We start from the raw sequence: 115,343 nt of genomic DNA on the forward strand, positions 1-115,343 counted from the left end.
GCGGTTATGGGTGGCAAGTGTTACCGAAATCACCACCAGCAAGCCCATGCCCATCTTTTGCCGGTCAATATCAGCACGGTATCCGCGAATGACCTTGTCGTCTTCAAGGCGCGCACGGCGGCGTGAACATTGTGACGCCGAAAGGCCGATGCGCCCTGACAAATCATTGTTTGTCAGGCGGCCATCCTTTTGCAGTTCCGCCAGCAGTTTAAGGTCCAGTCGGTCCAGTTGCATGTTTCACGCGCTAAATGATTGTTTAATGCATGATGTATGCAAAGAATTCCGAAAAGCAAGCGTAAATGCACGCACGTTGCACGCGGTTTGGCGCACGATTGGGACATAACAAGAATTCGAATAATTCCAATCATTCGAATGTGCCAATCAAAGGAGACTTCCGATGGGTCCGTTCCCGCATGATGCCCCGCGCGCAACCATTAGCGATGAAAACCCGGCCGGAACCGACGGGTTCGAGTTCGTTGAATTCGCCCATGAAGACGCCGACAAACTGGAAACCCTGTTTGCCCGCATGGGATACAGCCCGGTTGCCAAACACAAGACCAAAAATATCACCGTCTGGCGTCAGGGCGATATCAACTACATCCTCAATGCCGAGCCATCATCGCATGGCATGAAATTCGTTGAGAAACATGGCCCCTGTGCACCTTCGATGGCATGGCGCGTGGTGGATGCCAAGCATGCCTTTGACCATGCAGTATCAAAGGGGGCGGAGCCCTACACCGGGGATGACAAGACGCTTGATGTCCCGGCCATCGTCGGCATTGGCGGGTCGTTGCTGTATTTCGTCGATAAATATGGTGAAACCGGTTCGGCCTATGACGCGGAATTTGACTGGCTGGGCGAACGCGATCCGAAACCCGAAGGGGTCGGTTTCTATTACCTCGATCACCTGACCCATAACGTTTATCGCGGCAATATGGATAAATGGTGGGACTTCTATCGCGACCTGTTTGGTTTCAAGCAAATCCACTTCTTTGACATTGCCGGTAAAATCACCGGTCTGGTCAGCCGTGCGATCACGTCCCCCTGTGGCAAGATCCGCATTCCGCTTAATGAATCGACCGATGACAAAAGCCAGATCGAAGAATACCTGCGCAAATACAAGGGCGAAGGCATTCAACATATCGCGGTCGGCACCGACGGCATCTATGACGCCACCGACAAGCTTGCCGCCAATGACCTGAAATTCATGCCAGGACCGCCCGAAACCTATTACGAGAAATCCCACGAACGCGTGCACGGCCATGACGAGCCGATTGAACGCATGAAAACCCACGGCATCCTGATCGATGGCGAAGGTGTGGTTGACGGCGGCACGACCAAGATTTTGCTTCAGATCTTCTCGAAAACCGTGATCGGCCCGATCTTCTTTGAATTCATCCAGCGCAAAGGCGACGAAGGCTTTGGCGAGGGCAACTTCCGCGCCCTGTTTGAAAGTATCGAAGAAGACCAGATCCGCCGCGGCGTGCTGAAGGTTGATGCCGCCGAATAAGCGCCATTGAAGTCAGAAACGCAAAAGCCCCGGAACAGGTTCTGTCTGTTCCGGGGCTTCGTTTTTAACTGTGGGACCAATCAATAGGCACCAAATCCCAGCAAATGCGGCAACCACAAAACCAGCCCCGGGATTGCAATCATCAGGATCACCCGCACAAAGTCAGCCGCCAGAAATGGCAGGATACCGCGTGCAAGCGTGGTGATCTTCATGTCCGGTGAAACGCCCTGAATGATAAACAGGTTCATGCCAATGGGCGGGGTAATCAGGCCGATTTCAACAACCGATACCAGAACAACACCAAACCAGATCGGGTCATAGCCGACCCCGGTTATCACGCCATAGGCCGGAACCACGGTCAGAAGGATCATGGACAGGCTATCCATGAAGCACCCCAGTACGACATAAAACACCAGAAGTGCGATCAAAACGACAAGCGGCGAATAGCCCTGTGTGGTGATCCAGTCGACAAGGGTCTGGGTCAGTCCGCTGGTTTCAATGAAGAAATTGAAAAGTGCCGCCCCCACCAGAATAAGGAAAATCATCCCGGTCATGCCGGCCGTTTCGCGAATGCCGGTGCGCAAAACGCTCCAGGTCAGGCGTTTGCGCATAAAGGCAAACAGCAATGCTGCCCCGGCACCAACGGCCGCGGCCTCGGTCGGGGAAAACAGGCCGGCATAAATCCCGCCAATCACCAAGGCGATCAAAAGGACCGCATCCCACATCTGTAACAAGGCCCCCCAGCGTTGCGACCAGGGTACATAAGTGCTGACCGGCGCAAGCGACGGATCGCGCATCACCTGAATACGGATCGAGGCGATATAAAGAACCGTCGCCAAAAGACCGGGGATCATCGCGCCGGCAAACAGCGCGCCAATCGATTGTTCGGTCATCAGCGCGTAAATCACCAGCAGGATCGATGGCGGAATGAGAACGCCCAGTGTACCGCCCGCCGCAATCGATGCCCCGGCAAGGCTTTTGGCATAGCCGCGTTGACGCATTTCAGGAAGTGCCACCCGCCCCATGGTCGCACAGGTCGCAAGCGACGATCCGCAAATCGCACCAAACACCGCACTGGCCCCGATGCTTGATGCGGCAAGTCCGCCCGGACGATGGCCGGAAAACGCCGTGATTCCGCGAAACAGGTTACTTGAAAGGCCTGAGTGTGAGGCGAACACGCCCATGAAAATGAACAGTGGCACCACCGAAAGGCCATAGGGGAAGATCGCCTCAAACGGCAGGCTTGCCATCACATAGCTTGCCGACATCCAGTCGGTCAAAAGCAGCGTGCCAATAATACCAACCACCGCCATCGCAACAGCAACCGGTACGCGCAACAGGGCAAGTGCAAGTGCTGCAACAAACCCGATCAATCCCGCCCATTCCGTCGCCATCAGTTATTCTCGTTCGTTAAAAGCATTTTCAGAAAATGGACAAGACAGACCACTGTCGATATCGCCATGCCGCTGAGAAGGAAGCCCCAGAACAGGATCATCGGGATCTCAAGGTTCTGCGACACATCGCCATAGCTCCATTGTTCCATCGCGCGTCCCCATGACAGATAAAACAGGAACGCCATCAACCCGGCACACAGAAGCGGGATCAGGGTGTCGATAATACGAAACAGGAAGCGAAGATGGTTCTTGCCCACCAGATCGACCGTGACATGGGCATGGGCGCTAAACGCATAGGGGATCGCCCAGGATGCCGCCGCCATGACACAAAACTGGGTCAGGTCAACCGCGCCCACCATCGATTGGCCGCCAATGCGGCGCCAGATGATATCGACAACCACAATGGCAATCGCACCGATCAGGGCGGCCATGCCGACAAAAGCCAGAATGTCGGTCAGTCTGTTCATAAAGCGGTCAGTGCGGTGAACCGCGGCATAAAGCCGCGATCCACCAAAGTTTTCAGTCGGTTGGGTCATTTGTCGCCAGCGTGATATTTGGCATCAAATTCCGCGATAAGTTCCTGCGCACGCGCATAGACGGCCTCAGGATCTGAAACGCCTTTTTCCTTCAGGCTGGCAAGGTATTCCTTGATCATCGGCTGGGATGCTTCCTGCCATTCCGCACGGGTGGCGTCATCAATCGTGATGATTTCATTGCCGTGTTTTTCCGCATCAGCCCTGCCAACGGCTTCCCATTTGTCCCACCAGTCGCCGAATTTCCCGACGAGGACATCGCCGGAAATTTCGTCAATTGCGGCCCGCACGTCGTCGGGCAGGTTGTCATATTTTTTCTGATTCATGACAAAATAGAAGCCAGCGGTATAGGCCGCGGCATCGGTGTGATATTTCAAAAGTTCATTGGCCTTGACCGCATTGACCAGATCCCAGGTGGCAACCAGACCTTCGATATTGCCTTTTTCAAGGTTTTCGTAGATGGCTGAGGGCGGCAGTCCGACCGGGGATGCCCCAAAGGATTCCAGCATTGCCGAAATCGCCGGGCTTGGTGTGCGAAGACGCAGGCCCTTAAGGTCGTCAAGCGATCTGACCGGTGTATCAAGGGTGTGGATCAGGCCACCCGGATGGGTAAACAGGCCAAGGACCTTGAAGTCGGCATAGTCACTGCCAAGAAGGCCTTCCTTGTAAAGCTGCCACAGGGTTTCCGATCCGGAATCCGCATATTTCACCAGAAACGGCAGTTCAATCACCGAGGCAGCCGGATAACGGTCACGCGGAATGCCATTCAGGCCCACGGCCATATCCATAACGCCCGCGCGCACCTGATCGGCCTGACGGTCGATTTTGCCAAAGGCCGACGTGGCGTCATAGATCTCGACTTCGACTTTGCCGCCGGTTTTTTCCGACAGTTGCTGTCCCCAGCTTTCAAGGAAGTCTTTCTGGAAGCCGTGGCTTGGCGGCAGATAGTGACTGACTTTAAGGGTGATGTCGGCCGCATGCGCGATACCGGCACCGGCCAGAATGGTTGCGCCGGTCATAAGACCAAGCAGCGTTTTACGAAGATTAGGATGTTTCACGGATGTCTCCCTATTTTTTTAAGTCGTTCATTTGGTCTTGCGTCTGACCAGCTTCGGGCCAAGCGATTGCTGTTCAGTTGCCATCGGCCTGTACATGTCCGGGATGGCAGTCTGGGATCGCGCCTGGAATGCTGTTTTTTCTTTGAATTGGAATTATGATATATATAATCAATTACGCAATATGAAATTTATGCAGGTAAATTTTGACCAAAGCCTCGCCCAAAAATATCCCGGATAGCGAAACCGAACATGACATCGCCGACGTGGTTGATGCCGCTGACAAGCGCAAAGGCATTCAGTCGGTGGAGGTCAGTGGCGTCATTATTGCCGCCTTGTGCGATTTCAAATTCCCGGTGCCGTTAAAGGACCTTGCGGACGCGGTTTCTATGCCGGCGGCCAAGGTGCATCGCTATCTCGCCAGTCTGGTGCGCATAGGCCTTGCCTGGCAGGATGATCAGACGGGGCTGTATGGTCTTGGCCCGATGGCGTTGCGCATGGGTGTTTCGGCGATTGAACGCAATGATGTGGTGATGCGCGCCGGTCGGTTGTTGCGCAATCTGGCGATTGAGTTGCGATCCTCAGGGCATCTGGCGATCTGGGGTGAACGTGGCCCGGTTTTGATCCGCACCGAACATGGCGGCCCGCCAATCATATCGACCATGGGGCTTGGCACCGTCATGCCGCTTTTGCGCTCTGCAACCGGGCAGGCCTTTTTGGCCAGCATGCCGCGTAGCGCGATCGAACACGTTATTTCGGCCGAACAGGATATCCTGCATTGGGATGATGCCACGGTGGATCGGCTGATTGCCGACACCAAGCAACGCGGGGCGGCTGTAATCGAAGGCGATATCGTGCCCGGTTTATCGGCGATCAGTGCGCCGGTTTATAATCTTGACGGGGCGGTGGCCTGTTGCGTCACGCTGATGAACCCCAATGCCAATTACTTCCAGCCCGGCCAACCCGCGTTCGATGTGTTTACCCGTGCCATTGCCGATTTCACGCAAAGCTGGGGTGGCACGCCGCGCACGGAATCTGATCAGGCTTAAGGGGGCTGAGATCACAGGTCGTTAAACCGTTTCAGGAGGTCCGAAAGACGTTTGAATTCATCTTCGCCCAGAAAGTCGCGCACTTTCCGGTCATAGGCGATCCCCGCCTCACACAGTGACGTGAAGGCTGATTTTCCCTGCGCAGTCAGGTCAAGGCGATGCACACGGCGATCATTTTCATCCTGAAACCGTTTCAACCAACGCCGTTTCTCGATGGAAAAGACAGCCCGTGAAACCTTGGTTTTATGCAGTCCGGTATGGGTCACGATTTCGGTCGCGGTTAAGGCGCCATACTGGCCGAGCGTTGCCAGAACCCGCCATTCGGACCGCGTCATCCGGTATCGGTCGCGATAGATATCGCGAAAGCCAAGGCTGAGCTTTTCGCTGGCGTGATGCATCAGAAACGGCAGGAAACTGTGAAGATCAAATTCGGATTTCATTGGCTTCAAAAGGCTGTTTGATAGTTACAAAAATTACAGTTACGAATGTAACTATATCAAAGATTGGGAGGAAAAAGGCAATGACGGATCACAACGAGCCGACCAAAAATGCCGAAAAAGGCGGTGCCAACGATCTGCGTTACATGCCCGGTTTCGGCAATGATTTTGAAACCGAAAGTCTTCCGGGTGCGTTGCCCCAAGGGCAAAACAGCCCGCAAAAATGCGCCTATGGGCTTTATGCCGAACAGCTTTCAGGATCGCCTTTCACCGCCCCGCGCGGCACCAATGAACGGTCCTGGCTGTATCGCATTCGCCCCAGTGTCAAACATAACGGGCGCTTTGCCGCCCTTGATCGACCGCTTTGGAAAACCGCACCTTGCTTGAATGATCACAGCCTTGCGCTGGGTCAGTTGCGCTGGGATCCGGTGCCGATGCCAAAGGATGCGGTTGATTTCATATCGGGCATGCGCACGGTCACGACCGCGGGCGATGCCATGACCCAGACCGGCATGGCGAGCCATGTCTATGTCTGCAACACCGACATGGTCGATGACTATTTCTTCAATGCCGATGGTGAACTTCTGATCGTGCCGGAAAGTGGCACGCTTCGCATCTTTACCGAACTTGGCATGATGGATGTCGCCCCGCTTGAAATAGCACTTATTCCGCGTGGCATGCTGTTTAAGGTCAGCATCCTTGAAGCCGGGGTTGATGGCGGCGCGCGCGGTTATGTCTGTGAAAACTATGGCGCCAAATTCACCCTGCCCGAACGCGGGCCGATCGGGGCCAACTGCCTTGCCAATCCGCGTGATTTCAAAACACCTGTCGCGGCCTACGAGGACAAGGAAACCCCGTGTCGGGTGTTGGTCAAATGGTGTGGGCAGTTCCATGTCACCGAAATCGGCCATTCGCCGCTGGATGTCGTCGCATGGCACGGCAATTACACGCCGTTCAAATATGATCTTCGGACCTTCTCGCCGGTGGGCGCGATCCTGTTTGATCATCCCGATCCGTCGATCTTTACTGTGCTGACCGCCCCAACCGATGAGGCCGGAACGGCCAATGTTGATTTCGTGATCTTCCCGCCGCGCTGGATGGTGGCTGAAAACACCTTCCGCCCGCCCTGGTATCACCGCAACATCATGTCGGAATTCATGGGCCTGATTTGCGGCCAGTATGATGCCAAGGAAGAGGGCTTTGTGCCCGGCGGCATGAGCTTGCATAACATGATGCTGGCGCATGGCCCGGATGCCTACGGGTTTGACAAGGCATCGAACGCCGAACTCGGGCCGCAGAAACTTGATGGCACCATGGCCTTTATGTTCGAGACCCGCTATCCGCAGCAACTGACGAAATTCGCCGCCGAACTGGAAACGCTTCAGGACGATTATCTTGATTGCTGGTCGGGGCTGGAACGCAAGTTCGATGGCACGCCAGAAGGTCGCCCATAAGTCACCGCGACCCAAAAAAAACAATCACTCAGGACTTAACGAAAAGAATGCCGGAGGCACAAAACCAATGAAACTCGCCACCCTTAAAAATGGTACCCGCGACGGCCAGCTGGTGCTGGTTTCCAAGGACCTGTCGGAATATGTCGATGCCAGCGCGATTGCGCCAACCCTTCAGGCAGCGCTTGATAACTGGGCTGATATTGCCCCGCGCCTTCAGGATCTCGCAGGCGATGTCGAAGCCGGATCAGGTCCGGCCAAACGCGTTGCATTTGACCAGACCAAGGCACATTCACCCTTGCCGCGCGCGTTCCAGTGGGCCGATGGATCGGCCTATGTCAATCACGTCGAACTGGTCCGCAAGGCCCGTGGTGCTGAAATGCCGCAAAGCTTCTGGACCGATCCGCTGATGTATCAGGGCGGGTCTGACAGCTTCCTGGGGCCGCGCGATGATATCCTGATGGGCGATACCGCCTGGGGCGTCGACATGGAAGGCGAAATTGCCGTCATCACCGATGATGTCCCGATGGGCGCCACCCTTGATCAGGCGCGTGATGCCATTCGCTTGATCATGCTGGTCAATGACGTGTCGCTGCGCGGTCTTATTCCCGGCGAACTGGCCAAGGGATTTGGTTTCTTCCAGTCCAAGCCGTCTTCGGCCTTTTCCCCGGTTGCAGTGACCCCCGATGAATTGGGCGATGCGTGGGATGGTGGCAAGCTTCACCTGCCGCTGTGTGTGGACCTTAATGGCAAGCCGTTCGGGCGTGCCAATGCCGGGATCGATATGACCTTTGATTTCGCCCAGCTTGTCGCCCACGCCGCACGCACCCGTCCGCTCTGTGCCGGGTCAATCATCGGGTCGGGCACGGTATCGAACAAGCTTGATGGTGGGCCGGGCAAACCGGTTGCCGCGGGCGGTGCTGGCTATTCCTGCATTGCTGAAATCCGCATGATCGAAACCATTGAAAATGGTTCGGCGGCAACGCCTTTCCTGCAATTTGGCGACAGCGTCAAAATCGAAATGCTTGATGCCAAAGGCCAATCGATCTTTGGTGCGATTGAACAAACCGTCCGCGAATACAAACCATAAGGCCCACTATGAGCGAGATCATGAGCGAGATCGTTTTGTATGACTATTGGCGATCCTCGGCGAGTTATCGCGTGCGGATTGCGCTGGGGTTGCTCAATCTTCCCTACCGGACGGTGCCGGTTGATCTGCTGGCTGGCAGCCACAAAATTGGCGAGCATCTGGTGCGCAATCCGCAAGGTCTCGTCCCCGCCCTTGAAATCGACGGGGTCATGATGACCCAGTCGGTGTCGATCATCGAATATCTTGATGAAACCCGGCCGGGGCAGGGGCTTTTGCCGACCGAAACGCTGGCACGCCAACGGGTGCGGGCGCTGTCGCATGCGATTGCCATGGATACCCATCCGGTCTGTAATCTGGGTGTGGTGCGCCATGTGATGGATATCGCCGAGGCGCATGGTGATGACGCCGACGCCGCACGGCAGGAATGGATGGCGAAATATATCGGATCGGGCTTGGCCGGGTTTGAGGCCATGCTTGCCGGTGAGGGGGGCGGCAGCCATGGCGACTTCTGCCACGGTGACCGCCCATCCATGGCCGATATCTGCCTGATCCCGCAGCTTTATAACGCGCGTCGCTGGAATGTGAGCTTTTCTCACCTTCCGCGAATTTGCGCGATAGAACAACGCTGTAACGCCATTGCTGCCTTCGCCAACGCCCACCCGGACCGGTGCCCGCGCTAGACCGGATTGACGCCAATCGCCCTGCCGTCACTGCGCGGATCATGCGCACCCTCGACGAAGCCATCGTCATCGATGCGGATGATCCCGGCCTGTCCGGCAAGGGCACTTTGCTGCTCAATCGCACGCAGGACATGACCACGTGCGGCCAGCTCATCAAACACGTCATCCCCGGCATCGACTTCAAGTTTCAGGCTGTCATTGGTATCCGAAAACGTCTTGCCAAGCAAAAAGCGTGGCTTGGTCAGCGCCTCAAGCGGGGACAGGCCAAAATCAAGCAGCCGGGTGAGCAGCAAGGCAAGGGTTTGTGGCTGCCCATCTGCCCCTTGCGTGCCATAAAGCAGATGCGGCTTGCCACCCTTAAGCGCCATGCCGGGATTAAGCGTATAGAACGGAAGCTTGCCCGGTGCGAAGGCATTCGGATGGGTTGCATCGGTGCTGAATGCCGCGCCACGGTTTTGCCAGACAATGCCGGTATCGCCGGCGACAACCCCGCTGCCCCAATCGAAATAGGTGCTTTGCAAAACGCTGGCGCAATTGCCATTGGCATCCTTGGCGGCCAGAAACACCGTATCGCCATGGCGGAACGGATGCGGCCAATCAAGCGCCTTGGTGGGCGAGATATCCTTGGCGTCTGCGGCCAAGCTGGCGTGATCCAGAAGGGCTGCAAAAACAGTGCGGGTAAAAGCGGGATCGGCGATCTGATCGCGTTTCAAAAAGGCGCGCTTGATCGCCTCGACCACCAGATGGTAGTGATCCGCCGTTCCCTCGGCCCAGTCCTTTTGCCCCAGTTCGCGCAACACCCCCATGGTCATAAGGGTCGCCAATCCTTGCGTTGGGGCAGGCGGGGCAAACAGGGTGACATCACCATAATCAAGTGATACGGCATCGACCGTGCGGGTACGGGTTTTCGCAAGGTCCGCCTTGGTGATCGGCGATCCGACGGCCGACAGGCCTTTGGCAATCTGATCGGCAAGCCCGCCTTCATAGAAATCACGCGCGCCAAATTCGGCAATGCGTTTCAGGCTTTGCGCCAGATGCGGCAGATGAAATGTCTCGCCGACATGCGGCATCCGCGCATTCGGGGTGAAGACATCCATAAAGCCCGGCCAATTGGCGATTTCCTCTTTACGGAAATCAAGCCAGAAACATTGTGACGGACTGATCGCAAAGCCGTTTTCCGCAAGCGCGATGGCTGGCGTGATCAATTCCGAAAGGCTTTTGGTCCCGCCCCAGTTCTTTGCCGAATGATCAAGCGCGTGTTGCCAGGAATCCACCGTGCACGCCGTGGTCAGGGTCGAGCCCGGACCGCGCAGCGGAATGGGCGTGCCGGGCGTGATTGTATCGCCGCCTTTTTCGGCGGCCTGACCAATACCCAGGAAAGACTGCACCTTGCCCGTGTTGTCTGAAACCATCCAGACCGCATCGCCACCAATGCCGCAGAAATGCGGGTATGTTACCGCCAACACCGCCGCGGTGGCGACGACCGCCTCAATCGCGGTGCCGCCATTGCGCAAGACTTGCGCACCGGCTTCGCTGGCGGCTGTGCTGGGGCTTGTCACCATGGCGCGATGTTCGGGGGCAGTCTGATGGTCGGTCATGGGCTTGGTTCTTTCAGCCAAAAGGATTGATTTCAAACAGGTTAGCGCTATGCGTGCATCGGTTGTGGCGAAATTGCATGCAATCCTTTATACAGGCGCAGGCAATAAAGTGATCGAAACAAGAAACTTGGCGGATCGGGATGAAAGCAGCGGACAAGGCAAAGCATCGCACAGACATGATCAGTTCGGCATTGCGTTCGGCAATCCTCGAACGTGTTCTGATGCCTGGCATGAAGCTGCCCGAAGATTCCCTTGGCGAACGGTTTGGCGTCAGCCGCACGCTTATTCGCCAGTCGCTTGAACGGCTTGCCGCCGAAGGGCTGGTCGAACTTCGCCGTAACAAGGGGGCTGCGGTTGCCAAGCCCAGCCTTGAAGAGGCCCGTGATCTTTTTGAGCTCCGCACCCAGATCGAAGACCTTGTCATCAGTCGGGTAATCAAGAATATGAGCCCGGAAATTCTGGGCGAACTTGAAGCCCATCTTGCCAAGGAAGTCGAAGCCGAAAACGCGTCCGAGCCGATTTCGATCCGGCTTGCCACCGAATTCCACATCCTGCTCGCCCGCCTTGCCGGAAGCCCGGTCTTGCTGCGCTATGTCGAGGAAATCGGATATCGCTGTGGTCTGACATTGTCGCTTTATGCCCGCCCGCATTCGACCGATTGCGGCATTCAGGAGCACCGCCAGATCATCGAGGCGCTGGCCAAGGGCGATGAAGATGCGGCGCGCAAACTGATGCGCCATCATCTGACGGCGGTTGCCGACCGCGCCCTGTTCACGACCAAGGAAAGCGGGCCGCTTTTGTATCTTGATGCGCTGGAACCCTATGCCAAAAAGGTGCGTGACGGCACCAGCTAAGCCTGCGCGCACCATCGCCATATCAACATCTGCACGCGCGACTTCACGTGTGGTTTGCGGATGGCAAATGGTTGGTGCGGGCTGCATCATTCGGGTTCCGGTCTGGCTCAGGCCTTGATGCCCTTGCGGATCAGGATGCGTTCCGCACTTTCATTCCAGACATCCATTTTGATGATCTTGCCGTTTTCAATCACGAAACGGTCGACATAACGGTTGCCTTCAAACGGGGTGCCGTCCGGCCATTCGCCATAAAGCCAGCCGGTGCTGTAAACAACGGTCTGGCCGTTGGTATGGGCGACATCAAACTGACCGAACTTCTTTTTCACCCATTTATAACGTGCGGCGTTAAACGCCGTGGTGCCCGACGGATGATCGTATTTCTGACCATCGGTAAAGGTGATGACAACATCATCAGACATGAAGGTCGCCGCCAGTTCCGGGTCGGGCTTCATGGATGCGTCAAGAAAATCACGTACCGTCTGCGCCTCTGGCGGCAGGGTATCGAGCACATTTTCCGTGGTTTGGTCACTCATTTCGAAGGCCTCTGTTTTCGGGAATTGATCTGGGATCAGCATAAACGCTGTGCAGAAATTTTGCATGCACTAATTTTATGCAAAAATTGCATGCAATCTGCGCATACATGAGGCAATTCTGTTTTCCGAAGCGGCGGGAAAACGCCTAAGTTCCTGATTTTGAATGATTGTGATTCTTGGCATGTCGCTTGCTGCAGTGCGGTGACGATTTGGTGCGCATGCCGAATTTGCGACGCCGGACGACGCAGACACATAATCAGGGAGTCTCACATGCCTATTTCTTCGCCTTTCCGGAAAATAACGCGGCGTGCCGCCCTTCTCGGGGCCGCTGCTGCGCTGATGTTCGCCACCACCCTGCCTGCCCATGATGCCCGTGCAGAAGACACTGTGAAGCTTGGCCTTGTTGCCGCACTCAGCGGTCAGTCGGCCAAATCGGGCGAGGCCATTACGCGTGGCATCACCCTTGCGATTGATAAGATCAATGCCGAGGGTGGTGTTCTTGGCAAGCCGCTTGAACTTGTTTCGCGTGATGATGAAAGCAACCCGGGCAAAGGTCTGGTTGCAGCCCGTGAACTGGCCCAGCGCGAAGGCGTTGCGGCGATCATTGGCGGCCTTGATACGCCGGTCTCCTTTGCCATCGTACCCTATGTGAACCAGCAGAAAATCCCGTTCATTGGTCCGTGGGCTGCCGGAACCGGGATCACCAAAAACGGTGCAGAGGAAAACTATGTTTTCCGCGTTTCGGCCGTTGATGAATATGTCGACGAAGCCATCACGGAATATCTGATCGCCAATTACGGTGCCAAGAAACCGGGCATGATCCTGATCAACAACCCTTGGGGGGAGTCGAATGAAAAGGGCCTGCTCAAGGCGCTTGAAAAGCGTGGCATGGAACATGCCGGGATCGAAAAGTTTGAATCAAACGATGTCGATGTTGTACCGCAGCTGACCCGCCTTAAGGAAAACGGCGCAGATTCCCTGTTTGTGGTTGCCAACGTTGCCCCGACCGCACAGGTGATCAAGTCGCTCGATCGCATGGGCTGGGATGTGCCGATTTCCTCGCATTGGGGTCCGGCTGGTGGCCGCTTCACCGAACTGGCTGGCAAGTCGGGCGAGAAAGTCCACTTCATCCAGACCTATCTGTTTACCGATCCGGCCAATCCGATGTTTGTCAAACTTCAGGAAAAGTTCCCGGAGATCGAAACCCTTGCCGACGTGACCCCGGCAACCGGCATTGCCAATGCTTATGACGCGACCCTTCTGATTGCAGCGGCGATTGAAAAGGCCGGTTCGACCGAAGGTCCGGCCATCCGCGAAGCAATGTACGAGATCAGCGGTGTCGAAGGCATGATCAAAACCTATGACAAGCCGTTCACCCCGGACGATCAGGATGCGCTTGGTCCGGAAGACTACACCTTCGCGCATTTCGTCGAAGGCCAGATCATTCCGATCAAATAAGCAACTTATCCAACCCTGTCGGCGTGTTCCCCAATGCACGCCGACGGGGGATTTATTCATTTTAAATGATGCACTTACGTGCACGGCATAAGCAGGCGGCTGGCAATGACACTTTTAATCGCAGCTCTGATAACCGGGATCGGTCTGGGCAGTATGTACGGGCTGATCGCACTTGGTTTCCAGATCACCTATTCGGTGTCCTCCAAGGTCAATTTCGCCCAAGGATCGATGGTGATGCTGGGCGCTGTTCTGGGCTTTGTGTTCTGCGAACGATACGGTTTTCCGGTCATTGTCGGTTATCCGCTGGCCATTTTGTGCTGCGGGCTTGCCGGTATTCTGGTTGAATTTTTCCTTGTCCGTCCGTTTGCCATTCGCAATTCCGAAGCATGGCTGATGGCCACCGTCGCGGGCGGTATTTTGCTTGATAACGCGGTGCTGTTTACCTTCGGCAACGAACCGCGCACCCTGCCATCCGCCCTTGTTGGCGAAAGCTGGAACGTGTTTGGCACCGGCGTTTACCCGCAACAAATCCTGATCCCTGTGGCGGCCATTGGTGTGGCACTCGCACTGCATGCCCTGTTCCGTCATACCCGTCAGGGGCGTGCCCTTTTGGCGGTGGTGCAAAACCTTCAGGCGGCCAAGCTGATGGGGATCAACACCACCCTGATGGTGACCGGATCCTTTGCCATTTCATCGATGCTGGCCGGGTGTGCCGGGCTTCTGATTGCACCGCTGTTTTCGGTGCATTCCGATATGGGCACGCTTTTTGGCCTCAAGGCCTTTGCGGTTGCCATTCTGGGCGGCATGACATCGGCGTATAGCGTGATGTTGGCTGGCTTTATCTATGGCCTGGTTGAGGCCGGTGTGACCACCTATCTCGGATCGTCCTACACCTTCATCGTCGTCTTCGCGCTTGTGATCGCGGTTCTGACCGTCAAACCAAGCGGGCTGTTTGGCCGTGCTGCGATCAAGAAGGTCTGATGATGAAACGCGATATTAAATTCAAAAATCCGATGCCCAAACTCAATAAATCCATCGCCCTTGATGCCACCATCCTGGCCGCCATCATCGCCGGTTTGATCGGTGTGACGATCACGGGCGGCTATACCCAGTTCGTCATTGGCCTGGTCGCCATTACCACCGTTTTGTGTGTCGGGCTCAATGTTTTGTATGGCCTGACCGGGTTGGTGTCGCTGGGGCAGGTCGGGTTCTTTGCCATCGGGGCCTATGCCAGTGCCATCCTGACGCTGGCCGGGCTTAATTTCTGGATGGCGCTGATTGCATCCACCGTGATTGCCGGGTTGGCCGGCTGTGTCTTGGCGCTTTCGGCTGTGCGCATGGCGGGGCCGTTCCTTGCCATGGTGACGATTGCCTTTGCCTTTATTGTCGAACATGGCGCGATTGAATGGCGTGCGCTTACGGGTGGGCAAAACGGCTTGATGGGTTTCCCGATGCCCGAACTGTTTGGCTATATGTTTAGCGAACGCGATCTTGTGATGCTGTGTGTCGTTCTGGCCGGGGTCGCGCTTTTTGCCTTCCGTCGTCTGGCGACAAGTGGCTGGGGCATGGCAATGACCAGCATGCGCGATGCGGAAATTGCCGCAAGTTCGCTCGGTTATAACGCCTTTGCCGTCAAGGCGACCGGCTTTGCGATTGCGGCTGCCATGGCCGGTCTCGCCGGGGCGTTGTTTGCGCCACTTATGATGTTTATCGCACCGTCAAACTTCCCGCTTAGCCAGTCGATCCTGTATCTGTTTGCCGTCATTCTGGGCGGTGCGGGCACGGTTCTGGGGCCGCTGGTGGGGGCATCGGTTTCGGTGTTGTTGCCCGAACTTCTGGCCGACTTTGCCGAATATCGCCTGCTGATTTTTGGCGGGCTTTTGATTGTCGTGTTGCTGATTGCCCCGCGCGGGATTGTCGGCGTCATCGAACGCTTCATCCCACTGACCAAACGTGGTGTCACCGCCACCCCGGCGCACGAGATTGAGGCAGGCCTTAAGGATTACGCCAAATCGGATGGTTTGGTGGTTGAAAACCTGTCCATCGCCTTTGGCGGGGTCAAGGCGGTCAATGCCGTTTCCTTTACCGCCAAGCCGGGCGATGTCACATCGATCATCGGGCCTAACGGGGCGGGTAAAACGACACTTTTGAACATCATCAGCGGATTTTACAAACCGACCGAAGGTGTTGTGCGCATCGGGGATCAGGACATCGCAGGCAAGCCCACCGATTTTGCTGCGCGTAATGGCATTGCGCGCACCTATCAGGCGACCCGTTTGTTTGAAAACATGTCGGTAATCGACAACGTCATTGCCGGGATTCCGGTCGGCCGGTTTGGCAAACCGTTCAGTGCGATTGCGTCTGATGCCAACCGCAACCATGCCGCCGGGCTTCTGGCATTTTGTGGCTATCATGGCGATATTGATGCCCGTGCCGGTGATTTGCCGCATGTTGATCGCAGGCTGGTTGAAATTGCCCGGTCGCTGGCGACCAAACCCGGTGTTCTGCTGCTGGATGAACCGGCTGCTGGCCTGATGCATGCCGATAAGGTGTCACTGGCCAAATTGCTGCGTCAACTGGCCGATGCCGGAATTACCGTGGTGCTGGTCGAACATGACATGGAAATGGTCATGGGCATTTCCGATCAGATTCTGGCGGTTGATGCCGGAACCCCGATCATCTTTGACACCCCGCAGGCCGTGCAAAATGACCCGCAGGTCATCGCGGCCTATCTTGGTGACGGCGAAATGAAGGCCCGCCCGCGCCCGATCCCGTTTGAGGCCGGGGACTCCCCGGTGATTGAAACCCTGCGTTTAACGGCTGGCTACGGCGCCGCACCGGTTCTGCATTCCATTGATCTTAAGGTCCGTCAGGGCGAAATGGTTGCACTGCTGGGGGCAAACGGTGCGGGCAAGTCGACCTTCCTGACCGCACTGGCCGGGTTGCTCCGCCCGGTGGATGGCAAGATCGTTCTTAATAACGAATATATCCACGACCTTGCCCCGCATCAGATCGTCGAACAGGGCTTGGTTCTGGTGCCCGAAGGCCGTCAGGTCTTCCCGGAACTGACCGTGCGCGAAAACATCGAACTGGGGGCCTACAAACAACCCAAACCGGTCAGTTCAGATGAGCTTGAAGCCATCCTGAACCGTTTCCCGCGTCTGCGCGATCGCATCAACAGCCCGGCTGGGTTGTTGTCCGGGGGGGAACAGCAAATGATGGCAATTGCCCGTGGTCTGGTCGCCAAGCCAAAGGCGCTGTTGCTTGATGAACCATCGCTTGGTCTGGCCCCGGCCATGGTCGAGGAGCTCTATGCCATTCTGGGCGAATTGCGCGACGAAGGGGTGACAATCCTTCTGGTCGATCAGATGGCGACCATGGCGCTTTCGGTTGCCGATTATGCCTATGTCCTTGAACAGGGACAGGTGGTTGCCAAGGGCAAGGCATCCGAGCTGAGAAAAGATGAACGCCTGATTGCCGCCTATTTGGGGGGCTCGGAACAAGGCGATAAGAAACCAAAACAGGAAACACACGAGAATGCTTGATTATCTGGTGAGGAACGCCTGCCTGAATGGCGAGAATACGCTTGTCGATCTTGCAGTGGCGGATGGAAAAATTGTCGAGATCGCCCAGTCGATTGCCGGGGAGGGGCCAAGTTTTGATGCGCCAAGCTTTGATGCAGCGGGCCAGTTAATCAGCTGCGGCTTTGTGGAAAGTCACATCCACCTTGATAAGGCCTGCATTCTTGACCGTGCCAAGAACGAAACCGGCACACTTCAGGGCGCGATCAGTGCGGTCGCCAACGCCAAAAGCGGCTTTACCGAGGATGACATTTACGCTCGTGGCGCCCGCGTGATTGAAAAGGCAATTACCGAGGGCACCAATGCGGTGCGCACCCACGTCGAAATCGATCCGGGCATCGACTTGGCGGGCTTTAACGCCATCAAGCGGCTTAAGGCCGACTATGCCTGGGCAATGGATATCGAGATTTGCGTTTTCCCCCAGGAAGGCCTGTTTAACTATCCCGGGACCGAGGAACTGTTGCGCCAGGCATTGGACAATGGTGCCGATCTGCTGGGCGGCTGTCCCTATATGGATACCGATCCACATGGTCAGATCCTGCGTCTGTTTGAAATGGCGCGCGACTATGATGTGGATCTGGATTTCCATCTTGATTTCGATCTGGATGCCAGCTGGCGGCACCTGGATGAAGTGGCAAAACAATCCATCGCCTTTGGCTGGCAGGGCCGGGTGATGATCGGGCATGTGACCAAACTGTCGGTTTTGCCCAAACCCGAACTTGAAGACACGATTGCGATTATGCGCGATGCCGGGATCGGCCTGACCGTGTTGCCCGCAACCGACCTTTTCCTCACCGGGCGCGATCACGATCATTCAGTCCCCTGTGGTGTCGCCCCGGCGCACAAGCTTGCCGCCCATGGCGTGTGTTGCACGATTGCGACCAACAACGTGCTGAACCCGTTTACGCCTTACGGCGATTGCTCGCTGTCGCGCATGGCAAATCTGTATGCCAATGTCAGTCAGCTCGCGACCGAGGCCGAACTTGAAAACTGCTTTGCCATGGTCTCCGACGCCCCGGCCAAACTTCTCGGCCGTTCCAACAAAATCGCGGTCGGCGAAGCCGCAAGCTTCATCGTCCTGCCCGCCCAAAGCCGCGCACAAGTGGTTTCCGAAATCAGCCGCCCGATCTGGGGCATGAAAGACGGTCGGGTAACGTTCGAACATCCGGCGGCAAGGCTGTTTCGGCCATAAGTCAGACCAATAAAGAAGGGCAGCGGATGGGCTGCCCTTTCTGTCTGATGATTGGATTTTTTGGCTTAACCGTGCGCGATCATGATGTGACGGGCGGCGGTGTAATCCTCCAGCGCGTAATGCGACATATCCTTACCATAGCCGGACTGTTTCAGACCGCCATGGGGCATTTCATTGACCAGCATGAAGTGGGTATTGATCCAGGTGCAGCCATAACGAAGGCGGGCACTTGTTTGCATGGCGCGCGAAATATCCTTGGTCCAGATCGAAGATGCCAGACCGTAATCGGAATCATTGGCCCATGCGACGGCCTCATCCACATCTGTAAAGCGGGTGATCGACGCCACCGGACCAAACACTTCGCGCCGGACGATTTCATCAGATTGAAGCGCACCGGCAATCACGGTCGGCTGATAGAAGAAGCCAGGTCCATCATGCAGCTTGCCACCGGTGGTAATTTCCATGTGTTTTTGTTCGGACGCACGCGCGACGAAGCTTGCCACACGGTCACGCTGGCGTTCGGAAATCAGCGGGCCGATTTCGTTTTCGCTGTCGTCCGCACGGGCATAGGCGATGCTGGAAACCGCAGATGACAGGTCCGCCACCAGCTTGTCATGGATTTTCGGGCCAGCATAAATCCGGCATGCCGCCGTGCAGTCCTGACCGGCGTTATAGTAGCTGAATGCCCGCAATCCTTCGACAACGGCATCGACATCGGCATCATCAAAGACAATCACCGGTGCCTTGCCACCCAGTTCGAGGTGCGTGCGTTTGACTGATTTCGCCGCAGCCTGAAGAACCTTCTTGCCCGTCGCGACATCACCCGTGATCGACACCATATCGACCTTGGGATGATTGATCAGGGCATTGCCCACCGTGGCGCCACGACCAAGAACAATATTGACCACACCTTCGGGCAGGATATCTGCCAGAATGGTCGCCATCTTAAGCGCGGTCAGTGGCGTTTGTTCAGATGGCTTGAAAACGACCGTGTTGCCCCCGGCAATCGCCGGGGCCAGTTTCCAGGCCATCATCATCATCGGATAGTTCCACGGCGCGATAGAACCGACCACCCCGATCGGATCGCGGCGGATCATCGAGGTATGGCCCGCCATATATTCCCCGGCAATCGATCCCTGCATGCAGCGCACGGCACCGGCAAAGAAGCGATAGCAATCGACAATGGCCGGAATTTCATCATCGCGGACCGCATTGATCGGTTTGCCGCAATTAAGCGATTCCAGTTTGACGAACTCTTCGGCCTCGGCTTCGATCCGATCAGCAATTTTCAGAAGGTAGTTTGACCGTTCTGCCGGGGTTGTGCGCGACCATGACTGGAAGGCGTGCTCGGCCGCGCTGACCGCACGGTCGATCTGTTCCATCGATGCTTCGGGCAGCATCATGATGGTTTCGCCGGTCTTGGGATTGATGATGTTTTCTTCGGCCTCAATGCCCATTTCAAGGCTGCTGCCGATCAGCATCTTGGTATCCATAATAAGCTCTCCCGTTGGTAGCGTTATCGCGTGCTGTTATTTTCCCGATCCGGCCACCTGATCGCCATCGCGTGTCAGGTAATAGGCAGCCAGGATCGGCAGGACCGTGACCAGAACCACCACCATCGCCACCACATTGGTGACCGGACGCTGGCGGGGTCGGACAAGTTCTTCAAGCATCCAGATCGGCAGGGTCGACTGCTGTCCGGCGGTAAAGGTCGTGACGATCACTTCGTCAAAGGACAGGGCAAAGGCCAGCATGCCACCGGCCAGAAGCGCCGTGCCAATATTGGGTAAAATGACATGCCGGAAAGTCTGGAAACTGTTGGCCCCCAGATCCATCGAGGCTTCGACCAGCGACCCCGAGGTCCGTCTGAACCGCGCAACCGCGTTGTTATAGACAACCACCACACAAAAGGTCGCGTGACCCAGGATGATCGTCCAGATCGAAAACGGAATGTCGGCAATACTAAATGCCGAACGAAGCGCAATACCGGTAATGATACCCGGAAGTGCAATCGGCAGGATCACCAGAAGCGAGATGGTTTCACGGCCAAAAAATTTGGTGCGTGATACCGCCGCCGCACACAGCGTTCCCAGAACCATCGCGATCAGGGTCGAAATGGTTGCGGTCTGTAGCGAAAGTTTCAGGGCTTCCCAGACATCCGGGCGGTTCCACGTCACCTCAAGCCATTTCAGGGTGAAGCCGGGCGGTGGCCACTGATAGGATTTGTCTTCTGTCGTGAAGGCATAGACAAAAATCAGCGCAATCGGCAAATGCATGAAGGCAAGGCCAAGACCGGCGGCAAGTTTCAGGCCCCAAGGGGCGCGTTGTTTCCCATCAGAGCGCATCGAAAGCCCCCATCCTTTTGGCACCCCAAAGGTAGAAGCCCATGATAACAATCGGCACGACCGTAAAGGCGGCCGCCAGCGGAATGTTGCCCGCCGTGCCCTGCTGGGCATAGACCGCCTGACCGATAAACAGCCGTGAGGAGCCGACAATCTGCGGAATGATGTAATCGCCCAGCGTCAACGAGAAGGTAAAGATCGAACCGGCAACAATGCCCGGTAAGGCCAGCGGGAAAATCACATGGCGGAATGTTTGGCTCGGCGTCGCACCAAGATCCCCGGATGCCTCGATAAAGCTGCCGGGGACGCGTTCAAGTGAGGCTTGCACCGGCAAAACCATGAAAGGCAGCCAGACATAGAGGAAAACAAGGAAAGTCCCGGTATAACTGACCGAGAGCGAATATCCACCAATAATCGGGATCGCCAGCCAGGCTTCAAGCAGCCAGGTCAGATGCAGCTTGGTGAAAATCCAGGTCAGGATGCCTTCCTTGGCCAGGATCAGCTTCCAGGCATAGACCTTGACCAGATAGCTTGACCAAAGCGGCAACATCACGCCGATGTAAAACAGCGCCTTCCACTTGCCCCGTGCATAGCGCGCAGCGAAATAGCCAATCGGAAATGCGACACAGGCGGCGGCAAGTGTCACGATGGCTGCCATCGAAACCGTGCGAATGATGATGTCGAGATTGGCGGGCCGGAACAGTTCGCCATAGGTTTTTAGCGTCAGTTCATATTGAACCATGCCCGAAAATTCATCGATCGAGAAAAAGCTTTGCGCGAGTAGGGCAAACAATGATCCGAGATAGATGATACCAAGCCAAAGGGCCGGCGGGGTCAGCATAAGGATCAAAAGAAGCTTCGGATTGCGCCAGAACTTGTCCGACAAGGCGCCGGTGATCCCGCCTTGTCCGGGCAGAACAGCACTTTCGCTTTGAACCGTTGTGGCATTGGTGGCGGTGGTGGCGGTCATTGCGCCCCCTCCATCAGGTGCAGGTCATTTTCCTGCCAGCTGATATGAACGGTGGTGCCGTTCTCCGGCACGGCCTGATCGGCCGGGATCAGCGCGCCGATCCGCATATCGCCAAGCGCAAGGCTGATGCGTGTGGTGCCACCAAGATAGCTGCTGCCGGTGACGGTTGCGCTATGGCCATCGGCGGAAACGATGCGGATCGCCTCGGGCCGCAGGCTGGCATAGCTTTCCTTGCCGGTCAGCTGTTTGACAAAACCCGGTTCAAGCACATTCGACGAGCCAACGAAATCGGCGACAAAGCGGCTTTGTGGGCGTTGATAGATGTCTTGCGGGCTTCCGATCTGCTGGATTTTGCCGTCGTTGAAAACGGCGACCCGATCCGCCATCGAAAGGGCTTCACCCTGATCATGGGTGACGAAAACGAAGGTGATGCCAAGTTTGCGTTGCAGGATTTTCAGTTCTTCCTGCATCTGTTCGCGCAGTTTGAGGTCCAGCGCGCCAAGTGGCTCGTCAAGCAACAGCACCTTGGGTTTGTTGACCAGTGCGCGGGCAAGCGCCACGCGTTGGCGTTGACCGCCGGAAAGCTGGCCCGGGCGGCGTTCGCCGTAACCCGGCAGGGCAACCAGTTCGAGTGCTTCGTTGGCAGCCGCATGACGATCGGCTTTGTTCATGCCGCGGATCATCAGGCCATAGGCGACATTGTCGATGATGTTCATGTGCGGGAACAGGGCATAGTCCTGAAACACCGTGTTCACGTTGCGGCGATAGGGCGGCACATGTTCGACGGTGGTGCCGAAAATTTCGATATGGCCGCTGGTGGGTTGTTCAAACCCGGCAATCAGGCGCAGACAGGTGGTTTTGCCTGATCCTGACGGGCCGAGCATGGCGAAAAATTCGCCCTCGGCAATCGACAGGTCGACGTCATCCACAGCGCGAACCGCGCCAAAATGTCTTGAAACCTTTGCGAAGGAAACTGCAGTCGTCATGGGTCAACCAGTTGTTTGAAACCCGCACATAAGTCGGATTTCGTTTAGTAAGGAATGGTGGCGGGTGTGGTGCATTTGGCGTTGGCGGTTGATCAGCGGCAATGGCACCTTTCGGGTCCCCCGGAGCCCGGAAGTGCCGTGACATTGCCGCCGATCAGAATGGGATGCGCATTTCGTGCCGGGTGTGACAACTCGCCATGCGCATCCCCTTGCCCGATCAGGTTCACAAGGGTGGGGACCTGATCGCAGGATCGCTTAGCGGCCGCCAATCACGCCGATATAGTCGGAAACCCAACGATAATAAGGCACGCACTCACCCTGGCTTTCGCATTTCGAAACCGGGGTCTGCCAGAAGCTGACACGGTCGAAATCATCAAAGCCGTTGGTGGCGCAACCTTCATCGCCCAACAGGGCATTGCCAGTGCAGGCTGCCGGAACAGCCGGGTTGGAACCAAACCATGCCGCAAGGTCGCCCTGAACTTTCGGAGACAGGGAATGTTCCATCCAGAGATAGGCACAGGTCGGGTTTTCAGCTTCGGCATGGAGCATGGTGGTATCAGCCCAGCCGGTAACCCCTTCTTCGGGGATCGTCGATGCAATCGGAAGGCCTTCCGATTTCAGAAGGTTGACCTGGAACGGCCAGGAACCGGATGCGACAACGCCTTCGTTCTTGAAATCATCCATCTGGATGAAGGCATCATGCCAGTACCGTGACACCAGTTCACGCTGCCCGCGCAGCAGATCAAGTGCTGCGGCATATTGATCGGCATTCAGCTCATAGGGGCTTTTGATGCCAAGTTCGGGGTTGTGCGCCATCAGATATTGCGCGGCGTCGGCGATGTGGATCGGTCCGTCATAGGCCTGAACGCGACCCTTGTTCGATTTGCCATCAGCAAGGGTCATTTCCTCGAACACGACATTCCAGCTTTTCGGTGCTTCGGCGAAGGCGTCGGTATTGTACATCAGAACGTTCGGACCCCACTGATAGGGCGTCCCGTAATGCACGCCGTCAACCGTGTGCCATGGCGCGCTTTTCAGGCGGTCATCGACGGTGTTCCAGCTTGGGATCAGGTCGGTATTGATCGGCTGAACGCGTTTGCCGGCAATCATGCGCAGCGACGCATCGCCCGATGCGGTGACAAGATCAAAGCCGCCTTCGTTCATCAGCGCGACCATTTCATCGGATGTGTTGGCGGTTTTGACATTCACCGCGCATCCGGTTTCCTTTTCAAAGGCGGTTACCCAGTCAAAATTGGCATCCGTTTCGCCGCGCTCGATATAGCCTGGCCAGGCAACGATATTCACGGAACCTTCCGGTGTGCCAAGTTCGGTCATCATGTCAGCGGCAGCCGCCTGACTGGCGGCAAAGGCAAGCACGACCATCACGGACGTGCCTGATTTCAATAGTGATTTCATTGTGATGTCTCCCAGTTGCAGGACGTCAGTTCGCGTGACTTTTATTTCCCGACGGCAAGCCTACGCTGATCTGGAGCATTCACAATTTCATTTAACAGAAATACGTTATCGGATTTTCCGATATCTGTTGCGGCGCAGCGTAACGGTCTGTTACATGGCGATTTTCTTGTTTCACTGGTGATGATATGTGCGTGTTTAACGCAGGCGGGTGGCGCGATGGGCCTGTGCCAGACCGATAAAATCACGTGCCGCCTGGGACAACGGGGAGCCTTTTCGCCAGACAACGCCGACCTGAACCATTGGAAGCGTACCCGATACATCGCGGCTTTCAATCCGGTCGCCCTCAAGCGACCAGGGGCGATAGACCAGATCAGGCAAAAGCGACAATCCGGCCCCGGTGGCAACAAGGCTTCGCACCGCCTCAACCGACCTTGTCCGGAAGGCAACACGGGGACGAGTGCCAAGCGCACCCAGCAATTTGCCGGTTGCTTCCTCGATCTCGTCGATGGTCAGCATGATCAGCGGCTCGGATGTGACATCATCAAGCGTGATGCTTTGTGCGGTGGCCAGTTTGTGACCCAGCGGCAGCCAAAGCCGATAGGGCGAAACTTCAAGAATTTCAGATTGCAATGCCAGACGATCCCGCAGGTTGGAAATCACCATCACGGCAACATCGATCTCGCCGCCAATCAGAAGGTGTTCAAGATAATCGCCATTATCCTCGGTCGCACTTACCGTTATCTGCGGATAGGCACGGCGATAGCGTGCCAGAATGTCAGAAAGCACATAACCCGCGACCAGCGATGTAACGCCCAGATGCAATTCGCCCTTTTGGGTTTGAGCGGTTTCCTCAAAGGCCTGTTTGGCGTCTGAAACATTGGCAAGGATGGTCGTGGCATGGCGCAGGAACTGATGGCCGTTATGGGTGATGTTAAGCCCGCGCGAATGACGATCAAACAGCGCGACCCCCAGATCGGCTTCAAGTTCCTTGATCGCCTCTGTCACGGCCGATTGCGAAATCGACAGAATATGCGCCGCCCCCGATACAGTTCCCTGTTCGGCCACGGCGACGAAATACTGAAGCTGTCGAATGGTAAAAGCCATGATGCCATCACGATAGGTGATAGCAAAACGCTTGTCGCGGTTTTTTCGATAACAGGTTTGGCAATAACCTGTTTGCTTAGACCAGTTCGGGTTCAGGTTTAACCAATGTTGCTGTGCCCGGATCCAGGCAAACCGACATGCCGCCATTTGGCAGATGCGTAAGCGTGCAGGTCCAGTCAAGACGTTCACAAATACGCCGGACGAGTTGCAGGCCAATGCCTTCGCCCTGTGGCATTGTGCATTGACCATTGCAGGTCAGGATGGCGTTCTCGACACAGATCTGTGTGCCGGAAAGCGTGACTTTGACCTCGCCTTTTGGCGTGTGCTGGAACGCATTTCGGATCAGGTTGGACACCACAATCATCAGTGCCGCGCGCGAGGTCGCGATCTCGGTTTCGCGGCTATCGGGTTCAAACGCACAACTGACGTGCTTGCCTTCCATCAGATAGGAAAGATCACTGATTTCCTGTTCGATGAAGCTGCTGATGTTAATCGTTTCGGTTTGGCCAAGCGGTGCATTGTCACGGCCCAGCCACAACAGCGTTTCAAGCAATTGCTGCATATTGCGGTTGGCCCGTTTTATCCGGGCCATGACGCGTGCCTGCGTTGCGTTGAGCGGGCTTTTTTCCAGAAGTTCTACATTGCCCGAAACGATGGTAACGGGCGTGCGCAGCTCGTGGCTGGCCTGACGGAGGAATTCACGTTCACGGGCAACGAATTTGTCGATCTGATCAACCGATCGATGCAGTTCGTGGGCAACGTCGTTAAGCTCTTCAAACCCGAAATCCGGGATCGGTTCGCGCAGGTTATCTGCCGTCAGATTGTTGGCCCAGTTCTGAAGGTTCTCGGACGGCTTGGTCAGACGTTTGCCAATCACCCACAGGAACCATGCAAAGATGCCGACAACCGCCATGGCAAACGGGATCGACAGCAGGGCCAGCTTGTGCAGGCGCACGAAATAGATGCTGTCTTCATCCCCGGCGTGATAGGTCTGCAGGATCAGGATGTCATCCCCATTGCGCAGCTGATAGGGGAAGACCAGAAAGACCGGGTTTTCCGGGTTTTCTTCGGCGGCGTATTTGTCGGTGTTGATATAGAAAAGCTCGCCAATCTCGAGATCGTCTGGCGTTGCATGCGCGCGCAATTCTGCTGGCAACTGATCAAACCCGGTGAAGGTTTCAATATTGAAACCCTTGGGCAAGGCGGCTTTGGGGTTTTCGGCCAGTTCAGTGTCATATTGTTCGGCAATGACCTGAAGCTGGAAGGACGCCACCATCCACTTGCCATACAGCATGTAGAAATTGACGACCACCGTATAAAGCACGAGCGTAATCACCAGACCCAGCAGCACGTAATTGCGCACAAAGCGGGAAAAGGATCGGGTCTTGGGTGCGCAACATGTGCTCATAGCGGCTACTCGCGAAGGGCCACGCCCTGGCCCGGAATGGTGTGAATCAGATTTTGCTCAAACGGTTTGTCGATCCGATGACGCAGTTTGTAAAGATGTGTCTTCAGCGCATTGGTATCAGGTGGATCGCCTTGCCAGAGTGCCATCGACAAACGAGAACGGGTTACAACCTGCGGACTGTTTTGCGCGAGAACTTCCAAAATGGTCCAACCCGTTGGCGATACACTGATATTCTGGCCAGCCCGCACCACGGAACGGTTTTCAAAATCAATAAGCAGGTCACCAAGCGAGAAACGCCTGACCTCGCCACTGCGCCGACGCGACAAAACACGCGTGCGCAAAAGAAGCTCTTCCAGCTCAAACGGTTTGACCAGATAATCGTCCGCACCGGCGTGGAAACCTTCGATCTTGTCATCAAGTGTATCGCGCGCGGTCAACATAAGAACCGGGGTGTCCACCCCTTCGTCGCGCAGCGCCTTGCAGATGCTGATGCCATCACGGAATGGCAACATCAGATCAAGCAGGATGACATCATACTCGCCGGTCAGCGCCATCTGATAGGCGGTTTCACCATCATAGGCATGGTCGCATTCAACGCCTTCAATCGTCAGATAGTCGCTGACGGTGGCGGCGATATCCATGTTGTCCTCGACCAAAAGGACCATGATGTGGGCGGTTGCTTTCATTCACGTCATCTCGTTTTTCAAGACATGCAAGCATGCCGCAATTCAGCCGACGGGTCAGCAGGAAACACCCCGCTGCCCGGTTTGGCACATTAGGCCGATTAGTCTCTCACTTGCTTCAGATCATCTTGGGTGTCGATATCAAGTGCGGCATTTGCAAGTGATAGGGCTATTACGTTATCGGCATATCCATTGATGATTTTGCGCGCGCCAATCGGCCCGGCCAGGCTTTGCAAATCATCAAAGACCGATTTTGGAAAAATGGCAGGCACACCCATTCCATCTTGGTGTCGGGTTGCGACAATCTGTTTGCCGTCAAAGGCCGTGATCAATCGGGTGTAATCATCGCCGGTCAGATTGACCTGATCACACAGGGCAATCAGAACACCATCATACCCGCCGTTGGTCGCGATTTTTGTCATGCCGCACGCAATGGAGCTTCCCATTCCCGTGGACCACTTGTCATTGGTGATAATGGTCACGCCGTTATTCAGACGCGGCGCGACTTCATCGCCATAGGCACCAAGAACCACGAAGGTATCTGGTTTTGGTATCCCTGACAGGGCATCAAGCGCATGTTCGATCATGGGTTTGCCATTGATATCGGCAAGCTGCTTGCGCCCGCCAAAGCGCGCACTTTCCCCGGCCGCCAGAAGAAGCGTGGCCAGTTTCGGTTTCGGGATGTCTGTGCGTGGCGTCATCATCAAGGTCGCATTATTCGGCGGCTTGTGCCAGGGCCGGTGCCGCTGATTGCTTGAACAGGGCGGCATGAATGCCTGACAACATCGAAAGAGCAATGCTTTCGGGAAGTTGCCCGCCGATGTCGAGACCCGCCGGACTTGAAATATCAAATGCCAGATCGTTCCGGGAAATGCCAGCTTCGTTCAGAACATCGCGAAACCGATGGCGTGGACCAAGGGCGGACAGATGTTTGATCGGTGCATCACAAAGCACTGCAAGGGCCGTGGCATCGATGCTGACACTATGGGCCATCAGAATAACTGCATCGACTTTGTGATCGGTCACATAGGTCGCCAAATTATGATCAATCTCGCGCAGGATGGTGCCTGCTGTGGGGAAATGCTCGGCCCGGGCATTTGCCGGGCGCGGATCGACCAGCGTTGTTTGCCAGCCCATCTGATGGGCAATGCCAATCACCGGGCGGGCATCAAGGCCACCGCCCACCACAAGAATATGGGGTTCAGGCTGGATCGGTGTCACCAGCCAATTGCCGTCTTCACGGTTTTCGATATGGGCCGGGCGTTGCCCATAAAGCAAACCAGCCTCGAAATAGCCTTCGACCGCATCGATTTTCTGGAAATAGACGCCGCTTTGACGTTTTTGCAGGGCTTCATACAAATCGCCAAGGCCCAGATCATTCGCGGCAGAAAGTGGCTGGAGCATGATATAGACCGTGCCGCCACATCCCACGCCAAGTTTGAATGACAGATCATCTTCGTCAGTGCCGTCATAGGTCAACATGACAGGCTTGCCGGTCACCATGGCCCGGCGCGCATTGCGGATAATGTCGGCCTCAAGGCAGCCACCGCTGAGCAGTCCGAACTGTTGCCCGCGACCGTTGATCAGCATCATGGCACCGGCCTTGCGATAAGCCGACCCTTCGGTGCGATAAACCGTTCCCAGCACCCATTCAGTGCTGTCGCGGTTTTCCTGCCAGGTGCCAAGCATTGCAGAAAGTTGATTGGTCATATTCCTCGCCCTTTCAGCAAAAGGGTAACTGCCCGGGAAACCACGGGGTGGGGGATGGGGGAAAATGATTCCCCGAGCAGTTATCTCTTACACGAAGTCGAAACCGGCCTTGGTCATGGGAAGATCCAGGATCCGCTTGCCGGTTTGCGCAAAGATCGCATTGGCAACGGCCGGCCCTGTTGGGGGCAGACCCGGCTCGCCAACACCGGTCGGTGCACCGTTCGATGGAACGATGGCGACCTCGACTTCGGGCATTTCGGGATTACGAAGCAATTCGTAGTCCGGGAAGTTGTACTGATCGACTTCACCGTCGGTCAGGGTGATCTGATTGCGCAAGATCGCTGTCAGGCCGTAGCCTGCGCCGCCTTCCATCTGTGCGCGAATGACATCGGGGTTTACAGCTACACCGCATTCAACCGCCATGAACAGCTTGTTTACATGCACGCTGGTGTCATCGACCGAGACATCCGCCACAACCGCGACGCAGGTATTGAACGAGAAGTGGCAGGCAAAGCCGCGCTTATCGCCTTCTTTCCATCCGGAAATGTCACGCACGTGCTTGATGGCTTCAATCATACGGGCCTGGTTCGGCTGTGTTGCGTCCAGCATCGACAGGCGCAGTTCGATCGGGTCCTGACCGCTCTCGGCTGCGACCATATCCATCAGGGTTTCCATGGCATAGGCGGTGTGGGTATGCCCTACCGAACGCCACCAAAGAACCGGCACCGGGTTATGGAAATCCGTCAGGCCGATGGCCTGGTTCGGGATGGAATAAAGGCTTTCGGAAACGCCTTCGACAGAGGTCGCATCAACCCCGTCACGGACCATCATTCCTTCAAAGCTTGTGCCTTTCATGATCGACTTGATCGCAAGGCGATGGTCCCATCCGACGATCTTGCCATCCGCATCCAGGCCAATCTTTGCCCGGTGCGCCGACATGGCGCGGTAATAGCCGCCCTTCATGTCGTCTTCGCGGCTCCAGACCAGTTTGACCGGGACTTTCTTGCCCGAAACGGCAAAGGCCATGGCAGCCTCGGCATTGTAGTCGGCGGTCGGGTTGGCGCGACGGCCAAACGAACCACCGGCATATAGCGTCTTGATTTCGACCTGTTCGGGCTTAAGCCCAAGGATCGCCGCAACCGTCGGCCGCGTGATGGTCGGGAACTGACACCCGTCATGAACACGCACACCAAAATCGGTTGGTTCAATCGTGCAGTTCAGCGATTCCATTGACGCATGCGCCAGATACGGGAAGGTGAAGTCAGCCTCGATGGTTTTTGACGCACCGTCGATCAAGGGTGCGACATTCTCGGTTGTAATTTCGTGGCCGATTTCGAATTCCGGTTTTTCATCAAGCAGGGCCTGATGGGCCGCGATCAGGGCATCGGTGCTGCGGGTTTCAGCAACGCTGAAGTCCCATTCAACCGAAAGCGCATCACGGGCCTGGAATGCGGACCAGGTGTTTTTGCCAAAGGCAACCACACCGGCCTTGTTTGGCAGGACCTGCGCGGCGATGAAACCACCGATATCCTTTGCCGCGCTGTCATCGAAGGAAACAACAGTGCCACCGAATTTCGGGCTGTGCATGATCGCGGCATAAATCATGCCGGGCAGATTGACATCCATGGCAAAGATCGCGGTCCCGGTGGTCTTGCCGTGATTGTCCTTGCGGTGGAGTTTTTCGTTGCCGATCAGCTTGAACTGATCCGGGGTCTTGATTGTCGGCTTTTCAACGGCGTCAAGGGTTGCTGCGATCGCAACGAATTCGCCAAAGTGACCGGAATTGCCCCCTGATGAAATGACGCCGTTCTCAACAGAGATGGTTGATGCATCTACACCCCAGCTTTGGGCCGCGGCACGGACAAGCAAGTCACGCGCGGCAGCACCAGCTTCGCGGTACTGCATGAATGAATTGGCAATCGAGGTCGAACCACCTGTCCCCTGCGCGCCAAAGAACAGGTTCTTGTAACGGACATCATCGGCCGGTGCGAAATCGGTTTTGACGCTGTCCCAGTTGGCATCGATTTCTTCGGCGACCAGGGTGGTCAGGCCGGTGGTTGTGCCCTGACCCATTTCGAAATGTTTGATGATGACGGTGACAACACCGTCGGCATCAATTTTGACAAACGGGTTCAGGTCGGTATTTGCAGTGACCGAGCTTCCGACAGCCAGAACACCCTTGGCATTCACACCAACAAAAAGGGCTGTGGCGCCTGCGGCTGATCCCTTAAGAAAGCCGCGACGGGAAACGTTGATGTTCATGGCTTAGGCCTCCAGCTTTTCAGATGCCAGCTTGATGGCTTCGTTGATGCGGACATAGGTCACACAGCGGCAGGCATTGCCGTACATGTAATCCTTGATTTCCTCATCGGTCGGCTTGGGGTTTTCGGTCAAAAGGCCGATGGCCGACATGATCTGACCGGACTGACACCAGCCGCACTGCACGACATCTTTTTCTTGCCATGCGGCCTGAACCGCCTTGGCGACCTTGTCGGTTGCACCTTCGATCGTGGTGATTTCGCTATCGACCGCATCCTCGACAAAGGTCTGGCAGGAACGGGTCGGGTAACCGTCGACATGCACAGTGCAGGCACCGCAATAGGCAACGCCGCAACCAAATTTGGTGCCGGTAAGTTCCAATTCGTCGCGCAGAACCCAAAGCAGCGGGGTGCCCGGTTCGACATCAACGGTACGGGATTCTCCATTGATCTTAAGCTGATATTGCATGGCCGCCTCATCTCTCTTTCTTGGCTTGTTATGCCTGATCATCGCGTGGGGGCAGGTAACCAAGCGGTAAACGCCCGGAATGCGTGATCTGGTAGCGATGTGATGGCGATCTCCCGGCCGGTCGCAGGGCAATACAGGCAGTCTGCCAAGGGATTTAAGGCGGATGGACGGGACGTCGGAGACGAGAAAGAGATCAAAACAAAAAGCCCGCCAGTGCATGGGACACCGACAGGCTTTTAAGGCCGGTCCGTCAGGTGGGGCGCCTGATGACCGTTAATGAGAGAGGTCGTTATCTCGGCAGGTGGCCATGTTCGCAGACGAACGCGACGTCTTTGCGGGCAATGCCGATATCTTCAAGCACTTCGCGCGGGGCGTTGCGAAGCATTTCCGCATCACGGGCGACCTTGTAGGCTTGTGCCCATTTGCGCGGGAAAAGGACGAGCCAGCGCCAGATGGTTACGCCTGATACCGGCGCGACATTGGTGGTGGCGACGAGGGATCCATTTGTAAACTGTGCTGGCATGATGCTGGCTCGCTAGTTTGTTTGCTAATAAGGGGACAAAGTTTCCTTCGGACCCAAAAACAATTTACGTCTGGATTATGTGAAACGGCGCGCAAAGTTCGCAAATCCGTGCGAGATTTTCGCAAAGAATCTGTAAAAACGATTTTCTTTCGCTGTCTGCTTCGGTCATGTTTATCCGAAGGAAGTTACAGCGTCGTTTGGGATATTGGACCTTGGCGGAACTCGATAAATTTGACTATCGCCTGCTGGAATTATTGCAGGAAAACAGTCGCTTAACAGGTAATGAGCTGTCCGCGAAAGTTGGCCTTTCATCGGCGGCCTGTTTGCGCCGGGTGCAGCGCCTGCGTGAAACCGGGGTGATTGAGCGCGATGTCGCGATTGTGTCGCCCAAGGTGTTTGGCAAGAAGATGATGGTGATCGTGCTTCTGACCATGGAGCGCGACCGCCCGGATCGGTATATGCTGATGCGTGAGGAATTCGGCAGAATGCCTGAGGTTGTGCAGTGTCATCATGTGACAGGGGCGCATGATTTTGTGCTGCGTATTCAGGTCAGTGACATGGAAGAATACAGCGCCTTTGTCGAGCGGGTGTTTCATGAACCCTATATCAAACGCTATGAAAGCCTGGCGGTTTTGGGGTCGCTGAAATAGCGCAAAAAGGGGCTTTTTGGGTATTCACTTAAAATGAATAACCAAGCCCATTATTCAATATTGGTGAAAAGTCTGGCAGCAGACCCAAAACCCGATATTGGACGTCATTTTAATCCTCATACAATTAAAATGACGCCCAAATCGGAAATCCGGCATGCGCGTTTCGTCAAGCCGGGATGGTTTTTTCGGACGCGTCGAACAGGTGGACATCGTTTGACGCGAAATGCAGGCCGACCATGTCGCCTTCCTTGGCGTCGGAATGACCGACAATGCGCACGGTGAACAGGCCAACATCGGGTACATTGACATAGGCGAAGCTGTCGGAACCGAGATGTTCCATGACATCGATCTGGCCGCTCAGGATGGCCTTTGAGGCATCATTGGCGTCACAAAGCGCCATATGTTCGGGGCGAATGCCCATTTTGGTGGCACCTTCGGTGTTGCGGGCAATATCGGATGTGTTGCCATTGCCAAAGGTCAGTGACGTGCCCGTGCCGGTACAGTCGACCACATTCATTTTCGGCGAGCCGATAAACTGGGCGACAAACAGGTTGCCCGGATGACGATAGAGATCAAGCGGGGTGCCGATCTGTTCGATCTGGCCGGCCTGCAGAACGACGATCTTGTCGGCAAGCGTCATGGCCTCGACCTGGTCATGGGTGACATAGACCATGGTGGCCCCAAGTTTCTGGTGCAGGCGGGCGATTTCAAGGCGCATTTCCACGCGCAAAGCTGCATCAAGGTTTGACAGCGGTTCGTCAAACAGGAAGGCGCGCGGTTCGCGGACAATCGCCCGGCCAATCGCGACACGCTGGCGCTGACCGCCTGACAGTGCCTTGGGTTTGCGATCCAGATAGTCTTCGAGTTTGAGCGTTGCTGCGGCCTCATCGACCTTTTGGGTGATTTCGGCCTTGGGCATGCCGGCAACGGTCAGGGCAAAGCCCATATTTTCACGCACGGATTTGTGCGGATAGAGCGCATAGGACTGAAACACCATCGAGAGTTCACGTTCTGCCGGGGGCTTGCCGGTGACGTCATCGCCATCAATCAGGATCTGACCATCGGATGCTTCGACAAGGCCCGAAATCAGGCGCAGTAACGTCGATTTGCCACAGCCGGACGGGCCGACAAAAATCACCAGCTCGCCTTCATTGATCTGAAGATCAATGCCCTTGATGACATCAATCCCGCCAAATGATTTGCGGATGCCTTTAAGTTCGATCTGGCCCATTTTATGTGTTCTCCTGATCTGCGGTGCCGGTTTGGGAAAGGTGTGCGGTGATGGGCAACGTTTCGGGACGGGCCGCCCAGTAAAGCGACATCGATGCCGTCCACGAAAAATCCGTGCCACCGCCACCGCGGCCGGTCACCGGGCAGAAATATTCACGAAAATCGGATTGGTCGATAAGGGACTGCGTGTCACGCCGGATGCGATCGGCAAGGTCGGTTTCGCCATGTTCGATCAATCCGGTAGCGATCATCCAGTTGACCATGGCCCAGACCGGGCCGCGCCAATAACGGATGGAATCAAACAGTTCATGAGTGGGATCAAAGCTTGGAACGCCGTGTTTGACCTGTGATAGCCAGTGGGTCAGGGTTGCTGCCATCTTGGCCGCCCGGGTCGGTTCGACCGGACCGGCAAACAGCGCCAGCCAGCTTCCCGATGTCAGGCCGGTGGCGTGTTCATCACGACGCAAATCAAGCGTGACATAGCCACCAACCGGTTCAGACCACAGCAACTCAAACCCGGCATCAAGACGGGCGAGGCGGGCGGCGGCGCGGGCGGCAATGTCGTCCTGGCCCAGAAGCGTTGCCATATTGATCAGGTCGCGTTCGGCCCGGCGCAGGATGGCATTCATGCCCGGTTCAGCGACCCAGAACGGGCAATCGCGGGCAATGATTTCTGTATCCCAATTGCAATCGCGACCAAACCTGACCAGCGCCATGTAGTGATCGTAGTCGTCGTTTTTCGGACGTTCGTCTTCGTTGACGATATCGGTATCGCGGCGGTGATAGGTGCCAACCCCGGTGGTATCGATAAAGGATAATGGGCGATCCCAGTCGGGCAAATTATCGCGGCCACTTTCCCATGGATGCATGATGGCGACTACGCCACGGCCATCCGGGTCCCGGGCATCGAGAAACCATTGATGCCAGCGATCAAGTTTGGGCAGAAGCTTTGCCGCCCGGTCGCGATGGGCAGCAATGTCTTCGGCCAGAAGCCGTTCGATGACGGTTGCCGCCACAGGGGGCTGGGTGATGCCCGATGTTGGCGGGCTTTTGGCGATATCGGTCGTGCCCCACTGTTCCGGTCCGGGGAAGTAGCTTTTTTCCTCTTTCCAGAAAATGATGTGCGGCACCATGCCGTTGTCCCATTGCGCGGAAAGCAGGCTTTCGACTTCCTGCCAGGCGCGATCAGAATCAAACACCGAAAAGCCAAGGGCAACCAATGCACTATCCCAGTTCCACTGGAACGGATAGAGCTTGGCACTTGGCACGGTATAGCCGCCGCGATCATTGCCGATAAGGATGTCGGCCGCCCGTCTGTTGGTGCCGTGAAGCTGATCGAGTGAAAGGCGCATCTGGCTCATCTGGCTCATCCCTTGACACTCCCGGCGGTCAGGCCCTGAACAAGGAAGCGTTCAAACCACAGGAAAATGACCAGGATCGGAACCGTTGCGATCACCGCACCGGCCATCAGATGTTGACGCGGGACTTCGGATGAATTCAGCGACACGACCCCGCGCGACAAGGTGAAGATGTCTGGATCATCGAGGAACATGAAGGCAAACAGGAATTCGTTCCAGGCGATCATGAAGACATAAAGCGACACCGATGCAAGCGCCGGCAAGGCAAGTGGCAGGGTGATTTTCCAGATCACGCCAAAGCGCGACAAACCATCCATCAGACCGGCTTCTTCGAGTTCGGCCGGAAGGCCACGGAAATAGCCCTGCAGCATATAAAGGGCCACGGGCACGGTGGTGGCCGGATAGACGATCAAAAGGCCAACCACCGTATTGCGCAGGCCAAGCTGGCTAAACACGGCATAAAGCGGAATGACCAGAACGATCATCGGCACGAGATAGATCAGCAGGATCGAGCTTGAAAGGACAGTCTGACCGGGGAACTTCAAACGCGCCACAGCATAGGCGCCGGGGATCGAAAAGGCCAGCGTGATCAAAACGGTGCAGACCGACACGATGGTCGAAATCAGAAGGAAGCGGCCAAAATTGAACTTGGTGAACAGTTCGACATAGCTGTCAAACAGGCTGGCAGCACCCTGTGTCAGATCAATCGACAGATCCAGCGGGTTCAGGAACAGATCCTGCTGGTTCTTAAGACTGGTCATCACCATCACATAGAAGGGCAGTATGACTATCACGCTAAAGAACACAAAGCCAAAGCCCTTGAGCGTTCGGACAATCACCAGATCAATTTTGTAGCGTTTGAGCATGCCCGACTGAATGTCGATCAGGACTGCGCGGTTGGCAAAGGTCACGGCAAGCGCGATCAGCCCGACGCCGAAGGCCTGAATAAGCGAACTTTCAGAGAAGGCCAGACTGAACGGTGCGCCAAAGGAGACCAGCATCATCGAGACGATCACGCCGGCAAAGGCGACAAGATAAAGCCCCGGTGTGCGATCGGCGGGGGCGCGCAGCATGATGATGGCGGCATTGACCGCCCCGCCAAGCGCACCTGCCGAAATGATCGGCGTTGCCGGAAGGCCGGTGATCAGGGTCAGGGAAATGCCGGTGAGGGCAACCGCAATCGTGCCCCAAAGCAATCCGGTCAGCAGACCCAGAAGAAGACCCGTACCGATACGCATTACGAATCCTCCCGATGGACGAATTTGAAATAGAACACGGCAAAGACCAGAAGCAGGATGAAGATGGCCACCGCCACTGCCGCCCCGGCGCCAAGATTGGACAGGGCAAAGCCCTGTTCATAGACATCGACTGTGAGTGTGCGCGTGCCTGCCGCCCCGCCGGTCAGCAGGAAGATGTCGTCAAACTTGTTGAACGTCCAGATGAAGCGCAGCAGGAACAGCGTGGACAGAATGCCAAGAAGTTGCGGCAGGGAAATGTGCCAGAACTGTTGCAAGGGCGTGGCGCCATCGACCTCGGCGGCCTCGTACATGTCTGATGAAATCGACTGCATGCGGGCCAGAATGAACAGGAAGGACAGCGGGAAATAACGCCAGGCTTCAAAGGCAATCACCGTTGCCAGGGCCAGCGGGAAATCGATGGTCAGGCCAAAAACATCAATGGGAATGTCGCGCTGACCAAAGAAGTTTACGCCTTCGTCGGCAAGGTTCATGCGCTGCAAGATGGCGTTGAAGGTGCCGTTGAAGGGATCAAGCAGGATCACCCAGGTAAAGGCGACCGCGATCACGGGTGCCACATAGGGAAACAGGAAAAGCCCGCGAATGATCGACCGCCCGGCAAAGGGTTTGTTGAGCATTTGTGCGGCAAACAGGCCCAATACCAGTGCGCCCAACGTGCCAAAGACGGTGTAGGTAATCGTCACCCACAGCACCGACCAGAATTCGTGGGAATCAAATATCCGCGCGAAGTTATCAAGGGTGAATTCACTGTTGGTCAGGATGTTGTCGGACGTGCCGGTAACGGTGGGTTCGCTATCGCGCGGGGAAACCGGATTGGCGGCAAAGCTTTCATCCGAAACAGCCGTCATTTTAAGCCGGGTGCGTTCGCCAGCCGGAAGGCCATCAAGGGCACAGCGGACCTCGGCCCCCGTGACCGTACAGACATCCCCCGGGTCAGTGACCGTAATGCCCGCGGGCAAAGTATCGGTCAGGACGACGTCGGTAATATCGCCGTCGCGCGATGAATTGCGCAGGCGGTACTGGATTTCAAATTCCTGCCCGGCGATGTCAAAATCGCCCCGGACCCGTTCGGACACCACCGGGGTTGGCGGCCGCAAATCCGATAGTGTGACCGGCTTAACCGAAATCCAGAAATTGGCCAGCAACGGAAACAGGACAATGCCCATGACAATCAGAAATGTCGGGGCCAGCATCCAAAGGGCAAGCCGTGCTTCGCGCCGGGCCATTGGGCCCAGTTTGCCTTTGCGCGGCTGGCTGGTTGCCGGGGGGTGAGCGGTTGAGTTGGAAGGGGCCATCGTCTTGAAATCCGTTGTGAAAATCGGAAATCCGGGGCGCGGTGGTAATCTGCGCCCCGGATCAAGATCGCTTATTCGATGTTGCTGACTTCTTCGTTGATCAGATCAGCAGTTGCATCGGCATTACGTTCGCCATCGATGAATTCGCGCACACGGCGGTTGATGACCTGACTGTTGATGATGCGCGATGCCTTGGCCAGTTGACCTTCGGCAACACCCCAACGGTTTGCGGTTTCAAGACCGGAAACGATATCGGTGATGACGGCCGGGTCATAGAGCTCTGACAGCGGCTTTTTGCGATCCACACCAACCGGAAGCGTAGCCCATGCCTTAACAAATTCATCCGGATTTTCGGCGGTGCCATGACGGACCGGGAATTTGCCTTCGGGTGCGATGGAAAGGGTGCTGGTGTAACCTTCACCAAGCGAGAATTTGACAAATTCCTCTGCCGGGTCGGTATCGGCATCGTTGGTGATACCGAAATAACGGATGTCACCCCAGGCCGCGCCATTCGGATTGGACGGGCCCATCAGGCGGGTGACAACACCGGTTTTCGAGGCGAGTTCGCCCGAGGTCGGGTCGTTATTAATCGTGGGCGGGGCACTGTCGCGCAGGCCTGCCAGTTCATCAAGGATGAAGGGCGACCAGATGATCATCGCTGCTTTGCCCGCGAAGTAAACCTCGCGCGATTGTTTCCAGTACAGATCACCGGGGGGCGATGCATCGGCGAGTTTTTTATAAAACTCAAGCGCCTCGACGAGCTTCGCCTTGTCAAAGCCGACCGAGCCATCGGCGGCCACCGGGGTTGCGCCGTTTGCCAGGAAGACATGTTCGAGCACCTGGCTCATGAAGTTTTCGTCGATCTTGGTCGCGGCGACAAAGCCATACATTTCAGGCGGATTGTGCAGGGCCTCGATGGCCTTGACGATATTGGCGTAGGTGTTGGGGGCCTCAAGGCCCGCCTCGTCAAACAGGTCCTTGCGATAAAGCACCATCTGGGTCCAGCCATCAGAGGGGACCGCTGCAACTTCGCCGTCGAAATCAGCCATGCTAAGCGCTGCCGGGGCGAAGGTATCCTTGCCCAGCTGGTTGACGACTTCGTTGTTGGCTTCGGTATCGAGGATGCCGGCCTCGGACCAGGGCAGGACATATTGCAGCGTCAGATAAATGACGTCTGGCAAGTCACCGGCGGCATAGGCCGCGGTGGCACGCGTGCCAAGTTCGGTTTCAGTGACCGGAATGACTTCCACCGAGGTGCCGGTTTTGGCTTCGAACTCCTTGGCCATTTCTTCTTGTTTGGCCAGGCGTTCGGGTTGTTCTTCGGTGGTCCAGAACCGCAGTTGCGCACTTGCCATGCTGGTGGAAACCAGCAGACCAGCGGCAGCGAGTGTCAATGATCGAGTCAATGCACGCGTAAACCTTGTTTTCATGAGATGCCTCCCTTGGCATTGGCGGCCAGCTTCAATGCTGGCGGGTTGGCTGACCCACGGACGGTCAGCGATGCTTCCCACAGGATTTGGGAAAATTCGGATGCAGGCGAATTTGCCTTGTTTGCCTGCGCAACAATGATCCGGCCGACTTCACGGCCGATCTGATAGCTGGCCTGGCTCATGGTGGTCAGGCCGGGATGGATGGCTTCGCCCATCGGCAGGCCATCAAAACCAATCACGGACATTTCCGATCCGACGTCGATACCGGCATGGGCCAGCGCATGGATAGCGCCGATGGCAACCGCATCGGTGACGCACAAAATGGCGGTCGGATGATCGGGCAGTTTGAGAATTTCCAAAACGGCCTCGCGGGCCGCCAGTTCATTGGTGATGCCGTCATGCATATAGCCCGGAAGAATGTCGCAGCCCTTGGCCTTGGTCGCGGCAAGATAGCCCGCACGGCGTTGCCAGGCGTAATTAAGCTCGGGGTCGCCACCGAGATAGGCGATCTTGCGATGGCCAAGGCCGACAAGGTAGTTCACCGCATCGACAAAGGCCTTTTCGTTGTCGATATCAAGCCATGCATAGTCGTCACAGTTTTCGGTGCGCCCTTGGGCCACAAACGGGATGTGGGATGTGCGCAGGAAATCAATGCGCGGATCATGGCGTTTGGTGCGGGCAACAACAAACCCGCCAACCTTGCCCGATTGGATCAAACGGTCCATGACTTCGACCTCGTCATGACCATCGGGGACGGCGGAAACCAGCAAGTCCCAATCAGACAGGGCAAGTTCGGTGGCAAGCCCATCGAGAATTTCGGCCAGAAACGGATCAATCTGATGGCCGTCGCGGGCAGGCAGGACAAAGCCGATGGTTTCGACCACGCCACGGGCAAGACGCCGTGCGGTGGTTGACGGGCGATAGCCCAGCTCATCGGCGGCCTTGCGGACACGGGCAACGGTCTTTTCAGCGATATCGGGATAGTTGTTCAACGCGCGCGAAACGGTTCCTTCGGACAAACCAAGATGTTTGGCCAGCCGGGCAATCGACATGGTTTCGTTTTGCTTCCGAACGCGCGGCACGGAACCTCCCTGAGTGTCTTCGTTAGAGCCTGTTGCATCAAATTTGCCTCACTTTGCCGAGGACATCCTTCTGTCCGGCAAAGAAAGGTCCGCTGTGCGTAGCGGGGCTACGGTTCAAGGACCTTGACGCTGCGGGGCGGAAGAATGTCCCGGCCCACAGGGTTCGTTTTTGGCGGCGTTTCGCGGCGTTACACCGTTTGACCGATGCGCCGCATCGCTCTGCACGCTGTGCCTTGCCAAACGACACGCCAAAAACAAACAAAGCGAAGCAAATTTAATGCAACAGGCTCTACTGCTTTTCACCGCCTTTTTGACGGTGTTTCCTGTTCCGAAACCGCTTTCGGAACAGGGAAACGCTATCCGAAACCGCTTTCGGTTGTCAAACAGTTGATTTTGAACGATTTATTTTGCAACGCGGCAGCGGGTTGAGGCTACCCGCAAGGGTGGGGTGAAATCGCGTGTAATTCATGCACGCCAAGCCTTGTGCGCAAATTCATCAACCAAAGGTATAGAATTCAGTGCACGCCGTATTTTGCGGCGCAAACCTTCGGTATGCCGCGCGTGGGTGGTGTGTTTTGGCGTGTTGGGCGGTGACTCGCGCGGCTGCTTTATCCAAGACGGTGCGTGATGCCATCAGTGGCAATTCTGTCGGGGACGGTCCCGTTACAGAGCGGAGCTCGATTTTATCTGCTAAGTATTGAATTTCCTTGCCTAAAACAGGGCAAATCATATCACATGGCGGTATGACAGACCAAAATGCTGAGATTAATCCGAATGCCATTGCGCAAGTAAAGGTTCTGGCCCTGCTTGGCGCGGTGTTGCTTGTCGGGTCGAATTCGTTTGTTTTAAGTCCGATCCTGTCAGAAGTGGCAAGCGGGCTTTCGACGCAGACCTATCATGTGGCCTGGGCGATTTCGGCGTTCGGGGCGGCGACGGCCCTATCGGCGCTGACCCTGGCCGGGATGATTGACCGGATGTCGGTCGGGCGTGTTTTGGGCGGTGCGGCCCTTTTACTGGCGGTGGCGCAGGTTTCAAGCGGGTTGAGCCAGCATTGGGTTTGGTTGTGTCTGTCGCAGGCGCTGGCCGGGGTGGCGGTTGGTGTGTTGTTGCCGGGATCCTATGCCACGGTCACCGCCACAGCCCCAAAGGGGCGAGAAGCCGCGCGGCTTGGTGTGGTTTTGACCGGGTGGGCGTTATCGTTGGTGGTGGCAGTCCCCGCCGCGGCGTTCATTACCGAGCAATTTGGCTGGCGGATGGTTTATTTCCTGATGGCCGGGTTGTCGGTCCTGGTGGCCGGTATTCTGGTGATGTTGCTGTCGGATGTGCGCGGCGGGATGAGCACGCGGACATCGCCCTTGCGCGCATTTCGGCTGCCGGGGGTTTGGCAATTACTGGCGGTGATGCTGGTTTATATGACGGCGTTTTACGGCTGTTTTGCGTTTTTCGGGGTGGGTGTGCGCACGGCCTTTGACCTGTCAGCGCAGGGCAGCGGTATGTTTGTTATGGCCTATGGCGTGGGGTTTGGCGTCATGGGATTTGTTTTGGGGGTGATATCGCCCAAAATTACCCGCGGGTATTTGTGCCTGGTGTTGATCGCGATTGCGACAAGCTATGCCACTTGGGGATTGACCCTGCAAAGCCAGATCAGCGCCATGGCGGGTACTGCCATCTGGGGGATGCTTAATCAGCTTGGTCTGAATGCGATGGTGGTGTCGCTTAACCGTCAGGCGTCTGATGCGCGCGGGGCGGTGATGGGGCTGAATAGTGCGGTGACCTATTCGGCGGTGTTTGCCGGGCCGATGATTATGGGACCGATTTATGCCGGGTTCGGCTTTGCCGCCGTGGCCGGGTTTGGAGCTGTTTTGGTGATGTGTGGTGTGGTCGTGAGTTGGCGACGCGCCTGAGATCTGGAATCTATAGCGGTTCGAATGTCGGTAGATTCCCGCCTTCGCGGGAATGACGACCTTTTCAAAAACGCGAAATGGCGGGCAATGTGTGCCCGCCATTTCGTTTGTATTTTGTGAGGTGCGCTTAGGAGAAGTCGAGCGCGCGGTCGCCGTTGGCGTCCTTGATGCGGGTCGGAAGACCCATGCCGTTCAGCAGGTTGAGGAACGGTTTGGATGGCAGTTCTTCGACGTTTGCCATTTTCTTCACGTCCCACTCGCCGGTTGCGATCAGCATCGCGGCCGCGACGGGCGGTACACCCGCGGTATAGGAAATGCCCTGGCTTCCGACTTCATTGTAGGCGTCCTTGTGGTCTGCCACGTTATAAATCAGGACTTCGGTTTCCTTGCCGTCCTTCGTCCCCTTGACCAGATCACCGATGCAGGTCTTGCCGGTATAGTCCGGTGCCAAGGAGCTTGGGTCCGGCAGGCAGGCCTTGACGACCTTGAGCGGCACGACTTCGAGGCCCTCGGCGGTGGTGACCGGTTTTTCGGACAGAAGGCCGATGTTTTTCAGGACCGTGAAGACATTGACGTAGTGATCGCCAAAGCCCATCCAGAAACGGACGTTTGGCACGTCAAGGTTCTGGGACAGGGAATGGACTTCGTCATGGCCGGTCATGAAGGTCTGGCTTTCGCCGACAACCGGCATGTCCCAGATCTTTTTGACTTCGAACATCTTGTTGGACTGCCATTTGCTGTCCTGCCAGGAATAGACCGTGCCGGTGAATTCGCGGAAGTTGATTTCCGGATCGAAGTTGGTGGCAAAGTATTTGCCGTGGCTGCCAGCGTTGATGTCGATGATGTCGATCGACTCAATTTTATCGAAGTAGTCTTCGACAGCCAGTTTGGCATAGGCATTCACCACACCCGGATCGAACCCGACACCGAGGATCGCGGTTACGCCAGCGGCCTCGCACTCGGCACGGCGTTTCCATTCATAGTTGGCATACCATGGCGGGGTTTCGCAGATTTTGTCCTGCTCTTCATGGATGGCAGTATCGAGATAGGCGACACCGGTTTTGATGCAGGCCGACATGACCGGCATGTTGATAAAGGCAGAGCCGACATTAATGACGATCTGGCAGCCGGTTTTTTCGATCAGGGCCGCAGTGGCATCAACGTCGGTGGCATCCAGGGCGTGACCTTCAAGAACGCCGGGGTTCTTAAGGTTTTTCTTTTCGTGGATGCTGTCGATGATGGACTGGCACTTTGATGCCGTGCGCGATGCGATATGAATATCGCCGAGCACGTCATTATGCTGTGCGCATTTATGTGCAACGACCTGGGCGACGCCACCTGCGCCGATAATCAGAACATTCTTTTTCATGTCGGGCCAAAAACTCCCCTGTTTTGAGAGGTGGGGAAACACTTCCCCGGTTCGCTATGAAAACTGCGCTTTCGTGTTTTACGAAAGGCTCGAAACGTAGTCGTCAAATGTGAACTCACGCACAACGCGCTCTGTTCCGTCGAGTTCCCGGATCACGATGGACGGCATGCCGACCCCGTTAAACCAGTTCTTTTTCACCATGGTGTAGCCGGCCGCATCCTGAATGGAGATACGGTCGCCGACCTTGATCTCGTTTTCGAAATCAAATTCGCCAAATACGTCGCCGGCAAGGCAGGACTTGCCGCAAATCATGTAAGGGTGATCGCCCGTGTTCGGCAGGACCTTGGCATTTTCGCGATAGATCAGAAGATCGAGCATGTGGGCTTCGATCGAACTATCAACGATGGCAAGGTTTTTGCCGTTAAACAGGGTATCAAGCACGGTGACCTCAAGGGTGGTGCTTTTGGTGATCGATGCTTCGCCGGGTTCGAGATAGACCTGCACGCCGAATTTCTCGGAAAACGCCTTGAGCCGCGCACAGAATTTATCGAGCGGGTAATCTTCACCGGTGAAGTGAATGCCGCCACCGAGGCTGACCCATTCAACACGCGCGAGAAGCGAGCCAAACTTTTCCTCGATATTTCCAAGCATCTGATCAAACAGATCAAAGTCGGCATTTTCGCAGTTATTGTGGATCATGAAGCCGGAAATGCGGTCCATCACGGCTTCGACCTTGGCGACATCCCATTCACCCAGACGCGAGAACGGGCGCGCCGGATCGGCCAGATCGAAGCTTGAGGTCGAGACCTGCGGGTTAAGGCGCAGGCCGCGCACGATGCCCGATGCCTGATCGGCAAAGCGGGTCAGCTGGCTGATGGAATTGAAGATGATCTTGTCGGCATTCTCAATGACTTCGCCGATTTCATCATCGGAATAGGCGACGCTATAAGCGTGGGTTTCCTTGCCGAATTTCTGGCGGCCCAGCTTGACTTCATAGAGCGACGAGGACGTGGTGCCATCCATATATTCTGACATGAAGTCAAACACCGACCAGGTCGCAAAGCATTTAAGCGCAAGCAACGCCTTGGCACCGGAATGTTCGCGCACATAGGCGATCTTTTCCATGTTGCTTTTAAGCTTGGACTTGTCGATCAGATAATAGGGCGTTGCGGGCATGGACGGCTCTCTACAACTATGTCACGGGGAATGCGGGTGAACTCGGAACGCGCGATCACGCTGTCAGGTTCCGGGTTTGGGCAAAATCACCAAATTGGTGGGGCAACCGGCTTTTCTAGTGGTCAGCCTGACGGTGCGTCATCCAATAGACGGAGACAGATAAACTGTATTCATTCATCAGATGCCTCCATCCTTCGGGTTTGCCAAATGCGTTTTGCTGCGTCCCAATAGCAGCGGGGGCAGGGGCGGTCAATACTGCAATGTCGCCTTTATTAGGCGATTTCGCGCCTCTCTGCATGTTGTGGTTTCATGACGGTTTGATCAAGGGGCAATCGCATTGATTTCGAAGGGCCATTGCCCCATCTGTTGATCATGGGGCGCATTCATGATTACCATCATGGTGTCGCGCCCGTAACACGGATACATTCAGACGGAGGAGGCCCCATGTCACCTGCACCTGTAAGTGTCGACCATCTTGCATTTCCGACCCGCGATCTTGAGGCGACCGACCATTTTTATTCCAAAGTGGTGGGCGCAACACTGGTCCACGCGGAAAGTGGCTATAGCCCGTCGTGGAAATCCGATTATTTGCTGATTACCTATGCGCTGCCCGATGGTACGCGCCTGTCCTTCTTTGACTGGCCGGCCGATACCGGGCCTTATCCGGACGATCCAAACATGCCCGATGATGTGTTTCATATCGGGTTGCGGTGTTCCGCGCCGCGCGATGTGATCGCCTGGCAAAACCATCTTTTCCAGCACAAGGTGGTCTATCACAGCGAGGATGACGGCAAGTCGCGCCGGTTATTTATGCGCGATCCCAACGGCATTCGGTTCGAAATCTTTGCCTCTGAAATTGCCAAATCCGGCGAGGATCATGAAGGAAACGCGCGTTCCGTCATGGGCGAGTGGCAAAAGATTGCCAGTGCCTGAGCTTAGAAGTGCCTGAGATTGCAGATGCCTAAGAGGGGCCGCTAGCCGGGGCAGGGGCCGGTACTTTGACGGACGATCAGTTCGGTCGGGATGATCACCGGCCCGGTTTCGCCGTGCGACGGCGGCGTTTTTGATCCCAGACGATCCAGAAGCAAGGCTATCGCCTGTTCGCCCAGACGGCGGCGGGGTTGGCGCACGGTGGTGATCGGCGGGTCATAGGCCGCGGCATGCGGAATATCGTCAAAGCCGACAACCGAAAGGTCATGCGGGATGCGAAGCCCGACTTCCTTGGCCGCCACAATCACCCCGATCGCCATGCCGTCACTGGCACAACAGACCGCCGTTGGTCGGGTCTTTGGATCGGCCAGAAGGGCGCGGCCGGCGGCAATACCGGAATCGATGGAAAAATCGCCGCGATAAATCAGGCCTGGCTCGTGGGCGATGCCGGCCGATTTCAGGGCGCGACGATATCCGGTCACGCGATCCGTGGTCAGGATGTTGCCCGTCGGGCCACTAACATGGGCGATGCGGGTATGGCCGAGATCAATCAGATGGTTGGTCGCAACAAAGGATGCCTCGTCATTGTCAATGATGACGGTTGGCAAAGCACATCCCGGAATGCGTTCGCAGGCAATCACCACCGGTGGTGTGGCGTTTGCCGGGGCCTTGGCAAGTGGTGCCGGAAGCCTGCCATTGAGCAGGATCATCGCATCTGCCTGATTGCTGCGCAGATAGGCGGCATAGGTTGCTTCGCGTTCGGGATCGTTTTGTGTGTCACCAATCAGGACATTGTAGCCCGCCTGGCTGGCCCCCTTTTCAATGCCCGACAGAATCGCCGAAAAGAAAGGGTTTCCGATATCGGGCACCAGCAAAAGAATCATCCCCGAACGGTTCAGACGCAGGTTCCGGGCCATGACATTGGCGGTGTAACCGGTCGCGGCGATGGCAGTTTGCACTCTTTCGCGTGTGGTTTCGGAAACCACATTGGGTTTGTGCAAGGCCCGGCTGACAGTGGCAATAGACACCCCTGCCTGGCGGGCAACATCTTCAATCGTCGCGATTTTTTCAGTCATTCTTCTTCCTACTCCGCCGGTTGCAGGCTGTCCAGCGGCATTCGACGCCCGGATCGGCAGGTGATTTTGATCACTCCGAGCAAAATGTAAAGGTTTACATCGAAAATGAAAACGTTTACACAGAGCTTAATCAAGAGTTGATCGCAAAAAATGCGACGCTAGGGAGGATATATTCATGACGGATGCGGCTGTTCACGCCGTTAATCCCGATCAGCAGGCGCGCGTGCGGCTGTCCGGTCGGGAGATTTGCAAGTCATTTGGCCCGGCACAGGTGCTTTTCGATGTTTCCATCGATCTGCGTGCGGGGGAAGTGCACGCGCTTTTGGGCGAAAATGGTGCGGGCAAATCGACGTTAGTGAAAATCCTGTCTGGCTACCATCAGCCGACCAGTGGCGCGCTTAGTCTTGATCAGACTGAAGTCACGTTTGAAGACAGTGAAGTTGCCGAAAATCATGGTGTCATCCTGATCCATCAGGAACTGAACCTGGCCGAGCAACTGACCGTCGAAGAGAACATTTTCCTTGGCCGCGAGATCAAGCGGGGCTGGTTCCTTGATAAGGCGGCGATGCGCGCGGAAGCCAAAAAGCTTCTGGATCAATTGCAATGCGATGTCGATCCGCGCACGCGCATCAAGGATCTTGCGGTTTCGGACCGTCAGATGGTCGAAATTGCCAAGGCACTTTCGAAAAACGCCGATATTCTGATCCTTGATGAACCGACCGCGGTCTTGACCGGGCGCGAGGTTGATATCCTGTTTGATCAGATCCGACGCCTGCGCGAACAGGGTGTCGCGATCCTTTACATTTCCCACAAGCTTGACGAGATCAAGGCGATTGCCGACCGGGTGACGGTTCTGCGCGACGGGCGCCTGATCACGACCGAGCCGGTGACTGATGTTGAAAAAGACGACATGGCGCGCCTGATGGTGGGGCGGGACATCAAACAGATGTTCCCCGACCGCGCGCCGGTTGAGGCCCATGATGTTGCCATGTCTGTTCGCAATGTATCGGTTGAGGGCCAGGTGCGTGACGCCAGCTTTGATTTGCGTCGGGGCGAAGTTCTGGGCTTTGCCGGGATTGTCGGGGCCGGGCGGACAGCCTTGATGGAGGCGATCATTGGCCTGCGCGACAGATCATCTGGCGAGATCGAACGCAATGGTGAGCCGGTTTCGATCCACAGCCTGCAAGATGCCAAGAAATGCGGCATTGCCTATCTGACCAAGGATCGCAAGGGCAGCGGGTTGTTGCTGAATATGGATATGCGGCCCAACCTGACTTTGCTGGCACTTGAAAAATTCGGGACCGTGATCCTTAATCGCAAGGCCGAAGAAGCCGCACTTGCCAACGCGATCGAGGCCTTTGACATTCGCGCGGCCGATCCGAAAGCCAAGGTCGGTGATTTTTCCGGCGGCAATCAGCAGAAGCTGTTGCTAGCCAAGGTCATGGAAACCGACCCGGAAGTCGTGATCATCGACGAGCCGACGCGCGGCATCGATATCGGCACCAAAAGCCAGATTTATCATTTCATCGGCGATCTTACCAAACGCGGTAAATCCGTCATTCTTCTGTCGTCTGAAATGCCGGAAATGCTTGGCCTGTCTGATCGCATCGCGGTCATGGCGGCAGGCCGTATCACAGGCATTCTCGAAGGAAACGACCGCAACGAGCATGAAATCATGCGGCACGCGACAGGAATTTCAGGCAAGCAGGGAGTGTCTGTTCATGAGTAGCCTTGAGCGCTCTGAAGCTTCGACTTCGAGTGGTTTCAATATCGATTTCAAAGCCTTGGGTCCGTTTTTGGCCCTCGTTGGCCTGTTTGTTCTGGGCACGGGTATTAATGACGCGTTCCTGAGCGGCGGCAACCTTTCGAATATTTTCACCCGTGCGGCCTTTATCGGCATCATCGCGGTCGGTGCTACCTTTGTGATCACCGCGGGCGGCATTGATCTTTCGGTCGGCTCCATGGCGGCGTTTATTTCGGGTGCGATGATTGTTGTGATGAATACGCTTGTCGCAACGCTGGGTGCCGGGATCGAGACGGTTTTGATCGGTGTGGTGCTGTCAGTCTTGCTGGGGATTGCGGCCGGGGCCGTTAATGGCCTGGTCAGCACCAAGGGCAAGATCGAAGCGTTCATCGTCACACTTGGCACCATGGGGATTTACCGGTCGCTTGTGACCTATATGGCTGATGGCGGGACGCTGTCGCTTGATTTTGATGTGCGCGGTGTTTATCGCCCGGTCTATTACGGCGACATTCTGGGCATTCCTGTGCCGGTACTTGTGTTCTTTGCCGTGGCGGTTGCGGGCTATGTGCTGCTGAACATGACGCCGTTCGGGCGGAAATGCTTTGCCATCGGTTCGAACGAGCAGGTTGCGCGGTATTCGGCAATCCATGTCGACCGGGTGAAGACGCTGACCTATGTCATTCAGGGGCTGTGCGTGTCGGTTGCGACCATCATTTATGTGCCGCGTCTTGGGTCTGCCTCAAGCTCGACCGGGGTGCTTTGGGAACTGGAAGCCATTGCTGCCGTGATCATTGGTGGCACGATGCTTAAGGGTGGCTATGGCCGGATCTGGGGCACGGTGATCGGCGCGATCATGCTGACCACGATTGGCAATATTCTTAATTTGACGGATGCGATCAGTAACTATCTGAACGGAGCAGTTCAGGGTCTGATCATCATCGTTGCGGTATTCCTGCAGCGCGGGGACTGGCGACGCAAAAAGAGCAAATAACCGGCGATCAACGTCCGGGAAGAATGTGAAAACGCATCATTTTTTTGATCAGGAGGAAACGTTGATGAAAACGTTTACAAAATATCTGGGGGCCGCCTGTGTTCTGGGCCTTGGTTTGGCATCGACCGGTGCAATCGCACAGGAAAAGATCAAGATCGGGGTTTCGATCCCGGCAGCGACCCATGGTTGGGCAGGTGGCCTGAACTGGCATGCCGAACAGGCCGAAAAGCGTATTGAGGCAACCTATCCCAATATCGATGTCATTGTGGTCAGCGCGAATGGTGCAACCGAACAGGCAAACGACCTTGAAGATCTGGTGTCGGTTCAGAATATCGACGCGTTGGTCGTCTTGCCGTTTGAGTCTGATCCACTGACCGTTCCGGTCCAGCAGGTCAAACAGGCGGGCAAGTTTGTCACCGTGGTTGACCGTGGCCTTTCGCTTCCGGGGATTGAAGACGTTTATGTTGCGGGTAACAACCCGGAACTTGGCCGTGTTTCGGGCGAGTACATCCGTGAACGCCTGAATGACGAAGGCAAGATCGTTGTTCTGCGCGGCATTCCGACCACGATTGATACCGAGCGTGTGGACGCCTTTGTCGAAGCGCTTGACGGCTCGAATATCGAAATCCTTGATATGAAACATGCCAACTGGAACCGTGATGACGGCTATGAAGTGATGCAGGACTTCCTGTCACGCTTCCCGGAAATCAACGCGGTCTGGGCACAGGATGACGACATCGCCCTTGGTGTGATCGAAGCCGTCAAACAGGCTGATCGTACCGATGAGATGTTCATCGTTGGCGGTGCTGGCATGAAAGACATCATCAAACGCGTGATGGATGGCGATGAACTGACCCCGATTGATGTTCTGTATCCGCCGGCAATGATCGCAACTGCGATGGACGTGACCGTTATGAAGTTCACGTCGAACGCACCGGTTGAAGGTCGCTATATCCTGGGTGCGACCGTTGTTACCCAGGAAAATGCCGAGAACTTCTATTTCCCGGACAGCCCGTTCTAAACGAACTTTGGTTGGGACAAGCACTCTTGCGTCGGGCGGTCGCCGCCCGACGCAGCCCGATTTCCACTGATTTCCACCAGAACGCAGTTAAAGAGGTCTGAGATGAAAACGCTTAAGGGACCGGCGATTTTTCTGGCGCAATTTGCCGGCGAGGAAGCCCCGTTCGACAGTCTTGACGCGATTGGTCGCTGGGCGGCGTCACTCGGCTATAAAGGTGTTCAGATTCCAAGCTGGGACAAGCGCCTGTTTGATGTCGAAAAGGCCGCCGAAAGCAAGGATTACTGTGATGAAGTGATCGGTAAACTTGCCGGGCACGGCGTGCAGGTGACCGAACTTTCAACCCATCTTCAGGGCCAGCTTGTGGCGGTCCACCCCGCCTATGACGAGATGTTTGACGGTTTTGCCGTGCCCGAAGTGCGCGGCAATCCAAAGGCGCGTCAGGAATGGGCGGTCAAACAGGTCAAGGCCGCGATCAAGGCATCGCAACATATGGGAATCAACGCCCATGCAACATTTTCCGGCGCACTGGCCTGGCCGTTTGTTTATCCGTGGCCGCAACGCCCGGCCGGATTGATCGAAACCGCGTTTGACGAACTTGCCAAGCGCTGGACACCGATCCTGAATGCGGCTGACGAGGCGGGTGTTGATGTTTGCTATGAAATCCATCCGGGCGAGGACCTGTTTGACGGGGCGACGTTCGAGATGTTTTTGGAACGGGTGAAAAATCATCCGCGCGCCAACATCCTGTATGATCCGAGCCACTTCGTGCTTCAGCAGCTTGATTACCTTGATTTCATCGATATTTATGCTGATCGCATCCGCATGTTCCACGTCAAGGATGCCGAGTTCAATCCAACCGGCCGACAGGGTGTTTATTCCGGGTATCAGGGCTGGGTTAATCGGGCAGGCCGGTTCAGGTCGCTTGGCGACGGGCAGGTTGATTTTGGCGCCATCTTCTCGAAACTTGCGGCGATTGATTTTGATGGCTGGGCTGTGCTCGAATGGGAATGCGCGCTCAAACATCCCGAAGACGGTGCCCGCGAAGGGGCCGAATTCATTAAAAACCACATCATTCGTGTGACAGAGAAAGCCTTTGATGACTTTGCCGACGGTGGCACGGACGAGGCGGCCAATCGCCGCATCCTTGGCATCGACTAGCAGCATCACGGGCAATACTCGTCCATTTGGACTTTGGAGGCAGATATGAGCAAACAAACATCGCTTGGCCGTCGTTTGCGCCTGGGCATGGTTGGCGGCGGGCAGGGGGCCTTCATCGGGGCCGTTCATCGCATCGCGGCACGACTGGATGATCGCTATGAACTGGTGGCAGGTGCGCTTTCATCCAAGCCCGATGTCGCAGCGGCCTCGGCGGAAGAACTGTTTATCGATAGTGACCGCAGCTATGCCAGTTTTGAAGACATGGCCAAACAGGAAGCAGCGCGTGAAGACGGCATTGATGTCTGTGCGATTGTCACACCCAACCACCTGCATTTCCCAGCCGCGATGGCGATGCTGGATGCCGGTATTCATGTGATTTGCGACAAGCCGCTTTGCATGACCGTCGATGAGGCCGAAAAGATCGCGGCCAAGGTCAAGGAAACCGGCCTTCTGTTTGCCTTAACGCACAACTACACCGCCTATCCGATGGTGCGCGAGGCGCGCCAGATGGTGGCGGATGGCAAGCTTGGCAATATCCGGCTGGTGCAGGTCGAATACCCGCAAGGCTGGATGGCAACCAAGGTCGAGGATACCGATAACAAGCAGGCCAACTGGCGTGCCGACCCGGCCAAGGCCGGGATGGGCGGGGCACTTGGCGATATCGGAACCCATGCGCATAACCTTGCGAACTTTGTGTCTGGCATGACGCCGAGTGAACTTTGTGCCGATGTTGATGCCATCGTCGAGGGCCGCAAGCTTGATGACAATGTGCAGATCCTGATGCGCTATGAAAATGGTGCACGCGGCATGCTGTGGGCCAGCCAGGTGGCGATTGGTCATGAAAACGGCCTGCGCCTTAGGATCTATGGTGACAAGGGCGGCCTTGAATGGGCGCAGGAACATCCAAACCACATGCATTTCCGCCCGCTTGACGGACGTCCGGAATTGCTGACCCGCGGTGGGGCAGGCATCGGGGCCGAAGGTCTGCATGGTGTGCGCGTGCCGCCGGGGCATCCGGAAGGGTATCTTGAGGGCTTTGCAAACCTTTACACCGATTTCGCCGATCAGTTGGTTGCGCATCTGACCAATGAAAAGGCCGATGCCGCCGCCATGTTGGTGCCCGGCGTCAAGGAAGGTCTTGAGGGCATGAAATTTGTCGAAGCCGTCGTGCGTTCCGGTCGGGACGGGGCCGTTTGGGTCAAAATGTGATCATTTCGCGCAATCGGGAAATCTGGGGATTTCCGTGTGCGCGAATTCACCATTGAAACGTGTTCTTCCCGTCCGGCGCTCTGTCGGCATTGAGCCGCAGCCTTATTGGTTGCGGCTCTTTTTTTAGCGCTTGACGAATTCCTTGCCGTCAATGGTCAGAACGCGACCATTGAAGGTGCAATTTGCACTGCCATTTGGGATGGATGTGCGTTGAAGAATAGCCCCTGATCCAGCGTCGGAATAGATACCTTCGCCGTAATCAAAGCTGATGCTGTTGGCAGAGGTGTTGAAATAGAAGTCGATGTCGAATTGATACTCGCTACCATACGTGCGCTGGCGGAAATGTCCGCTGCCGCTGCCTGATCCGTTCATCGTGTATTGGGTCAGGTTGCCATCCGCAGAAAAGGTGCCGGTCGCCGTGGTGCAATCATCAGGTTTCCTGGGGGCCGCTGCTTCGCGTGCGGCCTGTTCCGCCGCGGCGATACGGCGCACTTCCGCTTCTTTCGCGGCTTCCTCTGCTGCTTTGGCTGCTGCGATCTGTGCGATGCGGCGTTGTTCAGCCTGTCGTTGTTGTTCAAGTTCGGCGAGGTGTTTGTCTTCGGCGATCTTGGCATTCAATTCAGCTTCGGATGCCAGCTTCTCACCCTTGTAGTATGCGCAAGTGGATATCACATCCGGTGATGGCCCGCAGTCACGCAGGCCAACATAGCTATCGCGCGCGGCATAGTCAGAATACTGCACCCAACTGCCATCGGTATTGGTGAAGCGGCCTTCGCCACTGGGATTATCACCATCGACTTCTCCTTCCCAGACCGACCCGCTGAGTTGTGTCAGTTTACCTTCTTTGGGGACGACGGCCTCGAATGTGCCTTCAAAGGTTTTACCGTTCTTCCATTTAATTGTGGTGCCGGCAATCTGTTCGAACTTCTTGCGGTTAAAGCGTCCCTGGTAAACGCCTTCCCCCGTCAGTGTTACCTTGCCGGTAATTTCATCCGGGGTGATATTGGCGTTGCTGATGACAGCGACTTCTGAGCCATCACGAAGAACCGTGATCGTGCCATTGCCTGCGACCTGTCCGTTGACCTGTGGTCCCCGGAATTCGAAAAGCCATTGTCCCTGATGTTCTACGATGACGGGAAGATAGGTATCTTTGGCATAAGACGCCGTGCTTGCCGCCATAAGTGCGAAGTCATTATAGACAGGCTCAGTTGTGGTGCTGACGCTGTTTGAAAATACGCCATATTCTGCTGTCAACCGGACAAGTTTTCCGGCTTCGACCTTAATGATGCTATCTGCCTTGATCTGTGAATTGTGCGTCAGGCGCACGCGATACTCACCGGGCCACAGCTGGACGGCGTGGATCCGGCCCATGGCAACTTTATCTGCATGCGCACCGATAAAGTTCTCGGAACTGCTGGTCGGGAATACAGAAGCGCTCCAGTAATCGTCATAGGTGCCGCCTGCACCGATGACAAACTGAACCAGACCCCAATTCAGCGTACTTTTCTTCATGCCCTTTGGAGGGGCGTTTGAAGGTGTCGCTGTTGATACAGCTGCTGTCGTTTTTGCAGTTGTCGTCTCAGGTTGACTGGCGGTATCGGTTCCTTCTGATTGCGAAGGCGTTATCGCGTTCATGATATTACTGGTTAATTGATCAAAATCAGTTGTCTGGCATCCTGCGAGCAAAAAGCTTGCGGCAAGTAACAGACTTCCAGCGGTAAACGATGATTTTGTGAGTTTGGTTTGACCCTGCATTAAAGCCCCCTGATGCAGACCCTGATCAGGGTATTTGGGCAGAAAATTTAAATTCTGAAAAGTGAATTTAGCCTGCACGCTGGCTTTTTGGTTGCGCCTTAAAAAGGCAGTTCATCGCCAAATACTGACCGTTCAGAACGGCTTTTGCGCAACGCTGCGTAAGAGGGAACGCGAATGTATACTTTTGGGTGATGAAAGGCCTGACTGGTGTGCGGATCAAAATCCAGGCCATAAATTCAATTTTTAATCAATAGAATCAGAAGCTTGTTGAGCCTTTTACGCGCGTGATTGCGGCGTAATGCGCCCCATGGTTTTCCACGAAGTGAAAAAGACTTGCCTCTTGGTTGATCCCCTATTGCTGGATTTTCCGTAAAGGTGTTTCCTAGGATCATAAAAAATAAGACTACTTTCAGGGAAATCACCGGGAGCGTCCGCATGCCCGAGAAGCCAAAGCTTCTGATAACGCGACGATTGCGTGATGCCGTTCAGGCACGCGCCGCGCGGGACTATCAGGTTCTGACCAATGCCGAAGACCGCGTGTTCACGCGTGAAGAGCTCATTGAAAAGTGCCAGCAGGTCGATGCTGTCCTGCCTTGCCATTCCGAGCATTTTTCGGCTGATGTCATTGCCGAACTGCCCAAGAGCCTCAAGATCATTGCCAATCATTCGGTCGGGGTGGATCACGTTGATCTGGCTGCGGCCAAGGATGCAGGGATTGTTGTGACCAACACACCCGATGTCCTGTCTGATGCCACCGCCGAGATTGCCATGCTGTGCATGCTGGGTGCGGCGCGTCGCGGGGCCGAGGGCGATGCGATGGTGCGGGCCGGGAAGTGGGATTTCTGGTCGCCGGCCTTCATGGTCGGGCGTCAGGTCACCGGCAAGCGATTTGGTGTTCTGGGCATGGGCCGGGTTGGTCAGGTCGCGGCCGAACGGGCACGCGGATTTGGCATGGAAGTCCATTATCACAACCGCAAGCCACTGCCCGATCATATGGCCAAGGGCGCAATTTTCCACGAGACGGTCGAAGACCTGTTTGCCCATTCCGACGTGTTGTCACTGCATTGCCCGTCAACACCAGAAACAAAAGGCATCATCAACAGCAAGACAATTGCGATGCTGCCCGACCGCGCGATCCTTGTGAATACAGCGCGTGGCAACCTGGTGGACGAGGATGCGCTTGTGGCCGCCCTTCAAAGCGGAAAGCTGTTTGCAGCAGGCCTTGATGTGTTTTGCAACGAACCCGGTGGAAATCAACGGATTAGCGCGTTGAATAACGTCTTTCTGTTACCACATATAGGGTCTGCGACCGAAGAAACGCGTGATGCCATGGGGTTTCGCGCACTTGATAACCTTGATGCCTATTTTCAGGGGAAAGAACCCGGCGACCGGGTGGCGTAGAAGGCGGGAAGACCGTCTGCGTCCAGTTTGTTGAAGTCTTTAACAATAACAAAATGCGCGCCGTTTTTGCGGTCCCGGAACGGACCAAGCGCATCAAAAAGGATCTTGGATATCAAGATCAGGGGCTTTTGAAGGCTGACAGTTACCGATTGTTTCCCGCCAATGGTGGACGGCAAACAACGGTATATCTGGGAGGAAAAATGGAAATGAAAACCAAATCTGAAGACGTGAAGTCCAAGGAAGTATCCCGTCGTTCGTTCCTGACCAAAGGGGCGACCGGGGTTGTGGCAGGTGGTGCTGCGGCAACCGGGATGTTTGCGGCACCTGCTGTTCACGCGCAGCCGGCACCGATGGTTCTGAAGATGCAGACTTCCTGGCCGTCATCCGACATCTGGATGACCTTTGCCCAGCAGTATGTTGACCGCGTCGAAGCCATGTCGGGTGGTCGTCTGAAAATCGACCTTCTGCCGGCGGGTGCTGTTGTTGCGGCCTTCCAGGTTCTTGATGGCGTCAATGACGGCGTGATTGATATCGCCCATTCCGTGCCGGTTTACTGGTACGGGAAGAACAAGGCAGCATCGCTGTTTGGGACCGGTCCGGTGTTTGGTGGTTCTGCAACCACCATGCTGAGCTGGTTCTATGCTGGCGGTGGTGAAGAGTTCTATCGCGAACTGACCCAGGATGTGATGGGGCTGGATGTTGTTGGTCTTCTTGGCTTCCCGATGCCAGCACAGCCGTTCGGCTGGTTCAAGGAGCAGGTCAACACCGTTGCTGATATCGAAGGCTTCAAATACCGCACGGTGGGTCTGGCAGCAGACCTTCTGCAGTCGATGGGCATGTCGGTCGCACAGCTTCCGGGCGGCGAGATTGTGCCGGCGATGGAACGTGGCGTGATTGACGCGTTCGAATTCAACAACCCGTCGTCTGACATGCGCTTTGGCGCACAGGATGTTGCGAAGAACTACTATCTGTCTTCGTACCATCAGGCATCGGAAAGCTTCGAGTTCCTGTTCAACAAATCCCTGATGGAAGACCTTGAGCCGGATCTTCAGGCGATCCTGCGTCACTCTGTCGAGGCGGCGTCGACTTCGAACACGGCGCTTGCGATGGACAACTATTCCTCGGATCTGCAGAAATTGCAGGATGAGGGCGTAGAAGTTCACCGGACCTCGAAAGAGATCCTGGCCGCACAGCTTGAAGCTTGGGACAAACTGATCCCGACACTTGAAGAAGATCCGTTCATGAAACGGGTTCTCGACAGCCAGCGTGCCTGGGTCGAACGTGTGACCTTCTATGAACTGATGAACTCGCCTGATTATCAGCTCGCTTATGAACACTACTTCCCGGGCAAACTGAAACTCTGATCCCTGTTTAGGATTTCAGTGTTTTGATGATCCTGACTGCTCCGTTGGCCTGATCTTTTGGCTGGCGGAGCAGTCAATACGCGAACGGACAGGATTTCATGATTGGATTTATTGAATTCGCGGACAAGCTTTCGGCCTGGTTTGGCAAGGCCTTTGGCTGGTTGATTATCCTCATGACGCTTGGCATGAGCTATGAGGTGGCATCGCGATACCTATTTAATGCGCCAACCACATGGTCGCTTGATGTGTCATTTATCATGTATGGCACACTGTTCATGATGGGTGGGGCCTATACCCTGTCTCGTGGCGGGCATGTCCGCGGCGATTTCCTTTATCGTCTGTGGAAACCCACAACCCAGGCCAAGGTTGATCTGGTTCTTTATATCTTCTTCTTCTTCCCGGGTGTGACCGCCCTGATCCTGTCGGGCTGGAAATATGCCGCCCGTTCGTGGGGCTATGGGGAAGTAAGCGTGAACAGCCCGGCGGGTGTTCCGATCTTTCAATTCAAGGCAGTGATTGTCGCAGCCGGCATTCTTCTGTTCATCCAGGGCATCGCACAGGTGATGCGCTGCATTTTGTGTATCCGTGAAGGATACTGGCGCAATGCAGACGATGATGTTCAGGAAACCGAAGAATTGCTGATGAAGCAAAAAGTGGCCAAGGAAGACTGATCCCATGACGATCAAGATCAACCAGACCGCTGGACCATACGCGATACACGCCCCCGAACGGAGCAGCCAACGTGATTGACGCACATGTCGCCCTGATGATGCTGGGCATCTTTATTATACTGGTATTCCTCGGTTTCCCGGTTGCCTTTACCCTGATGGCGCTTGGCATCGGGTTTGGATATTACGCTTATTTCGATGCAGGCCGCATGTGGCGGGCCTTTGACCGGCTGGCTGAGGACAGCGAAACCCTGACTTCGGTGATAACGTGGTTTGAAGGGGCGTTTAACAACCGAATATTCGATTTGTTCATCAACCAGACATACACGGTGATGTCGAACGAAGTTCTGACCGCCGTGCCGTTGTTCCTGTTCATGGGCTATATCGTTGAACGCGCCAATATCGTGAACCGGCTGTTTGGCACCCTTAATATTGCGGCGCGTAACATTCCCGGATCGCTTGGTGTTGCGGCCCTGATTACCTGTGCGCTGTTTGCAACCGCAACCGGCATTGTCGGCGCGGTGGTGACACTCATGGGGATGCTAGCGCTGCCTGCGATGCTTAAGGCGCGCTATGACAAAAGCTTTGCGTCGGGCATCATTTGTGCTGGCGGGACGCTGGGCATTCTGATCCCGCCGTCGATCATGCTGATTGTTTATGCCGCGGCATCGGGGGTTTCGATCGTGCGGCTTTATGCCGGTGCGCTGTTGCCGGGTCTGACGCTTGTTGGTTTGTATCTTTTGTACGTCATGGGGCGTGCAATGTTGCAGCCAAAGGCAGCCCCCCGTCCGACTACCGAGGAAATTCCGGAAGTGCCATTGCCGAAAGTCCTTTGGATGCTGGCGACCTCGTTCTTCCCGCTGGCCTTCCTGATTTTGGCGGTTCTGGGATCGATCCTGTTTGGCCTTGCAACCCCGACCGAGGCGGCCTCCATCGGTGCGCTTGGCGGGATGCTTTTGGCGGCGGCTTACCGGGCGCTGACCTTTGATCGCCTGCGTGAATCGGTTTATCTGACGGTGCGGACCTCGGCGATGGTGTGCTGGCTGTTTGTCGGTTCCTATACGTTCTCCTCGGTGTTCTCTTATCTTGGTGGTGAACATGTGATTGCCGAGTTTGTCGGTGGTCTCGACCTGACACCACTTCAGTTCCTTCTGCTCGCACAGTTGATCATCTTCCTGCTGGGCTGGCCGCTGGAATGGTCGGAGATCATCATCATCTTCGTTCCGATCTTCCTGCCGCTTCTGCCGCTGTTTGATATCGATCCGCTGTTCTTTGGTATCCTTGTGGCGCTGAACCTGCAGACCTCGTTCCTGACTCCGCCGATGGCGATGTCGGCCTATTACCTTAAGGGGGTGGCGCCCAGCGGGATATTGTTGACCGATATCTTCAAGGGGATCATGCCGTTCCTGTTCATGGTGATCGTCAGCATGGTTCTGATGTACGCCTTCCCGCAAATCGTGTTCCATTTGCCCGATCTGTTCTATGGCGCACGTTAAGGGAGGGATGAGATGAGTAATATCAACCCGCTACTGACACTTGACGTTGTCGAACTGCGCGACCGCCTTGCCAGCGGGGCGGTGCGCGCGGTCGAATATGTCGAAGCCTGCCTGGCGCGCATTGCCGAGATCGAGCCACAGGTTCAGGCATGGGCATGGCTTGATAGCGATCATGCGATTGCCCAGGCCCGTGCCCTTGATGCGCGGCGTCAATCCGGTGCGCCGATTGGTCCGTTGCACGGGCTTCCTGTCGGCCTTAAAGACGTGATTGATACCGCCAAGATCCCGACTGAAAACGGCACCGTCCTTGATAAGGGGCGGGTGCCGGAAGAAGACGCGGTTCTGGTATCACGGCTTAAGGCAGCCGGTGCCATCATTATGGGCAAGACGGTTTCGACCGAGCTTGCCTTTATGCATCCGTCCAAAACGCGCAACCCGCATAACCCGGATCATACACCCGGTGGATCATCGGCCGGGTCGGCAGCCGCGGTGGCAGCCGCCATGGTGCCGCTTGCTGTCGGGACGCAAACCGGTGGATCGGTTATTCGACCGGCATCGTTTTGCGGGGTTGTCGGGTTCAAGCCGACCTTTGGCGCGATTGCCCGGACCGGCGTTCTTAGCCAAAGTCCGAGCCTTGATACAATCGGTGTTTTCGCCAATTCGATCACCGGGGCGGCGATGGTGGCCGAAAGCCTGTTTGGATATGACGCAGGGGACCCGGCAACAGAACCAAGCCCGACACCAAGGTTGGTCGATGTCGCCAAAAGCGATCCCTTGGTCACCCCGATGTTTGCCTTTGTCCGTCCGCCGCAATTTGACGAGGTCGCGGACAAGGAAACCATCATGGCGTTTCGTGAAATTACCGAAATGCTCGGCGATCAATGTTTCGAGGCCCCGTTGCCCAAGGCGTTTGAAGATGCAAATGCGCTGCGGGCCCGGATCAACTTTGCCGAGATGGCCAAGGATTATTACGGTTATGAAAAGCGTGGCCGTGATCACCTGTCGCCCGAAATCCTTGAGGCCATCGACAAGGGCAATGACATCAAGGCGCGGGATTATTTGGCGGCCCTTGACTGGCGCAAGGTCCTGAATGCCGGGCTAGACGAAGTGTTCAATCGCTGTGATGCGATCATCACACCTGCGGCCACCGGTCCGGCACCGGCCAACCATCAGACCACCGGCAATCCGATCTTTAACGGGTTGTGGACGTTCTGCGGAACGCCTGCCGTGACCATCCCGCTTTTATGGTCAGAAGGCGGGATGCCGATGGGCGTGCAGCTTGTTGGTCGAATTGGCGATGACGCGCGTTTGATGCGGACCGCCAACTGGTTGAAATCACATCTCAGCAGTCAGGAGAACGCATAATGGAAAACAGTCTTTTGAACCGTGCCATGGCACTTCTGTCCTTTGCTGTGCTTGTCGGATTTGTCGGCATTCTTGTGGGCTATGTCACCCGCTTTGACCTTGCGTTGATCGTAGCACTGACGGTGGGTCTTGCCGGGTGGGATATGTGGCATGTCGCCATGGGCAACAAGGAAGACAAACACTGATCTGACGGGGAGAACCCCAGAAGATGCAAGCAAACTTGCGGGACAGGATGATGATGATCCTGTCCCGCTTTTTTATTTGACGGTGTTCGCGTGGGTCCGATCAGGCGGTATCAGACAGATACCGCGTCATAGCCAAAGCGTTTGGCTGCGATCTTTGTGATATCGCGGATCAGGGCAATTTCACCCTCATCGAATTTTGGCCGGTAATAGTCCGGCGCATGAATGGTCGGCGCGACGCGATCAATCAGGGGCCCGGCATCATCCAGTTCGACATGGTCAAACAGGGATGCGAGTTGCTGGGCAGGATCGGCGACCAGATCTTCATAGCGCACGACCAGTGTCGCCTTTGCCAGATCCTTGTTCACGATCATCCGGTCGGCCAGATAATGATGCAGGTTGGACCAGTAGCGCGCCCAGCCTTCGATTTCATCGCCATTGGTCCAGAGCTTCATGATCGCGAAGGTTTCGTGCAAATCGCCGGTATTGATCGGGCGGCGGTCCAGCCCGAACTCGTAATGCCCGACGCGCTGCATATGGGCGATGGCGCGCGGATTGTCGGCTTCGCCTGCGCAGAACAGTTTATGCTGCTTGATCAGGGATGCGATGTGCCAGACCGGATCGCGCACCGGTAAGACAAACCGGGCATCGGGAAAAATCGACAGCAGATATTCCATCCGCGTGACCAGATAATTGGCCTTGGACACATAACGCTGGCCGCCCCGCACATGGATCAGTTTGCGAATGTGATCGCGGTAAAACTGTTCAAAGGCCGGGTTGCTGATATGGCCATCGAGAACGTTGCTTTTGCCGATTTCATGCAGATTGTTGAAAAAGGCCATCCAGATCATTTCCTCGAACGCCTCGGGGCTTTCGGGGGTGACATTGATGCCGTCTGCATGGGTGCGTTCGACCGCGACATTTTTCTTGCCGGGTGCCAGATCGACAAAGCGGTTCCACAGCCAGGGCGTGAAAACAGGCGGATAATCACGATAGCGATGGGTTGCCGCATCCGCGTGCCCGGCCAGTGTTTCGAGCAAAATGGTGCTGCCCGATCGGGCAAGGCCGGCGACAAAGATCGGCTTTTCGATCTTGATATCTTCAATGGCGTCGGCGGCCAGTTTGGTTTCGAAATTTCCCAGCCGGATCCAGTGTTGCGGGTGGCGTGATACCAGCCCGCTTAGCCAGTGATCCCAGCCAGATACATGAAACGCAGTATTGTTTGATGCCTGTTTCGCGGTCGCATTGGTCATTCGATCCGAAACCCTTTCTTGATGGCAAGTGACCCCAACAACAGGCTTATAAAGAATGTCAGTTCCCACCCGCGGGCCCAGTCCGGACCGGCAGAGAGGATTTCCTGACTTTGCAGGGCAAAGCGAAGCTGTGTGACCGGGGTGTCATCGGGCAAATAACCCGCCGGATTGCCGATCAGGCTGTTCCACCAGACTTTATGATGCATGACCGGAATGGGGGCTGCTGCCTCGACGATATGGCTGTGTCCTTCGATATGTCCGGGGATCTGGACGATCGGGCAGGCGCCGGTGATGGCATCAGGATTGCCGCCGATCTGTTCGATCTCGGTATCCTTGGGTTCTACGTCGATCTGAACCGGTTCGCCGGGCGGCGGGCAGCTATATCCGTATTGCCCGTCCAGCCAGACAATCAGGGCAAGGGCGGGAAGGGATGCCACAACCGCCGGGCCAATGACAAAGCCGACCAGTTTGAAGGACTTGGCAAGCTGCGCCTTGGCAAGCTGCATGCCCTGCCCGAAATCCTCGCCGTCGTCATCGGACATGGCACGCTGGGCAGCCTTGACTTCGGCCTTTACCTGCTTGATGCGGGTTTGCGGCGAGATCAGGCGATATAAAACCATGGAAACGCCAGCACAGATCAACGCCCAGATCAGCACCCGGCCAAACGGACCAATGGCCGTGGCCATCAGGTCATCAAGGGCGGCAAATGCCGGGGCGGGCCAATCAAACAATCCCATGGCAAATAGTCCCATGGCAAAAAGTCCGGTTTGAATTCATCTGCCTGCCCATTCAGGAATTTTGATGTTCTGATGCGTTGGCGGTCGCAGGCTTTGCCGCACGGTTGGCCTTGCGTTTGCGCATCATCTTGCGAAGCGGCCACATCAAAACAAAACCGACTGCAACGACGATTGCCGCCAAAACGGCCCACAAGGCGGATAGCAGGCTGAGACCGGCACCCGGCCCGACATAAGCTTGGGCGGGAAAGGCAATCAGCATCATCGCGCCCGCAAGCGTTACAGTGCCAATGGTCAGAAATGTCTGGGATTGGTTGGCTTTAGATGCCGGAATTATCGAGCTGTTCATTTGCGGTTTCATTGTGCTTCTCCTGTGTTGGAGGTGCCTGTATTCGAGGCGGGGGCGGTAGTGCGAAACAGGTCGGCACGCGCATCGCTGATGCGTTCGGCCTGTGAGACGACGGGGACGAGTTTCTTGCCGGGATTGTCGGGATCATCGCGGCGGATCGGGTTGTGGAATTCCCAAACGATTTCGCCGCTGTCAGTAACTTCCAGCAGGCGGCCGCCACTTGATTCCGTAATCAGCGTATTGCCATTGGCCAGACGTTGCTGATCAGCGCGAATGTTGCTGTCAAACTTCTGATCGGCGTTGCCCTTGTATTGCCAGGTGATGGCGTTTGTTTGCGGATCGATTTGCAAAATGCGCGAGAACCCGGCATCGGGATCGGCAAACTGTCCCTGGTTATCGAACAAAAGGATATCGCCATTGGGCAATACATCCGGGTCATGTTGGCCGAGCCACGGCCCACGGGTGGCCCAGGTGATTTTTTCCGCATCGATGTCGAGCACGGCAATGATGCCAAGATCGCGGAAGGACAGAACGACGTCACCTGCCTTGCCATAGGCAAAGTTGGCGGCTGTTTTATCGTCGATCAACTGGATCGTGTTGGTATGAAGGATGTCTTCATTGGCAAAATAGGGGGCAAAATCAACCATGTTGGCGTAGTTGGACTTGATCAGTGCATCAAGGATCGAGACGCGTTTGATCTCCTTGCCATCGGGCGACAGGATCACGGCAAAATCATCAAGGCGCGGCGGCCTGAGTTGTTTGCGATTGGGATAGGTGTTGAAGCGGAATTCCTGTGTCAGCGCATAGACACGCCCATCATCGGCGATGGAAAAATCATGATGCGCGGTGCCAAGATATTTCCAGATCGGTTTTGAATTGCGATCAATCTTGGCCATGCCATAGCCATAGGGCGTATCGCCAGCCGCGGTATACTGGACAATCAGATTGCCATCCGGCGCCATCTTGGCCGTATGCCAATGCATGAATTCATCTTTTTGCGGATTGGGGATCGGCGATGTTTCATCGTGAATGGCGCTGAACGGCATGCGCCATTCATGGACGATGTTGCCATCCATATCGATCAGAACCGCATGGGGGCCATCGCCTGATGAATACAGCGTCAGGCCATCCTGTGCCTTGTCCTGGTCGTGGATGGTGACACCGGTTTGATCGGTGCGGGCCGGTGACCAGAAATCAAGCCGTTCGACATCGGTATATTTGGTCCGTTGTTCCCAAAGTGCTGTTCCGGCACGCCAGGCATTTTTCAGAGACTGGTAGGGCGGGACTTCCGCCAGCACCACAAACGCGCCAAGCCCAAAGCTGATCGCGGCAATTCCGATCACAGAAGCTGTGAGAAACAGGCGATCACCGGTATTGGTGGTGTTGGACTCTTCGTATTGACCAGTATCAGGCACGCATAACCTCCGTGTATTTTGACAGAAAGGTTACGCAGACGTGCGGGCAAATTTACGGCGATTTTATCGGTAATTGCGGCGAATTGGTCCGCAATTAGCCGCGAATTCGCCTTAAACGTTAATTGTTAATATGAACAATCATACCGTTTTTTGGGGGCGCGGATGCAGACGGGCAGGAAAACGATCCTGCCCGCTGGTGCGGTTTTATTTGCGTTCGGGGGGCTCGACCAGATTTTCAATCGGGGTGATTGAGGTGGTTTTGACCTTTTTGGTGACGATATAGGTGAAATAGCGGTCGATGCCGATATTGGACACCAAAAGCCGGTCGATCAGACGTTGATAGGCATCAACGTCATGACACAGCACCTTGAGCATGTAATCGACCCCGCCGCCAAGCGCATAGCATTCGACGATTTCGGGGATGTCTTGCACGGCGCGTTCGAAAATCTGGAAATCATCATGCTGGTGATGACGCAGGGTGACTTCGGTCAGGACCAGTGTCGGTTTGACCAGTTTTTCCAGATTGATATGGGCGTGATACCCCGAAATAACCCCAAGGTCTTCGAGGCGTTTGAGCCGTTCCCAGCACGGGCTTGGCGAAAGGTTCACCGCCTCGGCCAGTTTGACCTTGGTGATGCGCCCTTCGCGTTGCAGGGTTTTGAGGATTTTCAGATCGAGCTCATCAAGCCGGACCATGGTCAGAGCACCTCGGCAATCACAATCAAACAGTCGCCCGTCTTGATCAGGCCCTGGAAATGGCGGCACGAAACGATGCCTTCGCGCGGGGCATAATATTCGCGCGGCGGGGTGCCTGTGCGTTCGACATCATAAATACGCGCGATCAGATCGCCTTCCTTGACCATGTCGCCCAGATCAACGCACGGCTCATACAGGCCGGATGCCTCGGATGCGACAAAGCAACGGTCATCGGGCATATCAAGCATGGTTGTTCCGGTCGGGCTCGGTTCAATTTCACCCTTGAGGATACCGGCATGAATAAGGATGTTGCGCACACCACGATCAGCAATTGCTACACGTTCGGCCGTGGTTGAACCGCCGCCACCCAGTTCGGTGGTGACAAAGGTTTTGCCAGCTTCTTCGACCACGGTGTCAAACATGCCAACCGCATCCAGTTCGAGCATCATCATCGAATAGGGCGCACCGAATGCCTGCATGGCGGCAACACAGCGTGCTTCCTGTTCCTTGTCGGGCAGGACGTGGGCGGCTGCGAACGGGATGAAATCAAGCGTCTTGCCGCCGGAATGGATATCAAGAACGATATCGGCCTCGGGCACGAGATAGCGGAAGATATAATCGGCGATCTTTTGGGTCACCGTGCCATCGGGTTTGCCCGGGAAGGACCGGTTCATGTTGCCAGCGTCAATCGGGGATGTCCGCGACGCACTACGAAATGCCGGATAGTTCATAGCCGGCAGAATGATCACCCGACCGGTGATTTCACCCGCCGAGAGGGATTCTGCCAGTTTGAACAGCGACACCAGGCCTTCATATTCGTCGCCATGGTTGCCGCCGGTCAGAAGGGCGGTGGGGCCATTGCCATTGCGGACCACGGTGATCGGGATCATCACGGCACCCCACGCGGAATCATCACGCGAATAGGGAAGCTTCAGAAAGCCGTGGTGAATGCCATCCTGATCAAGCGGGATCGTCGGGCTGATGGGCGATGGTTTTGTCATGGTCGTATCCTTAAAAAGCCTGACTTCGCGACCGCCGTCGTCAGGCTGTGGCGTCGGGTAACGCACACCATGACCCGCGCAAATGTCGCGATGTCATGGCGTGCGGAACGGTTTTTCAGGGTCAGTTTTTGACAAACAGCTGGCGTGGATAGCTGGTCAGGGTTTTCGACCCGGTTTCGGTGATCATCATGCTTTCGGTGATCTCGATCCCCCAGTCGTCGAACCACAGGCCCGGCATGAAGTGGAAGGTCATGCCCGGTTCAAGAACCGTGCGGTCACCGGGGCGCAGGCTCATGGTGCGTTCGCCCCAGTCCGGCGGATAGGAAAGTCCGATCGGATAGCCACAGCGGCTGTCTTTTTCGATGCCGAATTTCTGCAAGACCCCAAAGAAGGCGATGGCGATGTCTTCGCAGACATTGCCCGGTTTGGCGGCTTCAAGCCCGGCCTGAAGGCCTTCGATCAGGGCACTTTCAGCATCGAGGAAACGTTGATCGGGTTCGCCAAGGAAAATCGTGCGCGACAGCGGCGCATGATAACGGCGGTAACAGCCGGCAATTTCAAAGAAGGTCCCGGCATTGCCCGGAACGGGTTTTTCATCCCAGGTCAGATGCGGTGCACCAGCATCCGGGCCCGATGGCAGAAGCGGTACAATGGCCGGATAGTCGCCGCCAATGCCGTCAACACCGGCGATCCCGGTACGGAAGATTTCCGCAACCAGTTCGTTCTTTTTCATGCCCGGTTCGACGATTTCGAAAATGCGTTCATGCATGTTTTCAACAATGCGGGCGGCTTGCCGCATATAGAAAATCTCGGTCTCGGATTTGACCGCGCGCTGCCAGTTCACAAGGGCCGTGGCATCGGAAAACTTGGCATTTGGCAGATGGGTCTGGAGTTGCAGGAAGGCCTTGGCGGAGAAATAGTAGTTGTCCATTTCCACACCAATGCGGCGCGATGCCCAGCCGCGATATTCGATCACCTCGGCAAGGTAGTCCATCGGGTGATGGGTGGTCGATTGCACATAGTAATCCGCATAGGGAATGATGCGGTCATGCGGCATATAGACCGTGCGTTTTGCCCCGTTGGCATCCTGCGAACGCCCGAACCAGATCGGGTCGTCTTCGATTGGAACCAGTACGCATTGATGGACATAGAACGACCAGCCGTCATAGCCGGTTAGCCAGGCCATATTTGACGGATCGGTCACGATCAAAAGATCGAGCCCCTTTTCCACCATGGCTTTTTTGGTTTTCTCCAGGCGCTCGGCATATTCCTCACGCGTGAAATTCAATTCTACCTGGCTCATCGCAGGCCTCCAGATAAAGGCGGGGTTTCAGCTACCTGACCCATTTTCCTTTTGTTGTTACGAGATGACCTCGGTTCCGGCAGATGCTGCTTCGCAGCGGCTGCGGGCGAGGGTGGCGATTGCGGTGTCTTGCACACCGGTTCCGGTCAAATCACAGACCGTAGTCTGACCCGCACTTGTCCTGCCGGTCAAGGATTGGGCAATGATTTGGCCGAGTTCGGGGAATGTCGCGTCAGAGGACACCACACCGGCATCAATGGCGTGATGCAGTTCGCCAAGAATGCGTGTCTGTGCCTGACTGTCGCTGACATAAAGGTCGGCCTGCCCGATCAGGGCAGGATCAATTTCGTTTTTGTGTTCGGCATCGGACCCCATCGCGGTCACATGCGTTCCGGGTTTGACCCAATCGGCCATCAGAACCGGTTCGCGTGCAGGGGTCGTTGTGACGATGATGTCCGCCGTGCTTGCGGCGTCCTTGCCATCGGTCGTCGCGGTAACCGGAATGCCCAGTTCAAGCGATGCCTTTTTCGCGCACGCCTCGGCCTTGGTGATGTCGCGTGCCCAGATCGTCGCCGAGGTGATATCGCGCACGAGTGTCAGTGCCTTAAGCTGCAAGTGGGCCTGCACGCCGGCACCAAAGATGGCGGCATGTTTGGCGTCTTCGCGGGCCAGATGTTTGGCCGCCACGCCACCAGCGGCCGCGGTGCGCACATCGGTCAGATAGCCGTTATCAAGCAAGACGGCCTCCAGCAGGCCGGTTTTGGATGAAAACAGGTTCATCAATCCGTTGACCGATGGCAGGCCGAGTTTGGGATTGTCAAAGAAGCCCGGGCTGATTTTGATGGCGAAGCTGTCGATGCCCGGCACATAGGCGGTTTTGACATCGACCTCGCCATTAAACTCATCGATATCCAGACGCAGGATCGGCGGCATGCGGACGTCTTTCGTGGCAAGCGCCTTGAACGCACCTTCGACACAGTTGATGGCATCCATATCGAGATCAATGACCTTGCGCAGGTCTGTTTCGGTCAGAATTCTGATTGTCGGCATGGTTTGTTACTCCGCCATCAGGTCGACGTCTTCGCCGCCAACAATGCGTTTGTGCAGGTCCATGTCGATATTGCACCCCGTCGTCAGCACCACGGTGCGGCCGGGATTGTCGACCAGACCGGCACGCAGGGCGGCAATGCCCACGGCACCGGCCCCTTCGACAACTTGTTGGTCATCATGGTAGGCCGCACGGATGCCATCGGCGATCTGGGCTTCGTTGACCAGAACGAAATCGTCGGTCAGATCGCCGCACATATCGAACGTGTACTGGTTGTTTTCACCAATGCCACCGCCGAGGCTGTCGGCCAGTGTCGGCAATTCCTTGACCGACGTCGGTTTGCCTTCCTGAAGGCTTGTGATCATGGCACAGCCACGTTCCATAGTAATGCCAACAACCCGGATCATCGGATTGACCGATTTGGCGACCAGGGCCACACCGGCCAGCAACCCGCCGCCCGACAGGGGAACCAGCAAGGTATCCACGTCGGGAAGGGCTTCGACGATTTCAAGGCCAAGGGTGCCTTGGCCGGCAATGACATCGGCATGGTCAAAGGGCGGCAGCATGATCATGCCATCCTGTTCGACCAGCCGGTCGACTTCGCGCTGGGCTTCGTCCTGTGACTGGCCAATGATGCGGACTTCGGCACCGAGTGCCCGGATGCCATCAACCTTGTTTTGCGGCACCAGTTCGGACATGCAAATGATCGATCGCACCCCGGCATTGCGCGCGGCAAAGGCCAGTGCACGACCATAGTTGCCTGTTGATACGCCAACGACACCCTTGGCCTTTTCCTCGTCACGGAGGCGCAGCACCGCGTTGGCGGCACCGCGCAGCTTGAAGCTGCCGGTATATTGTTGTTGTTCGCATTTCAGCCAGACGGGGCTTCCGATGCGATCAGACAGGGCGGCGGACGGGCGCAAGGGTGTGTGGATCACATGACCCGCAATGGTTTTGCGGGCAGAAAGAACATCAGCAAATGTGATGGGGTCTTTCATGGGACCTCGACTTGGTTCGTTGGTTGCGGGGCATGATCAAACAGGGTTCCGAACCCTGTGATCGGATTTTTGTACCCAATCAGGTTCAAGGCATGCCAGATCAGGGCCTGATTGCTGGTGATGACCGGCTTTTTGAGACGGTGTTCGGCCTCAGCAATGATTTCAGCCGACCGGATCGCGGTGCAGGAAATAAACACCGCATCGGCATCAGGCGTGTCGACCTTAAGGGCACCTTCCAGCAGTGCCTTGGGCGGCAGGGCGGTCATGTCAAAGTCGTTATCAAGACCAAAGCCCATCACACGGGTAACATCAAACCCACGTTCTTGAAAACCGTCGGCAACCGACTGGGTTACATCGGCAAGATACGGGGTCAGGATGGCAATTTTTTGTGCACCGACCGCACGCAGGGCCAATTCACTGGCCAAAAGCGGATTGGTGACCTTGGTGCCGGGCATGCCTTGATTGATCAGTTCGGCGATTTTGTCCGACCCGGTCACGGCGGTGCCAGACGTGCAGCCGAAAATGGCAACATCAACGCCATATCCCGGCAACAGCGTTTTGGCCGCGCGTGGCAGGTCAGCCGCCATCGATTGCAGGTTTGCGACCGTGACCGGGTTGGCGTTTTCGATGCGCGTGGTGAACAGGCGCACGTCGCCTGGCAGGATGGCGCGCAGGTCATCCTCGCTATTAAAGTCTGTTGCCAGCGTGATCAGGCCAATCCGCCCTGCCGGTCCGACCGGATCAGGGGAATAGGGCACGTCTGCCGGCTCTGGCGTAACCGCACGGGATACGGAAATCATCCTGAACTCCAGAAGCGGGTCGTCCCGATTTAATCAGGACGACCCAGTTTCAAATTTTCAAATATGCTTCCGGTCGCAGCCGGAATTTACGGGCCAGAACTTGATCAGCGGAAGGCAAGCTCTGGCAGGAACAGGGCGATCTGCGGAACAAAGATCAGGATCACGGCCGCAAGCAGCAGCATGATGATGAAGGGCGGTGTTCCACTGATCACCTCGGCATAAGGTCGCCTGAAGATTGCGATGGCTGTAAAGATGTCACACCCGAACGGTGGCGTGGCAGAGCCAATGGCAACCTGAAGCGTCACCAGCGTACCGACAAGCACCGGGTCCAGCCCCGCCGCGTTGACAAGCGGCATGAAGATCGGGGTCAGAACCAGAATGACAACAATCGGGTCAACGAACATGCAGCCGATAAAGAAGGCAATGCAGATCGCGGCCAGAATGACATAGGAGTTCGCCCCTTCAAGCCCCAATGCGCCAATCACGTGTTGCGGGATCTGGGCAAAGGAAATCACGAACGAGAATGTCGTGCCTGCACCGACCAGAATGAACACGACCGCCGTGATCAGACCGGTTGAACGGGCAATCGCCAGCAACTCGGACCATTTGACCGACTTGAAGATCAGCACTTCAAGGATGATGGCATAGACGACCGCAACAGCCGCAACCTCGGTCGGGCTGACCCAGCCCAGATAAATGCCACCGACGATCAGAACCGGGAACATGATGGCCGGACCGGCATTGATTACGGCCTTGCCGCGTTCAGCCCAGGTCATGCGCGGGATGGTCGGGATGTTGTTCTTTTTGGCGTAGTACATGCAGTAAGCCGAGAACATGATCAGAATGAGAATGCCCGGACCAATACCGGCCAGGAACAGTTCGCCGATCGAGACCTTGCCCACCACGCCAAACACGATCATGCCAATCGATGGCGGGATCAGAAACGCGATGTCACTGGCATTGATGATCAGCGCCATGGCGAATTTGTCTTCGTAGCCGGCCTTGAGCATCTTGGGACGCAGCGGACCACCCATGGCAACCACAGTCGCCTGTGTCGAGCCCGATACCGCGCCAAACATGGTGCAACCAAGCGCGGTGGTAACGGCAAGGCCGCCGCGCACATGGCCGACAAAGGTCATGGCAAGGTCAATCAGCCGGTTGGCCGTGTGCCCCTTGGTGACGATATCGGCGGCAAAGATAAACATCGGCACCGCGATCAGGGCGACCGGCGAGATGCCCGTGACCATCTGTTGAATCAGGATGCGTTCGGGAATGGGCATGTAAAACAGGAAGGCGACGACACTGGCGGTTGCCAGCGGCACCATCATCGGGAAGCCCAGCACCAGAAGCCCCAGCATCACCAGAAGGATTGTTGTTCCTAAATCCATTTTTCCATTCCCCCTTACAGATGATGCTCGTCGGCGTCGTCAAACGTATCCTCGACCTGATAGGACAGGTGCGTCCCCGGTTTGAGGATGTTGGTCAACGCGGCCAGAACAAACTGGATGCCGGTTACGCACAGGCCAAACGGCACGATCAGAACGGTCAGGTAATAGGGGATGCGCAAGGCCGGGGTCAGCCGGTTCGATGTGATCAGCGACGAAACATAATCAATCGAATACCAGGCCAGAAGGAACAGCAGAGAGGCCGTGCCAAGCGTAATGAAGATCATCATGACCTTGCTGGCGCGCGGGCCCAGCATATCGGTAAAGGCCGACATGCGGATATGGCGCCCCATGCGGGCGGCCTCGCTGATGCCGACAAAGGTCACAAGAATGATCAGAAACTGATTGAGCTCTTCGGAGAAGAAGATGCTCGAACTGAACCCCAGGCGCATGATCACATTGGCGACGGTGTTCACCGCCATGATAATGATGCTCCATCCGAGGAGCTGTCGTTCGACAACGGACAAGCCGTGGTCGAGTTTTCTTAAAATCCCCAACGCCCCGCCACTCGGAGCGGGGGCCTCCCCGTTTGCACCTGACATAGAACCTCCTTGATGCGTGTGCGAGACATTTTTGTGGAACGCTGTGTGCGGATGTTGGTTCCCTCCCACACGGATTGTCGTTCGCTTCACGCCGGTTCAGTCAGAATAAAAACGCTTTGTGATGGTTCAATCAGATTTTTGTCATGACACAAAATCAATACATCACGTCGAAGGCGTGAACGCCGGGCATTTGATCCATGGTATGGCGAATTTGGATCAGGGCATGCTGAACCGTTGGCGTATCCGGGGCGCCACCAAGACAGATCCGCATGGCGTTTGGCCGGGGGACCTTGACGGTCATGAACGGGTCGGAAATCGTTACAGCTACGCCGTTTTTGCGCAGTTCGGAGGCAAACCATTCTTCCTGCCAATGTTCGGGAATGCGCACCCAGGCCGACAGCGATGTCGGGTGATGGCGCACAACCGCATCGCCGAGAATATCGGCAACCAGTGCCTGGCGTTCGCGCATCAGCGCACGTTGGACCGTGACCGCCTGATCGACGGTGCCATCGGCAATCCAGCGTGCGCCGATCTCTGCCATCAATGGAGTCCCCATCCATCCGGTGACGCGCAAAACGCTGCTGGCACGAATCGACAAATGCGCGGGAACAGCCAGAAAGCCGGTTCGAAGGCCCGGCATAACCGCCTTGGTCAGGCTTGAGACATGAAAGCCAAGCTTGGGCAAAAAGCTTGTTATTGGTGGCAGGTTTTCTTCGAGAAGGGGGCGGTAGACATCGTCCTCGATAACGTAGACGCCATAATGTTCGGCAATTTCGGCGATGCGTTTGCGTCGCTCCAGCCCCATCAGGCAGTTGGTCGGATTGGTAAAGATCGGGGTGACGACAAGGGCCCGGATTTGGCGGGTGCGGCATTCGTGCTCAAACGCGTCGGGCAGGATGCCCTCGTCATCGGTCGGCAGCGCGCCCAGCTTGAAGCGCAGGATGCTGGCCGAGCCGATCACGCCATGGTCGGTCAGGCTTTCGGTCAGGACGACGTCATCGGGCTGAATGACGGTGGAAAGGGCGGTAAAGACGCCTTGTGCCGCGCCATTGGTAATCAGAAGGTTGGGGATTTCAACATCGACCCCCATGCCGGAAAGCCAGTTGCGCCCGATGTCGCGGTGATAATCAAACCCGGCAACCGGCCGGCAACTTTCCATCCAGCCATGGTGGGGTTCTTCGGCCAGTTTGGCGTGCATCTGGCGCGACAGATCATTGTGAAAATCGGTATAGGCGGCACGCACAATTGAAAGATCAACCAGATCGGGTTGACGACTATCGAGGATAAAGGACGATGCCCGGTCGGTCAGGCGGGCCTGCACAAAGGTACCGCGACGCCGTTCGGACCGCAAATAGCCCTGTCGTTCGACTTCCTTGTAGGCCGCACTGACGGTCTGAACGCTGACTTTCAGGCGATAGGCCAGTTCACGGTGTGTTGGCATGCGGACATCATGGCGCAATCTGCCTGATTCAATATCGGTAATGATTGCTTCGACCAGTGCCTTGTATTTCGGGCCTGTTTCGCCGCTGAGGTCGATGTCAGGTAACCACATGATTGTCTTTCCACCCTGATGTTTTCGCCAGCCTAACATGGCGGACCTGTTCTGTGTAGGTGTTCAGACTAATTTGTCATGAGACAAAACTAACATTGACCTGATGCAGGAACATTTCAAAACTTTGGGCGTTCATCACAGTGATGTTGAAATTAAGCGTTCCGATCCGAGTGCCTTCACAAGCGTTGGCGCCGATCGTTGAGCGCGATAACACGGGAGACTTCGATATGAGTCTGAACAAACTCCTTAAAGCGACCCTATCGGCGGCTGCACTGTTTGCCGTCGCAGGGACCGCTGCCCACGCCGAGGAATGGAAATTCGCCCACGAAGAAAGCCCGGGTGATGTTCAGGACCTTTACGCTCAGGAATTCAAACGCCTGGTCGAAGAAAAGACCGATGGCGACGTAAATGTGACCATTTACACCTATGGCCAGCTTGGCACCGAGAACGACATTACCGAACTGACCGCAGCCGGTGCTGTTCAGTTCTCGAACGCATCGCCGGGTCACTTGGGGACCTTCGTTCCGGAAATTCAGGTCTTTGGCGTTCCCTATCTGCTGTCGCAGGATAACGAGGTGAACAAGAAGGTTCTGTCTTCGAGCCCGACCATTTACGAAGGTCTGTCCAAGGACTTCGAGTCCAAGGGGCTGAAGCTTTATACCATGTATCCGGAAGGCGAAATGGTCTGGACCACCAAGAAACCGGTTGAAAAACCGGCTGATTTCGATGGTGTGAAATTCCGTGTCATGACCTCGCCGATCCTGATCGAAACTTATGAATCGTTCGGCGCTGATCCGGTTGCCCTGCCGTGGGGTGAAGTTTATTCCGGTCTTCAGACCAGCGTGATTGATGCACAGGTCAACCCGATCTTCTTCGTTGAAAGTGCCAAATTCTACGAAGTGACCGACCATCTGATCTATGCCGGTCAGCAGCAATACACCACCACCGTGGTTTCAAACGCGGCGTTCTATGACGGCCTGTCTGACGAACGCAAAGAGATGCTGGCGGAAGTAAAGGCCGAACTGGATGACTTCATCTATGAAGCCCAGAAAAAGGCCAATGACGAAGCCCTGGCACGCATCAAGGAAGCCAAGCCGGAAATCGAAGTGATCCGTCTGAATGACGAACAGCGTTCGGTCTTCAAGGAAGCTTCCAAAGGCGTTGGCGCAAGCCTTGTTGAGGAAGTCGGTGGTGACACCGAAGAAGTTCTGAACTCGCTTCGTGAAGAGTTTGGTACCGACATGTAATCGGGACTTCCCGATTTCATAAGATATCGCAAACCCCCGCAGGCACTGCTTGCGGGGGTTTTTATTTGTCTTGAACGGTCGGTCTGTGATCCCGGTGATGCTCACAACATCAGCGTTTCTGCGTCTCATACGTGCCCTTTCCGATAAGCGGACTGTGGTGATGAAACTGACGTGAAAGGAACTGGCTGTGAATATGCTCAACCTGCTTCAAACTGTCCGTGACGCGATCTTTCCGGCAATCATGTTTGCCGTGATGACGCTTGGTACGCTTGTGTCGTCGCCAAAGGCGGAAGTTTACAATCCCAATGGCGTGCCGATCTCGTCGAGCGAATGGGCCGAAACATCCCCGGACTCCGCAAAGGTGACGGTAAAGGATGCGCTTAGCAATTCCGGAAATGCCACGGTTGTTGCCGGTGTGACCAATGCGAGTGCGGCACCTTATTTGAACCTGTTTGGTTCTGACGGTGCCGGTTCGATCTGGTGGCCGTCGGCAGATGGCGGCAATGCCGAGATCCAACTTCAAATCAGAAATGCATCGGGCAGCGTCACCGCTGCTTGTACGGTGACTTCCAAGAAAGATACTGCCGGGAAGTTTGCGACGACCTGTCAGTAACCAAAGGTTTGCGCCCGGTGGCAGTGAGATCGTGGCAGTGAGATCATCGTCGCGTGGAAATAAAACAGGGGCCGGTCATGGGCCCGGCCCCTGTGCACCGCCGCGTCGGGAAGAAGGTTTGACGCGGCGGGTATTTGTGATGTCGCAGTGATATCCGTCTGGCTTATTTGCCAGCAGCAACTTCGTCTGCGACCGCATCAACAGCCTGTTTGGCGATGTCGATGACTTTGTCGACCTCTGCCTTGGTGATGCAAAGCGGCGGGGCAAAGCCAAGGATGTCGCCGTGCGGCATGGCGCGCGCAATCATGCCACGTTCCAGGCAGGCGGCTGATACGCGCGGACCGATTTTCGCATTCGGATCGAAGCGTTCCTTCTTGGTTTTGTCGGCGACAAACTCAAGGGCGGCCATCAGACCAACGCCGCGGGCTTCGCCAACCAGCGGATGGTTGTCAAAGGTTTCATGCATGCGCTGCTGGAAGTAACCGCCCGTGTCCGCCGAGTTGCCGGTCAGGTTTTCACCATCGACGATATCAAGGTTGGCGTTGGCGGCCGCCGCGCAGACCGGATGGGCGGAATAGGTCCAGCCATGGCCGATCGGGCCCATCTGATCGGAACCCTGTTCCAGCACTTTCCAGACGCGTTCGCCAATGATCACACCTGACAGCGGCAGGTAACCCGATGACACGCCCTTGGCGATCGTGATCAGGTCCGGCTTGATGCCATAGTGAAGCGACCCGAAGTAAGACCCGGTACGACCAAAGGCAGTCACGACTTCGTCGGCAACCAGCAGAACATCATACTTGTTCAGAACAGCCTGGATGGCTTCCCAGTAGCCTTCTGGTGGGGTGATGATGCCGCCCGTGCCCATGACCGGCTCGCCGATGAAGGCCGCAACGGTTTCCGGACCTTCGCGCAGGATCATTTTTTCCAGATCATCCGCACAGCGTTTGGCAAATTCTGCTTCGGTTTCGCCAGCCTCTGCATTCCAGTAATGGTGCGGGCAGGTGGTGTGCAGAATTGGCGCACGCGGCAGATCAAATGCATTGTGGAAGGCAGCAAGGCCGGTCAGGCTGCCGGTCATGATGCCCGAGCCGTGATAGCCACGCCAACGCGAGATGATTTTCTTTTTCTGCGGCAGGCCGCGGATGTTGTTGTAGTACCAGATCAGCTTGATGTTGGTTTCGTTGGCATCCGATCCGGACATGCCGTAATAGACGCGCTGCATGCCTTCGGGTGCGCTTTTGATAATGCGGTCCGACAGACGGATGACCGGCTCGTTCCCGTGCCCGACATAGGTGTGGTAATAGGCCAGTTCCTTTGCCTGCGCATAGATCGCATCGGCAATTTCGGTGCGGCCATAACCGACGTTTACACAATACAGACCGGCGAACGCATCAAGGCTTTCGCGGCCTTCGGTGTCGTGGATATAGATGCCCTTGCCGCCATTAATGATGCGGTTGGGGGTTTCACCGGCTGCGTGCTGACGCATGTGGGTCGAGGGGTGCATGAAATGCGCCCGGTCCATTTCCTGCAGATCAGCAGTAGTGTTTTTGATGACATTCATTTGAATTCTCCCATGTGAATGCGGTTGATGTCTTTTGCGCGCACCAAGGTCAAAACCTAGGCTTTGTAAGCAGCGCAGACGTATTTCAGTTCGGTAAATTCTTCGAGGCCATGGCGCGATCCTTCGCGCCCAAGGCCGGATTGTTTGACGCCGCCAAACGGGACCGGTGCGCCGGTGATTTTCACGCAGTTCAGCGCGACCATGCCGTATTCAAGGGCGTTTGAGACGCGTGCCGCACGGTCGTTGTCCTTGGTCAGCAGATAGGCGGCAAGGCCATATTCGCTGTCATTGGCCTTGGCGATTACTTCGTCCTCGGTATCGAACGGCATGACCGGGGCAACCGGGCCGAATGTTTCTTCGGAAAAGATCTTCATGTCGTCGGTGACATCGGCAAGCAGGGTCGGGGCAAAGAACAGCCCGCCCATTTTCTTGCCACCGGTGACAACACGGGCTCCCTTGGCGCGCGCATCGGCAACATGTTCTTCGCATTTGGCAACCGCACGGTCATGCATCAGCGGACCGATTTCGACATATTCCTCGATGCCGTTGCCAACCCGCAGATCGGCGATGGCCTTGGCATATTTATCAAGGAAGTCGTCATAGATGTCGCGCTGAACAAAGATGCGGTTGGCGGCCAGGCAATCCTGACCACTGGTGGCGAATTTTGCGTTCACCGCGTGGGCGACTGCCTCGTCCAGATCGACATCATCAAAGACGATGAACGGGGCATGACCGCCGAGTTCCATCGACATTTTCTTGATCGTCTGGGCACCTTGCGACAGCAGAAGACGGCCAACCTCGGTCGAGCCGGTAAAGGATAGTGCTCGGACATCGTGATGGCCGCACAGCTCGCCCACCACCGGGTTCGGATCACCGGTGACGATGTTAAATACACCTGCCGGGATGCCGGCACGTTCGGCCAGTTCAGCCAGTGCGGTGGCCGAAAACGGCGTTTCAGTGGCCGGGCGTACGATCATGGTGCAACCAGCGGCCAGGGCAGCCGCGGCCTTACGCGTGATCATCGCACACGGGAAGTTCCACGGTGTGACCGCAGCAGTCACCCCGATCGGTTCGCGTTTGATCGACATGTTGCGGCCGGGCAGGTGGGATGTGATGTTTTCGACATTCACCCGCTTGGCTTCTTCGGCGTAAAATTCGATGAAGCTTGCGGCGTAATCGATCTCGCCGCGGGCTTCGTTGATCGGCTTGCCCTGTTCAAGGGTCATCAGAAGGGCCAGATCTTCCTTGTTTTCAATCAGAAGATCATGCCAGCGACGCAAAGCGGCACTGCGTTCCTGAGGCAGAAGGGCGGCCCATGCCGGGAACGCTTCGCGGGCAGCCGCGATGGCCTTGCGGGTTTCGTGAACGCCCATGTTCGGAACGGTGCCGATGAAGCTGCCATCGAACGGGTTGGTGACTTCGATCACCTGAAGGTTGTCAGCCGAGCACCAGCGACCATCAATATAGGCATGTTCGCGCAGCAAACGCAGATCGGAAAGCTGGCTGAGCGAAACGCAACGCTGTTCCTTTGATTGTGCCGTCATGGTGGCCTCCTTCCTTAAGCTTGGCGCGGTTTGCGCGAAGCATGTCATTGAACTGGGAGGAAGGTAGCAACAGGCGATCAGAGGAGGTGACCGAACTCGGCGCCATTTGATGCGTTTTTTTTGGCGCGGAGTGGCAAAAAGCGAATGTTTTTTCTGCTGAGCGCCAAAACGCGCAGAAAATCAGTCTTCTGACTGATCGAGATATTTGCGCATTTCGCGTTTCTGGCGGCGCTTTTCAATAAGGGTTCGGATGATGATGGCCGCAAAAAACAAGATCACGACGCTTGTTGTCATCGGGAAGGCGACCGGGATGCCAATGACAAAGGCCAGTGCGCCGATAACACTGCCGCCAACAAGGGCGATAAAGCCGCCCAGCATGATGATGCCAAGCAATACGGCAAGAAGTATGGAGGCGATTTTGTTCATAAGGCGCAGTTCATAAGGTCAGGCAAAAGAAGGATGGACGGAGCCCCGTTGCCGGGAAGCTCCGTCCGTTCGTTTTGTCAGTTCTTGTCGTTGTTGCGGTTGGTCAGCTGTTTGGTGGTTTGATCAAGCCGCTGGGCAAGAACCCGGATCAACTGATTGGAAACAGCCTGGTCCTGTCGAACAAGACCAAGGAATTCGGTCTTGTCGAGTTTCAGAACCGTCATGTCTTCGACCGCACGGATGGTTGCCGAACGCGGTGCGTCGACAAGCAGGGCGATTTCGCCAATGACTTCCTTGGCATGAACGTCACGCAGTTTGAGCGTCTGGTGTTCATCAGTGGTCAGCCAGATTTCACCGCGCCCGGAAATGACGATAAAGGCCGCATCACCCGGGTCGCCCTGTTTGACGAGAACCTCACCATGTTTGAAGGTCAGGCGCGGGCTGGTAAAGGCCAGCAGCTTGACGACACTGGGGTCGAGGCCTGCGAATAGCGGGATCGTGCGCAGCAACCGGACTTCCTGATCGATGTCGCCTGCGGCCAGTGCCGCTGCGGCTTCGTCTTCGGTTTCTTCGGTTGTTGTTTCACTGTCATCGGCAACGCTTTTGCGTTTGACCAGCTTTCCGTTCGACATATAGAGCAAGGTATCGAACTTTTCACCGGCATGGTCATCATCATCGACCCAAACCAGACTGGTATGGTCGCTTTCACCCGTCAGGTAGTTGATGATGCTTTCGCGGGTTTCGCGATCCAGAGCCGAAAGGCCTTCGTCGACGACCAGAAGATCCGGGTTCTTGATCAGCGCACGGACAAGGGCGATTTTCTGGCGCAATGTCTGGGACATGCGGCTGCCGCCAACGCCGACCTGGCTTTCAAGGCCAAGTGACACCAGTCCTTCGTAAAGGCCGCCTTCGTGGGCGATTTCAAACAGGACCTCGCCGACGCGTTCCTCGGAATTTGCACGGCCATAGGCAAAGCGACCAAACAGCAAATTATCAAGGATCGGTGCTGCTGAGGCGTAGCCATCCGCCTCGAAGAAGTCGATATAGCCTGCCAGATCGTCGGGCATGTTTTCGCGGAACTTGGGGCGGGCCTGAAGAACAAGTTCGCGGAAATCATCATCAATCACGCGCAGGCGGTGGCGGGCCGGGGTCAGTTGCATGGCAACGTCGAGAAGACGCAACTGGTCCTCTTTGCGCATGTCATCAACACGCACACCGTCGGTGCGTTTCAGGATGTTCTTCACCTCGGGCATTTCATCGGCCGAGACAAAGCTGTATCGGTCAAAGAACTCATGCCCCGGCGGCAGGCCGGTAAACAGTTCGATCATCAGATCAAGCGTTTCACGCCCCATCTTGATCATCTTTTCATACAGGCCGCTTTCGCGCAGGCTTTTCTGGATATAGGGATGGGACAGGAAGTCCATCCGCTTGAATTCGGTGCGTGATGGCGTCCCGAACAGGATGTTTACACCGACCGGCGCGTTGTCGTTGTATTTGTCGAAATCATAAGGTTCGACAAGGTCGGACAGCTGACGTTCAGCCAGGATTTCCTTAAGACGCGGACGGACATCGAGTACCGATTGAACAAGGTTCGGGCGTTCTTCAGGGCTGATGCGGCGCAACAGACCAATGCGATAAATATCACGATCAAGGCCGACCACCTCAAGCAGGCGCATCAGTTCCTTTTGCATGTCTTCGCGCGATTCAAATCCCGGTCCGACATAATCGATCCACTCGGCAGACGGATCATAGGGGATGTTGCCCGACATCTTGATCTCGTCATACATTTCGCGCGTCAGCTTCCAGGGCAGGTCGGCGGGATCGGCAAGTTCGACGACATCGACAAATTTGGGATCGGGATAGGCTTTGGCGTCCGCATCGCTCTCGGGTGCGGAATTATCGTTATCCTGTTCCAGAAGGACAGGCCGGTGTTTCAGGCCATAGAACAGGTTATCTGCAATACTGCCATTAAACAGATACGCATCCGCCCCGACATAGGCCAGACGTTGCCCGACCACCGCAGCCGGAAGGGTGGTGGCATCAAAATCGGCAAACTGAATGCGCCCGCCGGTCGGGGTCATGATGTGGGCAATCAGACGGGCAAGTTGCGATTTGCCACTGTCTGATGCGCCGGTCAAAAGGGCCTTGCCCGGCAATCCCATGTTAAAGGAAACATTTTCGACAACACGGGTGCCGTCTTCATCCGTCCATGACAGGGCACTGACATCCAGCGGGCCGGCCAGTTTTGGCGAAACCGGTGCAATCAGTTCGTGTTCCGGTGCAAGGTCAGGCAGCTCGAACTGTTCGTGCAGTTGTTCGTATTTGATGTTGGCATCGGCAAGGCGCTGATAATAGGCGAGAAGCTCTTTCCACGGTGCGGACATGTCCTTGTAGGCGGCAAGAGCCGCGACCAGCGCACCGAAGCTCAGATCCCCGGTAATCACCAGATAGCCACCGATGGAATAGAAGAAGAACGGGGTGATCTGGGCGATGAAGTTGTTCAGGAACTTGATGAAGAATTTGCGGAAATAGATTTCCTTGCGGATCTCGAAAATCCGGCCAAGCCGCTGGGTGAAGTGGGTCAGTTCGAACCCTTGGGTCTCGTTGGCGCGGATATCGGTCGCACCGCCAACCGTCTCGCCGATATGTTCGGACATGCGGCGCACGTTCTGAACGCGCTGTTTGCCAAGCAGGTTAACACGACGTTGCAGTTTCGGGATCAGATAGCCCTGCAGCGGATAAAACGCGATCGCAGCCAGGCCCATCAAAGGGTCCTGAATAAAGATAAAGGCCGAAATCGTGATCAGAATGCCGCCCTGATAAAGCGGCAGGGCATAGGCCTCGCCAAAGAAGCCGCCCAACGGTTCAGCCTCGGCGGTGATCATGGAAACGATTTCGCCCTGGCTGGTCTTGCGGAAATGCGGCAGTGGAAAACGCAGAACACGGTCAAAAAGCTCGTAGCGCATGCGACGCAGCATGCGTTCTGCCATCACGCCTTGATAGACGTTGATGAAGTATTTGAAGCCGCCATTAACGAAGACGAGGGCCAGAAAAATGCCCGACAGGGCGAACAGATACTCGATCTGAGTCAGATCGATGCCAAGGATGTCATAGGGCGCACCGGCACCACCGATGGCCTCGTTGACGATCTGTTTGGGCAGATCAAGCGAGTAATAAAGAAACGGGAAAGAGGCCAGCGTGACCAATGTCAGCATGATCTGCTGGAGGCGGCTATGACGCCATATATAGGCAAAAACCGATTTGGGCATTCGCACGTCCCGTTTTGTGGTTGTGGAACATTTTTGTTCCGTTTGCTCGTTTTTATATTTGGGCAGGGTCAGGACCCTAATGTGCAGGTTATGCGCCGGTTGTCTGATCAACCAAGATCAAAACTTTGTTCCGGTTCAATGAACCCGCAGAAACCGTCCGCCACGGCGTCGGGTTTATCATAAGCCTGATAGTGATAGAGCCACATCTTCGCCTTGATCTCGGCAGGCAGGGTCACAAGTTGGTCGTAATGGGCATGGACCCCGGAATGACGGGGGCCGAGTTCGCAATCCTGAAAGACGATGTCGGCCTTTTTGTAGAACGGCATGTGGTCTTCGGGATTGAAAATCGCATCTGTTGTCAGGAAGAAGGACTTGTTCTGGCCGTGACCGAACAGGGCATAGGAATACATCGTGCTTTCCGGTGTCACGACATGGGCAACCGGGATGACATCGAAATGCATGCCATGCCAGTCAAATCCGTTCTTGGTGGAAAGTGGGACCACATCGAAATAGGACGACAGTTTGCTGTTGCCGTGGTCGCTGATTTCAAGGCCGCCGCGCAATGAGTGCTCCCACAGCGGTTCAAGCAGTTCGTCGACCGCAAACAGTTCCGCCCGGTGCCCTTCGAAGACGAAATAATTGGCAAGCGCCATCCATTCGAGCCCACCGATATGGTCCGAATGCAGATGGCTGACATAGACACCATGAATGTCGTTTGGCATGTGACCAATGTTGCGCAGCGAATGGCGCGCGTCTGAACCGCAGTCAATCAGCAGGCGCTGTGGTTGGTCATTGCCCGACGGGGTCGTTTCCAGAACCATGTTGCTCTGAAAATTGTCAGCGGCCATACAAAAGGCCGATCCTGTCCCCGCAAACGTTAGCTTCATTCCCCGATCTCCCGATATTTGTCGAAAGATTAGACGAGGTTCGGGGCGTTTAACCACCCCCTTTTTATGAGTAACCGCTCAATTTTCCCGGTAAGCCTGGCCTGACCGACTGTTCAGGATGGTGTTGATGTCTTGTTTTGATCGGATGGGACGTCTTGTGGATGGTCGTTCCGGGCGTTGGCAAGTTTGCTCATTTCACTACGCAGAGCGCGCAGTTCGGTCATGATTTCCTGATGATCGAGTTCGATCACATCGCGTGTCTGGGTTTCTTCAACATCGACATGTGTCGACATCGCATCAACCACAATCGCGATAAACAGGTTCAGGACGGCAAATGTCGTCACCAGAATGAACGGCACGAAGAAAAGCCACGCCAGCGGGTAAGACTCCATCACCGGGCGGACAATGCCCATCGACCAGCTTTCCAGCGTCATGATCTGGAACAGCGAATAAAGTGATTCGCCAATCGTGCCAAACCAGTCAGGGAAGCCTTCGCCAAACAGCTTGGTCGCCATCACGGCAGAGACATAAAACACCAGCGACAGAAGTGTCAGGACGGAAATCATGCCGGGAATGGCGCGCATCAGGGCTTCGACCACCTTGCGCATGGAGGGCACGGTCGAAATCAGGCGGAAGGCACGCAGGATACGCAGCGCACGCAGGACCGAGACGCCCTGGCCTGCCGGCATCAGGGTGATGGCAACAATTGTGAAATCAAAGACATTCCAGGCGCGCTTGAAGAAGGCCAGCCGATAGAGCGCAAGTTTCATTACCAGTTCGATGACAAAAATCGCCACCGCCACCTGATCGAGCACATGTAGCACCGACCCCGCCGCATTCATCACAGTCGGGGAAGTTTCAAGCCCGAGGATGATGGCGTTAATCGCAATGACGGCGGTGATGAAGTTTTGAAATCGGTTGGATTCAACGATCCGGCGAAGAAAATTCATGGTGCCTCCCGACCAGGCCGGAAAAGGGCGCTTCATTTTGCCGGATATAACCGACGGACAGACTGCGCCGGAAAATGACAACAGGGCGCAGCATCATTGATGATGGTCTGCGCCCTGAATGGAAAATCAGTTCAGGCCCTTGCGGCCCATTTCAAGGAACTTGTCACGACGGCGCGCCTTCAGCACGCCACCTTCGACATCGTCCATGCTTTCAAGTGCCTTGATGATCGCTTTGCCAACCCGTTTGCAGGCTTCCTTGGCATCGCGCTGTGCGCCGCCAAGCGGCTCCGGCACGATTTCGTCGATCACGCCAAGCTGCAACAGATCCTGTGCGGTAAGACGGAGCGCCTCGGCGGCGGTTTTGGCTTCGTCGCCAGAACGCCACAGAATGGATGCGCAACCTTCTGGCGAGATCACCGAATAAATCGAGTTTTCAAGCATCAGAACGTTGTTGGCAACCGCAAGCGCAATCGCACCACCCGATCCACCTTCGCCGATGATGACCGATACCAGCGGCACCTTGATATCAAGGCAGGCTTCGATCGACCGTGCGATGGCTTCGGACTGGCCGCGTGCCTCGGCATCGGCACCCGGGAAGGCACCGGCGGTATCAACAAGGGTGACAACCGGGATGTTGAAACGCTCAGCCATGCGCATCAGGCGGATTGCCTTGCGATAGCCTTCTGGACGGGCAGAACCGAAATTGTGTTTCACACGGGTTTCGGTATCGCGGCCTTTTTCATGGCCGATCACCATCACCGTGCGGCCCTGCAAACGACCGAAACCACCGATGATTGCGGCGTCTTCGCCAAACTGGCGGTCACCGGAAAGCGGGGTGAAATCGTCAAACAGGTTGGCGATGTAGTCGGTGAAATGCGGGCGATCAGGATGGCGCGCCACCTGGGTTTTCTGCCAGGGGGTCAGCTTGCCATAGGTGCCTTGCAAAAGCTTGGTCAGCTTTTCCTGCAGGCGGGAAACCTCGTCTGCGATGTTGACTTCGTCACTGCCCGTCAAATGACGGAGCTCTTCGATCTTGCCTTCAAGTTCGGCGATCGGCTTTTCAAAATCGAGGAAGTTATGCATCAGGGCATCATATCCGACTGGGAAACAATGGGGCGGAACATAGTATATCGACCCGCCACGTCAAGGGCGGAGCTATGAACAGTCCATATTTTCCGTTTACGTAATAATTATGGCGTAGTGTTCATACATTCATTACGCCCGACAGTTTGCACGTGGAACCCCATGACGTCCAGTATCGAGATCACACACATCAACGCCCCGGACGACGTTTCGTTCGAGCGGCTTGTTGAAATTCTTTTGGCAGCCTTTGCCTTTCAGGACGATATCGTTGATCCACCAAGTTCGGCCAAATCGGTTTCGGTTTCCGAACTGCAATGGCGTTTTGCCCGTGACACGCTGTTTGTCGCCCGGGATGGCAATGGCAACATCATCGGCCAGATCTGGATCGAGGATGTCGGCAAGGACGCCTATCTTTACAAGCTTTCGGTTGACCCGGTGGTCAAGGGGGCTGGTATCGGCAAGGCATTGGTCGAGGCGGCCTTGGCGTTTGCGCGTGGTCGCGGCAAGCAGCATATGCGGCTTAGTGTTCGGATCGAACTTGAAGACAATATCGCGTTCTTCAAATCACGCGGGTTTGTGATTGCCGGCGAAGGCGTCCATGAGGGATATGACAGAACGACGTTCTGGAAAATGGCGCGTGATTTGCAGCAAATCTGATCAGGCGGGTTCACTTTCGGGCATTGGGCGTTTTGACATCGCGTAATATGGAACGTGGGTTTCGCCCCAGTCCTTTAAGGCCAGAATAATGCCGCGCAGCGTTTCACCTTTTTGTGTCAGGCTGTATTCAACGCGCGGCGGGACTTCGGCATAGACTTCACGATGCACCAAGCCGTCGGCTTCAAGTTCGCGGAGCTGGCGGGTCAGCATGCGCTGGGTGACGCCGGGCATCAGACGGCGCAGCTCGTTAAAGCGTTTCGTGCCATCAAGCAGATGGAACATCACAACGCCCTTCCACTTGCCACCAATCATATCAAGCGCACCTTCAACCGGGCAGCCGGGGCTTCTGTTGGGTGGGCAGCTATTCATCTTTAACCTCCAAATCAGCAAGACCGGTTCAGGTGATGTGCCTGTTATGCCCTGAAATCCTCAATAGTATACAAATTGATACTATATGCTGAAATTGTGCGTACTTATTTCAAAGAGGATTATGCGTTAAAACTTGGCCATTCACAAATCAAACCTTTGATGGAAGGAAATGCCAAAGATGAAAGCCATTGGTATTTATAAATCTGCCCCGGTCGAAACCGACGGCCTGTTCACCCAGATCGAAACCGATGCCCCGGTTGCCGAGGGTCACGATATCCTTGTTAGGGTAAAGGGCGTTGCGGTGAACCCGGTCGATTTCAAAGTCCGCAAGGGCAAGCAGGATGACGGTGCCTTCAAGGTGCTTGGCTGGGATGCGGCCGGTGTTGTCGAGGCTGTTGGCGAAGACGTCACCCTTTTCCGCCCGGGCGATGAAGTCTGGTATGCCGGGGATGTGACCCGTTCGGGGTCCAATGCCCAGCTGCAACTTGTTGATGAACGCATTGTCGCGCCCAAGCCGAAGTCACTTGATTTTAGCGCTGCCGCAGCCCTGCCATTGACGACGATTACCGCCTGGGAAGCGATGTTTGATCGTCTGTTGATTGATCGCACCGCAGTTGATTCCAATGCGGACAAAACGATCCTGATCATTGGCGGGGCCGGTGGTGTTGGATCGATTGCCATTCAGTTGGCCAAGCTTGCCGGTCTGAAAGTCATCACGACCGCATCGCGCCCGGAAACTGTGGCGTGGGTCAAAAAGCTTGGCGCGGATCAGGTGATCAACCATCGTAATCCGCTGGATGAAGAACTGGCCGCGATTGATGTTGCCAATGTTGATTACATCTTCTGCACGTCGGAAACTGATCAGTATTTTGATGTGATGGCGACTGTTATCGCGCCGCAGGGCCGGATCGTGACGATCACCGAGGCCCAGGAAAATCACAATGTGGATCTTCTGAAAGCCAAGTCGGCCAGCTTCTCCTACGAGTTCATGTTTACCCGTTCGATGTTCCAGACGGCTGACATGATTGAACAGCACAAGCTTCTGGCGACGGTCGCCCAGTTGGTTGATGAGGGCACCATTACCAATACGGCGAATGAAAGCTTTGGCGCGCTGTCACCGGAAAACCTGCAGAAAGCGCATGCGTTGCTGGAAAGTGGCAAGGCCATTGGCAAGATCATCTTTGACGGTATTGCCGACTGATCGCAGTGCCATAAAATAACAGGCATCTGAATTAAGGGCCGATCCGCGTGAATGTCGCGGGTCGGCCTTTTTTGTGTTTGTGCGATATGCCGGTTAATCGGCGGAAGCATCTGCTATCAATGCTGTGATCTGATCCCGGAGCCAGCGATACAGTGGATGGGTGGTGGTGCGGTCATGCCAGATCAGCGCCATGTCAAAACCGGTAACAGGCATCGGGGGATCAAATATCTGGATCTGACCGGTACGACCATGGGCAACCCGCCTGGGCACAAGGGCGATCATATCGCTGCGTGCGACGATTTCGGGGACAACAAGAAACCCCGGTGCAGACAGGGCAACGTTGCGTTTGCGTCCAAGTGCCGCCAGGGCATCATCCGCAGGCCCCTTAAAGCCGCCGCCTTCGGGGGACACAACCACATGGTCAAGCGCGCAAAAGCTGTCGAGGTCAAGTGGCGCGCTGATTGCCGGATGTTCGCATCTGGCGATTGCGACATATTCCTCGCGATAAATTTTACGCATCCGAAGCGTTTCTGGCGCGGTTTCAGGCGTTGAAAGCGCAAGACTGACATCACCGCGCGCCATCTGGGTATCCAGCATCGATGTGTTGATCGTCCGCCAGGCGACCTTGATCCCCGGCGCATCACGCCGCAAAACGTCAAGAAGCGGCATCAGGATCGCGTATTGCACATAGTCACTGGCGGCAATGGCGATGGTGGCGGTGATTGTTGATGGATCAAACGGGCTGTTTTCGGCAACGACCCGGCGAACCCCTTCCAGTGCCTGATGCAGCGGTTCCTGCAGTTCCAGTGCGCGTTCGGTCGGGATCATGCCGCGCTGTGCGGGTAGCAATAACGGATCGCCCAGCAAATCACGCAGGCGGGTCAGGCGGGTTGAAATCGCCGGCTGGCTGAGGTTCAGCCGCTTTGCCGCATGCGTGACGTTGCGTTCGGCCAGCAGCGTGTCGAGTGTCACCAGCAGGTTGAGGTCAAGCTTGCTGATATCTGTCATATTTATACCAGATCAAAAATTATTGAATTTCAAAGATAGCAGAACATCAGGCCATGATCACGCATCGAACGTGATCCCCTTTGGAAAGGACGACCCAATGTCGAATGTCTTGATTGTCCATGCCCATCCCGAACCCGCATCCCTGACCAGCGCATTAAAGGATGTCGCGGTTGAAACGCTGCGTGCTGACGGGCATGCCGTAAAGGTTTCTGATCTGTATGCCATGGGGTGGAAGCCGCTGGCTGATGCGCACGATTTCACCGAACGTCGCGATCCTGATCGGCTGATCTATGTGGCAGAGTCCAAAAATGCCTATGCGTCCGGCTTTCAGACGGCGGATATCGCCGCCGAACAAGATAAGCTTTTGTGGGCGGATGCGGTGTTGTTCAGCTTTCCGATGTGGTGGTTTGGCATGCCCGCCATCCTGAAAGGCTGGTTTGATCGGGTGTTTGCCTATGGCTTTGCCTATGGTGTGGGCGAACATAATGAGACGCACTGGGGCGATCGCTATGGCGAAGGCACGCTTGCCGGGCGTCGCGCGATGTTGATTGTGCCGATTGGCGGACATTTGCCGCATTACAGTGACCGAGGCGTTAATGGCAGCATCGATGATGTGTTGTGGCCGATCCAGCATGGTGCGCTTTTCTATCCCGGTATGGACGTCATGCCGCCATTCCCGGTTTATAGCACCGATCGCATGGATGAAGACGGCTGGGCAGAAATCGAGGCCGCGTTCAAGCAACGCCTCGCCGGTTTGTTTACCGATGATCCGATCCCGTACCGCACCCAAAATGGTGGCCATTATGATGGCAAGCAGCGCCTGAAACCGGAACTCGGTGGTGGGTCGGATGGCATCAACATGCATCTGGTGCGTGAGGGTGATCCCCAGGAAGTCCTGCACGGGCAGGTCAGGCAATCACGCCGACTGGCATCGTAAATAATAGTAAAAAGGGCCGGGGAAAATCCCGGCCCTTTTGATGTGATCTGTATATGAGCCGGTTAACCCGCGTCGCGCGCGGCGATGGCTTCGGCCTGACGGACCATGACTTCGGCCTGTTTGATCGATGCGATGTCAATCAATCGACCATCAAGGGCGACGGCACCGGCGCCTTCGGACTGGGCCTTTTCCATCGCTTCGAGGATGCGTTTGGCCTTGGTGACTTCTTCGTCAGAAGGCGAGTAAACCTCGTTGGCCAGCGTGATCTGGCTTGGATGGATCGCCCATTTGCCCTCACAACCCAGCACCATGGCGCGGGCGGCTTGCGCGCGGTAGCCATCCGGGTCAGAGAAATCCCCAAATGGACCATCAATCGGGCGCAGACCATTGGCGCGGGCCGCAACCACCATGCGGGCAATGGCGTAATGCCACATGTCACCCCAGTGATAATCGCGCGGATTATCGCCGTCCTTGTCGGTCAGAACGCCATAATGCGGGTTCGGGCCGCCAATGCCGGTTGTCATCGCCTTGGTCGAGGCGGCGTAATCGGCGACACCGAAATGCAGGCTTTCATTGCGCGGGGAGCCCGCGGCAATTTCATGGATGTTTTGCATGCCAAGGGCGGTTTCAATGATCAGCTCGAACCCGATGCGTTTCTTGCGGCCCTTGGCCGTTTCGATCTGGGTTGCAATCATATCAAGCGCATAGACGTCGGCCGCGGTTCCAACCTTGGGGATCATGATCAGGTCAAGCCGGTCACCGGCCTGTTCAAGAACATCGACGACGTCGCGATACATATAATGGGTATCAAGACCGTTGATGCGCACCGACAGGACCTTGTCGCCCCAGTCGATATCGTTGATGGCCTCGATGATGTTTTTGCGCGCCTGTTCCTTGTCACCGGGCGCAACGGCGTCTTCCAGATCAAGGAAAATGGCATCGGCCTTGGATTTCGCGGCCTTTTCAAACAGTTCGATACGACTGCCGGGAACGGCAAGTTCGGACCGGTTCAGGCGTGCCGGGGCCGGGGTCGGTGTGGTGAAGCTCATGGTAACGTTTCTCCAGAACCTGTCATTTCAATCAGTGCGTCGCAGGCGATGGATCATCAATCGATCATCGCGCGAAGCATGTGGCGTATTCTTGCGTCCCGTTTTCGGGATCGTACCGTGGCCGCCGTGACAGTTATGTGGTCTGCGATCATTGTGCGTCGCAGTAAACCTGTGGGTAATTTAGGGTGCGGATGCGAATGCTGGCAAGTTTTAAAACACTTATGTCTCTAGTGCTTTTGGCGCACGCGGCCCGTAAATCAGAAAAACTCGAGATAAGCCGGATAAAGCAATAGCCCCTTAACCGGACTGTCGTTAGATTACCGGCGATACCGGGAACGCCATCGGTTGCGGGCCCTTAGACCCCATCAGCAGGTAGTATCGAACGCCCCATGCGTCGCGCTTATTCCATTGTTGTTTCTGCCGGTCTGGCACCTGCGCTCATTCTGGGGGCGTGCCTGGTGCTGGCCGTTTCACCGACGCTGGTGCCAGCGGAACTTTCCGGATTGGTGCGATATGGGCCGTTCTTGCTGGCGGTGCTGGGCGGGGCGATTGGCTGGTGGTTTAACCGCGGGCGCGCGGTTTTTGTTATGGCTTTGCTGCTGGTTTGCTATTGGTTGCTGGTTGGTAACGGGGCCGGCATTTCGGCCGAGGGATTGGCGTTCCTGCGGATAGCGACACTTTATCTGATCCCGATCAATCTGCTTTTGCTGGGCTTTACGGCTGAACGCGGTGTTTTGAACCCGCGGGGCATTGCCCGGATGCTGGTTCTGGGATTGCAGATCTTTGTCATGCTGATGCTGGCCGGCCAACCCGATGTCGGGTCAGCCCTGCATCGCGCACTTGATACGCGCTTTTTTGTCAGTACCGGTATTTTGGGCGCAATGCCCCATCCGGCGATGATCATATCCGTCATCGCGGTGGTCTTGCTTTTGATCCGGCACAAGCCGCTTGAAACCAGTTTTGCGGCCGCGATCATTGCGATTGATGTGGCAACGGTGATGGGCACTGGCATTATTCAATATGGATATCTGGCGGCAACCGGCGTGGTTCTGGCGGGGCTTGCACAGGAAGCCTGGCGGATGGCGTTTGTAGATGATCTGACCGGGTTGCCGGGGCGGCGCGCGCTGGGTCATGCGATGGCGGAACTTGGCAATCAATATGCGATTGCGATGCTTGATGTTGATCACTTCAAGAAGTTTAACGACACCTATGGCCATGATGTTGGCGACATCGTTTTGAAAAAGGTTGCGCGGGAACTGGCGCGCGTCGGCGGGGGTGGCAAGGCATACCGTTATGGCGGCGAAGAATTTGCCGTGCTGTTTGCCGGGCGCAGTGCCGAACGTGCCGCAGAGCCACTTGATGCGTTGCGTAAACGGATTGCTGAGAACAAGATCACCCCGCCCGAAAAATCAAAATCCGTTTCCGTCACGATATCGGTCGGGGTGTGCGAGCGCGATGAAGACACCACCGACCCGTGGGCAGTCCTTAAAAGTGCCGACCAGAAGCTTTATCAAGCAAAGCAATCCGGCCGTAATCGCGTGGTGATTTAAAGCTCGTCAAATTTGAAGACAAGCCGCATCGAGCCCGCCGTATTGGCGAGGGTTGCCAGGCAATTGGCGGCGCGTTCCGGCGGAATGGCGACGGCAAAGCGCAGGGTATAGATCCGCGCATCCTTTTCATCGGTTGCCGATGCCGCCAGACGGACGATGTTGGCATTATATTCGATAAAGATTTCCGACAGGCGCGCGATCAGGCCCGGCTGATCAATCCCCGAACATTCGATCAGATGGGTCGCACCCGGTGCCGTGGTCATTTCCGGGGCGGCGGCAATGGCTTCGACCGTGATGGCGGCATTGCCAAGGGAAAGTCCGCGCAGCACAGCTTCGCATTCGGATATCGGGCATTCGTCGGGAAGTTCGCAAGTGGTTTCGAACTTCGCGACATCGCCGTCGAGCGAAAAGGAGGTTGGGCCAAGGTTTGTGCCGATATCAAACAGTCGTCCGGTGATATCGGAAATCAAACCGACGCGGTCATCGCAGGAAATGGTGATCCGGGTGTTGGCATTCATTGGTGCGCTCCGTCCTAGGTCCCTTATCGGGCTTTGCCCTTGTGATCTGCTGACCATAACACCGCAGCGATACAAGATGCAGTGATTTTGTCGACCGGACCGCTACGCGCCAAGAGTGTAGTACGTTGTGCAAAGGTGATTGGATGCGCCTTTGTTATCACAATCATATGATTGAACTGATACGCGATGATGGGCCGTATGCCTTCCTGTGACAGCAACAATTCGACGTTGAAATTCCACGTTGGTTAACAGGAGATAGGACCATGTCTGCGATCAAATCGTCTCTCATTGCCGTTGCGACCGCTGCCAGCCTGACCTTTGGCGCCATGTCTGCCAAAGCAGCTGACATCGTTGATACCGCCGTTGCCGCCGGTTCGTTCAACACGCTTGTAGCGGCCGTGCAGGCGGCCGGACTTGTCGATACGCTTAAAGGCGAAGGTCCGTTTACGGTCTTTGCGCCGACCGACGAAGCCTTTGCCAAACTGCCGGCAGGCACCGTTGAAGACCTTCTTAAGCCGGAAAACAAGGACAAGCTTGTTTCCATCCTGACCTATCATGTGGTGCCGGGCAAAGTGATGTCGGGTGACATCGCAGGCAAGGAAATGATGGTGGCCAGTGTCCAGGGTGACAGCATCGATGTGAATGCCATGAACGGTGTCATGGTCGATGAAGCCACTGTGGTCAATGCCGATATCGAGGCTGACAACGGTGTTATTCACGTGATCGATACCGTGATCATGCCGGGCATGTAAGCCCGCACGCACCGATATAAAATACCCGATGTAAATTACGAAGCCCGGTGCAAATGCGTGCCGGGCTTTTTTTCTGCTGGTGCTTGTTTGCAGATTATATGCCGGACCAAGCAAGCGCAAAGCAGGTGGGCGAAACAACAAAGGCCCGACGCAGTAACGTCGGGCCTTTGACTGGCGCGCCCGGAAGGATTCGAACCTCCGGCCTTCTGATTCGTAGTCAGATGCTCTATCCAGCTGAGCTACGGGCGCTTTTACGCTTGTATAAATGGTAAAGGCCCGACGCGGTGACGTCGAGCCTTTCACTGGCGCGCCCGGAAGGATTCGAACCTCCGGCCTTCTGATTCGTAGTCAGATGCTCTATCCAGCTGAGCTACGGGCGCTTGCCTTAATTTCCGGCGGTTTGCAAAGGACTGCTCCCCGTCGGCGGAGCGGAACTTATGCAAACGAGCATGTCATTGCAAGCAGTAAATTTGAATTTTTCCCATTTTTTCACAGGGCGCGGTTTACCTGACTGCTACGCCCCTGTTTTGCCCGGCTTTGTCCGCTTTGAAGTGAATAAGGACAAGACTCGGCAAAAAAGGGGCAAATGCGTCTTGTTCCATAAGTGGTCGTAGACTAAGATGCTTTCAATCCCGGGGGAGCAGGGGCTTGTTTCACCTAGATAAAAAGGCAAGCCCAGGGAGATTCGCATATTTCTACTTAGGTAATAGATCGAAATGGCCGTTCGTAAAACCTACCTCGCCGTAATCGGCACCGCCCTGATGCTGGGGGGATGTTCTTTTTCTTCTGAGGCCCTGTGGCCGACACTTGCCGGTGAAGAGGAAACGACGCAGCAAAACGTCGTTGCCAATCAGCCTGTTGGTGCCGATGCCATCACCAGCTATGACGTTGCTGCAAGCACGGAACCGCTGACTGGGGTATCTCAGACCGGAACCTTTGTTGGTACCAAGGTCGAGAACATGCAGCAGGAGCTGAACCGTCTCAAATCCGCTTTGAGCAATCATAGCAACGAACTGCAGCAGCTGCGTGGACAGACCGTCGCGCACTCGCAGGCCTATCACGGCACGGTTGCCGCGATCAGTGCCCGTCTGCAGGTCGGCACCACGCCGGGTAACCCGGTTCTGGTGCAGCAGTGGAACACCGCACAGTCCGAACTGGATCGTGTGAATGATGACATTGCCGCGCTGAACTCGCTGGCCAACAAGGTTGCTGCCGACAGTACGCTGTCGACCTTCCTGCTTGAGTCGGTTCGTTCAGCCTATCAGGTTTCAGGTGCTGTTGACGAAGACCACCGTCAGCTGGCCCTGCTTGAAGACGAAACCAACCGCACCACGGTGCTGATTGATCGTCTTCTCAACGAAATCAGCGAAAGCCTTGCCCGTCAGACGTCATATGTCAGCACAGAACGCGCGAACCTCAATGCGCTGGCGCTGGCTGTCAAGAATGGCGAGATCTTCGGGGATTCCCTTTCCAAGCGTGTCTTCCAGTCGCAGGCTGCACCGGCATCAAGCGGTCAGCGTATGGCAGCCGCACCAAGCGACCGTCCGCTTGTCGTGATCCGTTTTGATACGGCGAGCGTCAAGTACGAGCAGGCGTTGTATAACGCGGTGAACCGCGTTCTTGAACGTCGCCCGCAGGCAAGCTTTGATGTGGTTGCGGTGACACCGAATCGTGGTACCCCGGCGCAGGTTGCGCTGAATGCCAATAAATCCAAGCGCAACGCGCAGGCAGTTCTTCGGTCGCTGACCGATATGGGCATGCCAAGCTCGCGCGTGCGTGCTTCTGATGCGACCAGCGCATCTGTCTCGGCAAACGAGGTGCACGTCTTCGTGCGCTAAGTCCTGTCGGACACCAACGGATTTTAAGAACGGCTAGCGGGTGCTTCGGGAGATCGAAGCACCCGTTTTTTATTTCGGGTCATGCCGGTCAGGTTATTTCGCCTGATCCGGTCAGCCGGAAAAACAGAAGCCAGAAAACAGAAGGCTGATATGGGCGATCTGGTTAATCTGCGTCAGGCACGCAAACGCAAGCAACGCGACGAAAAGGCGCGCAAGGCCGATCAGAACCGCTTGCTGCACGGGAGGACGCGTGGCGAACGCACCCTGACCGAACATGAACGCCAGAACGCCGACAAACAGCATGACGGGCACAAGCGTGAAAAGCCGACCAGTGGTGAGGAAGACCAAGCCCCCGAGGTCAGCGAAAATAACGTGGTTTCAATCTTCGCATCTGATGACCCGTCCGACAGTGAAGCCAAATAGCCGTCCAATCATTCAAGTGAACATGACGATACCGACTACATGCGTATAAACCGCATGTGGTGCTTTGTTGGTCTGTAAGTTGCGATCAGGGGGGGGCGGTTGTGATCAGGGGGCAGGGAACCGTTGCCCGCGTGTGATGTGCAGTGGCAATGGCGTGTTGCCATCGTTGCGGATCAAACGGGCAGGTGTCGGCCGTTGCACAAGGTGGCACGGCATCACCGGCAATGCCGGGTATTCAAATCGCGGCATCGGAAATTGCATTCCGTCTGCCGGTCGCAAGTCTTCAGGCGCAATGTGAACGGATCACGGGGATCAGTTCAGCAGCGTTTCCGCTTCGCGTTTGGCCTGATCAAGGGCCTCATCCCATCCCATCAACCAGTCTTCATGATCACGACAATCAGACGGATAGGGGTTTTCGGTCAGACGGTGGGCATCGATCCCGGCCGAAAAACCGGACCCGTAGGCCGAATTCGGCAGATGGCGTTCCTGAACCACCGGCGCATGGGTTTCATAAAGGCTGTTGCGAAATGCCGGCAGCGAACACAGCACACCATCATCGATGCCAAGCGGGTAGGCCATCATCATGGCCGTTCCAAGCGAAGTGATCGACAATTCTTCGCCAGCCGTCATGCGGATCAAGCCAGCCAGTTGAAGATTGGCGATGGCATTGTCGATGCGGCGCTGCAAGTCAGGGCCGTCCTGGATGGCAACCTGATTGCCATAATCGTCGGTACAGAAAAGGGACAGGACACGGCGCAGCAACATGCTGCGATCAAGATTTGCCTCGGCGCTGCGCAGTACGGTCAGCATCAAGGTCGGGTCGCCAGGCGCGAAATCCATAGAACTGGACATTCATGGGCCTCCGTTCGGGTCTAAACGAATTCCCTCCCAAGTCGGCAGCGATTATCTCTTGGCCTTGCTCTCTCGGTCTTGATGGGGGCAAAGCCCTGCTGCTTTTTCTTATTATAGTTTGCAGATATGTTGCCAACTTGTGAAGACAAGATTTCGCTTATGCGGAATTTTTTGTTCTTGGCAGTGAACAAAAACACTTTCACGGCGTAACAATCTGAAAACAGGTGGCTATTGCCGTTGCTGCGTTGCAGCAGAATTTGGTGAAAATTTTTCCTGATTTGGTGTGGCTTGGGCCGGACAAATGCACTTTCGCCTTTGGTGCCTGGGTGCAGATCGCCTCAGGTCGCGTTCTTGCCGGGTTTTGTGGCCGTGGACGCGGTCTTGCCATCCGGGTTGCGCCAGACGCGCACGCGATTGCGGCCGCCTTCCTTGGCGGCATATAGCGCCTTGTCGGCTTTTTCGATGATTTGCTCGGTCGTGCGGTTCTTGGTCATCGGGGCTGCGCCGATAGAGGCCGTGACCGGCAATATCGTTTCGTCCGAGATGGCAACCGGGGATGCCTCGATCACGCGCCGCAGGCGTTCGAGAACGCGGGCGCATTGCTTCATGTCGGCATTGGGCAGGCAGACGAGGAATTCTTCACCGCCATAGCGATACACTTTATCAAACGGGCGCACATGCGATTGCAGGATCCCCGCCACTGATTGCAAAACCAGATCACCGGCCTGATGGCCATAGGTATCGTTAACCGATTTGAAGTGATCAAGGTCGACCAGCGCGATCGCGGTGGGGACCCCGGTCCTGATCGCACGTTCGCGTTCGGCATTAAGATCACCCATCATGGTCTGACGGTTATAGGTGCCGGTGAGAGGATCGACATCTGATCGCGCGGTGCGAAACGCACGTTCAAGCCGGCGGAGCTGAGCAAAGAACGATTCTGCGCGCAGGGCCATCATGTCGAACTCGGCCGAATCGACTTCGTGATCAACATCATGTGCGCTTAAAAGCCGCTTTGCCGACTCGTGAAGTTGCTGATGGGTTGTTGCCAGGGCGCGCATGGCGGGCTGGTCAATCAGGCGGTTATGGCGATTAAGCGCGTACCACGCCCCGAAATCACAATCATGATCGTCTTCGTCGGCGTCAGATGGCGCCCCCGAATCCGCCAGAACCAGCTTGCGGTTCCAGCGCAGCAGAAGGGCGATATGTTCGCCCAGTGCCTTTTCAAGTTCGGCAAGAATGTCGCGTTCGGCATCGGCCATCCCGCCATCGGCAATGCTTTCGGGCATTTTATGGCCCTTGGATCTGCCTTTAGCTGGCGGGGTGTCTGCCTTGGCCGGTTGCGACTTGTCACTCATTCGGAAGGCCCGGATTGGTTGTAGGGTTAGAACGCATTCACATGACTGACCCTAGGAAAAGATTTCGCCAAAGGTCTGTTGTAACAGGCGATCAAGTTCCGCCATAGGAATATCGACGCCAAGATCTTTGAGGCTGGTGACCCCATGGTCGGAAATGCCACACGGCACGATTCCACCGAAATGCGTCAGGTCCGGGGCGACATTAATCGCAATGCCATGGAACGTCACCCAGCGGCGCACCCGGACGCCAATGGCGGCGATCTTGTCTTCGCGGCCATCATCGCGCACCACCCAGATGCCAACCCGGCCATCGCGCCGTTCGCCTTTAACGCCCAGCAGGGCAAGGGTGCGAATCACCCATTCTTCAAGGTTATGGACATAGACCCGGACATCGCGACCGCGATTCTTAAGGTCGAGCATCAGATAAACCGTGCGCTGACCCGGTCCGTGATAGGTATATTGCCCGCCGCGGCCCGCGTCATAGACCGGAAAGCGATCCGGATCGACGAGGTCCTCGGCATGGGCACTGGTGCCGGCCGTATAAAGTGGCGGATGTTCAAGAAACCAAACAAGTTCATGGGCTTCGCCAGCATGAATGGCCTCTGCGCGGGCTTCCATTTCTGCAAGGGCTTCGGGGTAGGAAACCAACTCCGAGGTGGTGCGCCACTCGGGGATTTGCGCGGTTGGGGCGTTGCTTTGCATTTTTCCTGTCAAATAAGTGAAATGAGCCCTTGATCAGGGGATACCAATTTGCTATCTCCCTTTCCGCACCAAGGCAAGCCCACTTAATTACCTCAAGGGTTTTGCTGACTAACATATGCGGTCGTGGCGGAATTGGTAGACGCGCAGCGTTGAGGTCGCTGTGGGCTAACCCCCGTGGAAGTTCGAGTCTTCTCGACCGCACCATTATCTGGCCTCCCGGTCAATCGGGAAGGTCACGAAAAAGAACCCGTCAGCAATGGCGGGTTTTTTCGTTTGTGGACCTTCCCCATATATCCCCTACAATGGTTTGAATACGGCAATGGATCGGTTGGTGTGCGTCATCACGCGGTTGCGGCATAAACAATTGATTTATTGTGCGGTGCCGCGTTGAAAATTACGCAATGCAGCCCCTTGGCGAAGAATGAACTGAGTGCTTCAATCGCGGGCCAAACTCATTTAGTCTACCGGTCCCGCTAGAGTGAATTATCAGGATTTAACCGATTAACGGTTAATTTATGTAAATACCTGAAATCAAAGGTATTATAATGGCAAATAGAAATGACAAGCTGCGCGAAGCAGCTTTGGACTATCACCGGTATCCCACCCCGGGGAAATTGTCCGTAACGGCAACCACCACCCTTGCAAACCAGCGTGACCTTGCCCTGGCCTATTCGCCGGGCGTCGCGTTTGCGTGCGAGGAAATCGTCAAAAACCCCGATACCGCAGCTGATTACACTGCGCGCGGTAACCTGGTCGGGGTGATTTCGAACGGTACGGCTGTGCTTGGCCTTGGCCCGATTGGCCCGCTGGCCTCCAAGCCGGTGATGGAAGGCAAGGCGGTTCTGTTCAAGAAGTTCGCCAATATCGATGTTTTCGATTTGGAAGTGAACGAAACCGACCCGCAGAAATTTATCGATATCGTCGCAGCGCTGGAGCCGACTTTCGGGGGGGTTAACCTCGAAGACATTAAGGCACCGGAATGCTTCATCATCGAAGAGGCATTGCGCAAACGCTGCAACATTCCGATTTTCCACGATGACCAGCACGGTACGGCGATCTGTGTTGCCGCCGCGGTCCTCAATGGCCTGCGTGTGACCGGCAAGGACATCAACAAGGTCCGCCTTGTGACATCCGGGGCCGGTGCAGCCGCCTTGGCGTGTCTGAACCTTCTGGTTTCCATGGGTTTGCCCAAGCACAACATCACGGTCACCGACCGGTTTGGTGTTGTCTATAAGGGCCGGGCCGAGGAAATGGACCCTTGGAAAGCCGAGTACGCGATTGAAACCAACGCACGTACACTCAGCGACGTGATCGAAGGGGCTGATATCTTCCTGGGTCTTTCGGCCCCGAACGTGATGGGCGAGGATGAGCTTCGCAAGATGGGCGAAGGCCCGATCATCATGGCGCTGGCCAACCCGACGCCGGAAGTTTCCCCGGAACTGGTCAAGGAAATCCGCCCGGATGCGGTTATGGCCACCGGTCGTACGGATTATCCGAACCAGGTGAACAACGTTCTTTGCTTCCCGTTCCTGTTCCGTGGCGCGCTTGATGTTGGCGCGACCGAGATCAACGAGGAAATGAAGATCGCCGCGGTCCATGCCATCGCCGATCTGGCAACGGCCGAGGTTTCCGATGTGGTGGCAACTGCCTATGGCGGGGAGGAGCTTAAATTCGGCCCGGAATATCTTATCCCGAAGCCGTTTGATCCGCGCCTTATGCTCGAAATTCCGCCGCGTGTGGCCAAGGCCGCCATGGCAAGCGGTGTTGCCAAACGCCCGATCGAGGATTTTGACGAGTATCGTCAGCAGCTTGAAGGTTTCGTCTTCCGTTCCGGCCTTGTCATGAAGCCGGTGTTTGACGTGGCCCGTTCGCACAAGAAACGCGTTGTCTATCCCGAGGGCGAATCGCGCCGTGTTCTGCAGGCCTGTCAGGTGCTTGTCGATGACGGCATTTGTCATCCGGTGCTGATTGGCCGCCGCGAGGTCATCCTTGAACGGATTACCGAGCTTGGCCTGCGTCTTGTTCCCGATGAGCAGATTGAAATTCACGATCCCGATGACAATCCGCATTTCGAACAGGATTGGCAGGACTTTCACAACATCATGGGCCGTCGCGGCATCAACCCGGAATATGCCCGGGCGATTGTGCGTACACGTCCGACCGTGATCGCGGCCCTGATGCTGCGTCGCGGGGAAGTCGATGCGATGCTGTGCGGCTGTCAGGGCGGTTTCCTGCGCCATCTGCGCTATGTCCGCAATCTTGTCGGCCTGCGTAAGGGGGTTACTGATTTCTCCACGGTCAACATGATGATTATGAAGCAGGGGACGTTCTTCCTGACCGATACTTATGTGTCGGTCGATCCGACCCCGGAACATGTCGCGGAAACCACCATCATGGCGGCCGATGTGGTCAAGCGTTTCGGTATGACGCCAAAGGCCGCGTTGATTTCGCATTCCAACTTCGGCAGTCACGAAAACAAGTCTGCCTGCAAGATGCGTGATGCGCTTCAGCTGATCAGAACGCAGGCACCCGATCTTGAGGTCGAAGGTGAAATGCATGCGGATGCGGCCATTTCGCAACCGATCCGTGACCGGATCTTCCCGCACTCGATGCTGAGCGGTTCGGCCAACCTTCTGGTGATGCCAACACTCGATGCGGCCAATATCTCGTACAACATGGTCAAGATGTTGGGCGATGGGCTTCCGGTTGGGCCGATCCTGGTCGGTGCGGCCAAATCAGCCCATGTCGTCAGCCCGTCGATTACCGTGCGCGGTATTGTCAACATGACGGCGATTGCCGTTGTTGATGCCGTCACACGGACGCAGGAAAGCCAGTAACATACTCCCAACCCCGTCTTTATCCCAGGCGGGGCTGGGGTGAATTGCTATCGCGCTCTTGACCGGGGCTATGTGATAGCGCAGAAACAGCCGTGCCGGGCGTTGGAACACAATGCCCGACACGGCGTTTAATCTTTTGCAGGAAAAATTGGCGGCTCATTAAACAGGGAGGGGCAGATGACAGGTCAAGTTGAAGAACTCGACCGGCCGGCGGAAAAGTCGTCTGGCGATGAATATGTCGATCTGACTCCCGAATATGCCCGCGAAATCTTTGATGCGCTGGGCGAAGAAGAAGGCAGCAAGGCTGCTGATCTTCTGGGCGAGTTGCACTTTGCCGATATTGCCGATTTGCTGGGTTGGGCAAGCTCCAACCAGCGTGAACTGCTTGTTGATCTGATCCGGCCGGATTTTGATCCGGAATTCTTGACCGAACTTGATGATGAACTTCGTGAAGAAGTCATCGGGTTACTTGGCACCGATGTGGTGGCCGAGGCCATCACCGAACTTGATTCTGATGACGTCGTCGAGGTCATCGAGGACTTTGACGAGGATGAGCAGCGCGAACTTCTTGGCGCGCTGTCGGACATCGAGCGCGCGCGCGTTGAAGAGGCGCTGTCTTATCCGGAATATACCGCCGGTCGTATCATGCAGCGCGAGCTGGTGGCGATCCCGGATTACTGGTCTGTCGGGCAAACCATTGATTTCCTGCGTTCGGCCAAAAGCCTGCCGGAAGATTTTTATGACATCATTGTCGTTGATCCGCGCTATAGCCCGGTGGGGATTGTGCCGCTGTCGCGTGTGATCCGGACAAACCGCCCGGTGCTGATCCGCGATGTGATGGAATCAGATGAAATGCGCACGGTCGTCGTGACCGAGGAACAGGAAAACGTCGCCCACCTGTTCCGTCAACGTGACCTGATTTCCGCCCCGGTTGTCGATGACAGCGGACGGCTGGTCGGTGTGATCACGGTCGATGACGTCGTTGACGTTATCGACGAGGAATACGAAGAAGACATGATGCGCCTTGCCGGTGTTGGCGAGGAAGACGACCTTTCAAGTGCGATCTTTGCCACCACCCGATCACGTTTTACATGGCTTTTGGTTAATCTTGGCACCGCGATCATGGCATCGGTTGTGATCGGTTTGTTTGAAGGCACGATTGAAAAGCTTGTGGCGCTGGCCGTGCTGATGCCAATCGTCGCCTCGATGGGCGGTAATGCCGGGACGCAGACATTGACCGTGGCCGTACGTGCGATTGCCACGCGTGAGTTAACCAGTACCAACGCATTGCGTGTGATCCGCAAGGAAGTCGCGGTATGTGGTCTGAATGGCCTGGCCTTTGCCGTTCTTGCCGGGGCTGTGACGTGGTTCTGGTTTGATGACATGCTGCTTGGGGGGGTGATCGGCGTTGCCATGATCATCAACCTGCTGTTTGCCGGCCTGTTCGGGGCGCTGATCCCGCTTGGTCTGGAACGTGCGGGTATCGACCCGGCTGTCTCGTCGGCGGTTTTCCTGACGACGATTACCGATGTTGTCGGCTTTTTCGCCTTTCTGGGATTGGCGGCAGTCTTCCTGCTTTAGTCACCTCATTCGAACACCAAAAAACAAACCCCCGCAGTCGATCCGCTGCGGGGGTTTTCTTTGATCGGAATGACAGGCTCAGGCTATCCCGATTTTGTGTCAGAGGCAGGCCGTGACTTGCCTTTGGCGGCCGATTTGGTCGGTTTTTGCTGTATCAGCAGTTCCATCGTATCGGCTGCATCACGCGGTGGCGACAGAAGGAACCCTTGAATTTCATCGCATTCGGCCGCCTGAAGGGATGCCATCTGTTCTTCGGTTTCAACGCCAACGGCAACCACCTTGCGGTTCAGGCTTTTGCACAGCCGGATGGCTGGTTGCAGGACGCTGTTTTCGGGCTGTTCATCAAGTGCGACATTAAACAGCGACTTGGACAGTTTGATGCGCTGGACCGGGAAGCGTTTCAGATACCGCAGCGATGTGTTGCCGGCCGCAAAATGATCAAGCGTCAGGCCAATGCCCGCCTCCGAGAAACGATAAAACTGACCAAGGGCGCGTTCCGGATCGCGCATGACGATTTCCTCGGACACCTCGATCTCGATCATCGCCGGATCAACTTCATGTTCGGCGGTCAGATCGGTGATGTTCTTGATCAGATCGGCCTGAATGAACTGGCGGCTTGAAACGTTAAGTGCAATCGGTACCGGGACATAGCCCTGACGGCGCCAGTCGGCGACCTGTTTACACACCGTCTCAATGATCCAGTGACCAAGGGGTGAAAGCAGGCCCGTCCGATCCGCAACCGCGATGAAATCGGGCGGCAGGCGGCGTTTGCCACTGTCATCAATCCAGCGCAGCAGTGCTTCGAACCCGGTAAGGGTGCGGTCTGATGTGCGATAGCGCGGCTGATATTCCAGAACGAAGCGTTTTTCATCGACCGCACGGCGCAACTGCGTTTCCATCGACAGGCGCGCATGCATCACGTTGTTCATCGTCTCGACGAAGAAGCAATAAGATGATTCTGCGGATTTCTGGGCGCGATACATTGCCGCGTCGGCATTGGCCATCAATTGCGATGGTGCGCGTGCATCGTTGGGATAAAGTGCGACACCGACACTGACATGCAGGCGAATTTCATCGCCTGTGGTGGTCAAGATCGGTTGCGACATGGCTTCGACCACGCGTTCGGCGACGAGGGCTGCCCCCTCGGCCTCGGAAAGGTCGGTCGCGATGATGGCAAACATATCGCCCGAGAACCGCGCACAGGTGTCCTTTTCGCGCACGGTCGCACGCAAGCGACCGGAAATGGTGCGCAGCGTTTCATCGCCGACATCGGCCCCGAACCGGTCATTGATTGCCCGGAAATTGTCGATATCGACGACAAGAACCGACAGAAGCTTTTCGTAGCGTTTGGCATGGGCAACCGCCTGATTGAGGCGATCCTCAAACAGGGCATGGTTGGGAAGGCCGGTCAGCGGGTCGTGCGTCGCCAGATAGCGCAACCGGTTGACCGATGCATTGGCAGCCGGGTTGTGATGCAAGGTGATGTCGACACAATCCGGATGGGTCGTGGATGGCCGCATTGTCAGATCGCAGACAACATGCACGCCCTCGGCACTGCGGACAATCCATTCACGCCTGAGTTCGTCATCGCCACGATTGATCGCAAGCAGCATCTTTTCCTGCGAACGACGGGATGCGGTGCCATCCGACTGGAATTCCGGTGCCAGATTGTAAAACCGGATAAAGCCGTAATCCTCTTCGCGCAAATCAAAGAATTCGGCGGTTTCCGGCGACATTGATTTCAGGTGACCGTCAAGCTTGGTGATTGATAGTGACAGGTCACTGATGTCATCGCCAGCATGGATGTGATGAACCGTGCGGCGCATTGCCATTTTCTGCCGGTTGCTCAGCAGGAAGACAATCGTCGTGAACAAAATGGTCGTCAGTGCGCCGAATATCAGGATCAGTTCCGGATTGATCGTGCTGTGGGCCAGTTGCGGATCGGCAATGACATCGACCTGCCATTGGCGGCCAACCACATCAAAGGCGACTGTGCGCTGAAGGGTTTCATCATCACCTTCGCCGCGAATTTCAAACAGAACAGTGTCACCTTCGCGGACACGGACGGTGTAATCTTCGACCTGTTCGGTGTTGATCACCGCCGCCAGCATGGAGCGAATGCGAAACGCCCCGTTGATGATCCCGATAATCTCGCCATCGCGGCCCAGAACCGGGGTATAGGCCGCAAAGCCACGCCCGCCCTGCATGAGCTCAAGCGTTGGTGTGATCTGGGTGCGGCGTTGATCAAGCGCGATATCAAGAACCGGACCAGCAAGCGGGTGACGTTTGAGATCCGCCCCCATGGCCGGAACGTTGCCCTTGATCGGGGCGACATACAAAATGATGTAGTTCGGCGTTATCCAGTTGATCGCCTGGAGTGCAGGGAAGCGGCTTTGAAGCGGGGTCGCAATCGAAAGATAATCTCTTTCGTCCTCGGGCGGGCCGCTCTGCCAATTGTCGGCAAAGCTTTCAAGCACCGCGAGATTATTGTTCACAATGGATTTGATCTGCTGGGAAACGGAATTTGCCGTAATCTGGCCAGCAGATTGAAGGATTACGCGGCGATCACTTTCAACCATTTGCCAAATCAGATAGGTGACAGATGCGAAGAAAGCAGCCGTCAGAAAACCAGCCGCCAAAGCCCGTTTTTTCAGGCGTGACGTTTGTTTGGTTGCGTTTTCCTCAGCGTGCTTTGTTTCTTCTTCCATCTGTCCCCCAAACACAACGACCCTTGCTGATCCTCCCCGATCAGGATGTGTGTGCATACGGTTATCACCAGTAAACATCCATGCACCGATGGATAAAGATGCCAGTGTATTTTGCTGGCCGATAACCGGTACTATTTGTTTATGGTGTTATTCTTACACGACTTTAAGGGGTTGGTCGCCTGCATTTACGGATTAATTTTTGACGGTAATTGCCAAAAACTGTTCCGGGACAGGGTTTTGATACAGGTTTGGCGATAATAAATCCGTGTTAGCCCCTGTTCTGAAAACGTGAAGTGTTGTATCTGAGGCGGAAATCCGGCACCCGCAGTAAAGGCCGGTCATTGTGTGACAAAGATCACCCCCAGAGAGAGTCCATGAAACACCATAACCGCAATCCCCGTGCACGGGGAGGACGCAAACGTCAGCCATCCCGGCGTGATCCGCTGATCGGGTTTGAAGCAGACGTCACCATCGAACAGATCGGTGCGCGCGGCGATGGGATTGCCCATGTCGCGACACCCGATGGTAAATCGGTTTTGATCTATGTGGATTGCGTGTTGCCCGGTGATCAGGTGCGCGTTGCCCTTCGCCAGAAACGTGGCGACGGGTATGGGGCCGAGGTGGTTGCCGAAATCGCACGTTCGAGTGGGTATAACACGCCACGCTGTGCTCATTTCAAGGAATGCGGGGGCTGCGCCCTGCAACACATGAATGATGACGATTACCGCACCTGGAAGCGTGACAAGGCCTTGGTCGCCGTTCAGCGTGCGGGTATCGATCCGCAAGATGCCGAAACGCTTGTCGGGGATGTGGAGATTTCACCACCGGCAAGTCGCCGTCGTGCCGGTTTTTCGGTGCATGTCGGCGCAACCGGCGTTTTTGTCGGTTTCCATGGTCGGTTCAGTCATACGGTTCTAAATGTGCCCGACTGTGCCGTATTGCGTCCGGAACTGATGGCCTTTCGCGAGGCATTTGTCATGTTCCTTGAAGCCTGCCCGCCGGAACATGCACGCGACATCAAGGAAGTTTTTGTCACCCTGACCGATAGCGGTCTGGATGTGCTTATTCAGGCAAGCAACGATCCCGACCTTGATATGCGACAGGATCTGGCGGAATTCGCAGAAGCGCAAAATATCGCCCGGCTGAGCTGGAAAACCGGGGATCGTCCTGATGAACCGGTTGCTGCGCGTCATTTGCCGGTTGTCCGTTTTGAAGGTGTCGAAGTGGCGATTGCGCCGGGCGGCTTCTTGCAGGCGACCCAGGACGGGGAACAGGCACTGGTTGCGGCCATCAAGTCGGCATTGGCCGATATCGCGCCGAAAAACGTTGCCGATCTTTTTTGTGGTGTGGGCAGTTTTACATTTTCACTGGCCCTTTCGGGCAAGCGCCGTTCGGTCACGGCTGTGGAAAGTGATCCGCGGGCCGTGGAGTTACTGCAATATGCGGTCGGACAATCGGGTAGCCCGGTCAAGGTCGTAAAACGCGATCTGTTTCGCCAGCCGCTTGTTGGGGATGAACTCAGCAGCTTTGATCTTGTGGTGTTTGATCCGCCGCGTGCCGGGGCCCTTGCACAGTCAGAGACGCTTGCCGTCGACGGGCCGGAATGGATCATTGCCGTATCATGCAATCCGGCGACGTTTAGCCGGGACATGCGGGTTCTGCGGAATGGCGGCTATGAAATCACCAAAGTTGTGCCGGTCGATCAGTTCCTGTGGTCGTCACATCTTGAATTATTCGCCATTTTGCGTCGCGTTTCTGCCGGTTGACGCCGTTTGCAGAGCGGTGCGCTTTGGGGCTTAATTTTTATTCACTGATATACTATACTATCAGTTGGTATTTCCGCCGGACACCAGGATGGTCAGGTTGGCAAGGGATTGAAAATGCGCAGTCCCTTTGCCCGTGCAGCACGTAGTTGTTTTGCCGGCTTGTTTGAGCGGAAAAACAATGGAACCACTGGCCAGTCAGTTGCCGATCTATACCAGTACTGCGCGTGCAATTGCCCCGCAGAACAGGTTGATTGCGCCTGAAAGCAGCCAGTTTTCCGCTAACAATCAAAACACAAACCGCAATACCGACCCGCTTCGCAGTGCAGGTTCTACCAATGCGCAACTAAACCGGTCTTTGGGCGGTGCGGGTGAACTTCTTGGTCAGGCATCAAGCGATCTTTCGCGGATTGGCGATGCGCTTGACGAAATTGACGCGCTTGTCACGGTCGCGGAAGAAAACAGTGATCTGTCCACACAGCAACGCGCACAGTTAAACGCACAGATCGAAGATTATCTGACCCGGATCGACGATATTGCAGCCAATAGCAATTTTGAGGGCCGCGATCTTCTGGCATCGGATCAGACGATTACGTTGCAGGTTGGCAGCGGTACATCATCAGACAATCGTATTGATGTGGAGTTGTCGGCGTCGAGTTCCGAAGATCTGGCGACCGGCCTTTCAGCGATAAATGTTTCCGACAGTACGGGCGTTTCCAATGCGCGTGCGCTGGTTGACGAGGCGCAGCAAGCGCTTCGTGAGCGCGAGATTTCCGTTTCTGCTGATCAGGGAAGTTTGCGAACTGCGCAGGACCAGAACCGCGTTTCGCAGGTCGCAGGTGAAAACATTGTTCAGGCGCAACTGGCGGCATCGGCATCATCTGGTCGCGAGGATGCGCAGGCAAACATTGCGCAAAACCTGCAGGCCTATCTTGGCGATATTTCCGCACAGCTTGCCAATCAGACAGTTGCGGTGGGTGGTATTGCCTTGCCAGAGCCGCGCCCTGATCCTGTGCCCGAACAGGAAGAAGATCCGTTCTTCGATCCGACCGCAGAAGATGACGATCCGAGCCAATCACAAGACTTCCTTGGTCAAGCTGTTCCAGACAGCGGAACATCCCGGCCTTTGGCGACCACCGGATTTGGCGGATATGACAGCGATGGCAATGGAACATCGGGCGGCAGTGGTACTGCGGATCGTCCGACCAATCGGATTTCTGTCGAAGCGTGAGCCTGATCGGAGTTTCCGAATTGGTCAGCAGGAAGGCGTATTATCCTTCGACATTCTCGCCTTCGTAGATACCCCAGAAACCGTGGCGGGGCGCCCAGCCTTCGAAATCACCAAACCGCAACTGACACCAATCGACCGTCGCCGGGCAGTCTTCGATGCGGCCAATCACACTTGCCGAGACCAGCGCAATCTTGCGGGCATTCTTGTCGGCGGCGGAATAAAGCGTGATGTTTTCATCGGTCACGATGACGTGGCGCGACCCGATCAGAAGGCTTTGATGAACCCAGCCTTCGCTGCCTTCCCAGTCACGCACCTTGCGCCAGGTATCGAATTCCGACACCACTTCCATCGGCATATTGCGCCGGTGATAAATCCAGACTTTCGGGTATCGCAGGCCGGGGCCAGAGCGTAAAAATACCTTGTCAGAGCGCAGCGCGACAAATCGCGGGATCGGCAGGCCCGATTCCTGTGCGCTGGCCACGATCGGAGCGGTCAGACTGCCAAGAATCGCCAAGGCCATGAAGCGATACAGAAATTTGCGCAAAACCTGCGGCATCTTGTTGGTATTCCTTCATTTATTCCATTTGCGCTGGTTTTGTAATAATTCGCTGTTGCGAAATAAAATTACAAAAAGTGCGTCAAAATTCTTGCTTTTGTACCTTTCGGCATGGCATCACTGCACTGCGGCAGGGCACAAAAATGCACCATGCCTTATTTTGTCTGAAAAAGAGTTAAAAGACCGCATAGGATCGGCACATGACCAAGAAAAAACCGCTTGTCGTCGTGACCCGGAAACTGCCGGAAGCGATTGAAACCCGCATGATGGAACTGTTTGACGCGCGTCTGAATATCGATGATGCGCCGATGAGCAAGCAGGAACTGATTGATGCGGTCAAGGAAGCCGATGTGCTGGTGCCAACCGTCACCGACAAAATCGATGCGGCGGTCCTGGCCCATGCGGGCCCCAATCTGCGCCTGATTGCCAATTTCGGCACCGGTGTCGATCATGTCGATCTGCAAACTGCCCGTTCGCGTGGCATTACGGTCACCAACACACCCGATGTCCTGACCGAGGATACCGCGGATATGACCATGGCGCTGATCCTGTCGGTATCGCGCCGCCTGGCAGAGGGTGAGCGCCTTATTCGCAAGGGCGAATGGGCGGGCTGGGGCCCGACGCTTATGCTCGGTCATCGCATCTGGGGTAAGCGCCTTGGCATTGTCGGCATGGGCCGTATCGGCCGTGCACTGGCACGCCGGGCAAAGGGGTTTGGCCTTTCGGTGCATTACCATAACCGTCGCCGTGTGCATCCTGATATCGAAGAAGAACTGGATGCGACCTATTGGGAAAGCCTTGATCAGATGCTGGCCCATGTTGACGTCATTTCGGTCAACTGCCCGCATACGCCTGCGACCTATCATTTGTTGTCGGCGCGTCGCCTTAAACTGATGCAGCCGCATGCCATTCTGGTCAACACCGCACGCGGCGAAATCGTTGATGAACCGGCCCTGACCCGGATGCTGGCCGATGGTGAAATCGCCGGTGCCGGACTGGACGTGTTTGAACACGAACCGGCGGTGAACCCGAAGCTTCTGGAACTGCAAAACGCGGTTCTGTTGCCCCATATGGGATCGGCCACCATCGAAGGCCGCGTTGACATGGGCGAAAAGGTCCTGATCAACATCAAGACGTTTGTCGACGGTCACACGCCACCAGATCGCGTGATCGAAGGACTGCTGTAGGCCGCTTTCCATAATGATTTCAAAGGGGTGATGGCGCGTATATCACCCCTTTTTTCATACACTCCCCATATGTGGATGGTGTGATGAGCCCATTACCGGCATTTTCCCAGGCATTAAACCAAACCGGTTTCAATTTCGGGATGTGCACAAATGGTAAGACGGCCAAAAACGCTTGTTGCTGATCTGGGTGTCGCGACCCCGGCAAATGATGATGTCGCGGCCGGGCTTGCAACACGCGAAGTCGTCTTGCACGGGCCATGCGTGGTATCAGGCATCCAAAGCCGTCACGCCGAAGAGATTGTCTTTGTGCGTTCCGGAACCGTCCTGGTCAGTGATGGCGACGGGAATGTATATGAAAGCCACTACGGCTGCATTTCGGTCCTTCAGGGGCAGCGTTACCATCTTCATGTCAATGCCGGCCAAACCGCCAAACTTTTGATCCTTGCTGTGCCCTCTGTTCAGGATCCGGAACAGTTTTCTGCCTTGCAGATCGCCAAAACCAAAGTTCGCGATATGATCCTGCGCGAGAAGCTTAAGTGACCTGTAAGCACCTACCTGAGGGTGCGATGATCCTTTCTCCTGACAATTCCTGACAGCAGATACGTGCCAATGTGCATTGGGCGTTTCTTTCTGATCCGTGCTTGTTTATGACTGTTGCATATCACGCATAAACAACACGGGGTCATCATGAGTTTGATCTTTGACGCGCCTGCACCGACGACCATTCCGGTTCAGGGCACCGACGACGTTTTCCCGGTAAATCGCATTTTCTGCATCGGCAAAAACTATGCCGAGCATGTCCGCGAAATGGGTTCCGATCCTTCGGACACGCCGCCTTGTGTCTTTATGAAGCCTACGGACTGCCTTGTGGTCGGAAATGGTGATTTGTCCTATCCGTCGGGCACGGAAGATCTGCATTACGAGGGCGAACTGGTGGCTGCGCTTTCCAAGGGGGGCAAGGATCTGGATCGTGCCGCCGTTGAAGATGCGATTTTTGGCTATGCCGCCGGTCTTGATATGACGCGCCGCGATGTTCAGGCTGGTCTCAAGGACCGTCGCCTGCCATGGGATATGGCAAAATCCTTTGATGGCTGTGCGGCCATTTCCGCCATCAAGCCCAAGGCCGATGCAGGCAATCCGCATGGCACGAACCTGAAATTGTCGGTCAATGGCGATGTGCGCCAGAACGACACCACGGCGAAAATGATCTGGCCGGTGGTGGATGCATTGGTGCATCTGTCGACCCTGATCGAACTGAAACCGGGCGATCTTCTGTTTACCGGAACGCCCGAAGGTGTTGGCCAGGTTGTCCGCGGTGATCGCATGGATCTGGTGATTGCGGATGTCGCGGAACTGTCCGTGACCTTGAAGTAGACCATTGGGGGATCGTGGGGCAGGGGCCCATCCTCAATCGAGCAAAAACGGAGCCCGTTTTGAAAATCGTAAGCTGGAATATCAATTCCGTCCGACTGCGTATTGAACAGGTCATCAAGTTTCTGAATGATCAGCAGCCTGATGTGCTGTGCTTGCAGGAACTGAAATGCCCCGATGAGCATTTCCCGCATGATGCCTTTGAGGCGGCTGGTTATGTTCATCGCCATAATCACGGCATGAAAAGCTATAACGGGGTTGCGATCATATCGCGCCTGCCGTTTGTCGAAACCGACATCAAGCATTTCTGTGGCAAGGAAGATCGCCGCCACTGCATGGTAAAGTTCGAAAATGGCGTCGAGCTTCATAACTTCTATATCCCGGCTGGCGGGGATGAACCCGATCCGGCAATCAATGAAAAGTTTGCCCACAAGCTGTCCTTCATTGATGAAATGACCAACTGGTGGGGGGATCGTCGGGCAACCGATCCCAACCGCAAGGCAGTTCTGGTTGGCGATTTCAACATTGCGCCATCGGAAAATGATGTCTGGTCGCACAAGCAGCTTCTGCGCGTGGTCAGTCACACGCCGGTAGAGGTTGAAATCCTTGAGAAATTCCGCCAATCGGGCGATTTCATCGATGCTGTCCGCGAAGTGGTTCCTGAGCCCGAAAAACTGTTTAGCTGGTGGAGCTATCGCGCACGCGACTGGCGGGCAAGCAACAAGGGCCGTCGACTTGATCATGTCTGGATGACGCCAAACATGGCTGGAACAGTGCGCTCGGCATCGGTTTATGACATTGCCCGGGATTGGGAAAAACCATCGGACCACGCACCCGTTGTGGTGGAATTCAATCTCTGAACATACAGATTATCGGAGAACTCAAAACAGCGGATCAGGGAAGCCTAATCCGCTGTTTTGTCATGTGAAATAACTTGATTGTCTCACTGATCAGCGCAACTCTTCTGGTTGAACGAAACCGGATGCGTCCCCATTTGCACCCTAAGGGGTGAATTTCGCGTATTTTCGGTGAGGCACTACGCAGGAAACGGGCAATGAAAAAGATACTGATTGGTCTGGCCGTGATCATCGTTTTGGTCGTCGGGGCCCTCGTCTATGTTTACGTCAATCTTGATAACATCGTGAAATCCACCATCGAAGAGGCTGGCACGCGTGTGACCCTGGCCGATGTCGCGGTTGAAGGTGTGTCGATCGAGCCGACGCAAAATACCGCGGCGATCAACGGGCTTGTGGTCGGCAATCCGGACGGATTCAACTCCGATTATGCGTTCTCGCTTGGCAATATCTCGGTCCGTCTTGATGGATCGACCCTGACCAGCGACACGATCCGTATCATCGAAGTGGTGGTTGATCAGCCAAGTGTCATTTACGAACTGGGCAATGGCAGTTCAAACATCGCAACCATCCAGCGCAACGTCGAAGCCTTTGTTCAACGTGTTTCCGGTCCGACCGGGGCGGGTGGGGCAGATGGTGACACATCTGGCGACGATGCCGCGGGTGGAACCAAAATCATTATCGACAATGTCTATGTCCGCAACGGTGATGTTGGCGTTTCGGCCGACTTCCTGCAGGGCAAGAAACTGTCTGCCAGCCTGCCGGAAATTCATCTGACCGATGTGGGCAAGGAAGAAGGCGGCGCAACCCCGGCCCAGGTTGCCGGTGAAATCCTGACGGCGATCAACACCGCCGTCTTCAAGGCGGTTTCAAGCTTGAATGTCGATGGCCTGTTGCAGGGCGTCGGTGACCTTGGCAAAGGTGTCGTCGGTGCCGTTGGTGGTGCCGCAAGTGGCGGTGGCACCAAGCTGAAAGAAGGTGCCGATGCGCTTGGTGGCGCGGTCAAGGGACTGTTTGGCGGTTCCTCGGACTAGGTCATCGTATGATCGTCTTGATCTGATGTGATGTTCGGCCCGATGGATTTGTTTTTGTTCCATCGGGCCGCTGTGTTTTTGGCGATAGCGTGATCAAATCAAACAGGCAGGCCGCGAGACCGGATGTCTGTCGATTGTAAATTTTCTCTATCCCACTGCTTTTTTTCATGAATTTGACTTCTATATATCTTGGGTTAGGAATAGTTATATCCACAATCTGTGTTGTCTTGGGGCTTCGACCACGGACGTGAGGTGGATCGAAATTCGGGGTCAGGTCTGTTGATCTGATTATGACAAGAACGGCGTGGAACAGGACGGGCCACAAGGCCCGCCATATGGCCTGACAAGACATTGGGAAAAATGTCGGCAGGGCCGAAAAAAATAGAATGGGATTGGGATCCTGATAGTCGGTCAGATCAAGGAGTAACACCGATGAGAGCCAAACTGCTTGCCGTTGTATCCGCCGCCGCCTTTTTGAGTGCGTGCGCGAACATGAACATTCCCGGAGTGCGTGATATGGCCGACGAAGGATCGGCTTTTGACGCAGCTCTTCACCAGAATTATGCAGACCTTGCCCAGGCAGAATATGACGAGGCTGACTGGGCCGATGCACGTTATTTCACCAACCGTTCAAAGACTGCGGCGATGGGCATGGATTCCGGTCCGCAGGCAATTGCCGAACGTAACCTGCCCGAAGGGTCCGAGGCCGAGGTTGAAGTCGCCCGTTCTGACCTGATGGCGGCCCTTGAGGCCGGTGGTCGTGAAAAGGCTGCCAGTGCTGCCGCACGGGCACAGAGCAGCTTTGATTGCTGGTTGCAGGAACTCGAAGAAAACATCCAGCAGGAAGACATTGATAACTGCCGTTCGGCATTCTATCAGGCATTGGCCATCGTACAG

General features: G+C 55.8%; 102 protein-coding genes and 3 tRNA genes (2 of these 105 cut by a window edge). 44 read left to right on the plus strand and 61 right to left on the minus strand.

Annotation, left to right across the window (positions count from 1 at the left end; all coding sequences use genetic code 11):
- Positions 1 to 234, minus strand: partial view of an Lrp/AsnC family transcriptional regulator gene (locus tag WBY09_RS15635; RefSeq protein WP_286792611.1) — the 5' portion only. Its footprint begins 237 nt before the window's first position; 234 of the gene's 471 nt are visible here — the first part of the coding sequence; it begins with the start codon at positions 232 to 234; its stop codon lies beyond the left edge, outside the window.
- A gap of 163 nt (positions 235 to 397) precedes the next feature.
- Between WBY09_RS15635 and hppD the strand changes: the two genes are divergently transcribed.
- A complete protein-coding gene (gene hppD / locus WBY09_RS15640) occupies positions 398 to 1,510 on the plus strand; it encodes a 4-hydroxyphenylpyruvate dioxygenase (RefSeq protein WP_286792610.1) in 1,113 nt (370 codons plus the stop codon).
- An 80-nt stretch (positions 1,511 to 1,590) separates the two neighbouring features.
- Here hppD and WBY09_RS15645 read toward each other — a convergent pair whose 3' ends face one another.
- The 3 genes from WBY09_RS15645 to WBY09_RS15655 are packed head-to-tail and all read right to left on the minus strand — an operon-like array spanning position 1,591 to position 4,495.
- Complete coding sequence (locus tag WBY09_RS15645; RefSeq protein ID WP_286792609.1) at positions 1,591 to 2,904, minus strand: TRAP transporter large permease; 1,314 nt, start codon at positions 2,902 to 2,904, stop codon at positions 1,591 to 1,593.
- Entirely contained in the window at positions 2,904 to 3,440 is a 537-nt protein-coding gene (locus WBY09_RS15650) for a TRAP transporter small permease (RefSeq protein ID WP_008889984.1), read from the minus strand. The genes WBY09_RS15645 and WBY09_RS15650 overlap by 1 nt, the downstream gene beginning before the upstream one ends.
- The gene (locus WBY09_RS15655) at positions 3,437 to 4,495 is read right to left on the minus strand and encodes a TRAP transporter substrate-binding protein (RefSeq protein ID WP_336233212.1); all 1,059 of its coding nucleotides are present in this window, start codon (positions 4,493 to 4,495) and stop codon (positions 3,437 to 3,439) included. Before WBY09_RS15655 ends, WBY09_RS15650 begins: the two co-directional genes overlap by 4 nt.
- Before the next feature lie 203 nt (positions 4,496 to 4,698).
- Between WBY09_RS15655 and WBY09_RS15660 the strand changes: the two genes are divergently transcribed.
- Positions 4,699 to 5,541 carry an IclR family transcriptional regulator gene (locus tag WBY09_RS15660; protein WP_336233214.1) on the plus strand — a complete coding sequence of 281 codons (843 nt, stop codon included), beginning with the start codon at positions 4,699 to 4,701 and terminating at the stop codon, positions 5,539 to 5,541.
- Between the two features lie 11 nt (positions 5,542 to 5,552).
- Here the strand turns inward: WBY09_RS15660 and WBY09_RS15665 are convergent, their stop codons facing one another.
- Positions 5,553 to 5,981 carry a MarR family winged helix-turn-helix transcriptional regulator gene (locus WBY09_RS15665; RefSeq protein ID WP_064781073.1) on the minus strand — a complete coding sequence of 143 codons (429 nt, stop codon included), beginning with the start codon at positions 5,979 to 5,981 and terminating at the stop codon, positions 5,553 to 5,555.
- An 80-nt stretch (positions 5,982 to 6,061) separates the two neighbouring features.
- On the opposite strand from WBY09_RS15665, the gene hmgA reads away from it, so the two are divergent.
- The 3 genes from hmgA to maiA all read left to right on the plus strand — a co-directional run bounded on the left by hmgA (position 6,062) and on the right by maiA (position 9,199).
- Complete coding sequence (gene hmgA, locus WBY09_RS15670; RefSeq protein WP_336233216.1) at positions 6,062 to 7,432, plus strand: homogentisate 1,2-dioxygenase; 1,371 nt, start codon at positions 6,062 to 6,064, stop codon at positions 7,430 to 7,432.
- 67 nt (positions 7,433 to 7,499) lie between these two features.
- Positions 7,500 to 8,519 carry a fumarylacetoacetate hydrolase family protein gene (locus WBY09_RS15675; protein ID WP_336233217.1) on the plus strand — a complete coding sequence of 340 codons (1,020 nt, stop codon included), beginning with the start codon at positions 7,500 to 7,502 and terminating at the stop codon, positions 8,517 to 8,519.
- A gap of 20 nt (positions 8,520 to 8,539) precedes the next feature.
- A complete protein-coding gene (maiA, locus tag WBY09_RS15680) occupies positions 8,540 to 9,199 on the plus strand; it encodes a maleylacetoacetate isomerase (protein ID WP_336233218.1) in 660 nt (219 codons plus the stop codon).
- Here the strand turns inward: maiA and WBY09_RS15685 are convergent.
- On the minus strand, positions 9,196 to 10,797 hold the full coding sequence (locus tag WBY09_RS15685; protein ID WP_336233219.1) for a gamma-glutamyltransferase family protein: 1,602 nt from the start codon (positions 10,795 to 10,797) through the stop codon (positions 9,196 to 9,198). The two genes, maiA and WBY09_RS15685, sit on opposite strands and share 4 nt — an antisense overlap.
- Positions 10,798 to 10,937: 140 nt before the next feature.
- On the opposite strand from WBY09_RS15685, the gene WBY09_RS15690 reads away from it, so the two are divergent.
- Positions 10,938 to 11,651: a GntR family transcriptional regulator gene (locus WBY09_RS15690; RefSeq protein ID WP_008889992.1), complete on the plus strand. Its 714-nt coding sequence runs from the start codon at positions 10,938 to 10,940 to the stop codon at positions 11,649 to 11,651.
- Positions 11,652 to 11,758: 107 nt separating this feature from the next.
- Here WBY09_RS15690 and WBY09_RS15695 read toward each other — a convergent pair whose 3' ends face one another.
- Entirely contained in the window at positions 11,759 to 12,184 is a 426-nt protein-coding gene (locus WBY09_RS15695) for a nuclear transport factor 2 family protein (RefSeq protein WP_336233220.1), read from the minus strand.
- A 270-nt stretch (positions 12,185 to 12,454) separates the two neighbouring features.
- On the opposite strand from WBY09_RS15695, the gene WBY09_RS15700 reads away from it, so the two are divergent.
- The 4 genes from WBY09_RS15700 (at position 12,455) to WBY09_RS15715 (ending at position 18,415) form a co-directional block, all read left to right on the plus strand.
- Entirely contained in the window at positions 12,455 to 13,642 is a 1,188-nt protein-coding gene (locus tag WBY09_RS15700; RefSeq protein WP_120225618.1) for an ABC transporter substrate-binding protein, read from the plus strand.
- Positions 13,643 to 13,747: 105 nt separating this feature from the next.
- Positions 13,748 to 14,623 carry a branched-chain amino acid ABC transporter permease gene (locus WBY09_RS15705; protein ID WP_040823102.1) on the plus strand — a complete coding sequence of 292 codons (876 nt, stop codon included), beginning with the start codon at positions 13,748 to 13,750 and terminating at the stop codon, positions 14,621 to 14,623.
- 2 nt (positions 14,624 to 14,625) lie between these two features.
- Positions 14,626 to 17,187, plus strand: a complete 2,562-nt coding sequence (locus WBY09_RS15710) for a branched-chain amino acid ABC transporter ATP-binding protein/permease (RefSeq protein ID WP_336233221.1) — start codon at positions 14,626 to 14,628, stop codon at positions 17,185 to 17,187.
- The gene (locus WBY09_RS15715) at positions 17,180 to 18,415 is read left to right on the plus strand and encodes an amidohydrolase family protein (protein WP_336233222.1); all 1,236 of its coding nucleotides are present in this window, start codon (positions 17,180 to 17,182) and stop codon (positions 18,413 to 18,415) included. Before WBY09_RS15710 ends, WBY09_RS15715 begins: the two co-directional genes overlap by 8 nt.
- Positions 18,416 to 18,480: 65 nt before the next feature.
- Here the strand turns inward: WBY09_RS15715 and WBY09_RS15720 are convergent, their stop codons facing one another.
- The 13 genes from WBY09_RS15720 to WBY09_RS15780 all read right to left on the minus strand — a co-directional run bounded on the left by WBY09_RS15720 (position 18,481) and on the right by WBY09_RS15780 (position 32,284).
- Positions 18,481 to 19,908 carry a gamma-aminobutyraldehyde dehydrogenase gene (locus WBY09_RS15720; protein WP_197146712.1) on the minus strand — a complete coding sequence of 476 codons (1,428 nt, stop codon included), beginning with the start codon at positions 19,906 to 19,908 and terminating at the stop codon, positions 18,481 to 18,483.
- Positions 19,909 to 19,944: 36 nt separating this feature from the next.
- On the minus strand, positions 19,945 to 20,760 hold the full coding sequence (locus WBY09_RS15725) for an ABC transporter permease (RefSeq protein WP_197146713.1): 816 nt from the start codon (positions 20,758 to 20,760) through the stop codon (positions 19,945 to 19,947).
- Positions 20,750 to 21,727, minus strand: a complete 978-nt coding sequence (locus WBY09_RS15730) for an ABC transporter permease (RefSeq protein ID WP_336233223.1) — start codon at positions 21,725 to 21,727, stop codon at positions 20,750 to 20,752. The genes WBY09_RS15725 and WBY09_RS15730 overlap by 11 nt, the downstream gene beginning before the upstream one ends.
- Positions 21,724 to 22,713, minus strand: coding sequence for an ABC transporter ATP-binding protein (locus WBY09_RS15735; RefSeq protein ID WP_336233224.1), 990 nt, complete (start codon positions 22,711 to 22,713; stop codon positions 21,724 to 21,726). Before WBY09_RS15735 ends, WBY09_RS15730 begins: the two co-directional genes overlap by 4 nt.
- Before the next feature lie 255 nt (positions 22,714 to 22,968).
- A complete protein-coding gene (locus WBY09_RS15740; protein WP_197146716.1) occupies positions 22,969 to 24,129 on the minus strand; it encodes an ABC transporter substrate-binding protein in 1,161 nt (386 codons plus the stop codon).
- Positions 24,130 to 24,324: 195 nt separating this feature from the next.
- Positions 24,325 to 25,233 carry a LysR substrate-binding domain-containing protein gene (locus WBY09_RS15745; RefSeq protein ID WP_197146717.1) on the minus strand — a complete coding sequence of 303 codons (909 nt, stop codon included), beginning with the start codon at positions 25,231 to 25,233 and terminating at the stop codon, positions 24,325 to 24,327.
- A 76-nt stretch (positions 25,234 to 25,309) separates the two neighbouring features.
- Positions 25,310 to 26,641 (minus strand): sensor histidine kinase, encoded by a 1,332-nt coding sequence (locus tag WBY09_RS15750; RefSeq protein ID WP_336233225.1) that lies wholly within the window; start codon positions 26,639 to 26,641, stop codon positions 25,310 to 25,312.
- 5 nt (positions 26,642 to 26,646) lie between these two features.
- Positions 26,647 to 27,327 carry a response regulator transcription factor gene (locus tag WBY09_RS15755; RefSeq protein WP_008889999.1) on the minus strand — a complete coding sequence of 227 codons (681 nt, stop codon included), beginning with the start codon at positions 27,325 to 27,327 and terminating at the stop codon, positions 26,647 to 26,649.
- Between the two features lie 98 nt (positions 27,328 to 27,425).
- Entirely contained in the window at positions 27,426 to 28,028 is a 603-nt protein-coding gene (locus WBY09_RS15760) for a nucleotidyltransferase family protein (protein WP_336233227.1), read from the minus strand.
- Between the two features lie 10 nt (positions 28,029 to 28,038).
- On the minus strand, positions 28,039 to 29,034 hold the full coding sequence (locus WBY09_RS15765; RefSeq protein WP_336233228.1) for an XdhC family protein: 996 nt from the start codon (positions 29,032 to 29,034) through the stop codon (positions 28,039 to 28,041).
- Positions 29,035 to 29,121: 87 nt separating this feature from the next.
- Positions 29,122 to 31,296, minus strand: coding sequence for a xanthine dehydrogenase family protein molybdopterin-binding subunit (locus WBY09_RS15770; protein WP_336233230.1), 2,175 nt, complete (start codon positions 31,294 to 31,296; stop codon positions 29,122 to 29,124).
- A gap of 3 nt (positions 31,297 to 31,299) precedes the next feature.
- Positions 31,300 to 31,761 (minus strand): (2Fe-2S)-binding protein, encoded by a 462-nt coding sequence (locus tag WBY09_RS15775; protein WP_120225612.1) that lies wholly within the window; start codon positions 31,759 to 31,761, stop codon positions 31,300 to 31,302.
- A gap of 289 nt (positions 31,762 to 32,050) precedes the next feature.
- On the minus strand, positions 32,051 to 32,284 hold the full coding sequence (locus WBY09_RS15780; RefSeq protein WP_064781061.1) for a hypothetical protein: 234 nt from the start codon (positions 32,282 to 32,284) through the stop codon (positions 32,051 to 32,053).
- 212 nt (positions 32,285 to 32,496) lie between these two features.
- Here WBY09_RS15780 and WBY09_RS15785 point away from each other — a divergent pair, with 212 nt between their 5' ends.
- Positions 32,497 to 32,934, plus strand: coding sequence for an Lrp/AsnC family transcriptional regulator (locus WBY09_RS15785; protein WP_246879108.1), 438 nt, complete (start codon positions 32,497 to 32,499; stop codon positions 32,932 to 32,934).
- A gap of 166 nt (positions 32,935 to 33,100) precedes the next feature.
- Here WBY09_RS15785 and WBY09_RS15790 read toward each other — a convergent pair whose 3' ends face one another.
- From WBY09_RS15790 to WBY09_RS15815, 6 genes are all read right to left on the minus strand, one after another.
- Entirely contained in the window at positions 33,101 to 34,165 is a 1,065-nt protein-coding gene (locus WBY09_RS15790; RefSeq protein WP_336233231.1) for an ABC transporter ATP-binding protein, read from the minus strand.
- A gap of 1 nt (position 34,166) precedes the next feature.
- Positions 34,167 to 35,525 carry an MGH1-like glycoside hydrolase domain-containing protein gene (locus tag WBY09_RS15795; protein WP_336233232.1) on the minus strand — a complete coding sequence of 453 codons (1,359 nt, stop codon included), beginning with the start codon at positions 35,523 to 35,525 and terminating at the stop codon, positions 34,167 to 34,169.
- Positions 35,526 to 35,530: 5 nt separating this feature from the next.
- Positions 35,531 to 36,760, minus strand: coding sequence for a carbohydrate ABC transporter permease (locus WBY09_RS15800; RefSeq protein ID WP_286792580.1), 1,230 nt, complete (start codon positions 36,758 to 36,760; stop codon positions 35,531 to 35,533).
- Positions 36,760 to 38,073, minus strand: a complete 1,314-nt coding sequence (locus WBY09_RS15805; RefSeq protein WP_336233234.1) for a sugar ABC transporter permease — start codon at positions 38,071 to 38,073, stop codon at positions 36,760 to 36,762. The genes WBY09_RS15800 and WBY09_RS15805 overlap by 1 nt, the downstream gene beginning before the upstream one ends.
- A 71-nt stretch (positions 38,074 to 38,144) precedes the next feature.
- The gene (locus WBY09_RS15810) at positions 38,145 to 39,503 is read right to left on the minus strand and encodes an ABC transporter substrate-binding protein (RefSeq protein ID WP_336233235.1); all 1,359 of its coding nucleotides are present in this window, start codon (positions 39,501 to 39,503) and stop codon (positions 38,145 to 38,147) included.
- Positions 39,500 to 40,585: a substrate-binding domain-containing protein gene (locus WBY09_RS15815; RefSeq protein ID WP_336233237.1), complete on the minus strand. Its 1,086-nt coding sequence runs from the start codon at positions 40,583 to 40,585 to the stop codon at positions 39,500 to 39,502. Before WBY09_RS15815 ends, WBY09_RS15810 begins: the two co-directional genes overlap by 4 nt.
- Before the next feature lie 743 nt (positions 40,586 to 41,328).
- Here WBY09_RS15815 and WBY09_RS15820 point away from each other — a divergent pair.
- Positions 41,329 to 42,489 (plus strand): MFS transporter, encoded by a 1,161-nt coding sequence (locus tag WBY09_RS15820; protein WP_336233239.1) that lies wholly within the window; start codon positions 41,329 to 41,331, stop codon positions 42,487 to 42,489.
- Positions 42,490 to 42,616: 127 nt separating this feature from the next.
- On the opposite strand, the gene WBY09_RS15825 is transcribed toward WBY09_RS15820, so the two are convergent.
- A complete protein-coding gene (locus tag WBY09_RS15825; protein ID WP_336233240.1) occupies positions 42,617 to 43,858 on the minus strand; it encodes a saccharopine dehydrogenase family protein in 1,242 nt (413 codons plus the stop codon).
- 78 nt (positions 43,859 to 43,936) lie between these two features.
- Entirely contained in the window at positions 43,937 to 45,034 is a 1,098-nt protein-coding gene (gene nspC / locus WBY09_RS15830; protein ID WP_336233242.1) for a carboxynorspermidine decarboxylase, read from the minus strand.
- A 444-nt stretch (positions 45,035 to 45,478) separates the two neighbouring features.
- Here nspC and WBY09_RS15835 point away from each other — a divergent pair, with 444 nt between their 5' ends.
- Positions 45,479 to 45,967, plus strand: coding sequence for a VOC family protein (locus WBY09_RS15835; protein ID WP_063086976.1), 489 nt, complete (start codon positions 45,479 to 45,481; stop codon positions 45,965 to 45,967).
- A 41-nt stretch (positions 45,968 to 46,008) separates the two neighbouring features.
- On the opposite strand, the gene WBY09_RS15840 is transcribed toward WBY09_RS15835, so the two are convergent.
- The gene (locus tag WBY09_RS15840) at positions 46,009 to 47,040 is read right to left on the minus strand and encodes a LacI family DNA-binding transcriptional regulator (protein ID WP_336233243.1); all 1,032 of its coding nucleotides are present in this window, start codon (positions 47,038 to 47,040) and stop codon (positions 46,009 to 46,011) included.
- 175 nt (positions 47,041 to 47,215) lie between these two features.
- On the opposite strand from WBY09_RS15840, the gene WBY09_RS15845 reads away from it, so the two are divergent.
- The 5 genes from WBY09_RS15845 (at position 47,216) to WBY09_RS15865 (ending at position 53,163) form a co-directional block, all read left to right on the plus strand.
- The gene (locus WBY09_RS15845) at positions 47,216 to 48,769 is read left to right on the plus strand and encodes a sugar ABC transporter ATP-binding protein (protein ID WP_336233245.1); all 1,554 of its coding nucleotides are present in this window, start codon (positions 47,216 to 47,218) and stop codon (positions 48,767 to 48,769) included.
- A complete protein-coding gene (locus tag WBY09_RS15850; RefSeq protein ID WP_008890019.1) occupies positions 48,762 to 49,775 on the plus strand; it encodes an ABC transporter permease in 1,014 nt (337 codons plus the stop codon). The genes WBY09_RS15845 and WBY09_RS15850 overlap by 8 nt, the downstream gene beginning before the upstream one ends.
- Before the next feature lie 64 nt (positions 49,776 to 49,839).
- Positions 49,840 to 50,796, plus strand: coding sequence for an ABC transporter substrate-binding protein (locus WBY09_RS15855; protein WP_040823275.1), 957 nt, complete (start codon positions 49,840 to 49,842; stop codon positions 50,794 to 50,796).
- 102 nt (positions 50,797 to 50,898) lie between these two features.
- Entirely contained in the window at positions 50,899 to 51,954 is a 1,056-nt protein-coding gene (locus WBY09_RS15860; protein WP_336233246.1) for a sugar phosphate isomerase/epimerase family protein, read from the plus strand.
- Between the two features lie 45 nt (positions 51,955 to 51,999).
- Positions 52,000 to 53,163: a Gfo/Idh/MocA family protein gene (locus WBY09_RS15865; RefSeq protein WP_336233247.1), complete on the plus strand. Its 1,164-nt coding sequence runs from the start codon at positions 52,000 to 52,002 to the stop codon at positions 53,161 to 53,163.
- Between the two features lie 123 nt (positions 53,164 to 53,286).
- Here the strand turns inward: WBY09_RS15865 and WBY09_RS15870 are convergent, their stop codons facing one another.
- The gene (locus WBY09_RS15870) at positions 53,287 to 54,996 is read right to left on the minus strand and encodes a hypothetical protein (protein WP_336233248.1); all 1,710 of its coding nucleotides are present in this window, start codon (positions 54,994 to 54,996) and stop codon (positions 53,287 to 53,289) included.
- Between the two features lie 357 nt (positions 54,997 to 55,353).
- Between WBY09_RS15870 and WBY09_RS15875 the strand changes: the two genes are divergently transcribed.
- From WBY09_RS15875 to WBY09_RS15900, 6 genes are all read left to right on the plus strand, one after another.
- Positions 55,354 to 56,319: a 2-hydroxyacid dehydrogenase gene (locus WBY09_RS15875; protein WP_008890023.1), complete on the plus strand. Its 966-nt coding sequence runs from the start codon at positions 55,354 to 55,356 to the stop codon at positions 56,317 to 56,319.
- 206 nt (positions 56,320 to 56,525) lie between these two features.
- On the plus strand, positions 56,526 to 57,683 hold the full coding sequence (locus WBY09_RS15880; RefSeq protein WP_040823277.1) for a TRAP transporter substrate-binding protein: 1,158 nt from the start codon (positions 56,526 to 56,528) through the stop codon (positions 57,681 to 57,683).
- Between the two features lie 98 nt (positions 57,684 to 57,781).
- Complete coding sequence (locus WBY09_RS15885; protein ID WP_008890025.1) at positions 57,782 to 58,354, plus strand: TRAP transporter small permease subunit; 573 nt, start codon at positions 57,782 to 57,784, stop codon at positions 58,352 to 58,354.
- Between the two features lie 71 nt (positions 58,355 to 58,425).
- On the plus strand, positions 58,426 to 59,847 hold the full coding sequence (locus WBY09_RS15890) for a TRAP transporter large permease (protein ID WP_120225598.1): 1,422 nt from the start codon (positions 58,426 to 58,428) through the stop codon (positions 59,845 to 59,847).
- A gap of 12 nt (positions 59,848 to 59,859) precedes the next feature.
- Positions 59,860 to 61,212, plus strand: a complete 1,353-nt coding sequence (locus WBY09_RS15895; RefSeq protein ID WP_336233250.1) for an amidase — start codon at positions 59,860 to 59,862, stop codon at positions 61,210 to 61,212.
- A complete protein-coding gene (locus tag WBY09_RS15900; protein ID WP_008890028.1) occupies positions 61,212 to 61,397 on the plus strand; it encodes a hypothetical protein in 186 nt (61 codons plus the stop codon). Before WBY09_RS15895 ends, WBY09_RS15900 begins: the two co-directional genes overlap by 1 nt.
- A gap of 110 nt (positions 61,398 to 61,507) precedes the next feature.
- Here WBY09_RS15900 and WBY09_RS15905 read toward each other — a convergent pair whose 3' ends face one another.
- The 13 genes from WBY09_RS15905 to ehuR form a co-directional block, all read right to left on the minus strand.
- Positions 61,508 to 62,647 (minus strand): sulfotransferase family protein, encoded by a 1,140-nt coding sequence (locus WBY09_RS15905; RefSeq protein ID WP_336233251.1) that lies wholly within the window; start codon positions 62,645 to 62,647, stop codon positions 61,508 to 61,510.
- Complete coding sequence (locus WBY09_RS15910; protein ID WP_336233252.1) at positions 62,644 to 63,399, minus strand: hypothetical protein; 756 nt, start codon at positions 63,397 to 63,399, stop codon at positions 62,644 to 62,646. Before WBY09_RS15910 ends, WBY09_RS15905 begins: the two co-directional genes overlap by 4 nt.
- Before the next feature lie 37 nt (positions 63,400 to 63,436).
- Positions 63,437 to 63,742: a hypothetical protein gene (locus WBY09_RS15915; protein WP_336233253.1), complete on the minus strand. Its 306-nt coding sequence runs from the start codon at positions 63,740 to 63,742 to the stop codon at positions 63,437 to 63,439.
- Positions 63,739 to 65,145 carry an arylsulfotransferase family protein gene (locus tag WBY09_RS15920; protein WP_336233254.1) on the minus strand — a complete coding sequence of 469 codons (1,407 nt, stop codon included), beginning with the start codon at positions 65,143 to 65,145 and terminating at the stop codon, positions 63,739 to 63,741. Before WBY09_RS15920 ends, WBY09_RS15915 begins: the two co-directional genes overlap by 4 nt.
- A gap of 204 nt (positions 65,146 to 65,349) precedes the next feature.
- Positions 65,350 to 65,841, minus strand: coding sequence for an Lrp/AsnC family transcriptional regulator (locus WBY09_RS15925; protein WP_008890033.1), 492 nt, complete (start codon positions 65,839 to 65,841; stop codon positions 65,350 to 65,352).
- Positions 65,842 to 65,843: 2 nt separating this feature from the next.
- Positions 65,844 to 66,842 (minus strand): N(2)-acetyl-L-2,4-diaminobutanoate deacetylase DoeB, encoded by a 999-nt coding sequence (gene doeB, locus WBY09_RS15930; protein ID WP_336233255.1) that lies wholly within the window; start codon positions 66,840 to 66,842, stop codon positions 65,844 to 65,846.
- Between the two features lie 121 nt (positions 66,843 to 66,963).
- Complete coding sequence (gene doeA, locus WBY09_RS15935) at positions 66,964 to 68,145, minus strand: ectoine hydrolase DoeA (protein WP_008890035.1); 1,182 nt, start codon at positions 68,143 to 68,145, stop codon at positions 66,964 to 66,966.
- 57 nt (positions 68,146 to 68,202) lie between these two features.
- A complete protein-coding gene (gene eutC / locus WBY09_RS15940) occupies positions 68,203 to 69,195 on the minus strand; it encodes an ectoine utilization protein EutC (RefSeq protein ID WP_197146740.1) in 993 nt (330 codons plus the stop codon).
- A gap of 6 nt (positions 69,196 to 69,201) precedes the next feature.
- Complete coding sequence (eutB, locus tag WBY09_RS15945; protein ID WP_286792556.1) at positions 69,202 to 70,191, minus strand: hydroxyectoine utilization dehydratase EutB; 990 nt, start codon at positions 70,189 to 70,191, stop codon at positions 69,202 to 69,204.
- Entirely contained in the window at positions 70,188 to 70,991 is an 804-nt protein-coding gene (locus WBY09_RS15950; RefSeq protein WP_197146742.1) for a maleate cis-trans isomerase family protein, read from the minus strand. The genes eutB and WBY09_RS15950 overlap by 4 nt, the downstream gene beginning before the upstream one ends.
- Positions 70,992 to 71,095: 104 nt before the next feature.
- Entirely contained in the window at positions 71,096 to 72,379 is a 1,284-nt protein-coding gene (locus WBY09_RS15955) for a TRAP transporter large permease (RefSeq protein ID WP_336233256.1), read from the minus strand.
- A gap of 14 nt (positions 72,380 to 72,393) precedes the next feature.
- A complete protein-coding gene (locus WBY09_RS15960; RefSeq protein WP_051007605.1) occupies positions 72,394 to 72,978 on the minus strand; it encodes a TRAP transporter small permease in 585 nt (194 codons plus the stop codon).
- Between the two features lie 154 nt (positions 72,979 to 73,132).
- Positions 73,133 to 74,530 (minus strand): MocR-like ectoine utilization transcription factor EhuR, encoded by a 1,398-nt coding sequence (gene ehuR / locus WBY09_RS15965; RefSeq protein ID WP_064789013.1) that lies wholly within the window; start codon positions 74,528 to 74,530, stop codon positions 73,133 to 73,135.
- Between the two features lie 227 nt (positions 74,531 to 74,757).
- On the opposite strand from ehuR, the gene WBY09_RS15970 reads away from it, so the two are divergent.
- Together WBY09_RS15970 and WBY09_RS15975 are read left to right on the plus strand one after the other, a co-directional pair.
- Positions 74,758 to 75,777 (plus strand): TRAP transporter substrate-binding protein, encoded by a 1,020-nt coding sequence (locus tag WBY09_RS15970; RefSeq protein WP_008890042.1) that lies wholly within the window; start codon positions 74,758 to 74,760, stop codon positions 75,775 to 75,777.
- A gap of 187 nt (positions 75,778 to 75,964) precedes the next feature.
- Positions 75,965 to 76,390, plus strand: coding sequence for a hypothetical protein (locus WBY09_RS15975; RefSeq protein ID WP_336233258.1), 426 nt, complete (start codon positions 75,965 to 75,967; stop codon positions 76,388 to 76,390).
- 163 nt (positions 76,391 to 76,553) lie between these two features.
- On the opposite strand, the gene WBY09_RS15980 is transcribed toward WBY09_RS15975, so the two are convergent.
- The 7 genes from WBY09_RS15980 to WBY09_RS16010 all read right to left on the minus strand — a co-directional run bounded on the left by WBY09_RS15980 (position 76,554) and on the right by WBY09_RS16010 (position 86,113).
- Positions 76,554 to 77,954 (minus strand): aspartate aminotransferase family protein, encoded by a 1,401-nt coding sequence (locus WBY09_RS15980; protein ID WP_336233259.1) that lies wholly within the window; start codon positions 77,952 to 77,954, stop codon positions 76,554 to 76,556.
- A gap of 56 nt (positions 77,955 to 78,010) precedes the next feature.
- Entirely contained in the window at positions 78,011 to 79,498 is a 1,488-nt protein-coding gene (locus WBY09_RS15985) for an NAD-dependent succinate-semialdehyde dehydrogenase (protein ID WP_336233261.1), read from the minus strand.
- 180 nt (positions 79,499 to 79,678) lie between these two features.
- On the minus strand, positions 79,679 to 79,924 hold the full coding sequence (locus WBY09_RS15990) for a hypothetical protein (protein ID WP_336233263.1): 246 nt from the start codon (positions 79,922 to 79,924) through the stop codon (positions 79,679 to 79,681).
- Between the two features lie 77 nt (positions 79,925 to 80,001).
- Positions 80,002 to 83,193 carry an ABC transporter transmembrane domain-containing protein gene (locus WBY09_RS15995; RefSeq protein ID WP_336233265.1) on the minus strand — a complete coding sequence of 1,064 codons (3,192 nt, stop codon included), beginning with the start codon at positions 83,191 to 83,193 and terminating at the stop codon, positions 80,002 to 80,004.
- Between the two features lie 107 nt (positions 83,194 to 83,300).
- The gene (locus tag WBY09_RS16000; protein ID WP_336233267.1) at positions 83,301 to 84,080 is read right to left on the minus strand and encodes an MBL fold metallo-hydrolase; all 780 of its coding nucleotides are present in this window, start codon (positions 84,078 to 84,080) and stop codon (positions 83,301 to 83,303) included.
- A 113-nt stretch (positions 84,081 to 84,193) separates the two neighbouring features.
- Positions 84,194 to 85,030: an ion transporter gene (locus WBY09_RS16005; protein WP_008890049.1), complete on the minus strand. Its 837-nt coding sequence runs from the start codon at positions 85,028 to 85,030 to the stop codon at positions 84,194 to 84,196.
- Positions 85,031 to 85,156: 126 nt separating this feature from the next.
- A complete protein-coding gene (locus tag WBY09_RS16010) occupies positions 85,157 to 86,113 on the minus strand; it encodes an acetyl-CoA carboxylase carboxyltransferase subunit alpha (protein ID WP_008890050.1) in 957 nt (318 codons plus the stop codon).
- A 162-nt stretch (positions 86,114 to 86,275) separates the two neighbouring features.
- Between WBY09_RS16010 and WBY09_RS16015 the strand changes: the two genes are divergently transcribed.
- Entirely contained in the window at positions 86,276 to 86,770 is a 495-nt protein-coding gene (locus tag WBY09_RS16015) for a GNAT family N-acetyltransferase (RefSeq protein WP_336233268.1), read from the plus strand.
- Here WBY09_RS16015 and WBY09_RS16020 read toward each other — a convergent pair whose 3' ends face one another.
- The gene (locus tag WBY09_RS16020) at positions 86,771 to 87,139 is read right to left on the minus strand and encodes a winged helix-turn-helix transcriptional regulator (RefSeq protein ID WP_336233269.1); all 369 of its coding nucleotides are present in this window, start codon (positions 87,137 to 87,139) and stop codon (positions 86,771 to 86,773) included.
- A gap of 178 nt (positions 87,140 to 87,317) precedes the next feature.
- Here WBY09_RS16020 and WBY09_RS16025 point away from each other — a divergent pair, with 178 nt between their 5' ends.
- Positions 87,318 to 88,340 carry a zinc-binding alcohol dehydrogenase family protein gene (locus tag WBY09_RS16025; protein WP_336233270.1) on the plus strand — a complete coding sequence of 341 codons (1,023 nt, stop codon included), beginning with the start codon at positions 87,318 to 87,320 and terminating at the stop codon, positions 88,338 to 88,340.
- Between the two features lie 93 nt (positions 88,341 to 88,433).
- Here WBY09_RS16025 and WBY09_RS16030 read toward each other — a convergent pair whose 3' ends face one another.
- Complete coding sequence (locus WBY09_RS16030; RefSeq protein ID WP_336233271.1) at positions 88,434 to 89,348, minus strand: LysR family transcriptional regulator; 915 nt, start codon at positions 89,346 to 89,348, stop codon at positions 88,434 to 88,436.
- A 97-nt stretch (positions 89,349 to 89,445) separates the two neighbouring features.
- Between WBY09_RS16030 and WBY09_RS16035 the strand changes: the two genes are divergently transcribed.
- Positions 89,446 to 90,285 (plus strand): NAD(P)H-dependent oxidoreductase, encoded by an 840-nt coding sequence (locus WBY09_RS16035; RefSeq protein WP_336233272.1) that lies wholly within the window; start codon positions 89,446 to 89,448, stop codon positions 90,283 to 90,285.
- Between the two features lie 62 nt (positions 90,286 to 90,347).
- Here WBY09_RS16035 and WBY09_RS16040 read toward each other — a convergent pair whose 3' ends face one another.
- A complete protein-coding gene (locus WBY09_RS16040) occupies positions 90,348 to 91,334 on the minus strand; it encodes an HpcH/HpaI aldolase/citrate lyase family protein (protein ID WP_336233273.1) in 987 nt (328 codons plus the stop codon).
- 389 nt (positions 91,335 to 91,723) lie between these two features.
- Between WBY09_RS16040 and WBY09_RS16045 the strand changes: the two genes are divergently transcribed.
- Positions 91,724 to 92,884 carry a GGDEF domain-containing protein gene (locus tag WBY09_RS16045; RefSeq protein ID WP_336233274.1) on the plus strand — a complete coding sequence of 387 codons (1,161 nt, stop codon included), beginning with the start codon at positions 91,724 to 91,726 and terminating at the stop codon, positions 92,882 to 92,884.
- Here WBY09_RS16045 and WBY09_RS16050 read toward each other — a convergent pair.
- Positions 92,881 to 93,402, minus strand: a complete 522-nt coding sequence (locus WBY09_RS16050) for a glycine cleavage system protein R (protein WP_336233275.1) — start codon at positions 93,400 to 93,402, stop codon at positions 92,881 to 92,883. The genes WBY09_RS16045 and WBY09_RS16050 overlap by 4 nt on opposite strands.
- 263 nt (positions 93,403 to 93,665) lie before the next feature.
- Here WBY09_RS16050 and WBY09_RS16055 point away from each other — a divergent pair, with 263 nt between their 5' ends.
- Complete coding sequence (locus tag WBY09_RS16055; protein WP_008890059.1) at positions 93,666 to 94,154, plus strand: fasciclin domain-containing protein; 489 nt, start codon at positions 93,666 to 93,668, stop codon at positions 94,152 to 94,154.
- A 172-nt stretch (positions 94,155 to 94,326) separates the two neighbouring features.
- Here the strand turns inward: WBY09_RS16055 and WBY09_RS16060 are convergent.
- Together WBY09_RS16060 and WBY09_RS16065 are read right to left on the minus strand one after the other, a co-directional pair.
- A tRNA-Arg gene (locus WBY09_RS16060) sits at positions 94,327 to 94,403 on the minus strand.
- A gap of 54 nt (positions 94,404 to 94,457) precedes the next feature.
- Positions 94,458 to 94,534: transfer RNA gene (locus tag WBY09_RS16065), tRNA-Arg, on the minus strand.
- A gap of 336 nt (positions 94,535 to 94,870) precedes the next feature.
- Between WBY09_RS16065 and WBY09_RS16070 the strand changes: the two genes are divergently transcribed.
- Entirely contained in the window at positions 94,871 to 95,992 is a 1,122-nt protein-coding gene (locus WBY09_RS16070; protein WP_008890060.1) for a hypothetical protein, read from the plus strand.
- A 150-nt stretch (positions 95,993 to 96,142) separates the two neighbouring features.
- Positions 96,143 to 96,415, plus strand: coding sequence for a DUF4169 family protein (locus tag WBY09_RS16075; RefSeq protein WP_336233276.1), 273 nt, complete (start codon positions 96,143 to 96,145; stop codon positions 96,413 to 96,415).
- A 312-nt stretch (positions 96,416 to 96,727) separates the two neighbouring features.
- On the opposite strand, the gene WBY09_RS16080 is transcribed toward WBY09_RS16075, so the two are convergent.
- The 3 genes from WBY09_RS16080 to lipB all read right to left on the minus strand — a co-directional run bounded on the left by WBY09_RS16080 (position 96,728) and on the right by lipB (position 99,324).
- Positions 96,728 to 97,267 (minus strand): hypothetical protein, encoded by a 540-nt coding sequence (locus WBY09_RS16080; protein ID WP_120225574.1) that lies wholly within the window; start codon positions 97,265 to 97,267, stop codon positions 96,728 to 96,730.
- Between the two features lie 338 nt (positions 97,268 to 97,605).
- Positions 97,606 to 98,622, minus strand: a complete 1,017-nt coding sequence (locus WBY09_RS16085) for a diguanylate cyclase (RefSeq protein ID WP_336233278.1) — start codon at positions 98,620 to 98,622, stop codon at positions 97,606 to 97,608.
- Positions 98,623 to 98,673: 51 nt separating this feature from the next.
- Positions 98,674 to 99,324: a lipoyl(octanoyl) transferase LipB gene (lipB, locus tag WBY09_RS16090; RefSeq protein ID WP_286792539.1), complete on the minus strand. Its 651-nt coding sequence runs from the start codon at positions 99,322 to 99,324 to the stop codon at positions 98,674 to 98,676.
- 117 nt (positions 99,325 to 99,441) lie between these two features.
- Between lipB and WBY09_RS16095 the strand changes: the two genes are divergently transcribed.
- The 3 genes from WBY09_RS16095 (at position 99,442) to mgtE (ending at position 103,742) form a co-directional block, all read left to right on the plus strand.
- Positions 99,442 to 99,528: transfer RNA gene (locus WBY09_RS16095), tRNA-Leu, on the plus strand.
- A 341-nt stretch (positions 99,529 to 99,869) separates the two neighbouring features.
- Positions 99,870 to 102,161 (plus strand): NADP-dependent malic enzyme, encoded by a 2,292-nt coding sequence (locus WBY09_RS16100; RefSeq protein WP_008890065.1) that lies wholly within the window; start codon positions 99,870 to 99,872, stop codon positions 102,159 to 102,161.
- A 177-nt stretch (positions 102,162 to 102,338) separates the two neighbouring features.
- On the plus strand, positions 102,339 to 103,742 hold the full coding sequence (gene mgtE / locus WBY09_RS16105; protein ID WP_008890066.1) for a magnesium transporter: 1,404 nt from the start codon (positions 102,339 to 102,341) through the stop codon (positions 103,740 to 103,742).
- Positions 103,743 to 103,825: 83 nt separating this feature from the next.
- Here the strand turns inward: mgtE and WBY09_RS16110 are convergent, their stop codons facing one another.
- Positions 103,826 to 106,450 carry a bifunctional diguanylate cyclase/phosphodiesterase gene (locus WBY09_RS16110; protein WP_197146759.1) on the minus strand — a complete coding sequence of 875 codons (2,625 nt, stop codon included), beginning with the start codon at positions 106,448 to 106,450 and terminating at the stop codon, positions 103,826 to 103,828.
- A 374-nt stretch (positions 106,451 to 106,824) separates the two neighbouring features.
- Between WBY09_RS16110 and WBY09_RS16115 the strand changes: the two genes are divergently transcribed.
- A complete protein-coding gene (locus tag WBY09_RS16115) occupies positions 106,825 to 108,216 on the plus strand; it encodes a class I SAM-dependent RNA methyltransferase (protein WP_008890068.1) in 1,392 nt (463 codons plus the stop codon).
- Between the two features lie 178 nt (positions 108,217 to 108,394).
- Positions 108,395 to 109,444 carry a flagellin N-terminal helical domain-containing protein gene (locus WBY09_RS16120; RefSeq protein ID WP_336233279.1) on the plus strand — a complete coding sequence of 350 codons (1,050 nt, stop codon included), beginning with the start codon at positions 108,395 to 108,397 and terminating at the stop codon, positions 109,442 to 109,444.
- Positions 109,445 to 109,484: 40 nt separating this feature from the next.
- Here WBY09_RS16120 and WBY09_RS16125 read toward each other — a convergent pair whose 3' ends face one another.
- Positions 109,485 to 110,000, minus strand: coding sequence for an SH3 domain-containing protein (locus WBY09_RS16125; RefSeq protein WP_008890070.1), 516 nt, complete (start codon positions 109,998 to 110,000; stop codon positions 109,485 to 109,487).
- Between the two features lie 200 nt (positions 110,001 to 110,200).
- Between WBY09_RS16125 and WBY09_RS16130 the strand changes: the two genes are divergently transcribed.
- From WBY09_RS16130 to WBY09_RS16155, 6 genes are all read left to right on the plus strand, one after another.
- The gene (locus WBY09_RS16130) at positions 110,201 to 111,187 is read left to right on the plus strand and encodes a 2-hydroxyacid dehydrogenase (RefSeq protein WP_008890071.1); all 987 of its coding nucleotides are present in this window, start codon (positions 110,201 to 110,203) and stop codon (positions 111,185 to 111,187) included.
- A 150-nt stretch (positions 111,188 to 111,337) separates the two neighbouring features.
- Positions 111,338 to 111,727 carry a hypothetical protein gene (locus tag WBY09_RS16135; protein WP_336233280.1) on the plus strand — a complete coding sequence of 130 codons (390 nt, stop codon included), beginning with the start codon at positions 111,338 to 111,340 and terminating at the stop codon, positions 111,725 to 111,727.
- Positions 111,728 to 111,874: 147 nt separating this feature from the next.
- A complete protein-coding gene (locus WBY09_RS16140) occupies positions 111,875 to 112,561 on the plus strand; it encodes a fumarylacetoacetate hydrolase family protein (protein ID WP_336233281.1) in 687 nt (228 codons plus the stop codon).
- A 59-nt stretch (positions 112,562 to 112,620) separates the two neighbouring features.
- Positions 112,621 to 113,418: an exodeoxyribonuclease III gene (gene xth / locus WBY09_RS16145; protein WP_336233282.1), complete on the plus strand. Its 798-nt coding sequence runs from the start codon at positions 112,621 to 112,623 to the stop codon at positions 113,416 to 113,418.
- A gap of 161 nt (positions 113,419 to 113,579) precedes the next feature.
- Positions 113,580 to 114,446, plus strand: a complete 867-nt coding sequence (locus WBY09_RS16150) for a DUF748 domain-containing protein (RefSeq protein ID WP_443082668.1) — start codon at positions 113,580 to 113,582, stop codon at positions 114,444 to 114,446.
- Positions 114,447 to 114,878: 432 nt separating this feature from the next.
- Positions 114,879 to 115,343 carry the 5' portion of an OmpA family protein gene (locus tag WBY09_RS16155; protein WP_064782449.1) on the plus strand. Its footprint extends 384 nt past the window's final position, so 465 of the gene's 849 nt are visible here — the first part of the coding sequence; its start codon is at positions 114,879 to 114,881; the stop codon falls past the right edge of the window.

It is taken from the genome of Thalassospira sp. CH_XMU1458 (assembly GCF_037027205.1).
GTDB lineage: Bacteria > Pseudomonadota > Alphaproteobacteria > Rhodospirillales > Thalassospiraceae > Thalassospira > Thalassospira tepidiphila.

What these genes read in the sequence shown, in the direction of transcription:
- hppD (WP_286792610.1), top strand. Translation starts at nt 398, where the DNA reads ATGGGTCCGTTCCCGCATGATGCCCCGCGCGCAACCATTAGCGATGAA.
- WBY09_RS15645 (WP_286792609.1), bottom strand. Translation starts at nt 2,904, where the DNA reads ATGGCGACGGAATGGGCGGGATTGATCGGGTTTGTTGCAGCACTTGCA.
- WBY09_RS15650 (WP_008889984.1), bottom strand. Translation starts at nt 3,440, where the DNA reads ATGACCCAACCGACTGAAAACTTTGGTGGATCGCGGCTTTATGCCGCG.
- WBY09_RS15665 (WP_064781073.1), bottom strand. Translation starts at nt 5,981, where the DNA reads ATGAAATCCGAATTTGATCTTCACAGTTTCCTGCCGTTTCTGATGCAT.
- hmgA (WP_336233216.1), top strand. Translation starts at nt 6,062, where the DNA reads ATGACGGATCACAACGAGCCGACCAAAAATGCCGAAAAAGGCGGTGCC.
- WBY09_RS15675 (WP_336233217.1), top strand. Translation starts at nt 7,500, where the DNA reads ATGAAACTCGCCACCCTTAAAAATGGTACCCGCGACGGCCAGCTGGTG.
- maiA (WP_336233218.1), top strand. Translation starts at nt 8,540, where the DNA reads ATGAGCGAGATCGTTTTGTATGACTATTGGCGATCCTCGGCGAGTTAT.
- WBY09_RS15685 (WP_336233219.1), bottom strand. Translation starts at nt 10,797, where the DNA reads ATGACCGACCATCAGACTGCCCCCGAACATCGCGCCATGGTGACAAGC.
- WBY09_RS15690 (WP_008889992.1), top strand. Translation starts at nt 10,938, where the DNA reads ATGAAAGCAGCGGACAAGGCAAAGCATCGCACAGACATGATCAGTTCG.
- WBY09_RS15695 (WP_336233220.1), bottom strand. Translation starts at nt 12,184, where the DNA reads ATGAGTGACCAAACCACGGAAAATGTGCTCGATACCCTGCCGCCAGAG.
- WBY09_RS15700 (WP_120225618.1), top strand. Translation starts at nt 12,455, where the DNA reads ATGCCTATTTCTTCGCCTTTCCGGAAAATAACGCGGCGTGCCGCCCTT.
- WBY09_RS15705 (WP_040823102.1), top strand. Translation starts at nt 13,748, where the DNA reads ATGACACTTTTAATCGCAGCTCTGATAACCGGGATCGGTCTGGGCAGT.
- WBY09_RS15710 (WP_336233221.1), top strand. Translation starts at nt 14,626, where the DNA reads ATGAAACGCGATATTAAATTCAAAAATCCGATGCCCAAACTCAATAAA.
- WBY09_RS15715 (WP_336233222.1), top strand. Translation starts at nt 17,180, where the DNA reads ATGCTTGATTATCTGGTGAGGAACGCCTGCCTGAATGGCGAGAATACG.
- WBY09_RS15720 (WP_197146712.1), bottom strand. Translation starts at nt 19,908, where the DNA reads ATGGATACCAAGATGCTGATCGGCAGCAGCCTTGAAATGGGCATTGAG.
- WBY09_RS15725 (WP_197146713.1), bottom strand. Translation starts at nt 20,760, where the DNA reads ATGCGCTCTGATGGGAAACAACGCGCCCCTTGGGGCCTGAAACTTGCC.
- WBY09_RS15730 (WP_336233223.1), bottom strand. Translation starts at nt 21,727, where the DNA reads ATGACCGCCACCACCGCCACCAATGCCACAACGGTTCAAAGCGAAAGT.
- WBY09_RS15735 (WP_336233224.1), bottom strand. Translation starts at nt 22,713, where the DNA reads ATGACGACTGCAGTTTCCTTCGCAAAGGTTTCAAGACATTTTGGCGCG.
- WBY09_RS15740 (WP_197146716.1), bottom strand. Translation starts at nt 24,129, where the DNA reads ATGAAATCACTATTGAAATCAGGCACGTCCGTGATGGTCGTGCTTGCC.
- WBY09_RS15745 (WP_197146717.1), bottom strand. Translation starts at nt 25,233, where the DNA reads ATGGCTTTTACCATTCGACAGCTTCAGTATTTCGTCGCCGTGGCCGAA.
- WBY09_RS15750 (WP_336233225.1), bottom strand. Translation starts at nt 26,641, where the DNA reads ATGAGCACATGTTGCGCACCCAAGACCCGATCCTTTTCCCGCTTTGTG.
- WBY09_RS15755 (WP_008889999.1), bottom strand. Translation starts at nt 27,327, where the DNA reads ATGAAAGCAACCGCCCACATCATGGTCCTTTTGGTCGAGGACAACATG.
- WBY09_RS15760 (WP_336233227.1), bottom strand. Translation starts at nt 28,028, where the DNA reads ATGATGACGCCACGCACAGACATCCCGAAACCGAAACTGGCCACGCTT.
- WBY09_RS15765 (WP_336233228.1), bottom strand. Translation starts at nt 29,034, where the DNA reads ATGACCAATCAACTTTCTGCAATGCTTGGCACCTGGCAGGAAAACCGC.
- WBY09_RS15770 (WP_336233230.1), bottom strand. Translation starts at nt 31,296, where the DNA reads ATGAACATCAACGTTTCCCGTCGCGGCTTTCTTAAGGGATCAGCCGCA.
- WBY09_RS15775 (WP_120225612.1), bottom strand. Translation starts at nt 31,761, where the DNA reads ATGCAATATCAGCTTAAGATCAATGGAGAATCCCGTACCGTTGATGTC.
- WBY09_RS15780 (WP_064781061.1), bottom strand. Translation starts at nt 32,284, where the DNA reads ATGCCAGCACAGTTTACAAATGGATCCCTCGTCGCCACCACCAATGTC.
- WBY09_RS15790 (WP_336233231.1), bottom strand. Translation starts at nt 34,165, where the DNA reads ATGGGCCAGATCGAACTTAAAGGCATCCGCAAATCATTTGGCGGGATT.
- WBY09_RS15795 (WP_336233232.1), bottom strand. Translation starts at nt 35,525, where the DNA reads ATGAGCCAGATGCGCCTTTCACTCGATCAGCTTCACGGCACCAACAGA.
- WBY09_RS15800 (WP_286792580.1), bottom strand. Translation starts at nt 36,760, where the DNA reads ATGCGTATCGGTACGGGTCTTCTTCTGGGTCTGCTGACCGGATTGCTT.
- WBY09_RS15805 (WP_336233234.1), bottom strand. Translation starts at nt 38,073, where the DNA reads ATGGCCCCTTCCAACTCAACCGCTCACCCCCCGGCAACCAGCCAGCCG.
- WBY09_RS15810 (WP_336233235.1), bottom strand. Translation starts at nt 39,503, where the DNA reads ATGAAAACAAGGTTTACGCGTGCATTGACTCGATCATTGACACTCGCT.
- WBY09_RS15820 (WP_336233239.1), top strand. Translation starts at nt 41,329, where the DNA reads ATGACAGACCAAAATGCTGAGATTAATCCGAATGCCATTGCGCAAGTA.
- WBY09_RS15825 (WP_336233240.1), bottom strand. Translation starts at nt 43,858, where the DNA reads ATGAAAAAGAATGTTCTGATTATCGGCGCAGGTGGCGTCGCCCAGGTC.
- nspC (WP_336233242.1), bottom strand. Translation starts at nt 45,034, where the DNA reads ATGCCCGCAACGCCCTATTATCTGATCGACAAGTCCAAGCTTAAAAGC.
- WBY09_RS15835 (WP_063086976.1), top strand. Translation starts at nt 45,479, where the DNA reads ATGTCACCTGCACCTGTAAGTGTCGACCATCTTGCATTTCCGACCCGC.
- WBY09_RS15840 (WP_336233243.1), bottom strand. Translation starts at nt 47,040, where the DNA reads ATGACTGAAAAAATCGCGACGATTGAAGATGTTGCCCGCCAGGCAGGG.
- WBY09_RS15845 (WP_336233245.1), top strand. Translation starts at nt 47,216, where the DNA reads ATGACGGATGCGGCTGTTCACGCCGTTAATCCCGATCAGCAGGCGCGC.
- WBY09_RS15850 (WP_008890019.1), top strand. Translation starts at nt 48,762, where the DNA reads ATGAGTAGCCTTGAGCGCTCTGAAGCTTCGACTTCGAGTGGTTTCAAT.
- WBY09_RS15855 (WP_040823275.1), top strand. Translation starts at nt 49,840, where the DNA reads ATGAAAACGTTTACAAAATATCTGGGGGCCGCCTGTGTTCTGGGCCTT.
- WBY09_RS15860 (WP_336233246.1), top strand. Translation starts at nt 50,899, where the DNA reads ATGAAAACGCTTAAGGGACCGGCGATTTTTCTGGCGCAATTTGCCGGC.
- WBY09_RS15865 (WP_336233247.1), top strand. Translation starts at nt 52,000, where the DNA reads ATGAGCAAACAAACATCGCTTGGCCGTCGTTTGCGCCTGGGCATGGTT.
- WBY09_RS15875 (WP_008890023.1), top strand. Translation starts at nt 55,354, where the DNA reads ATGCCCGAGAAGCCAAAGCTTCTGATAACGCGACGATTGCGTGATGCC.
- WBY09_RS15880 (WP_040823277.1), top strand. Translation starts at nt 56,526, where the DNA reads ATGAAAACCAAATCTGAAGACGTGAAGTCCAAGGAAGTATCCCGTCGT.
- WBY09_RS15885 (WP_008890025.1), top strand. Translation starts at nt 57,782, where the DNA reads ATGATTGGATTTATTGAATTCGCGGACAAGCTTTCGGCCTGGTTTGGC.
- WBY09_RS15895 (WP_336233250.1), top strand. Translation starts at nt 59,860, where the DNA reads ATGAGTAATATCAACCCGCTACTGACACTTGACGTTGTCGAACTGCGC.
- WBY09_RS15900 (WP_008890028.1), top strand. Translation starts at nt 61,212, where the DNA reads ATGGAAAACAGTCTTTTGAACCGTGCCATGGCACTTCTGTCCTTTGCT.
- WBY09_RS15905 (WP_336233251.1), bottom strand. Translation starts at nt 62,647, where the DNA reads ATGACCAATGCGACCGCGAAACAGGCATCAAACAATACTGCGTTTCAT.
- WBY09_RS15910 (WP_336233252.1), bottom strand. Translation starts at nt 63,399, where the DNA reads ATGGGACTATTTGCCATGGGATTGTTTGATTGGCCCGCCCCGGCATTT.
- WBY09_RS15915 (WP_336233253.1), bottom strand. Translation starts at nt 63,742, where the DNA reads ATGAAACCGCAAATGAACAGCTCGATAATTCCGGCATCTAAAGCCAAC.
- WBY09_RS15925 (WP_008890033.1), bottom strand. Translation starts at nt 65,841, where the DNA reads ATGGTCCGGCTTGATGAGCTCGATCTGAAAATCCTCAAAACCCTGCAA.
- doeB (WP_336233255.1), bottom strand. Translation starts at nt 66,842, where the DNA reads ATGACAAAACCATCGCCCATCAGCCCGACGATCCCGCTTGATCAGGAT.
- doeA (WP_008890035.1), bottom strand. Translation starts at nt 68,145, where the DNA reads ATGAGCCAGGTAGAATTGAATTTCACGCGTGAGGAATATGCCGAGCGC.
- eutC (WP_197146740.1), bottom strand. Translation starts at nt 69,195, where the DNA reads ATGCCGACAATCAGAATTCTGACCGAAACAGACCTGCGCAAGGTCATT.
- eutB (WP_286792556.1), bottom strand. Translation starts at nt 70,191, where the DNA reads ATGAAAGACCCCATCACATTTGCTGATGTTCTTTCTGCCCGCAAAACC.
- WBY09_RS15950 (WP_197146742.1), bottom strand. Translation starts at nt 70,991, where the DNA reads ATGATTTCCGTATCCCGTGCGGTTACGCCAGAGCCGGCAGACGTGCCC.
- WBY09_RS15955 (WP_336233256.1), bottom strand. Translation starts at nt 72,379, where the DNA reads ATGGATTTAGGAACAACAATCCTTCTGGTGATGCTGGGGCTTCTGGTG.
- WBY09_RS15960 (WP_051007605.1), bottom strand. Translation starts at nt 72,978, where the DNA reads ATGTCAGGTGCAAACGGGGAGGCCCCCGCTCCGAGTGGCGGGGCGTTG.
- ehuR (WP_064789013.1), bottom strand. Translation starts at nt 74,530, where the DNA reads ATGTGGTTACCTGACATCGACCTCAGCGGCGAAACAGGCCCGAAATAC.
- WBY09_RS15970 (WP_008890042.1), top strand. Translation starts at nt 74,758, where the DNA reads ATGAGTCTGAACAAACTCCTTAAAGCGACCCTATCGGCGGCTGCACTG.
- WBY09_RS15980 (WP_336233259.1), bottom strand. Translation starts at nt 77,954, where the DNA reads ATGAATGTCATCAAAAACACTACTGCTGATCTGCAGGAAATGGACCGG.
- WBY09_RS15985 (WP_336233261.1), bottom strand. Translation starts at nt 79,498, where the DNA reads ATGACGGCACAATCAAAGGAACAGCGTTGCGTTTCGCTCAGCCAGCTT.
- WBY09_RS15990 (WP_336233263.1), bottom strand. Translation starts at nt 79,924, where the DNA reads ATGAACAAAATCGCCTCCATACTTCTTGCCGTATTGCTTGGCATCATC.
- WBY09_RS15995 (WP_336233265.1), bottom strand. Translation starts at nt 83,193, where the DNA reads ATGCCCAAATCGGTTTTTGCCTATATATGGCGTCATAGCCGCCTCCAG.
- WBY09_RS16000 (WP_336233267.1), bottom strand. Translation starts at nt 84,080, where the DNA reads ATGAAGCTAACGTTTGCGGGGACAGGATCGGCCTTTTGTATGGCCGCT.
- WBY09_RS16005 (WP_008890049.1), bottom strand. Translation starts at nt 85,030, where the DNA reads ATGAATTTTCTTCGCCGGATCGTTGAATCCAACCGATTTCAAAACTTC.
- WBY09_RS16010 (WP_008890050.1), bottom strand. Translation starts at nt 86,113, where the DNA reads ATGCATAACTTCCTCGATTTTGAAAAGCCGATCGCCGAACTTGAAGGC.
- WBY09_RS16015 (WP_336233268.1), top strand. Translation starts at nt 86,276, where the DNA reads ATGACGTCCAGTATCGAGATCACACACATCAACGCCCCGGACGACGTT.
- WBY09_RS16020 (WP_336233269.1), bottom strand. Translation starts at nt 87,139, where the DNA reads ATGAATAGCTGCCCACCCAACAGAAGCCCCGGCTGCCCGGTTGAAGGT.
- WBY09_RS16025 (WP_336233270.1), top strand. Translation starts at nt 87,318, where the DNA reads ATGAAAGCCATTGGTATTTATAAATCTGCCCCGGTCGAAACCGACGGC.
- WBY09_RS16030 (WP_336233271.1), bottom strand. Translation starts at nt 89,348, where the DNA reads ATGACAGATATCAGCAAGCTTGACCTCAACCTGCTGGTGACACTCGAC.
- WBY09_RS16035 (WP_336233272.1), top strand. Translation starts at nt 89,446, where the DNA reads ATGTCGAATGTCTTGATTGTCCATGCCCATCCCGAACCCGCATCCCTG.
- WBY09_RS16040 (WP_336233273.1), bottom strand. Translation starts at nt 91,334, where the DNA reads ATGAGCTTCACCACACCGACCCCGGCCCCGGCACGCCTGAACCGGTCC.
- WBY09_RS16045 (WP_336233274.1), top strand. Translation starts at nt 91,724, where the DNA reads ATGCGTCGCGCTTATTCCATTGTTGTTTCTGCCGGTCTGGCACCTGCG.
- WBY09_RS16050 (WP_336233275.1), bottom strand. Translation starts at nt 93,402, where the DNA reads ATGAATGCCAACACCCGGATCACCATTTCCTGCGATGACCGCGTCGGT.
- WBY09_RS16055 (WP_008890059.1), top strand. Translation starts at nt 93,666, where the DNA reads ATGTCTGCGATCAAATCGTCTCTCATTGCCGTTGCGACCGCTGCCAGC.
- WBY09_RS16070 (WP_008890060.1), top strand. Translation starts at nt 94,871, where the DNA reads ATGGCCGTTCGTAAAACCTACCTCGCCGTAATCGGCACCGCCCTGATG.
- WBY09_RS16075 (WP_336233276.1), top strand. Translation starts at nt 96,143, where the DNA reads ATGGGCGATCTGGTTAATCTGCGTCAGGCACGCAAACGCAAGCAACGC.
- WBY09_RS16080 (WP_120225574.1), bottom strand. Translation starts at nt 97,267, where the DNA reads ATGTCCAGTTCTATGGATTTCGCGCCTGGCGACCCGACCTTGATGCTG.
- WBY09_RS16085 (WP_336233278.1), bottom strand. Translation starts at nt 98,622, where the DNA reads ATGAGTGACAAGTCGCAACCGGCCAAGGCAGACACCCCGCCAGCTAAA.
- lipB (WP_286792539.1), bottom strand. Translation starts at nt 99,324, where the DNA reads ATGCAAAGCAACGCCCCAACCGCGCAAATCCCCGAGTGGCGCACCACC.
- WBY09_RS16100 (WP_008890065.1), top strand. Translation starts at nt 99,870, where the DNA reads ATGGCAAATAGAAATGACAAGCTGCGCGAAGCAGCTTTGGACTATCAC.
- mgtE (WP_008890066.1), top strand. Translation starts at nt 102,339, where the DNA reads ATGACAGGTCAAGTTGAAGAACTCGACCGGCCGGCGGAAAAGTCGTCT.
- WBY09_RS16110 (WP_197146759.1), bottom strand. Translation starts at nt 106,450, where the DNA reads ATGGAAGAAGAAACAAAGCACGCTGAGGAAAACGCAACCAAACAAACG.
- WBY09_RS16115 (WP_008890068.1), top strand. Translation starts at nt 106,825, where the DNA reads ATGAAACACCATAACCGCAATCCCCGTGCACGGGGAGGACGCAAACGT.
- WBY09_RS16120 (WP_336233279.1), top strand. Translation starts at nt 108,395, where the DNA reads ATGGAACCACTGGCCAGTCAGTTGCCGATCTATACCAGTACTGCGCGT.
- WBY09_RS16125 (WP_008890070.1), bottom strand. Translation starts at nt 110,000, where the DNA reads ATGCCGCAGGTTTTGCGCAAATTTCTGTATCGCTTCATGGCCTTGGCG.
- WBY09_RS16130 (WP_008890071.1), top strand. Translation starts at nt 110,201, where the DNA reads ATGACCAAGAAAAAACCGCTTGTCGTCGTGACCCGGAAACTGCCGGAA.
- WBY09_RS16135 (WP_336233280.1), top strand. Translation starts at nt 111,338, where the DNA reads ATGGTAAGACGGCCAAAAACGCTTGTTGCTGATCTGGGTGTCGCGACC.
- WBY09_RS16140 (WP_336233281.1), top strand. Translation starts at nt 111,875, where the DNA reads ATGAGTTTGATCTTTGACGCGCCTGCACCGACGACCATTCCGGTTCAG.